Raw genomic sequence first — 113,831 nt, forward strand, 5'->3', positions numbered from 1 at the left:
CCTCTCCTGCCCCCTGGGGGGGGGGGGGCCCGGGGGGGGCGGCTCCGGCTCTCGCCCGGGGGGGGGGGGGGGGGGTGGGGGGGGCCCCCCCCCCCCCCCCCGGCATCACCGCCGCTCCCCGGAGCTCCCGTCCCGGGGAAGCCCGGGGAGCGGCGGGAACCGCCCCAGCAGGCCCGAGGCCCTGAGCAGCCGCGGAACGCGGGGCCCCGCGCACACCAGCCGCAGCCGGCCGCCCCGCTCCCCGGCCCGCGCCTCGGCCCGGCACAGCACCCGCAGTCCCGAGCAGTCGAGAAACTCCAGCCGCCGCAGATCGACGAGCACATCCGGCTCGGCACCGGCGGTGGCCGCGAGCAGATGCTCGGCGAGCAGCTCCGCGGTGGCGATGTCCACCTCGCCGAAGACCTCGACGACGAGGTACCTTCCGCACCGGCGGCTCCGCGCACAGGAGTTCGCGGCGGGCAGGCCTGGTTCGTCCGCTTCCGGCGTCATCTCTGCTCCCCCTGGTGCAGGGCGCGTACGGGACCGGTTGGTACCCGCCGGAGGCGGCTGCCACCCCTGATGCGGGCTACGCAAGATCAAGTTCACCCGACCCGGTGAATTTCCCTCAAGTCGCTTGACTGGCAGTGCTGGAGGAACGGCGAAGGGCCGCCGTCTCCCTGCTGACGGCGACCCCTCAGTCTTCGGCGGCTCGGCGACGCTCACCTCACATGTGAACGACCGGTGCCGCGTCCGCGTCCTGCTGCGGCGCACCCCTGCGGAACAGCAGGAAGGCGATCACCGCGCCCGCCGCGAACATGCCGGCCGACCACCAGAACGCGGTCGTGTAGCTCTCGATCGTGGCCTGGGCCTGCACCAGCTTGTCGGTGACGTCGCGCCCGGCCAGGTAGTCCGTCGCCGCGCTCGCCGCGAGCGTGTTGAGCAGTGCCGTCCCGATCGAACCGCCCACCTGCTGCATGGCGTTGACCGTCGCGGAGGCGACACCCGCCTCGTCGGCCGTCACCCCGCCCGTGGCCAGCTGCATGGACGCCGGCATGACCAGGCCGAGGCCGAGGCCGGTGATGATCAGCTGCGGGAGCACCGCGCTGACGTAGCTGGAGCCGACGCCGATGCCGGTCAGCCAGGCCATGCCGACCGCGGAGACCGCGAAGCCCAGCGGCACGACCGCCTTCGGGCCGATCCGCGGTACGAGGACCTGGGTGCCGACCTGTGCGGTCACCATCAGGGCGCCGATCATCGGCAGGAACGCCAGACCGGTCTTCGTCGGGCTGAAGCCGAGGTTCAGCTGCAGGTAGTAGGTGAGGAAGAGGAACACGCCGAACATGCCGCCCGCGGAGATCAGCACGGCCAGGAACGAGGCCCCCCGGTTGCGCTCCAGCAGGATGCCCAGCGGCAGCAGCGGGTACGTGGCCTTGGTCTGCCACCAGGCGAAGGCCGCCAGCAGCACGACGCCGGCGAGCAGGAAGCCCCAGGTCAGCGGCGAACCCCAGTCATGCGTCTCGGCGTTGGAGAAGCCGTAGACCAGCGAGAACAGACCGGCCGCGACCAGGACCGTGCCCGGCACGTCCAGCTTGGAGTTGCCGGCGTCGCGGTGGTTGTGCAGCAGCGCCATGCCGCCCGCGAAGGCGACGACGGCGATCACGACGTTCACGTAGAGGGTCGAGCGCCAGTCGAAGGTGTCGGTCAGGACACCGCCGAGCAGCAGGCCCACCGCACCGCCGGCACCCGCGATGGCGCCGTAGACGCTGAACGCGCGGGCCCGCTCACGGGCGTCCGTGAACGTGGTGTTGAGCAGCGAGAGGGCGGTCGGGGCGAGCAGCGCGCCGAAGGCACCCTGCAGGGCGCGCGCGGTGACCAGCATCCCGAAGCCGTTGGCGGCACCGCCCAGCGCCGACACCGCGGCGAAGCCGACGACGCCGATCAGGAAGGCGGTCTTGCGGCCGAACAGGTCGGCGATCCGTCCGCCGAGCAGCAGCAGGGAGGCGAAGCTCAGGGCGTACGCGGTGACGATCCACTGCCGGTTGCCGTCCGAGAACCCGAGGTCGGCCTGGGCGGACGGCAGGGCTATGTTCACGATGGTGGCGTCGAGCACCACCATCAGCTGGGCGACGGCGATGACCGCGAGGATCCACCACCGCTTGGAGGAGGCGTCGGCCGGCGGCGCCTCCGTGGCACCGACGCGGACGTCGTCGGTGAGGGTCTTCTCAGACATGGGGGAACCACTCCAGGGAAGTCGTTCGGGATTGCCGGGAAACCGGTCCGGTACGACGGCGCCGGCCGTCTGCGAACGAAACGGTTTCGTACACGTGGAGGGTAGACCACTTCCAGCGAAACGGCAACGTTTCGCTGGGACCGCAAGTCGATCATGACAATCGCAGGTACGGGGCGCCTCCGGCGCGACACGCGCGGGCCGGCTGCGACCCGCGCCCGGCTGCCGGTTCGATACTCGGTGCATGCGTGTGGAGTGCGCCCCTGAGGCGATGAGCAGTGCGGACTTCTACCGGTTCCTCACCTCGGTCGTCATTCCGCGGCCGATCGCCTGGATCTCCACGGTGACACCGGACGGCCGCACCGAGAACCTGGCCCCGCACTCCTTCTTCAGCATCGCCAGCACCGATCCCCCGATCGTCCAGTTCACCTCGATCGGCAGGAAGGACTCCCTGCGCAACGTCGAGGACACCGGGGAGTTCGTGGTCAACTTCTCGTCCGAACCGCTCCTGTCGCTGATCAACGCCACCGCCGTCGACTTTCCCCGCTCGGTCAGCGAGTTCGACACCGCGGGCATCCAACGCGAGACAAGCAGGTGTGTGCGCCCGCCCAGGGTGGCGGCCGCCCACGTGGTGCTGGAGTGCCGGTCGCACACCACCCTGCGCATGGGGAACTGCACCCTGGTCTTCGGCCGGGTGCTCCATGCCGCGGTGGACGAGGGCTACCTCGCCGACGGCCGTCCCAGCAGCGAGCTGCTGCGTCCGCTCACCAAACTCGGCGGCGACGAATGGGGCACGCTGGGCGAGGTCCTGCACCTGAACCGCATCCCCTACGAGGAGCCCGGCACCGACTGAGCACCACGGTTCACCGCGGTCGGACCCAGTCCAGGGAGCGTTCCACGGCCCGCAGCCAGTCCGCGTACTCCGCCTCCCGCCGTGCGGGATCCATGTCGGGCAGCCACTGCGCGGCCCGGTGCCAGTTGCGGCGCAGCACTTCCAGGTCCGGCCAGTAGCCCGCGGCGAGCCCGGCCGCGTAGGCCGCGCCGAGGGAGACCGTCTCGGCGACCATGGGCCTCACCACGGGCACGTCGAGCACGTCCGCCACGAACTGCATGAGCAGGTTGTCCGCGGTCATGCCCCCGTCGACCTTGAGCTGCTGCAGGGGGACCGGGAAATCGGCGTTCATGGCGTCGACGACCTCACGTGTCTGCCAGCCGGTGGCCTCCAGGACGGCGCGCGCCAGGTGGCCCTTGGTGATGTACGAGGTGAGTCCGACGATGACCCCGCGTGCGTCGCTGCGCCAGTGCGGTGCGAACAGACCGGAGAAGGCGGGGACGATGTAGCAGCCGCCGTTGTCCTCGACCGTCCGCGCCAGGGTCTCGATCTCCGGAGCGCTGCTGATCAGGCCGAGGCGGTCGCGGAACCACTGGACGAGTGCCCCGGTGACGGCGATCGACCCTTCCAGGGCATAGGCCGGGGGCTGGTCGTCGATCTTGTAGGCGACGGTGGTGAGAAGTCCGTGCCGGGACCGCACGATGTCGGCGCCCGTGTTGAGCAGCAGGAAGCTGCCCGTGCCGTACGTGCACTTCGCCTCGCCCGGGGAGAAGCAGGTCTGACCGAAGAGCGCGGCCTGCTGGTCGCCGAGCGTGGCGGTGACGGCGACACCCGGGAAGAGCGCGCGGGCCTCGCCGTAGGTCTCGGCGGAGGACCTGATCTCGGGCAGCATCGCGCGGGGCACCCCGAAGAAGGCGAGCAGTTCGTCGTCCCAGGTGAGCGTGCGGATGTTCATCAGCATCGTGCGGCTGGCGTTGGTGACGTCGGTGAGGTGCAGGCCACCGTCCGCCCCTCCGGTGAGGTTCCAGATCAGCCAGCTCTCCATCGTCCCGAACAGCACCTCGCCGTCCGCGGCGCGCTGCCGCAGACCCTTGACGTGGTCGAACAGCCAGCGGATACGCAGCGCGGAGAAGTAGGTCGACGGCGGCAGACCGCACCGTTCCAGGAAGAACTCCTCGCCGGGGCGCTGCGTCAGCTCCTCCACCAGTGGCGCCGTACGGGTGTCCTGCCAGACGATCGCCCGGCCGAGCGGGGCCCCGGTCCGCCGGTTCCAGAGCACGGTCGTCTCGCGCTGGTTGGCCACGCCGATGGCGGCGATCTGTCCCGTGTCGACACCCGCGCCGTTCAGCGCCTCGGGCCCCACACGGCGTAGGTTCTGCCAGATCTCGACCGCGTCGTGCTCGACCCAGCCTGGCCTGGGGAAGTGCTGCTGATGCTCCCTCTGTGCGACCGAGACCAGCCGTCCGCGGTGGTCGAACAGGATGCATCGGGTCGAGTTGGTGCCCTGATCGATGGACATTACGTACCGTTCAGCCATGATCGGGTCTGCCTTCCGACGGGTCGGTGGGGCGGCCGGCCGGGCCTACCAGCGAGCGGCTCCCAGATCTCTGGAGATCGCCCGTGCGGCCTCACGGGTCAGGGTGACCAGACTCTGCCGCGGCCGGCCCTGGCCGTCGCAGATCCGTTCGACCGGCCCGGACAGCCCGATGGCACCGACGACGAGGCCGCCGTGCCCGCGGATCGGCGCGGCGAGTCCGGCCTCACCCATGGTCATCTCCTGGATCTCGGCGGCCCAGCCGAGTTCCCGGACCTCGACGAGAGCGCGGGCCAGCCGCTCGCGGTCGGTCAGGGTGTGCCGGGTGTACGCCTCCAGCTCCGGCTGCCGGCCGGGCTCGGCACTCGCGGTCCCGTAGGCCAGCAGTACCTTGCCGAGCGAGGAGGCGTGCAGGGGCAGCAGCGAGCCCACGTCCAGGGTCTGGAAGGTGTCGTCCGGCCGGAACACGTGGTGGACGACGAGCACGCTGCCTTCCAGGGGTGTTCCCAGGCGCACGGATTCCCCGCTGCGGGCGGCGAGGGCGTCGGCCCAGTTGAGGGAGCGGGAGCGCAGCTCGTTGACGTCCAGATAACTGGTGCCGAGGTGCAGCAGCGCGGCACCGAGCTGGTATTTCCCGGTCGCCGCGTCCTGCTCGACGAAGTCGACGTGCTGGAGCGTACGCAGGATGCCGTGCGCCGTACCCTTGGCGAGCCCGAGCGAGGCCGCCACCTCGCCGAGCCCCAGTCGGCGGGGACCACCGGCGAGCAGGCGCAGAATCGCCGCCGCCCGTTCGATCGACTGGACTGGGCCGGCCATGAGGCGAGCCTATTACCGTCACGGACGCTTCGCTTCACGTGTGGGAGGCCGCCACCGGCGTGCCGGGAAGATCCGCGTTCGGTAATGGCGACCGCCGTTCATTGACCGCCCTGGATTGAGTCCCTAGCTTGCAATGAGACCGGAATGCGTAGACATGTCACGCCGTACCGGTAGACAGTCCACCGGGAGAGACCATGGCGGTACAACTCAAGGCGCCCCTTCGGCCGGTATACGAACACGTGTGTCCGGTACCGCCCGTCGCCGGGGCCGTCTCGACCGTGCGGCGACGGGCGGCTGCCGCACTCGCCGACTGGAACGTGTCCGCCGAGATCGTCGAGGACGCGTTGCTCGTGGTGTCCGAACTGGTGACCAACGCGATCATCCACGCATGCCCCCCGGCCGTGCTGCGGCTGTCCTGGGTACCCGGTGACGGCGTTCGCGCCCTGCGTATCGAGGTGTCCGACGCGGGGCCCGCGCTCCCTTCGGGGTGGTGCCCCGCCGGGATCGACCCGGACGAACACGGCCGCGGCGAGACGATCGTCCACGCCCTCGCGACACGTCACGGGATACATGTCCACCCCGGCGGGATCACCCGGTGGGCCGACATCGCCCCCGGGGGGTCACGGCTCTAGAGCGGGTCTGCGGCGGCCGCTACAGCGCGACCGCCGACGCGGACGCCGCGGCCGGCTGCCCCTGCGCGGGCTGCCTGCGGAGCAGGAGCAGCGCGGCGTCGTCGTGTAGCCGGCCGCCCACATGGGTCAGCAGCTCGTCGTGGAGCGCGGTGAGCGTGTGCGCCGGGTCGTCGGACACATGGCGGGCCACCCCCTCGGCGAGCGGATAGAACTCGCGGGCGTGATCGCGGGCTTCGGTGACCCCGTCGGTGTAGAGCAGCAACTGGTCTCCCACCGAGAAGGGCAGCCGCTGCAGGCCGGGCACCTGGCCCGAAAAGGCCCGCAGCCCGAGCGGCGGCGCGGGATGTGCGCCGTCCACCGGCGTGACCTCGCCCGAGGCGGATATCAGCAGCGGCGGAGCGTGTCCGCAGTTGACGACCTCCAGGTGGCCCGACCGGGGGCATCCGGCGACGACGGCGGTGACGAAGTCGTCCGGTCCGAGATTGCGGGCGAGGCTGCGTTCGATCCTGCTGACCACGGCCAGGAGGTCGGGCTCGTCGTAGGCGGCCTCGCGGAACAGCCCGAGGACGAGAGCGGCGGTCCCCACGGCGGGCAGTCCCTTGCCGCGTACGTCGCCGACGATCAGCCTGATGCCGTGCGGGGTGGGTACCAGCGCGTAGAGATCCCCGCCGATCCGGGCCTCCGCCGCCGCGGCGCTGTAGCGCACGGCCACCTGGAACGGACCGACGGTCTGCGGAATGGGCTGGAGCAGCGCGTGCTGGGCGGCTTCGGCGACCGAGCGGACGTCGGCGAGTACGCGCTCGCGTCGGCGGCGCAGCCCGCTGGCCAGGGTGCTGGCCGCGGTGACGGCAAGCAGGGCGGACAGGGCGGCGACCAGCTCATCCGCCGGAACGTCCTGGTCGCTGCCGAGCGTCACGCTCAGTGCCACGGCGAGAAGCCCGACGCAGATCACACCACGCGGTCGGTTGGTGGCGGCCGCCAGCGCGGGTCCCACCGCCAGCAGGGGCAGCCAGATCATCCCCGCTCCACCGGTGTTGTCGACGAGGACGATGACGGCGACGACCAGGACCGGCAGCAGGGAGAGTCCCGTACGGTTCCCGGACAGCCGTGCCGACGCGTGGTCGCCGTCGTGATGGGGGGCCTGGCTCATGTTTCGTCCGCAGTCCTCGCCTGTTCGGAGATGTATACCCGGAATGTCCGTTTCATCAAGGAAACGGGCTGGGCGTGGGCTGCCACAAGGAGCGGAATTTCAGATAGTGAGCGAGAGGCTTCTGCTCACCCGGTTCGCGACCGGGAGCAGGCTGGCCGGGATCTCGTGCAACTGGGCCTGCCGTTCCACCGGCAGGGAGACCCCGAGCGAGCCGACTGTCTCCCCGCAGTAGACGGGCACGGCGATGCACACCGTGCCGAGCGCGTACTCCTCGAGGTCCGTGACGGCCGGGGCCGAGGGGGACGACTCGATCCTGCGCAGCAGCTCCGGAACACTCGTGATCGTCCGCGGTGTCAGATCGGGGAGGTGGTGCCTGGACAGGTAGTCCCGGCGGGCGTCCGCGTCCAGCTCGCGCAGCACGGACTTGCCCAGCGCGGTGGCATGTCCGGCGTCCTCGAACCCCACCCACAGGTCGACCCGAGGCGTACGCGGGCCGTCCACGATCTCGGCGACCCGGATCTCACCGTCCTCGTAGAACGTGAGGTAGGTGGCGGCGGCCAGCTCGTCCCGCAGGGCGGCGAGCGCCGGACGGACACGGCTGAGCAGCGTCTGCGCGTGCCCCGTCGAATACAGGGACTCCACCTTGTCGCCCAGGACGAAGCCGCCGTCGTCCAGTTTCCGCACGTACCCGTCGTGCACCAGGGTGCGCAGCAGATGGTAGGCGGTGGCCAGGGGCAGCTCGGTCTGGCGTGCCAGCTGTTTCGCCGGCGCGCCGTTCTCGTGCGCGCTCACCGCCTCCAGCAGGCGCAGGGCCCGCTGGACGGACGCGATGAGGGTGGGGCCGTCCTGAGCTCCCATGGCACCAGAGTGCGCCGGGCACGCGGCACGGGCAAGACAGGGATCCGGGCCGAGGACGTTACCCGCAGGTCACAGCGGGAATACGGAATCGACCGCACACTCCTCGAAGGACTGATCCCGATGGCCGCCGAACTCACCGGCACCTGCCTCACCCTCGACGACGGCCGCTTCGCCGTCCGGTTCACCCGTACCTACGACCACCCCGCCGAACGCGTCTGGCTGTTCGTGAACGACCCGGACGAGTCCGCCCGCTGGTTCCCCTCGCGTCTCGACATCGAGCCCCGCGACGGCGGCACCGTCCGGTTCAGCGGCGACCCCCGACAGGCGAACGCCACCGGCACGGTGCTCGCCTTCGACGAACCGCGGCACCTCTCCTTCACCTGGGGCGGCGACGAAGTGCGCTTCGACCTGGCGGCGCTGGACGCGAAGCGCACCCGGTTCACGCTGACCCAGGTGCTGGCCGAGCAGAACGCGGCCGCCCGCAACGGCGCCGGCTGGGAGGTGTGCCTGCTCGCCCTCGACGCCCTGGCCCGCGGCGAGGGCCATGCCGGTCCGCACTCCGAGGACGCCGCCGACTGGCGGGAGTTCTACGACGCCTATCTGGACGCGGGGGTCCCCTCCGGCGCCCCCATCCCCGGCCCCGACGCCTGACCGGTCACAGCTGCCGCCGCACCAGCTCGTGCAGCCGCCCTCCGGTGTCGGCGAGCAGCCGGTCCGGCGGGCCCTGCTGGGCGACCTTGCCGTCCTCCATCACGATCACCCGGTCCGCGTCCATGACCGTCGACAGCCGGTGGGCGATCACGATCCGGGTGGCGTTCAGTTTGCGGGTCGACTCGATGACCGTGCGCTGGGTGTCGTTGTCCAGGGCGCTGGTGGCCTCGTCGAAGAAGAGGATGCGGGGCCGCCGGATCAGTGCCTGGGCGATCATCAGCCGCTGCCGCTGGCCGCCCGAGACCGCGCCGCTCCCGGCGACGATCGTGTGCAGCCCCATCGGCATCCGCTTGATGTCCTCGGCGAGGCCCGCCATCTCGGCCGCCGCCATCGCCTCCTCGGGGGTGTACGGCTCGGTCCCGCAGATGACGTCCAGGATCGAGCCGGTGAAGGGCTGCGCGTGCTGGAGCACCACCCCGCACTGCCGGCGCACCGCGGACCGGTCGAGCGCGCCCAGGTCCTGGCCGTCGTACAGCACGCTCCCGGAGACCGGTTTGTCGAAGCCGATCAGCAGCCGCAGCAGCGTCGACTTGCCGCAGCCGCTGGGCCCGACGATCGCCACGAACTCGCCCGGCCGCACCTCGAAGGAGACGTCGTCGAGGACGAGCGGACCGTCGTCGGAGTACCGGAAGGACAGCCGGCGGGCCTCGATGCCGCCGGACAGCGGGCCGGGACGGGTGCTGGCGGTCCGCACCTCCGGCGCGGCCTCCAGGACCGGCTTGATCTCCTCGAACAGCGGCAGCGCGGCCACCGCCGACACGAAGGAGCCGGTCAGCTGGGTGACCGAGGTGAGCAGCATCGTCACCGAGGTGTTGAAGGTGAGGAAGGCCGCCGCGTCCATGGCGCCCCTCGCCGGACCCGCGAGCAGCATGAACATCAGCAGGGTGCAGACCGGGAGGTACACCGAACCCAGCACGGTGGTGAGGTTCTTGATCCGGCCCACCTTCTGCTGGAGTTCACGGCTGCGCGCGAACTCGCCCGCCCAGGCCGCGTACGCGTAGTTCTCGGCCGCCGCGACCCGCAGCTTGGGCAGCCCCCGCAGGGTCTGGAAGGCCTGGTTGTTCAGCTTGTTGCCGAGCACCACCAGCCGCCGTTGCCAGCGCACCTGCCACAGCCCGAGCCCCAGGAACAGCGAGGCGATGACGACCAGCATGGCGAGGGCCGCCAGCGCCATCGGGACGCTGTACCAGAACAGCAGGCCCAGGTTCATCGCCCCGACCGTCACCGACTGGGCGACCACCGGGCCGACGCCCGCCAGCAGCCGGCGGATCGCGCTGATGCCCATGGCCGCACTGGCCAGCTCACCGGTCGAACGCTGGGTGAAGAACTTCGTCGGCAGCCGCAGCAGCCGGTCCCAGACGGCCGGCTGCAGGGTGGCCTCGATCCGGCCCTCCAGGCGGAGGATGGTCAGGTTCTCCAGGAGCGTGAAGGCGGCCGCCACCACCGCGCTGATCATCACCGCCAGACAGACCTGCACGATCAGGTTCGTCTGCGCCTTCGGCACGTACTCACCCAGCACCTTGCCGGTGGCGATCGGCACCAGGGAGCCGATCGCCACCGTCACCAGCCCGGCGAGGAGCAGACTGCCGAGGTCCCCGCGGGTGCCGCGCAGACTGAACCGGAGCAGGCCGAAGGGAGTGAGCGCCCTGTCGGGCAGCGGGCGGTAGAACATCACCGCGCGCGGCTCGAACTCCGCCGCGTTCGCCTTCTCGATCGGCGTCTCCCGGCCGGTAGCGGGATGGACGGCGACATATCCGCCGCGCCGCCACAGCAGCGCGACCGGAGCACCGGACAGGGCACGGTGACCGACGAGCGGTCCCACGTTCTCCCGCCACCAGCGGCCGTCCAGGCGGACCGCCCGGACACGCACCCGGGAGGCGAGGGCCACCCGTTCGACCGGGTCGATGCGGTCGCTCTCGGTCCCGCCCTGCGCGGGCTCGGCCAGGGTGATGCCGGCCGCCTCCGCGACGAGCCTGCAGGCCGCGTAGGACGCGTCGGCGTCGGCGGCGGTCGTCCGCTTGGCCCCCTTCCCCATGGAGGCCAGCAGCGTCCGGTCGGCCTGGGCGCGGACCGCCTCACCGGCCTTGATGCCGGCCGCGGTGCGGGTCTCGTGGGTGTGCTCCAGCTGCTCGATCCACCGGTCCAGGGTGGTGAGCAGGCGGTACTGCTGGTCGACCAAGCTCTGCCACAGGGCGGGGTCCATCAGCAGGTCGGCCGCGGCCTCCGCGCCGTACAGCGAGCCGTACTGCACACTGCCCGGCGGCACCTGCATCCAGAAGACGTCGTCGTCGGTGGGGGCCGCCGCCCGTTCACCGGTGGCCATCGGGGCCTGGAAGAGGATGGACAGGCCGCGGCCGACGCCGAGTGCCAGCGCGTACTCCAGGGGGCTGGTGGTCGGCGGCACGTACTGGGGGGTGCCGTACTCGTCGTAGGACCAGGTCTGGGTGGAGGCGGGCTGGTAGAGCTCGCGCAGGCCGATCCGGTGGACCGCGCAGTCGCGCAACGGGCGGGCCACCAGGGTGTGCTGCGGACCGGCGACCGGACCGAGCAGCAGGGCACCTGCCTCCAGCCGGCCCAGATGGTGCCACTGGCCCTGCTGTTCGGCGTCCACCGCGAACAGGTCCAGCGCGCCGGAGACCACCAGCCACAGCACCTGCGGCCCTTCGAGGTCCAGCCGGTTGAGACCGGTGCAGTCGATCCGGGTGCCCAGCGCGCCGAGCGCCCCGAGAACGAGGTCACCGTCGTCTGCGGTCGTCATCTCATCGCTCCCTGACCAGCGCGGCGTACGCCCCGCCGTGTGCCACCAACGCCTCGTGCCGTCCGCGTTCCACGATCGTGCCGTGCTGGAGGACCACGATCTCGTCGCTGTCGCGGACCGTGCTCAGCCGGTGCGCGATCACCACACAGGCGCAGCCGCGCCGGCGCAGGTTGTCCATGACGGTCAGCTCGGTCTCGGCGTCCAGCGCGCTGGTCACCTCGTCGAGCACGAGGATGCTCGGCCCGCGCACCAGCGCCCGCGCGATCTCCAGGCGCTGGCGCTGACCGCCGGAGAAGTTGCGGCCGTCCTGCTCGACCCTGCTGTGGATACCGCCGGGCCGGCGCGCCACGACGTCGTACAGGGCCGCGTCCCGCAGCGCCTCCACCACCGCCTCGTCCGGGATCGACGGGTCCCACAGCGCCACGTTGTCGCGCACCGAGCCCTCGAAGAGGAAGACGTCCTGGTCGACGAAGGAGACGGAGGCCGCGAGGGCGCCGCGCGGGATGTCCTCCAGGCGCTGCCCGTCGATGCGGATCACGCCCTCCCAGGGGGTGTACAGGCCCGATATCAGCCGGGAGACCGTCGACTTGCCGCTGCCCGAGCCGCCCACCAGGGCCACCTGCCGGCCGGGGCCGACGGTCAGGTCGAAGCCGGTGAGCAGGGGCTTGTCGAGCGGGCTGTAGCCGAAGCTGATGTTCTCCAGCTCGACATGGCCGTGCAGCCGCCGGGTGGAGTCGCCGGCGCCGCGGCGTGCGTAGACCGGATCGGCCTGGAAGTTCTCCACGTCCTTCAGGCGGGCCACGTCGGCCGCGAAGTCCTGGATCCGGCCCGCGACGCCGTTGAGGCGGGTGAGCGGGGCGGTGAAGCGGGTGACCAGGGACTGGAAGGCGACCAGGAGGCCGACCGAGATACCGCCCTCGACCGCCCGCATCCCGCCGATCCACAGGATCAGTGCGCTGTTGAGGGTCGCGAGCGTCGGCGCCACCATCCCGAGCCAGGCGCTCGGCACCCCGAGCCGCTGCTGTTCCTCCAGCGTGCTCGCGTGCTGCCCGGCCCACTTGCGGAAGTAGCCGTCCTCACCGCCGGTCGCCTTCATCGTCTCGATCAACTGGAGCCCGGTGTACGAGGTGTTGGTGAGCCGGGCGCTGTCCGCGCGCAGCTTGGCCGTCCGGGTCGCGCGCAGCCGTACGACGAACCGCATCGCCACGATGTTCAGCAGGGCCACGCCGATGCCGAGGAAGGTGAGCTGCGCGTCGTAGGTGTACAGGAGCACCGCGTAGAGGACCACGACCACCGCGTCCACACCAGCTGCGGCGAGGTCGCGGGCCAGGGTCTCGGCGACCTGGTCGTTGGACTGCAGGCGCTGGACCAGGTCGGCCGGGCTGCGCTGGGAGAAGAAGGTCACCGGCAGCCGCAGCAGATGGCGCAGGAAGCGGGCGCTGGACAGGGTTGAGGAGACGATCCGGCCGTGCAGCAGGTTCGCCTGCTGCAGCCAGGTCAGCGCCAGGGTGAGCAGCACACAGGTGCCCATCGCGGCGAACAGCACGCCCAGCAGCGAGGTCTGGCCGCCGATGAGGAACATGTCGATGTACTGGCGGCTGAGCGCGGGCACCGCCGCGCCCACGGCCACCAGCAGCAGGCTGGCCAGCACCGCCGCAGGCATGGTGCCCGCGGTGCCGCGCAGCCGGGCCGGCATCGCGCCGAGGACACCGGGCTTGCGGCCGCCCCGCTCGAAGCCGTCGCCCGGCTCCAGGATCAGTACGACCCCGGTGAAGCTGCCGTCGAACTCCTCCATGGGCACGAACCGGCGCCCCTTGGCGGGGTCGTTGATGTAGATGCCCCGGCGGCCGAACCGGCGGCCCATGCCGTCGTAGACGACGTAGTGGTTGAACTCCCAGAACAGGATGGCCGGCCCCTGCACGTCGGCGAGGGCGGCCAGGTCCATCTGCATGCCCTTGGCCGTGAGGCCGTAACCGCGCGCCGCCTTCAGCAGGTTGCTGGCGCGCGAGCCGTCGCGGGAGACACCGCAGGCGATCCGCAGCTCCTCCAGCGGGACATGGCGGCCGTAGTGGCCGAGGACCATGGCGAGGGAGGCGGCACCGCACTCGACGGCCTCCATCTGGAGCACGCTCGGGGTGCGGACCGTGCGGCCGCGGCCCTTGGGCACCGGCCGCTTGGGCGGGGCGGCACGTCTGCGGCCGCGGGTCTCCTGGGTCTCCTGGGCGGTGGTCACGGGAGCAGCCAATCGACGGGGTGCTGGTCGGCCAGCCGGATCGCGCCCGAGGCCGGGGTCATGGAGTCGAGTGCGAACGGCGGTCCGTCCGCCGAGGACCACTTGTAGCCGCTCTTCGTCCTCCGCGAGGGGTCCAGCCGGACCAGGACCGCCACCGGGCGGCCCTTCCTGGTGAACTGCTCGCCGAGCTGGGTGTCGCCGAGGAACGCGGAGATCGACTGGGCCGACTGGGCGGCGCGGTCCACCGACTTCACATGGCCGCGCAGCACGCCGTACTCCTGGGTCGACACCGACGACACCGTCAGGTCGACCGGGGCGTTCGCGGGGATGGCCGAGGCGTTCTCGGCGGGGACGTAGACCGTCGCGTAGAGCGGGTCCGAGGCGTGCGCGATCTTCTCCACGGCGGCGACGTTCGCCCCGGTCTGGATGATCTGCCCGATGGTGGCGGCGAGCGCGCTGATCCGGCCCGCGGCGACCGTGCGCACCACCGAGTCACCCTGGTCGGTGCGTACTTCGAGGACGGGCGCGCCGGCCGGCAGCCGTTCACCCTGCCGGGCGAGGACGGCCGTGACCTGCCCGGCGACCGGGCTCTGCAGGATGTAACTGCCCTGTCCGTGGGTGAGGATGGCTTCGGCGGTCACCGTGGAGGAGACCGACCCGGTCACCGCCCACACCGAGGCGGCGGCCATCACGACGACCGAGACGGACAGCGCGAGCCAGCCCTGCGGGCGGGCGAAACGCACCGGAAGATCGAGCTCCTCCGGTGACTGGAGCTTGGCGAGGGCCTGTTGGCGGAACTGCACGGAACTTTCCCTCACCTGTGGGAGAGATGCTGGTGAAAGGGGTGTCTCGGGGGCCCCGAAACGCCCGAGAGCCCCGGGGCCGCGGTACGGCTCCGGGACTCAGCGGCAACGTGGTGCGCTCAGATACCGGCGACCAGGTTGGTGACCGGCTGGGTGTTCAGGCCGGTGACACCCTCGACGGTGCCGACCGCGGTGTTGAGCAGGCCGGAAACCGGGGCAACGCCGTCCACCAGGCCGGTGACGGTGCCGAGGGCGTTCACGGACAGACCGCCGGAGACGTTGTCGAGCTCGGCGTCGGAGATCTCGACGGTCTCAACCTGGGGGGTGGAGTTCATGATGGAACTTCCCTTCATATGGATATTCACAAGGGGGAGAGCGGCCCCCCAACGGCCCTGAGGGGACGGTACGGATGGCCGCGACCGCAGGCGCCGGGCGCCCGTCTCCGGGAGACCCAGGCGACCTTGCGGTGCCATGGATCAAAGCACGGCCGCGGTCCGCGCTTCCAATCAATCACGCGCCTCACCTGGGCACTTGAGCCGCGCAGGCGCTCTATCCGTGCAGGCGTGGGCACGGCTTGTCGGCGACTCCTTCACAGACCGCACGACTTCGACCCAGCCCTACGGCTTGCCCTGCCGGCGGCGAATCCGGCACTCCGCTCCAAAGGCGCGGCAGGGGGCGCGCGGTTGTGCAGATCCGCCGCTCCCCGTGACCCGCTTGGGTATTGGATGTGCAGATTCCCTGAAGCAAGGGCTCCGGTACGTGATTACTACTGAACGTGAGTGATCGAGTGCCGATCGTGCCGGCCCGCGGCGTGGGTTCTCACCCCAGGAGCGCGTAGACCGTGCTCGCCCGGGCCGCGATCGAGCCCGACCGCTCGTCGCGCATCGTGATGTCGGCGAAGGCCATGCGGCGGCCGAGTTTGGTGAGCACCGCCTCGATCAGGACATCCGAACCGGTCACCGCGCGCTGGAACGACGTCGACTGCTGCACCGTCGTCATCGGCACGAAACCGCCCCGGGCCGCCGAGACCGCGATCACCGTGGCGGTGTCCGCCGCCGCCATCAGCGCCTGGCCCGACAGGCCCCCGCCCTCCCGGGACAACCGGTCCGACCAGGGCAGACGCAGGACGGCCCGGTCGTCGCCCACCTCCTCGACGGACAGCCCGAGATCGAGCACCCAGGGGGCGAAATCGGCGGAGAGGATCTTGTCGGCTTCGGCGGCGGTCATCGTCATATGGGGGATTGTTCCCGGGCCCGCGGCGCCGCACGCGCAACCGCACCGACTCCCGCGCGGCGTGGCCGATTCGCCGTCGGTCAAGGGAAGCCGGGAACCGGAGTTGAACGCACCGTGTGACCCGCCCGTACCTATGGCCATCCAGGCGCCGCTCATGAACGACTGCCCGAACCCGGCAGGCACTCCGTCCCTTGGAGGTCGAGAAGTTTGAGTCACAAGCGAATTCCGAAGCGCAAGGCCGCAATCGCGGTGGGCGGTGTCGCGGCGCTCGGAGCCGCGGCCTTCCTGCTGCCGATGGCCAACGCGTCCCAGGACAACGCCTCCGGCGCCACGGCCACCGCTCCCAGGACGCTCAAGTCGGCGAGCGACGCCTCGGATCTTGCCGCGCAGCTCCAGAACGTGCTCGGCCAGGCCTTCGCCGGTTCCTACTACGACAGCGGCAAGCAGCAACTCGTCGTCAACGTCATCAACGGCGACAGCAACGTGGTCGTCCAGGCCGAGAAGGCCGGCGCGGTCGTCCGCCAGGTGCAGAACAGCAACTCCGAACTGGCCGCTGTGGCCGGCACCCTGAAGGCCAAGGCGACCATCCCGGGCACCGCCTGGGCCGTCGACCCGAAGACCAACAAGGTCGTGGTCACCGCCGACTCCACCGTCACCGGCACCAAGTGGGACACGCTGGAGTCGACCGTGCAGGGCCTCGGCTCGGACATGGCGACCCTCAAGAAGTCGTCGGGCACCTTCAAGCCCCTCGTCTCCGGCGGCGACGCGATCTTCTCCCAGGTCGCCGAGGGCACCGTCCGCTGCTCCCTCGGCTTCAACGTGACCGCCTCGGACGGCAGCCCCGCCTTCCTGACGGCCGGTCACTGCGGGGTCGCGGCCAAGGACTGGTCCGACTCGGAGACCGGTGCGCCGATCGCCACCGTGGACCAGGCCACCTTCCCCGGCGAGGGCGACTTCTCGCTCGTCAAGTACAACGACCCGGCCACTGCCGCGCCGAGCGAGGTCAACACAGGCAACGGCCAGACCGTCGCCATCAATCAGGCCGTCGACACCACCGTCGGCGAGACCGTGTTCCGGATGGGCTCCACCACCGGTCTGCACGACGGTCAGGTCACCGGCCTCGACGCCACCGTGAACTTCCAGAGCGAGACCGACCCGGGCGGAGTCGACACCGTCACCGGTCTCATCCAGACCGACGTCTGCGCCGAGGCCGGCGACAGCGGCGGCTCGCTGTTCACCCAGGACGGCGGCGCGGTCGGCATGACCTCCGGCGGCAGCGGTGACTGCACCTCCGGCGGCGAGACCTTCTTCCAGCCGGTGACCACCGCCCTCCAGGCGACCGGCGCGACCCTCGGCGACGCGGGCGCGGGCGCCGGTGACGCCGGTGCCACGGCCGCCCCGTCCGCCACGGCCGGCGACGGGACCGGGGCCGGCGACCAGGCCGGCGGCGACCAGATCGGCGGCGCCGCCGACCCGTCCGCGACGGCCGGCGACGGGACCGGCACCGGCGACCAGACGGGCACGGGCGACGGGACCGGCACCGGGGACCAGTCCGGCACCGGTGTCGGCTCGCCGGCCGAGGACGGTTCGTCCTCCCACTGACCCGCCGCCTGCCCTGGCACCGTCCTCGGCCGGCGGCGGACGGTCCGGCCCTCCGGCGGGAGGGCCGGACCGCGGCGCACCCCGGACACGTCAGCCGTCGGGGGATGCTCTGAGCAAGAGCACCGCGACATCGTCGACACGCTCCTGCGCCGCCGCACTGTGTCGCACGAGCGTGTCGGCGAGCCTGTCCAGCGGCTGGTCGCCGTTCTCCGCGAGCAGCTCGCCCAGATCGACCAGCGCGTCCTCGATGTCCACCCCGGGCGACTCGACCAGCCCGTCGGTGTAGAGGGCGAGCACCGAGCCCGGCGCCAGCGACACCTCGGTGGTCGGGTACGTCGCCTCCGCGTCGATGCCGAGCAGCGGGCCGCCGGCCAGGTCGAGCACCCGTACCCGCCCGTCCGGGCGTCTCAGCAGCGGCGGCGGATGCCCGGCCCGGGCCATCACCGCCCGACCCCGTTCCGGGTCCAGCCGCAGATACAGACAGCTCGCGAACAGATCAGCCCCGAAGTCGATGAGCAGCCGGTTGGTGCTCCGCATCACGTCCTCCGGTGCCTGGCCGACGGTCGTGAAGGCCCGGACACCGGTACGGATCTGGCCCATCAGCCCGGCCGCCGTCACGTTGTGCCCCTGCACGTCCCCGATCACCGCCGCCGCCAGCGGCCGGGTCGGCACCAGGTCGTAGAAGTCGCCGCCGATCTCCATGCCGTGCATGGCCGGCAGATAGCGCGCGGCGGCCTCGATACCGGCCGGCGGAGCCAGCGAGTGCGGCAGCAGAGCCGCCTGCAGCCCGTGCGCCAGCTGGTTCTTCGCGTCGTAGAGCAGCGCCCGCTCCAGCGCCTGCGCGATGAGCCCGCCGAGACTGGTCAGCACGGCGCGCTCGTCCGCCGGGAAGACATGCTGCTCGGCGTAGGCGAGGACACAGGTGCCCACCGGCCGGCCCGACGCGATCAGCGGCAGATACGCCCAGGCGGCGAACCCGTCCAGGGTGTCGTACCGGCCCGGATACAACCGCTCCAACTGCTCCTTCGACTCGAAGAAGGCGGGCACACCGGTGTTCAGGACATGGGTGCCGGGCGTCCGTTCGGCCAGCGGCAGGCCGTCGAAGCGCTCCACGGTCCGCGGGTCGTCGTACCCGCGCTGCCCGAGGACGTGCAGCCGTCCGCCCCGGGACCCGAGGATCACCAGCGCCTGGCTGCCGACGGCCGGGGCCACCTCGTCGGCCACCAGCTGCACCACGTCCTGGACGCCCACGGCCTCCGTCAGCGCCCCGGCCAGGCTCAGCACCTGGGAGATGGTCACGAGCCGGGAACCGGGCGACGCGTCGGCGCGCGGCAGCGCGCCCACCATCTCGGCGACCGCCCGGGCCCGGCTGATCCGGGTGGTCAGCCCGGTGGTGCTCGGATACATCCGGAACGACAGCCAGTCGCCCGGCGGCTTCAACGCCACGAACGACGTCACGTGCTGGCTGATCAGCGCCGCCCGGTAACGGTCCTCGTACATCGGGTCGTTCAGCCAGGGCACCGACACCCACGGCTGGGTGCCGAGGAGATCCCCGACCTGGACGCCGAGCAGCTCGGCCGCCGCCGCGTTGGCGAAGGCGACCCGCCCGTGCAGATCGAGCGAGGCCAGTCCGTACGGCAGCCGCGCCACCATCCGGGTCGCCTCCACCGTGCCCAGCGTGCCGGCCACCCCGGACGGCGGTGCCGCCAGCAGATCCGGCTCGGCCCGCAGCGGACGCTGTCGGCGGGAGATCGTTGCCAGCCGCTTGGCCAGCCGGTCGGCCGCCGTGGTCAGTTCGGCCCGTTCCCGGTCGGAGAGCACCGTCGGATGCGAACCCGGCCAGGTCACGTACAACGCCCCGTACACGGTGTCGGCCGTCGCCACGGGCACCGCGGCCAGCGCGAACGGATAGGGCAGCACCACCGCGATCCGCGGATACCGGCGCGCCATGTCCTCCTCGCCGCCCACCCACACCAGGCGCCGCTCGCGCACCGCCTCCGCCACCGGGATCGGCGTGCTCAGCCCGACCCGCTCCCAGGGCGCCACGAAGGCCCGGGGCAGGCCCGCCGTCACCGCCATCTCCAGGACCGGTTCATCGGCGGCGAGGAGATAGATCGCACCGGAGTGCGCCCGGACCACCTCCAGCAACGAGGCCAGCGCGAACGACAGCAGCGGCGGCCGGCCGGACCGGGTCGCGTCGGCCGCTCTCTCCTCCGGGCCGGGCGTCGACGGCGCGGGAGGGGCCCCCATTCTGTCGGACACGCCCGACCACCTCCTCGTCCGGCCGCGCGTCGCGTCCTCGGGGTCAAGACTCCCTCGTGGCGGCGGCGGGCGCACGGCGAGAGCGGCACCGGCCCACCGTCGCGGGCCGCCTCGGCCTACCCCGTTCGCCCCGGCACATTCCCCCGCAGCCGAAGCGTGCGGCGGCACCCGGGCGCCGGGCGTGCGCCCCCGCGCGCCTGGATGGCCGGAACTTCGCGCCCACGAGCCGTCGTGGACGCCAAGAATGGGGCACGCGTTCAACACCATGAACCGAAGAGCCGAGGTTCGGCTGAGGGGGGCGGCGGTGATCCGGGTACTTCTGGTGCACGACGCGTGTCTGGTGAGGTCGGTCCTGGCGGAGTGGTTACGCCGGGAACCGGGACTCCGCGTGGACGACACGCCGTGGCACAGTGCGCGGGGGCGGGTCCGGGCGGTCCGCCCCGACGTGTGCGCGGCGGACCTCGAAAGCTCCGGCACCAACGGGGTGCCCCCGCTGGCCGACCTGCGTCCGGTGGGTACCGGCGCGACACTGCCGCGGCTGGTCGTGCTTGCCGGTGCGAACAGACCCGGATTGCTGAAACGGGCCGTCGAAGCGGGGGCGCTGGGTTATGTCGACAAGGAGGGCGCGCCCGAACGCCTGGTGCGCGCGATCCGCCGTGCCGCTGAGGGGGAACGTTTCATCGACGACTCGCTGGGCTTCGGTTTCCTCAGGGCCGCCGAGATCCCGCTCACCCGACGGGAGCTGAGCGTGCTGGAGCTGGCGGCGGGCGGGGCGTCCATCGCGGAGATAGCGGGGAGCCTGCACCTGTCCCACGGGACGGTCCGCAACTACATGGCGGCGATCACCCGCAAGACCGGCGCCCGCAACCGCGTCGACGCGATCCGGATCTCCCAGGGCGAGGGATGGCTCTGAGCCCTGCTCAGCGGGGTGCCGGCGGCCGTGCCGGCGCCACCAGGTCCTGGTAGAGGGCACAGGTGCGCAGCAGCTCCTGGTGGGTGCCGTACGCGGTGCGCGGGCCGTCCATCACGAGGACCCGCTCGGCTCGCGCGGCGGAGGAGATCCGGTGCGCGACCACCACCAGGGCGGAGCCGGGCCGGGCGGCGAAGGCCCGCTCCGCACGGGCCTCGGCCGCCGGGTCCAGATGACAGGTGGCCTCGTCGAGAAGGGCGAGCGGCGCGGGGGACAGGTAGGCACGGGTGAGCGCGATCAGCTGCCGCTCGCCCGCGGACAGGTCCGCCGGGCGCACCGGGGAGTCCGGGCCGCCGCACCGCTCCAGGAGCGGGGTGAGCCCGACCGCCTCGGCGGCGGCCAGCAGCTCCGGCTCGGGGACGGGATCAGGGCGCAGCAGCCCGAGGTTCTCGGCGAGCGTGCCCGTGTGGACGTAGGCCTCCTGCGGGATCAGCGACCGCAGTGCTGCGGCCCGGACCCCGGGCACGGGATGGCCGTACAGCCGGATCTCGCCGCGGGACGGGGTCAGCAGGCCGGCGGCCACCGAGGTCAGCGTCGACTTGCCGATCCCGCTCGGCCCCACCACGGCGAGGTGACCGCCACGCGCGACGCACAGGTCGAGCCCGTCGAGGACGGGGGTGCTCGCCGGACCGTAGGCGAAGGTGACCGCCTCGAAGCGCAGTGCCGGGGGACCGGCGGACGAGGACGTGCGGACGGGGCCGCGCACGTCCCGGCGGGGTCCGCCGGAAACAGCGGCTGCTGCACCGCTCACGGGTCCGCGCCGGACCCCGCCGGCCGCACCGGGCTCCGGGCCGTCGGGGATCCCGGCGGGTGCGCCGGTGTCGCGGGGGGCACCGGCGGATGGGGTGGGTGCATCGGCTTCCCGGGTGCCGGGGGTGCCGGGGGTGCCGGGGGTGCCGGGGGTGCCGGGGGTTTCGGCGGGTGTGCCGGTGTCCGAGGTGTCGCGGGGTGTGCCGGCGGGTGGGTTCGGTGCATCGGCCTTCCGGGTGTCGGGGACCTCGGAGGGCGTGCGGGAGTTCGTGGGACCGGCGGGTCGGCGGAGTGGGCCGGAGTTCTCGGGGCCGGTGGCTTCGCGGCCCGTGGGCGGGCGGAGTCTGCGCAGGACCACTGTGAGGCGGGCTCCGCCGGTGCCCAGGCCGTGCACGAGGTTCTGCAGGGCGGGCAGCAGCGACTGGGTGACATAGGCGAGCGCGCCGACCAGGGCACCCGCTGTCACACCGTGGGTGAGCAGCCAGGGGGCGGTGGCGAGCAGCAGCACCAGCGGCAGCCGGCCGCCGACCGCCAGGGCCGCCACCCGGACGACGCTCCACCGGGCCAGCGCCCGGGCGGCCCGGAACTCGCCGTCGACCAGCTCCGCGACGCGCCCGGCCACGTACTCCTCGGCGCCCGCCGCCGTGACGTCCCGCAGCCCCGGACACACCTCGCCGAGCTCACCCGCGAGGGCCTCGTCGGCGACCAGGAAGGCTTCCTGCCGCCGGGCCAGCGCGCGCAGCGTCGCCGCGAACAGGCCCAGGCCCGCGACGAGCGGGGGGATGACGACCAGCAGCAGCGGCGGCGCGAGGGCACACAGCCCGGCGAGGGCGCCGACGACCGTGAACACGAACGAACGGGACACCATCACCAGCCCCGCGAGGGTGTCCCGGGCGAGCTCCACCTGCTGGGTCAGCCCCGACAGCGCCCCGCGGTCCCCCTCCCGCACCCCGCGCGCCACCACTCCGGCCACCAGCCGGTCCCGCACCGGTTCCACCAGGTCGGCGACCACCCCGTACACCCGGCGCGTCCCGAGCGCCCCGACCCCCACACCGAGCGTGGCCGCCACCAGCCACCGCAGCCCGGTCCGGGCGTCCCCGGCCAGGAACCCGGCGTCCAGCGCGCGGGCCAGGGCGTACCCGAGGAGAAAGGTCTGCCCGGCTTCCAGGACCGACCAGAACACGAGGCGCGCCAGGACCGGCCGCCGCACCTGGAGCAGCCGGCCGGTCACCGCGCCACCCCCTCGGTCACGGGCGCCGCGAACACGGCCCGGTACTCGGGGTCCCGCCACAGTTCCGCGTGTCTCCCCACCGCCCGCACCCGCCCACCGTCCAGCCAGGCCACCGAGTCCGCGCGGGCCGCCGTCGCCGCCCGGTGGGCCACGATCAGCCGGGTCGGTCCGTGGCCCGGGGCCAGCAGGGACTCGGTGATGTGGTGTTCGGTGACCGTGTCCAGGCTGGAGAGGGCGTCGTCGAGGATCAGCAGCCGCCCGGGATGGGCGAAGGCCCGGGCCAGACCCAGGCGCTGGGCCTCGCCGCCGGAGAGGGGGGCGTCGGAGAGCCGGGTCGCACAGCCGTCGGGCAGCCGGCGGAGATAGACGTCGGCCCGGGCCCGGCGGACGGCGGAGGCGACCTCGGCGGGGGAGGGGGCGGTGAGGCCGAGGGCGATGGTGTCCCCCACGGTCGTGCCGAGGAGGGCCGGGCGGGCGAACGCGTAGGTGACGGCCCGGCGCAGCTCGGCGTGGGCGAGTGCGGGCAGCGGAACGCCGTCGAGGAGGACCTCTCCGGCGTCCGGGTCGGTGAGGCGGCCCGCGAGCCCGGCCAGCAGCGACTTGCCGGTGCCCGAGCGGCCGACGACGGCGAGGACGCTCCCCCCGGGAACGGTCAGGTCGACGCCGTCGAGGACGGTACGGCCGCCCCGGTGGGCCGCGACCCCGCGCAGATCGAGGCGGCCGGGGCCCGGTGGCAGCCGGCAGGTGCCGTGCGGGGGCGCGGGGCACGCGGTCACCTCGGCGAGGCGCCGGGCGGACGCGCGGGCCCGGCCGAGCGCGGCGAGCCGGCCGACCAGGACGCCGACACCGGTCGCCAGGACCGCGTAGCGGGACGCGGCGAGGACCTCGCCGACGGAGATCCGGTGCCGCAGGAGCAGCGAGGCCGCCGCCGCGACGACGGCGAGCTGGAGCAGCGGGCCCACGGTGACCGCCTGTGCGGCGGCCCGGCCCTGCACCCGCCACATCCGCTGCCCGGCCCGCCCGAGCCCGGGCAGCGGGCGCAGGACCCGGGCCGTCTCCCGGTCCTGGAGGCCGGCCGCCGCGATGGTCCGGCGGCCGTCGACCGCCTCCGCCAGCGCGCTCGCGATCCGGCCCTGCTCCCGCTGGTAGTCGGCCACGCACGCGGAGGTGTCCCGGGTGAACGCCCGCAGCAGCAGGGCGAGTACGGGTGCCCCGGCCAGGAAGACGGCCGCCAGCCAGGGGTCGACGACGCCGAGCGCGACCACGCCCCCGACCGGACCGGCGAACGCGGCCAGCAGCGCGGCGAGTGCGGCGGGACCGGTGCCGGCCTGTGCGGCGTTCCCGACCAGCCGGGCGACCAGGTCCCCGGTGCCGAACCGGGTCAGCGCGCGCGGCCCGAGGGCCAGTACATGCGCGGTCAGCTCGTGGCGCAGCCCGGCCGTGGCCCGTGCGTCGACGGTTCCGGCGAGCACGCTCGCGGCGGCGTCCAGCAGGGCGAGCAGCAGCACCAGGGCGGCGGACCGGCCGATCCAGGCGGCCGCGGCGTCACCCGCCAGCAGCAGGTCCAGGGTCCGGCCCAGTACGGCGGGCAGCAGCAGCTCCGCCGCCGTGCCGGCCGTACCCACCAGGCACAGGACGGCACCAGGCCCCCAGGTCCGGCGCAGGGCGGCGCGGGAAAGGTCTTGCGGAGACGGAACGTCCTGGACGTCTGCTGTCATAGGCCGGGTGCCTCGCCTCGGGTGACGGCTTCGGACGAAGGCCCCGGACGGGCCCCCTCCCGCGGGAGAGGGCCGCCCGGAGCCGGGTTCGTGGTGCTGGTCAGAGACAGAGCAGGACGCTCGCCGCCGACACGCACGACAGGAGGCTCACGGTGCTGGCGCCGCCGCCGTCGTGACGCTCTTCGGACTCCAGGGTCTGCAGGTCGAGAAGGGCCATCGGGTGTCCTTTCCGGGGACCGAGCGGTCCCTTGCGGTGTTGTCGGGGACGGGGTTGTGCCACGGCCGCGTCAGTGTGCGCAGCCGCGTGCGGGGGCCGCCGGTGGCGGCGGGAGGAACGGCAGGTGGGCGGCGCGGTCGCCGTCGAGGGCGGCGGTCAGCGCCAGCAGGCACCCGGCGGTTCCGGTACCGAGGTCCATGGAGAGCCGCATCATCTGGTGTCCGGGGAAGGCGAGTTGGCCCTGGTAGGCCATCGCGAACCAGCCGAGCCCGTCGACCTGGGCGGCGAGCCGCGCCGGGTCGGCACCGGTGCGGGCGAGGTACAGGATCATCCCGGCGCGGCCCTGGAAGAGGCCCGGCTGGGCGTAGAAGCGTGCGGTGGCGGCGGTCCGCACGGCGGCGCGGGCCCGCTCGAAGACCCCGGTCGGGTCGGTACCGTGGGCGAGCCAGTCGTCGAGGACCAGCCCGATCCCCGCGCTGCCGTCGCCGAGGTAGGGGAGCGTGCGCCAGCCCTCGTCGACCTCGAGACCGCCGCCCTTGTGCACCACGCAGCGGTCCAGGTCCCGGCGCAGCGCCTCGCCGGCCGCCGCCAACAGGCCAGGCTCGCCGGTCCGTTCGTACCGCCGCAGCAGGAACAGCGCGGGCCCGGTCGCGCCGCGCAGCAGCCCGGCGCGCCGCCCGGGCGACTCCGGGAGGGGTTCGGCGAGCCGTCGCAGGAGGATCTCGGCGGCCTCCGCGGCCCGCTCGCGCAGTTCCGGCTCGTCGGCCGAGTCGGCGAGCGCGTCGAGCACCAGGCCGAGACCGGCCAGGCCGCCGTGCAGGTCGGAGGAGAGGTTGCGCCAGTTCTCCCGGAGGATCCCGGCCACGAGGTCCAGGGCGCGCTGTTGGTGGCCGAGCCCGTCCAGGACGTGGGCGACGCCCGCGAGACCGTCGTACAGGCCGAGCGGGGTGCCGGGCGGCGGCGCTGCCGTGTGGTCGAGCAGCCAGCGCTCGCCCTCGTCGTAGCGTTCGGCGCCGGCCCGGTCCAGGGCGTACAGCACGCCGGCCGCGCCGTGCGCGAGGCCGAGTCCGCCGCCGTCGCCGAACTGGGCGATGTCACCGGGGAAGAGCCGGTCGTCGCGCTCGGGGGTGGCGGCCGCGAGGATCGCCTTGACCATCGAGTCCCTGCTGTGCGGCCAGTCCGCCGGTACGACGGGCCGCGCGGCCGGGGCGCCCCGGGTGATCTCGGCGACCGCCTCGTCCAGGAAGGCCCGCGGCACGTCCGGGAACTGTCCGGCGATCACGTCCGCGAGATGGGCCGCCTTGCCCCGGTCGACGACGAACAGGGTGGTGACCGGCAGGAACAGGGCGATCCGCAGACAGGCGAGTGCGTACCGGTCGACCTCGGCCCCCCTCCGGTCCGGCGGGGCGAAGAAGCCCGGGTGGGCCACGGTCTGACGGCCGTTCTCCGCGACGGGCGCGGCGGCCTCGAAGTCGATGAGGAACACCGATTCCTCGTCGGGCCCCACCATGATGTTGAAGACGTGCAGGTCGTTGAAGACGATCCCGCGCGCGTGCACCGCCTCGACGGCCGCCGTCACCTTCCGGTGGATGCGCAGCGCCCACCGCGTGTAGGCGCGCACCGCCTCCGGGTCGGGGTCCGGGGCGAGCAGCGGATGCCGTTCGGCGAAGAAGGCGTTGAGCGGGCGGCCCTCCAGGAACTCCATCACCAGGAACCGGTGGCCGCCCAGCGTGAACCAGTCCCGCACCTCGGGCACCACCCCGGTGCCGGCCGCCGCCTCCAGGGCGGCCTTCTCCCTGCCCAGCCGGGCCACCGCGTCGGCGCCGTCGGCCGCGAGCCCCGCGTGCGGCCGCCCCTCCTTGAGCACCACCCGCCGCCCGCTGCGGGTGTCGGTCCCGGTGTAGACCCCGCCGCCGTTGGAGAAGTGCAGCGCCTTCTCGATCCGGTAGGGCAGCTCCCCCACGGTGGTGGCGTCCCGGGCCGCCAGCTGCGGGCGCAGGAACTCCGGCAGCGTCACCCACCCAGGCACCTGGAAGGAGGGCGCCCGCCGGTCCGGCACCAGCCTGCCCCCGCCGTCCCGCACCGCCGTCACCAGCGCGCCGCGCTCGTCGACGACGTACGTGCGGGCGAACGCGCCGTAGCGGACGTACAGCGGCCCCTCGTGCCAGCGCAGGTCGGTCAGGATGTAAGGCCCTTCGAAACCCTCCAGGAGCGCGCCCAGTTCGCGCAGCACCTCCTCCAGCCGGTCCTCGTCGGCCGGGTAGACCGTCACGAACTTGCCGCTGGTGTCGCGGCCCGCGTACTTGGCGTTGCGCAGATGCAGCAGATGCGGTCCGGGAACGAACTTGAACGGGATGCGGCGCGGCACGCAGTAGTCCCACACGATCGCGGCGATCCGCTCCGCGTTCGTCCGGGTGGCCGAGGAGTGGATCTTCCAGCCCTGGGCCGGCGACGGCAGCGGCGCGCCGTCAGGGCCCACCGGCGTCATGGTCAGCCAGTCCCCGGAACGCGCCGCGTGCCAGCCTTCCGGCACCGTGCGGCGCGCCGTCGTGAACAGCGGTTCCGTCTGCGGCCCGCCGGTTGCGAGCCGGTCGGGTGTTTCGTAGAAATGCCCGTCGGCGAGCGCGTACACCTCGTACCGCCTGTCCATCCGCCGCCTCCTCCGTGGCCCGGCCCCGACACTCGCAGGCGGCGCACGGTCGCGGACAGTCATGTCTGTCACGAGGTCACCGTGCGGAACGCACGGGTCAAGTCATGTTCGGTGCCTTTCGAGCGCAACCGGCCCCAGGCCTCCACGGAACGGTCACAGGGGCTGCGCGGACGCCTCATAAGCGCTGTAATGGCGGCGTGGTCAGTGAGGGCGCTGCGGTTCGCGGAATCGGAACGGAGCGCGCCGAAATCGCCCTCGAAACGCTCACGGGCGATCCCGGCGCACCCGACCGGCTCCGGCGCGTCCTCGAACTGGCGCTGGTGCTCGCCGGCGCCGCGTTCGCCGGGGTGTACACACCGGGCGACGACGGCTCCGTGCTGCGGCTCGCCGAGTCTGCCGGACTGCCCCGCACCTTCTTCGGACTGCGCGACGCCTACCCGGCGGTGGGGCAGTCCCCGGCCGCCGAGGCCCACGGCACCGGACGCATCCGCTGGCTCGGGCCCGAGGAACTGGCCGACTGCCCGGACGCGCGGCGCACCCCGTCCCAGGAGTTCTCGCTGGGGGTCCTGCCGGTGCCCGGCCGCGCCGGACTCCTGGTCGTGGTCGGCGAACGCGACGGCGGGTTCGACCTCGAGGACCGCGCCTGCCTGGAACTGGTCGCCGCCGCGATCGCCCTGCCCGCCACGGTCTCCGTCGTCTCCGACACCGGCGAACTGCCCGCCGACGCGTTCAGCCTCGCCATGGACACCGGCCGGATCGAGGTCGGCGACGCCATCCTCGGCCTCTTCGGCATGAGCCGGGACGACTTCGACGGCAAGGTCGAGACACTGCTGGGCCGTACCGTGCCCGAGGACGTGCCCGCCCTGATGTCCGTCGTCGAGGCCGACCACATGTCCATCGGCGACCGCGAGCTGGAGTTCCGGATCCTCGAACCCTCCGGCTCGCCCAAGTGGCTGCGGTTGCGCGGGCGCATGGTGCCGTCGGTCGAGGGGCGTCCGGCCCGGCTGGCCGGCACCGTCGCCGACGCCTCCACGCTGCGCTCCGAGGTCACCGACGTGGCCCGGGTGCAGCGGCTCGCCGCCGCGCTGGCCACCGCCGGCACGGTCAAGGACGTCGGCCAGGCCGTCGTCACCGCCCTGCGCGGCCCCCTCAAGGCCGACCGCATAGCCCTGGCCGAACTGGAGAACGACCGCCTCGTCGTCACCGTCCTGGACCCGCCCGAAGCGGAGTCCTGGCCCGAGCTGTGGCGCAGCGAGTGGCGTACCGAGTGGCCCGACGCGCCGGTGCGCGCCATGCCCACCCTTGCCGCCGTCCTGCGGGAGGGCCGCCCCCGGATCTGGCCCGCCCCGACCACCCTGGAACCGGCTCTCGCCGAGGTCGGCCCCGGCGGACTCGCCGTCCTCCCGCTGCCCGCGGGCGGCCGGATGGCCGGTGCCTGCCTGATCGGCTGGGACAGCCCGCACGACTTCGGTCCCGACGAACGTGCCCTGCTCACCGCCTCCGCCGGCCTCGCCGGCGAGGCACTGATGCGCGCGCACGCCTTCGACGCCGAACACGAGCTCGTCGGCATGCTCCAGCGCGCCCTGCTGCCCCGCCGGCTGCCCCGGCTGCCCGGCGCGGTCGCCGTCGCCCGCTATCTGCCCACCACCCAGGGCCTGGAGGTGGGCGGCGACTGGTACGACGTGATTCCGCTGATCGACAACCATGTCGCCCTCGTCATCGGCGACGTCCAGGGCCACAGCGCCGCGGCCGCCACCCTGATGGGGCAGATGCGCACCGCGCTGCGCGCCTACGCGACCGAGGGGCACACCCCCGACGTGGTCGTCTCGCACGCCAACCGGCTCCTCATGGACATGGAGAGCGACCTCTTCGCCACCTGCTGCTACGTCGACGTCGACATGGAGGCGGGCACCGCCTGGTGCGTGCGTGCCGGACATCTGCCGCCGGTCCTGCGTCATCCGGACGGCACCACCGAGGTCTGCCGGACCGAGGGAGGTCCGCCGCTCGGCGTGCTCGACCGGGCCGACTTCCCCATGACCCAGCTCAGCCTGCGCCCCGGCACCCTGCTGGCGCTCACCACCGACGGCCTGGTCGAGTCCCCCGACGCGGACATCGACGACGGCATGCGGCGCTTCGCCCACGACCTCGGCGCCTCGGACCCCTCCCACCTCGGCGTGGTGGCGGACGCCCTGCTCGGCAACGCCAACCGCACCGATGACGTCGCCCTGCTGCTGATGCGTTACGACGGCATGGCCGTGCGCCCGCTGCGGGAGAGCTGGACGGTGTGGCGGGTCCCGGAGGCGGCCCGGCACGCCCGCCGCTTCAGCCGCCGCACCCTGCGCTCCTGGGGCGTCACCGACGACGCCATGGACACGTGCCTGCTGGTCGTCTCCGAACTCGTCACCAACGCCCTGATCCACACCGACGGCCCGGTCCGGCTCGATCTGACCCTGGTCGACCACCGGCTGCGGATCGCCGTCGCCGACGCCTCGCCGCGCAGCCCGGTCAAGCCCGCGAGCATCGGCTGGGAGGCCACCGGGGGACGCGGCATCCTGCTGGTGGAGGCCGTGTCGGAGGCCTGGGGAACCGTGCCGGTCAGCGGCGGCAAACTGGTGTGGGCGGATCTCGTCCCGCCGGACCGGCCGGGGGACTGAGGGGCACCTGGGCGGGTACCGGGCCGTCTCGGGAGGCGGGGCGCGACGACCATCCCTAATGTCCTTGATGTGGCACACACCTTCGACGAACTCGTGGCGAAGCACCGCGCGGCCGACGCGGCCCACGACAAGGTTCTGGAACTGCGGGACACCTACGGCCCGCCGGCCCTGCAGCATCCGGGCGGCGGCGCCCAGTCCGAGACCTACGAGACCGCCCTGCGCGCCTGGCGCGACCTGGCCCGTGACGAACTGACCGCGGTGAGCGAGTTCGCCCGCGACGAGGGCCGGCCGCGGTCCGAGGTCGAGGCGGAGGTGGAGCGGGCGGCGGCCTGGCCGGAGGACGCCTGAGCCGCTCCGGAACGTGCGCCGAAATCATGGTACAAAACGGACGAGATGCCACTTCGGAGCGTCTCGTGGCCACATGACGTCCGCACCGAGGCCATACTGTCGTAACCCCGCAGGAAAACAGAAGAACGTCTCAACCAGATGTTCACCTATAAGGTGTAGTGAATGAAGGCTTTGGTGCTCTCCGGCGGTGCCGGCACACGGCTTCGGCCGATCACCCACACATCGGCGAAACAGCTCGTGCCGGTGGCGAACAAACCCGTGCTGTTCTACGGGCTCGAATCCCTCGCCGCGGCGGGCGTCACCCAGGTCGGGATGATCGTCGGCGACACCGCCGCCGAGATCGAGGAGGCGGTCGGCGACGGGTCGAAGTTCGGCCTCGACGTCACCTACATCCCCCAGGAGCGTCCGCTGGGCCTCGCCCACGCGGTGCTGATCGCGCGGGACTTCCTCGGTGACGACGACTTCGTCATGTACCTCGGCGACAACTTCATCGTCGGCGGCATCAGCGGCCTGGTCGGCGAGTTCCGCGAGACCCGGCCCGACGCGCAGATCCTCCTCACCCACGTGCCCAACCCGCGGGCCTTCGGTGTCGCCGAACTCGACGCCGACGGCCAGGTGGTCGGTCTGGAGGAGAAACCGCAGGAGCCCAAGAGCGATCTCGCGCTGGTCGGCGTCTACCTGTTCACGCCGGCCATCCACGACGCCGTGCGCGCCATCAAGCCGTCCTGGCGCGGCGAGCTGGAGATCACCCACGCCATCCAGCACCTCATCGACCAGCGCGCCGACGTGCGCTCCACGGTGATCAAGGGCTACTGGAAGGACACCGGCAACGTCGTCGACATGCTGGAGGTCAACCGGACCGTCCTGGAGGCGCAGGAGCCGCGCATCGACGGCGAGGTCGACGAGGCCAGCCAGATCGTCGGCCGGGTGGTCGTCGAGGCGGGCGCCAGCGTCACCAACTCCCGGATCGTCGGTCCGGCCGTGATCGGCGCCGGGACCGTCGTCGGCGACTCCTACGTGGGCCCCTTCACGTCGATCGCCGAGAACTGCCGGATCACCCAGAGTGAGCTGGAGTTCTCCATAGTGCTGCGGGACTCCTCCATCGACGGGGTGGGCAGGATCGAGTCCTCGCTGATCGGCCGGCACGTCGAGGTGACCCCCGCCGCCGGCACCCCCAGCGCCCACCGCCTCGTCCTCGGAGACCACAGCAAGGTGCAGATCCGTTCATGAACCTCCTCGTCACCGGCGCCGCCGGCTTCATCGGCTCCACGTACGTCCGCGGCCTGCTCGCCGAAGGCGCCCCCGACGCGCCGCACATCACCGTGCTCGACAAGCTCACCTACGCGGGCACCCTCACCAACCTGCCCGAGGCGCACCCGCGCCTGACGTTCGTGCAGGGCGACATCTGCGACGCCGAACTGGTCGACAAGCTCATGGCCGAGGCCGACCAGGTGGTGCACTTCGCCGCCGAGTCGCACGTGGACCGCTCCATCGACGGGGCCGGCGCGTTCGTCCGCACCAACGTGGTCGGCACCCAGACCCTGCTGGACGCGGCCCTGCGCCACGGCGTCGGCCCGTTCGTGCACGTCTCCACCGACGAGGTCTACGGCTCCATCGAGACCGGCTCCTGGCCCGAGACCCACCCGCTCCAGCCGAACTCGCCGTACTCCGCCTCCAAGGCCTCCTCGGACCTGCTCGCGCTGGCCTTCCACCGCACCCACGGCCTGGACGTCCGCGTCACCCGCTGCTCCAACAACTACGGGCCGCACCAGTTCCCCGAGAAGGTCATCCCGCTCTTCGTGAGCAACCTCCTCGACGGCAGGAACGTGCCCCTGTACGGCGACGGCAGCAACGTCCGTGACTGGCTGCACGTCGAGGACCACTGCCAGGGCATCGACCTGGTCCGCACCGGCGGCCGGGCCGGCGAGGTCTACAACATCGGCGGCGGCACCGAGCTGAGCAACAAGGAACTCACCGGACTGCTCCTGGACGCCTGCGGGGCCGGCTGGGAGCGGGTCGACCGCGTCGCCGACCGCAAGGGCCACGACCAGCGTTACTCCGTCGACTGGAGCAAGATCCACGACGAGCTGGGCTACACCCCCGAGCACGACTTCACCTCCGGCCTCGCCGCCACCGTCGCCTGGTACCGCGACAACCGGGACTGGTGGGAGCCGCTGAAGGAACGCGCCGCCCTGGAATCCCGCAAGGAGCAGGAGAAGTACTGATGAAGTGGCTCGTCGCCGGCGCGGGCGGAATGCTCGGCCACGACATGGTCGAGGAACTCACCCGCCGGGACGCCGAGGTGGTGGCCCTCGGCCGCGCCGACCTCGACGTCACCAGTGCCGACTCGGTGGAGTCGGCACTCGCCGGGCACCGGCCCGACCTGGTGGTGAACTGCGCCGCGTACACGGCCGTCGACGACGCCGAGACCGACGAGGAGCGGGCCCTGCTGATCAACGGCGAGGGCCCGCGCCTGCTGGCCCGCGCCGCCGCCCGGCACGGCGCCCGCCTGGTGCACGTCTCCACGGACTACGTCTTCGACGGCGAGGCCCGCACGACTCCGTACCCGGAGGACCACCGCACCGGTCCGCGCACCGCCTACGGCCGCACCAAGCTCGTCGGCGAGCGGGCCGTCCTCGCGGAGCTCCCGGGTGCGAGCGCGGTGGTCCGTACGGCCTGGCTGTACGGCACGCACGGAAAGAACTTCGTGCGCACGATGATCGAACTCGAGTCCCGCCGGGACACCCTCGACGTCGTCGACGACCAGCGCGGCCAGCCCACCTGGAGCGCCGACCTGGCCGCCCTGATCGCCGACCTCGGCCCGCGCCTCGGGCGGGACGCCCGCGCGCACGGCGTCTTCCACGGCACCGGCTCCGGTGCGGCCACCTGGTGCGAGCTGGCCCGCGAGGTGTTCCGGCTGCTCGGCGCCGACCCGGAACGGGTGCGTCCCACCACGAGTGCGGCGTTCGTCCGGCCGGCCCCCCGCCCCGCGTACAGCGTCCTCGGTCACGACCGGTGGGCCGAGGTGGGCCTGGAACCGCCGCGTGACTGGCGGGCGGCGCTGCGCGAGGCGCTGCCGCTCCTGCGCAAGGAGCTCTCGCTGTAAAAGCTGTGGGGCACCCTCGGGTGCCCCACAGTCGTCAATGCCGGGCCTGCCGGACAGACTTTCCGTACTCTGTGGCGTTCACCACTTGTGGATCCGACTTCATCACTACGATGATGCTTTGAATGTCTTGTGGGTCGGATAGGGAAAGGATTTGTCCCGCGATGTCGATGCGAGCGACCGTGAAGTCCGTACTGGGTGAGAAGAATGTGCGGGTCCTGCGACGACTGAAGCGGCGCCTGTCCGCCCGGCCGGCCGGGCCGGCAAAGCCGACCGGGCTCGACGCGATCTCCGGGGATCTCAACAAACTCGCCCAGCACTTCAAGACGGACAAGTGGGGGATACACCGCTACACACAGCACTACCAGCGCCACCTCGGGCACCTGAGGAATGATTCGTTCAACCTGCTGGAAATCGGCATCGGCGGGTACAACAGGCCTGGTCAGGGTGGTGCTTCACTGCGCATGTGGAAGCAGTTCTTCCCGAAGGCGCAGATTTTCGGAATGGACATCCAGGACAAGTCATTTGTCGACGAGGACCGCATCACGACGTTCATCGGAGACCAGTCCGATCCGTCGTCCCTGAACGCCGTCGTCGACAAGATCGGTGAACTGGACGTCATCATCGATGACGGCAGTCACCGCAGTCCGCATGTGCTCACGACGTTTGCCACGCTCTTCCCCCGGCTCAAGGACGGTGGCATCTACATCGTCGAGGACACGCAGTCGTCGTACTGGCCCGAATGGCAGGGCAGCGAGGATCTCGAGGCGGCGCACACCAGTATGGGGATGCTGAAGCGGCTGACGGACGGGCTGAATTACGAAGAATTCGTGACCGAGAACTATCAGCCCACGTACACCGACCTCAATATCGTCGGCATGCACTTCTACCACAACCTGGTGATCATCGAAAAAGGCAGGAATGCCGAGGGCAGCAACAAGCGCAGCGCGCTGAAACAGCGGTACGCCAAGTCCTGACACCGTCCGCCCGAGGGGGGCCGAGCCGCGGCTCGGCCCCCCTCGGCGTGCTCAGGCCCGCAACCGCTCGTAGTACGCCAGGCAGTCCGCGTACGACGGCAGCAGCCCCGACGCCGCGGCCTCGGCGAGGGACGGCGCCTCGGCGTCCTTCTCCGACAGCACCGGCTCGACGTCCTCGGGCCACTCGATGCCCAGCTCCGGGTCGAGCGGGTCGATGCCGTGCTCGCGTCCCGGCGCGTATCCGGCCGAGCACAGGTACACCACGGTGGCGTCGTCGGTCAGCGCCATGAACGCGTGCCCGAGGCCCTCCGAGAGGAACACGGCGTGCCGGTTCTCCTCGTCCAGCCGGACCGCCTCCCAGCGGCCGAACGTGGGGGAGCCCACCCGGATGTCCACGACGACGTCCAGCACGGCCCCGCGCACGCACTTGACGTACTTGGACTGGCTCGGCGGCACGTCGGCGAAGTGGATGCCGCGCAGCACACCCCGCCGTGAGACCGAGCAGTTGGCCTGGGCCAGGTCGAGGTCGTAGCCGAGAGCCTCACGGAACTCCCCGGCCCTGAACCACTCGTGGAAGCTGCCCCGGTCGTCGGGAAAGACCTTCGGCTCCTGGACCCAGGCGCCTTCGATGTCCAGCGGTCGCACGGTTCCTACTTGCCTTCCTGTCGTGCGGGCTTGCCCTTGCCCAGGGCCCTGACCAGTGCGCGGCGCACCGGCAGCGGGAGCTTGCGGGCGAGGCGGCGCGCCGCGCTCGGCCTGGGCTTCGGTTTGGCGGCGGGCTTGGGCGCCGCCGCCGCGGGCTTCTTCGGAGCCGGCTTGGCCACCTTCAGGCCCTCGGGGGAGTTGCGCACGACGAGCGGCAGCGTGAAGAAGCGCGGCTCGGGCGCGTCCGCGACCAGGCACAGCGCGAGCCGCCAGCCGCCTTCCCGGAGAGAGCGCACCGGCAGCGGGGCGTCGAGCACCGCGCCGCCGCTCCCGGCGGGCGAGAGCGTGGCCGGCACCTCCAGCACCTCGGCGGCGGGCTTCGGTCCCGTCAGCCGTACCGACGCCTTGACGTCACCGGCGACGTGGAAGGGCAGTGCCGCGCGCAGCCGGTCGCCCGCCACGGTGAAGTCCTCGGGCGTGAACGCGTCGAAGCCCAGCCGCTTGCCCGCCATGTCGACGTCGAGCGCGAAGTTGTCCTTGACCGTCCAGTACGGCAGAACCCGCAGGCCGCCGACCACGCCCGGCGACGGCATCGCCGGGAACGGCTCCCGGGACGCCGGGAAGAGCCGGTACTCCCGGGTCCAGCCGCCTATGGTCAGCCGGACGAACGCGTCCCACAGGCCGGCCGGCAGCGGAGTGCCGCTGGCGGCGGTGGCCGGGTCCACGGTGGCCGTGGCCCTGACCACCAGCCGGACCCGGCCGGGTTCGCCCTCGACGGGCACCGTCTCACGGGTGATCTCGACCGGCTGGAAGAACTGCGCGTGGGTCTCGCGCTCCCGCATCATCAGGTCGACGTTGGCCTTCCCGAAACGGGCGGCGGTGCTGCCCTCCAGCCACGCGACGGCGTCGGCCACCGTCTCGGGCGGGCCGTCCAGCGGGACCACGGCGGTGTCCGCCGGATAGGTCTTGGGCGCGCCGTCCGCGCTGTACTCGGCCGTGAAGTCGACCTTCAGCGCGCCGCCGTCCCAGGTGATGCTCTCCAGGGCCGTCGAGGGGCCGATGGACGCCTCCCACTCGGCGAGCGCGAGCACGTCCTCGTAGCGGCCGGCGCCGGCCAGCTCGGTGACCACCCGGTGGGCCGGCTCCAGCAGCGCGAACACGGAGGGGCCCATGCGCTCGGCGATCACCTTGTGGATCTCGTCGAAGAGCTCCCGGCGGTAGTCGTCCGGCAGCTTGAGGAAGCGGTTGCCGCGCAGCCGCTCGCCCATCTCGCTGCGCAGCCAGCGGCGGAACATCTTGTCCCGCTTGGGGCCGGGCTCGGTGTAGCGCTCGACGACGTCGAGCGCCTCCCGCAGGTTGGCGAAGTAGCCGACCGGGTCGAAGCGCTGGAAGCCGGCGTTGGAGGCGTCGTCGCGCTTGAGGTGGTAGTAGCAGACGTAGTCGCTGAGCACGGAGATGTTCGACGCGCGCAGGTACGCCTCGGCGACGAAGACATGGTCCTCCAGGCGCCGGCGGCCCTCGGGGAAGCGCAGCCCGATGCGGTCCAGGAAGGACCTGCGCAGCATCTTGTGCGGGGTCAGGCTGTCCATCAGCGGGGCGTTCTCGACGGTGGCCCGCGGGTGGTTGCGGCGGAACAGCTCCACCGGAACGGGACGGCCCTTGCCGGCCATCTTGCCGATGATCAGGTCGGCCTCGTTCGCGACGCCGTAGTCGTACATCCGCTCCAGGGCCTCGTCGCCGAGGAAGTCGTCGTTGTCGACGAACATCACGAACTCGCCCTTGGACGCCTCGATGCCGACGTTGCGCGGCTTGCCGGACCAGCCGGAGGCCTCCTGGTGGATGACGTGGATGTGCGGGTGCTCGGCGGCCACCTCGTCGAGCCGGGCCGGTGTGCCGTCGCTGGAACCGTCGTCCACGAAGATCACTTCGTACTCGTCACGCGGCAGCGACTGCCGCAGCACCGAGGCGATGCAGTCCTCGACATAGGGCCCCGGATTGTAAACAGGGACGACAACACTGACCTTGACCGGCATCCGGCTTCCTAGCCCCCTGGATAGGCCGTCCGTTCTTCTGGACGGCACGTACGTGTGGCCGAATGCTAACCCGGTCTTGGCCACGGGGTTTCTCACTCCTGGGTCAAGACCGGGTCGTGAAGGGTCAGCAGGGTGTCAAAGGACCCGCTCAGCCGTGGGTCTTGGCCAGCAGCTCCAGGACCTCGGCCGTGCTGCCGGATTCACCCAGCCGCGGGAAGATCCGCTCCACGCTGCCGCGGTGCGCCTCGGGGTCGGCGTCTGCCATGGCGTCGGTGGCCAGGGTCACGTGGTAGCCGTGCGCGTAGGCGTCACGGGCGGTGGACTCCACGCCGATGCTGGTGGCGACGCCGGTCAGGACGATCTGGGTGACGCCCCGGCGGCGCAGCTGGTCGTCCAGGGCGGTGCCGTGGAAGGCGCTCCAGTTGTGCTTGGTGACCCGGATGTCGCCGTCGTGGCCCGAGAGCTCGTCGACGACGACGTCCCAGCCCTCCGGGAAGGCGAGACCGCGCGGCTGGCGCTCGGTGCGGCCGGGGACTGCGTCGGCGCCGTCGGCGGCGAAGGACACCCGGACCAGGACCACGGGCAGGTTCCGGGCGCGGAAGGCGTCGGCGAGCTCGACGCTGCGGGCCACCACCTCGGCACCGGAGTACGGCTGGGTGGGCATGGCCACGATGCCCTGCTGCAGGTCGATGACGACAAGGGCGGTACGTGGGTCGAGCGTGGTCAAAGACATGGGGTGGATCAGGCCTTTCGGGGGGCTTGGGGGAGTCGGGGGGTGAGCCGGGCCAGCGAACGGTCCGGCAGGGTGATCGCCAGCAGCAGTACGGAGCCGGCGAGCATGAACAGGGCCAGGCCGTGCAGCCCGCCCGTGTCGGCGCGGTGCGGGTAGAACGCCGCGGTGGCCGCGGAGGCACCCAGCGCGCCGAGGTACATGAAGGTGCGCAGCAGCCCGGCGGCCGAGCCGATCCGCTCCGGGTCGGCCTGCCGGTACAGCGCGGTCTGCGCGGCGAGTCCGAGCAGGCCCTGCGGTACACCGAGCAGCGCGCCGACCGCGAGCAGCAGCCAGACCGGACTGCCTGCCGAGACCAGCAGCAGGGCCGCGCAGCCGGCGATCTGGAGCACGGAGCCGGTCACCAGCTTGGAGCGGACCGCCTCCCGGCGGCCGGTGAGCGTGGCGGTGACGAGTGCGGCCGCCGACAGCGGGAGCAGCGCGAGCCCGGCCGTGGAGGCGCCGAGGCCGCGGCCCTGCTCCAGCCACTGCGTGTAGCCGTACAGGAAGGCGTACGAGGTCGTGTACGCGAGCAACTGGCGCACGTAGGTGACGACGAGCGGGACGTTGCCGCCGAGGACCCGCAGGTCGACGAACGGAGCGGGGACCCGCAGCTCCCGGGCCGCGAAGGCCGCGGCGGCGGCCACGGTCAGCGCCGGCAGGTACCACAGGCCGGGCCGCGGGCTCATCAGGAACAGCATCAGTGAGACCAGCAGGACGGCGAACAGCGCCATGCCGGGCAGGTCCATGCCCTGGCGCCGCCCCGGGGTGCCGGTCCTCGGCAGCCACTTCACGCCGAGGACCAGACAGGCCGCGGAGAGCGGCACGTTGACGGTGAACACCAGGTGCCAGCCGCCGGCGCCGATCAGCACCCCGCCCAGCGTCGGACCGATCACGGCCACGGTCTGGGCGGACACGGCGAGCGCGGTCAGCACCCCGGCCGGGCTGTCCTGGCCGGTGCGCTCGGCCTCGCTCCGGGTCAGCCGCATGGCCGCCGGGTACGCCGCCGACGTACCGAAGCCGAGCAGTACGCGCGCCGCGATCAGCACCCCCAGCGAGGGGGCCAGCGCCCCCATCAGACCGGCGACGCCCACCAGGCCGGTACCGGCGAGGTAGAGCCGGCGCGGCCCGTACATGTCCACGAGCCGGCCGATCACCGGCTGGCCCACGGCGGTGGCCAGGTACAGCGCGGTGACCAGCCACACCGTCTCAGCGGGCGGGGCCCCGAAGGCGATGCCGATCGGCACCAGGGCCACGGCGATCATCGAGGAGTTGATCGGGTTCAGTACGGAACCCAGGACCATCGGCGCGATCAGCCGCCGGTCGAAGCCGTCGGGGGCGGGGCGGGTGTCCTGCGGGGTGCGTCCGGTGAGCTTGGATATCACGGGCGCGAGAGCCGTTCCAGCAGTTCGAACGCGGTGAGCATGGTCTGGCGTTCCTGCTCGGTGTAGCGCTCCTCGAAGGCGCGGGCCAGCCACTCGTCGCGCACCTGCCGGTTGCCCTCGACACGGGCCTGTCCGGCCTCGGTGAGGGTGACCAGCTGGCGGCGGCCGTCGGTGGGGTCGGGGCTGCGCCGGATCAGCCCCTGCTGGTCCAGGGCGGCCAGCGTGGTCGCCATCGACTGCGGCCGCACCCCCTCGGCGGAGGCCAGCGCGCTGGCCGTGGCGGCGCCGTGCTTGGCGACCAGGGTGAGCGCCGACTCCTGGGACGGGGTGAGGTCCGCGTCCTGCGCGACCTCCCGGATACGGCGGCGCAGTCTGCTGAACGCCACGCGCAGGTCGCGCGCCGTACGGGTCGCGGAGTCGGAGATCTGAACCATGCGGCCACCCTAGGACCGTCAGCAGAAACTGTCCAGCTGCAACTGTTAAGTCCCGGCTGAAGATCCGGGGCGGTCGTTACGCTGGTCCTGTGCGCCTGCTCCTCACCACTGACACGCATCTCCCCGTGCGCGCCAGGCGGCTCCCGGACCGGCTCCTCGCCGAACTCCCGCGCGCGGACGTCGTGTTCCATGCCGGCGACTGGGTCGACGAGGCCACCCTCGACCTGTTCGAGAGCCGCAGCCGCCGTCTCGTCGCTGTGTACGGCAACAACGACGGTCCCGGACTGCGCGCCAGGCTCCCCGAGGTGGCCTACGCCGACCTGGGCGGCCTGCGTTTCGGTGTGATCCATGAGACCGGTGCCGCCCGGGGCCGCGAGGCCCGCTGCGCCGCCCGCTTCCCGGACCTGGACGTCCTGGTCTTCGGCCACAGCCACATCCCCTGGGACACCACGGCCCCGGCCGGCCCGCGCCTCCTCAACCCCGGCTCGCCCACCGACCGCCGCCGTCAGCCGCACTGCACCTACCTCACCGCGACCGTCGCCGACGGCGCGCTCACGGAGGTGACACTGCACCGGCTGCCGCCGCGCCGGCCGGCGCCGTGACAGGAGCGCGGACCGTCTCCCGGGATGCGTCAGGGGGCGATTCCGACCCCGTCGATCCTGCTCCACCGGGTCTCCTGGGCCGCCGTCATGGCCGGCCAGCGCAGTCCGCCCGGCCGTGGGCGGACCCGCGAGGCGTAGGAGCCGGGGTGGAAGTCCGGGTCGTAGAAGCAGCCGGTGGCGTAGGTCCGGTCGAACGCGGCGCACGAGCCGGCGATCGCCCGGGGCGTCGGCTTCCTGCCGGTGCGTACCCAACCGTCCAGCGCCGCGACCGAGTTGGCGTACTCCGCGTCGCTCAGCGCGCTGTGCTCGGACTCGTGGGTGAACGTCTGCACGAGGTACCGGTCGCGGTGCGCGCCGCGCAGGGCGGCCCGGTAGGCCGCCTCGTGCTCCACGAACGCCGTCGGATCGTCGATCGCGTGCATCGTGAGCACCGGGATCGACACCCTGCCGGTGAGATCGCTGTCGTACGACAGGTCGCGCACCGCCGTCGGATCGGCGGCGAACCGCTCCACCCCGGCGTTGAGGGCCGTGTCGTCGTGCGACCCCGAGTACCGGACACCCAGGTTCGAGAACGGGTTCCGGCCGCCCAGCCGGTCGTGCACGATGTCCCGGAAGGTGAAGACCGCGAACCGCAGATGCGACTCCAGGGTCCGCTCGGGAACGCCGGTCACGGCGAGGATGTCGTCCAGGTTGCGCTGCTGGAGGGCGGTGCGTTCCTGCGGGGCCGAGGCATAGCCGGTGCACTCCTGGAGCCGGGCGCGCAGTCCGGCCGTGGTCAGCGTCGAGTCCGCGCGCAGCCCCTGCCACAGCGGGTAGGGGGGTTCGGCCGGCCGGGGCATGTTGCGGCAGTAGTACTGGTAGACGACACGGAGGTCGACGCGGTAGTCGTACCCCCGGGACCCGCCGCCGAGGACCCCGCTGGTGAGCAGCGCCCCGTCGTACGGTCCGCCCCGCCTCCCGTACACCTCGACGACCTTGGCGGCGACGTCCCCGCCCCAGGACTGGCCGTGCACATAGGTCCGCCGTGGCCCGCCGAAGTTCTCGACGAACAGCCGGCGCACGTTCTCGGTGTCCTCGGCGGCCATGCGGGTGCCGTAGCCGCCCCTGCGGTAGGACGAACCCGCCCAGGCATAGCCCTCCTTCACCATCACCGACCAGCGGGCCAGATCGTCGACGCTGCGTGCCGGGTCCGAGCCGGTACCGAGGTCGGGGCCGCCGTGGGCGTGCACGACCAGGGAGCCGTTCCAGTGTGCGGGGACGGCGATGGCGTAGTAGGCGCCGTGGATGTCCTGGCCGGTGTAACAGGTGGCCCTGCCGTCGAGTTCCGCCGGGCACGCGACGGCGGCCGGCGGCGCCGCCTGCGCCTGTGCGGGCGGGGCGCCGGCGACGGCGGCGGTGAGGGCGGCCGCCAGTGAGGCGAGCAGTCCGGTGCGGCGGCGGCTCGTCCGGCGGTTCCGTGCGGGGGTTCTCGACTTGTCCAAGGCGCGGCTCCCTGTCCTCGTCGGCGCTGTTTCGCGCCGTCCGCGGCGATGCTAGGGAGCGGGCCGGGACCGGAACCATGGCGCGGGCGTTGTGTTCATAGTGTTCGGCGGAGGGAACACGTCGTCGCGCGCCCCGGCCGGGGTCCGGCGCGGCGGCCCGTTCGGGGAGTGCGTGCCGGGCGGCCCCGACCGGGACGGGGACGGTGAACTCGTGGTGCGGTTCGGCTCACCCCTCCTGACTGTCAGTGCGCGGCGGCCGCGTGGATGGCCCCGCTGGTCGTCGTCAGCGGCGCACCGCTGCCGCCCCAGCGCAGGGCGACGACCTCGGCGGCGACGGACACCGCGACCTCCTCGGGCGTACGGGCACCGAGGTCGAGGCCGAGCGGGGAGCGCAGCCGGGACAGTTCGGCCAGGGCGAGCCCGGCCTCGGACAGCCGGGCGCGCCGCTCCTCGTGGGTCCTGCGGCTGCCCATCGCCCCGATGTAGGCGGCCGGCCGGCGCAACGCCTCCTCCAGCAGCGGCACGTCGAACTTCGGGTCGTGGGTGAGGACACAGATCACCGTGCGGTCGTCGGTCGCGGTGGAGCGCAGATAGCGGTGTGGCCAGTCCACGACCACCTCGACGGCGGCGGGGAACCGCTTGGGCGTGGCGAAGACCGGGCGCGCGTCGCACACGGTCACCCGGTAGCCGAGGAAGTCACCGATGCGGGCCACCGCCGCCGCGTAGTCGATCGCGCCGAAGACCAGCATGCGCGGGGGCGGCGCGAACGACTGGAGGAACACGGTCACCGCGTCCTCCCGGCGTTCCCCGTGCGGGCCGTAGTGCCTCAGGAGCGAGGCGCCGAGGGCGAGTTCGCCGCGTGCGTCGGCGGTGACGGCGACGTCCAGGCCGCTCGTGCCGAGCGTGCCGGCCGCCCGGTCCGGCCAGACGGCGAGGGTGGCACCGCGTGGTGCGGGGCCGTTCACCACGGTCGCCGCGGTCACCGGCTCGCCCGTGGCGACCGACGCGGCGACCGCGCCGAACGCCGGGTCGGAGCCTGCGGTCACCGGCCGGACCAGCAGGGTGATCTCGCCGCCGCAGGTCAGGCCCACCGCGAACGCGTCCTCGTCGCTGTAACCGAAGGTCTGCAGCCGCGGCTCGCCGCTCGCCGCCACCTCCTGCGCCAGTTCGTAGACGGCGCCCTCCACACAGCCCCCGGAGACGCTGCCCACGGCCTCGCCGTCCGGGCCCACGGCCATCGCCGCCCCGGGCCCGCGCGGCGCGCTGCGGCTGACCGCGACCACCGTGGCCAGCCCGAACGTGACCCCGGCCGCGTGCCAGTCGGCCAGCACCGGCAGGATCTCACGCACCTTGCGCCCCCTTTCCCGAGGCCGCGTCCGCCCGCGCCGCCCGCCGCTTCAGGAGAGGCCAAAGGTGAGGTGCGCATGCGTCGAACGGACGTGGTGCTGATCACTCTATGGCCGGGTCCGGGGCGCGGCGAGCGCTGCGGGCGGCTTGCGGCGACCGTTAATCCGTTGCCGTGGGGTGCGGTGCCCTGCTGCACTTCTTCCTGACCTTGATGACCCGACGGCCCACCGAGAGGACCACCGATGCGCGCTGCGTGCATGTCCACCCAGGAAGGAATCCCACCCATGCCGAAGGACATCACGCTCCGTGCATCTGCTCAACCTCGGAATTCTCGCGCACGTCGACGCAGGTAAGACCAGTCTGACCGAACGGCTGCTGCACGCGGCCGGGGTCATCGACGAGATCGGCAGCGTCGACGCCGGCAGCACCCGGACCGACACCCTCGCCCTGGAGCGGCAGCGCGGGATCACCATCAAGTCCGCGGTCGTGTCGTTCCCCCTCGACGGGGTGACCGTCAACCTCATCGACACCCCGGGCCACCCGGACTTCATCGCCGAGGTGGAACGCGTGCTCGGGGTGCTGGACGGCGCGGTCCTGGTCGTCTCGGCCGTGGAAGGCGTCCAGGCGCAGACCCGTGTGCTCATGCGGACCCTGCGGCGGCTGAGCATCCCCACGCTGGTCTTCGTCAACAAGATCGACCGGCGCGGTGCCCGGCACGAGGCGGTACTCGCCCAGCTCGCCCGCAGGCTCGCCGTACCGCTCGTCCCGATGGGGCGGCCGGCCGCGCTCGGCACCCGCGCCGCGTGCTTCGAGCCGGGCCTGGACCCGGGCGCGGTGGACGTGCTCGCCGACCACGACGACGCGCTGCTGGCCGCCTGCCTGGACGGCGAGGTCCCCGACGCCCGACTGCGCGCCGCACTCGCCGACCAGACCCGGCGGACCCTGGTCCACCCGGTCTACTTCGGCTCCGCCGTCACGGGCGCCGGGATCCCCGACCTGATCACCGGCGTCGAACGGCTGCTCCCCGCCGCCGACGGCGACCCGGCAGGACCGCTGTCGGCCACGGTCTTCAAGGTCGAACGGGGTCCGGCGGGGGAGAAGATCGCCTGTGCGCGCATCTTCGCCGGCTCCCTCAGGGTCCGCGACCGGATCCCCTTCGGTGGTGGTGCAGCCACCTCGGGCGGGCGGGCGGAGGGGCGGGTCACCGCGCTGAGCGTCGCCGAGGCAGGTGCGGAGCTGCGGCAGGACCGTGCCGAGGCCGGGCGGATCGTCAAGGTGTGGGGGCTCGGCGGCGTCCGCGTCGGCGATGCGCTCGGCGTTCCCGGCCGGGGACACGGGCACCACTTCGCGCCCCCGGCCCTGGAGACCGTCGTCGTCCCCGGACCGGCCACCGACCGGCGCACCCTGCACGTCGCGCTCACCCAGCTGGCCGAGCAGGACCCGCTGATCGACGTCCGGCACGACGAGGCACGGCAGGAGACCTCCGTCTCCCTCTACGGCGAGGTGCAGAAGGAGGTCGTCCAGGCGACCCTCGCCGACGAGTACGGCCTCCACGTCACCTTCCGGGAGACCACCCCCATCTGCGTCGAACGTCTCACCGGCAGCGGAGCCGCCGTCGAGTTCAACAAGAAGGACGGCAACCCCTTCCTGGCGACGGTGGGTCTGCGGGTGGAGCCGGCCCCGCCGGGCGCCGGCACCGGCTTCCGGCTGGAGGTGGAGCTGGGCTCGATGCCGTACGCCTTCTTCAAGGCCGTCGAGGACACCGTGCGCGAGACCCTCGGCCAGGGGCTGCACGGCTGGCGGATCCCCGACTGCACGGTGACCATGACCCACTGCGGCTACTCGCCCCGGCAGAGCCATGCCCACCAGGGGTTCGACAAGAGCATGTCGAGCACGGGACACGACTTCCGCGGACTCACCCCGCTCGTGCTGACCGAGGCGCTGCGCCGGGCCGGAACCCAGGTGCACGAGCCGATGCACCGGTTCCTGCTCGAGGCTCCGGCGGACACGCTGGGAGCGCTGCTTCCGGTGCTCACCCGCCTCGGCGGGCTGCCCCGGCGGACCAGGACGCAGGGAGCGCTCTGCCTGCTGGAGGGTGCGGTGCCCGCCGGCCGGGTGCACCGGCTGGAGCAGCTGCTGCCGGGACTGACCCGGGGCGAGGGCGAAATGGAGAGCGTGTTCGACCACTACGCGCCCGTCGCGCACGGCACCGTCCCCGAACGCCCACGGACCGATCACAATCCGCTCAGTCGGAAGCAGTACCTGTTGAACGTGACGGGCCGAGCGAGCGGTTGAGCCCCAAGCGTCTGACAGGTATTCAACTTACCCGTGAGTCAGAAGTATTGACGGTGTCCGGGGATCACCGGACTGTAGTGGACATGACTACTATCCGGGCACGTTTGATCGTTGTCCTGGTTGTCCTCTGCGGATTCCTCGCGGTGGCGGGCGCTCCGTCCGCCACCGCGGCCACCCCGTCCGACTCCCTCTGGTTCGACGGCACCTCGCTCACCGTGCAGAACGGCCGTTTCGTCGACGGCCAGGGCCGCGAGGTGGTGCTGCGCGGCTACAACGTCTCGGGGGAGACCAAGCTGGCGGAGAACGACGGGCTGCCGTTCGCCTCCGCCGCCGACGCCAAGAAGTCCGCCACCGCGCTGCGCGCCCTGGGCGGCGGCAACGCCGTGCGCTTCCTGCTCTCCTGGGCTTACGCGGAACCCGTCAAGGGCCAGGTGGACACCGCGTACCTGGCCGCCGCGACCGCGCAGATGCAGGCGTTCCTCGACTCCGGCGTCCGCGTCTACCCCGACTTCCACCAGGACCTGTACTCCCGCCACCTGTTCAACCCCGGCAGCTGGTACACGGGCGACGGCGCCCCCGCCTGGGCGGTCGCGCTGGGGAACTACCCGGCCGAGTTCTGCGGCATCTGCCTGTTCTGGGGCCAGAACATCACCCAGAACGCGGCCGTACAGAAGGGCCAGTACGACTTCTGGCACAACAACTACGGCCTCCAGGATGCCTTCCTGGCCACCGCCCAGACCACCATGGCCTACCTGGCACAGCATCTGACGTCCGACGAGTTCGCCGGTGTCGTCGGCTTCGACCCCTACAACGAGCCGTACGCCGGCTCCTACGACTCCGGCCAGACCTCCCGCACCTGGGAGCAGAACCTGCTGTGGCCCTTCTACCAGAGGTTCCGGGCCCGGATGGACGCGGCCGGCTGGAGCGCCAGGCCCGCCCTGGTCGAGCCGAACCTCTTCTGGAACGCCAACATCAGCACCCAGAAGCAGGAGGGCGGCCTGCTGGACGCCGGCACCCTCGGCCCGCGGTATGTCCTCAACACCCACTTCTACGACCAGAAGGCCATCTCCGGCATCCTGATGTGGGGCAACGCCTCCGACGGCCAGTACAGCACCGACCTGGGCACCGTCCGCGACCGCGCCTCCGCCGCCGGAACCACGGCGGTCGTCAGCGAGTTCGGGCATCCGCTGTCCGGTACCACCGCGGGCAAGGCGCCGACCGTCGACAAGGCCATGTACCAGGCCCTCGACTCCCGCCTGCCCGGGTCCACCTGGTGGTCCACCCCGGCGTCCTCCGGGCCGGTGCTCTCCGGCAGCCAGTGGCAGTGGGACATCTACAGCGGCCGTCACCACGAGCTGATGAACGACAATCCGGGGAAGGTGCTCGTGACCGGCGACGCCTGGAACGACGAGGACCTCTCGGCCGCCGCCATGAACGACTCCGGCGCGGTGACCCTCCGTCAGGACGCCAGGCTGCTGGACCGGATCTACCCGGGCGCCACCTCCGGCTCCACCCTCGCCTTCACCTACGAGGACCGCTCACGTGACGGTTCGACGACCCTGACCTGGAACCCGGTGCCCAGTTCGCTGCCGAACGTGGCCGCGCTGGTGGGATCCGGCCAGTACGCCGTCCAGGTCTGGCGTTCCGGCAGCGCCACCGCACCCACCGAACTCCACCTCCCGGCATCCTTCCCGAGCGCGTCCACCACGGTCGTCTCGGACCTGGGCACCGTCTACGCACCCCCGTCGTACACGTCCTCGACCCCGGTCGGCGTGGCCGTCGAACCTGGTGGCACGGGCAGCCGCCGACTGCTGCTCAGCGACTCGGACTCCGGCGTGGCTCACTTCGCGCTGGTGACCAACGGGGCGGCCTCGCCCGGCTCCGCCCTGCTGAACGCCGCCAGGTCGGAACTGGCCGCCTGGGTGGCGGCGAAGTTCTGAGGCGTGTCCTCGTCCGCCGGGCGCCGTACGGGCCCGGCGGACGAGGACACAACGGCGTTGAGACCCAAGCCGACTTACCGGAAAGTAAGGTGGGGTGACGTGCTGATCAAGAGGCGGCGGCGACAGAATTGGTCATCAGGCGGATGACGGAGGGGGCAATCGTGCCGGGCAGGCTCAAGGCGCCGACGGGACGCTACGGCGGCCGGTCCGCCGAGGAACGCAAGGCCGAACGCCGCCGGCGCTTCCTCGACGCGGCGCTCCAGCTCTTCGGCGACGCGCCGGGATACCGCGCCACGACCGTCGCCGCGCTCAGCCAGGCGGCCGGCCTGTCCACCCGGCAGTTCTACGAGGAGTTCCACACCCTGGAGGACGTGCTCGCCGCGCTGCACCTGGAGGTCAACGGGTGGGCCGAGGAAGCGGTGCGGGACGCGTTCGCCGAGGCGAAGCCGCTGTCGCTGGTGGAGCGGGTGACGGTGCTCTTCCGCGCGTACGCCCGTGACGTCACCTCGGACCCGCGCCGTATCCGGGTCGCCTTCGTGGAGATCATCGGCGTCAGTCCGCGCCTCGAGGACCAGCGTCTCGCGCGGCGGGCGCGCTGGGTGGAGCTGATATGCGGTGAGGCGGACGCGGCGGTGGCGCGCGGTGACGCGGCGCCGCGGGACTACCGGCTGGCGGCGACGGCCTTCATCGGCAGCGTGAACGGGTTGCTGCACGACTGGAGCGCCGGCTGGGTGGACGCGACGCTCGATGACGTCGTGGAGGAACTGGTGCGGCTGCTGGTGGGGATGCTGCGACCGGAGGACTGGACGTCCGGGGGCGCCCGGTAGGGAGTGAACTGCCCCTGAGATATGGCGAGTTCACGCCTGTCCACCCGTTGACCCCACCCTCCGCCCGCTCTGCGGCGCCTCCGCGCTCAGACCGACAGTGAGATCACGGTCGCCGCCGTCCAGAGGGCGCAGGCGAGCAGGGAGCAGGCCAGGAGCCGGCGGCGCAGGATCCGGTACCTCTGCTCGTACTCACGCCTCAACTCGACGCTGCGTTCGGCCGTGCGGCGCCATGACGCACGGCTCAGCGCCAGGTACTCGACTGCGACCTGAGACTCCAGGTCCTCCCGTTGCGTGTCCGTGAGCCAACCCAGCCGATCCGTCAGGCGGGCAGCCGCCGCGCGGCCCTCCTCGCGCGTCGCCGCCAGCAGCAGGTGTCCCTCGATCTGGGCGACCAGCGCCCGCTCCTCCTTCCGAGCCGTCATCGCGCGCTCAACTCCCGCTCCCTGAGGGGCACGTCGGGATGGTGCAGATCGAACGCCGGGGATTCGCTCCGTATCTGGGGGAGGGACACGAAGTTGTGTCGCGGGGGCGGGCAGGACGTAGCCCACTCCAGGGAACGCCCGTACCCCCACGGATCGTCCACCTCGACCTTCTCGCCGTACTTCGCCGTCTTCCACACGTTGTAGAAGAACGGCAGCAGTGATGATCCCAGCAGGAACGAGAAGATCGTCGAGACCGTGTTGAGCGTGGTGAGGCCCTCCACCGCCAGGTAGTCGGGGATCCGGCGCTGCATGCCCTCCGCGCCCAGCCAGTGCTGGACCAGGAAGGTGCCGTGGAAGCCGGTGAACAGCGTCCAGAAGGTGATCTTGCCGAGCCGCTCGTCGAGCATCTTGCCCGTCATCTTCGGCCACCAGAAGTGGAAGCCCGCGAACATCGCGAAGACGACCGTGCCGAAGACCACGTAGTGGAAGTGGGCCACCACGAAGTACGTGTCGGAGACGTGGAAGTCGATCGGGGGCGAGGCGAGCATCACGCCGGTCAGCCCGCCGAAGGTGAAGGTGATCAGGAAGCCGGTGGCCCAGAGCATCGGTGTCTCGAAGGACAACGAGCCCCTCCACATCGTGCCGATCCAGTTGAAGAACTTCACCCCGGTCGGGACCGCGATGAGGAAGGTCATGAAGGAGAAGAACGGCAGCAGCACACCGCCGGTGACGTACATGTGGTGCGCCCACACCGTCACGGACAGACCGGCGATCGCGATGGTCGCCGCGATCAGACCCATGTAGCCGAACATCGGCTTGCGGGAGAAGACCGGGATGACCTCGGAGATGATGCCGAAGAACGGCAGGGCGATGATGTACACCTCCGGATGGCCGAAGAACCAGAAGAGGTGCTGCCAGAGCAAGGCTCCGCCGTTCGCCGCGTCGAAGACGTGTGCCCCGAACTTCCGGTCCGCCTCCAGCGCGAACAGCGCGGCGGCGAGGACGGGGAAGGCGAGCAGGACCAGGACCGCGGTCAGCAGCACGTTCCACACGAAGATCGGCATGCGGAACATGGTCATGCCGGGGGCGCGCATGCAGATGATCGTGGTGATGAAGTTGACCGCGCCGAGGATGGTGCCGAAGCCGGAGAAGGCCAGACCCATGATCCACATGTCGGCGCCGATGCCCGGGGTGCGGACCGCGTCCGACAGCGGGGCGTAGGCGAACCAGCCGAAGTCGGCGGCGCCCTGCGGGGTGAGGAAGCCGCCCACCGCGATGGTGGAGCCGAACAGGTACAGCCAGTAGGCGAACATGTTCAGCCGCGGGAAGGCGACGTCCGGAGCACCGATCTGCAGCGGCATGATCCAGTTCGCGAAGCCCGCGAACAACGGGGTCGCGAACATCAGCAGCATGATCGTTCCGTGCATCGTGAACGCCTGGTTGAACTGCTCGTTCGACATGATCTGCAGGCCCGGCCGGGCCAGCTCCGCGCGCATGAACAGGGCCATCACGCCACCGACGCAGAAGAACGAGAACGCTGTGACCAGGTACAGCGTGCCGATCGTCTTGTGATCCGTGGTCGTGAGCCACTTGAGGTTCCTCATACCCCGCCTGTGTCCGGGCGGAGCGCACCGGTCACACTCGAGGGATGCGACGAGCGTCACGGAAAGAGGTGTGACGATCGGAAAGGTGCCGGACAAGAACCGAACATGAGCAACGACGAGATCTTCGCCGCTGCCTATCGCGAGCACTACTGGGCGGTCAGCCGCTATGTCGCACGGCGACTGGACGGGCGGACCGGCGAGGTGGAGGAAGTGGTGGCGGAGGTGTTCACGGTGGCCTGGCGGCGCCGCGCAGACCTCCCGGCGACCCCGCTGCCCTGGCTGTACGGCGTGGCACGCAACTGCCTCGCCAACGCGGTACGCGGCTACGGGCGCAGGCGCCGGCTGCTGGACCGGCTGGGCAACGACGAGACCGCCCACGGACGCCACACCGTGGCCGGCCCGGACAGCGAACGGCCCGGCTCCTGGGTGCACGAGGCGCTGGGCCGGCTCTCCCCGGCCGACCAGGAGGTGCTGCGGCTGACCGCGTGGGAGGAACTCGGCGTGGACGAGGTCGCGGTCGCCCTGGGCTGCGGCAGCAGGGCGGCCGCGATGCGGCTGCACCGGGCCCGTCGCCGGCTCAGAGCCGAGATCGACCGACTGCGACCCCCTGCCGTCGAGGCTCTTACCGAGGAACACCGCCATGGCTGACGAACTCGACCTGCTGCGCGCCGCCGACCCGGTACCCGCCGCGGGTCCCCACTTCGGCGACGGTCCCCTGGACCACACCGCCGAACGGCACCTCGCCCGGTTGCTGCACGAGACCCCGCGTCCCCGGCGCCGGACCAGGCCCCGACTGGCGTGGTCGCTCGCCGCGGCCCTCGTCGCCGTCGTCACCGTGGTGACCGTGCTGGTGGGCGGTCCGGCCGGCGCGCCCGCGGTCGCCGCGCCCCGGCCGCTGGCCGTCCGCGTCCACTCGGTGCCGGTACCGCTCGCCGAGGTCGCGAAACTGGCCGCCGTGGCGGCCCAGGACGGTTCCCCGGCCCTGCGCCAGGGCACTCACGTGCAGTCCTGGAGCCTCGGCATGAGCGACGGCAGGCCGCCGGTCACCCTGCCCGAGGAGCGGGTGGAGCGATGGGCGGCGGACGGCAGTCACACCGAAGTGGTCGTGGCGACCGACCCGTCCCACCCCGGCCGCCCGGTCCTCACCGACGACGGCGAGCGGTCACGGCTGGTCGAGGACGGCCACGTGCTCAGCCGGCGCACCTTCCCCCCGATGTGGGGCGACGGGCCGCCGCTCGGCACACCCCCGCACGACCCGGCGGAGCTGCGCGCCTACCTCATCGAGCTGGTCTACGGCCACACCCGCACCCTCACGACCTCCGAGCTCCTGGACGCCACCCGCGAGCTGCTCGACAACTGGACGCTCGGCGCCCGGGAGTCGGCCGCCCTCGCCGAACTCCTCGCCGACGCCCAGGGCCTGCGCCCGGCCGGCCAGGTCACCGACCGGCTCGGCCGCACCGGGCAGGCGTACGTCCACGACGAGGCCTCGGGCGCCCGGCGGATGCTGATCCTGGATCCGGCCACCGGTGCCGTACTCGGCCTGGAGACCACGTTCACCCGGGACGATCCCGAGTACGGCGTACGGGCCGGTGACGTCATGGAATACAGCGCCTGGATGCGCTGATCACCCGCCGAGCTGCCGGGCGGCGGCGGTGACGGTCTGCTCCAGCAGTACGGCGATGGTCATCGGGCCGACGCCGCCCGGTACCGGCGTGATCAGCGAGGCCCGCTCGACGGCGGTGTCGAAGTCGACGTCACCCACGTTGCCCGCGTTGTAGCCGGCGTCGAGCACCACCGCGCCCGGCTTGATGTCCTGGCCCCGGATCAGCCCGGGGCGGCCGACGGCGGCGACCACGATGTCCGCCTCCCGCACCGCCGCCGACAGGTCCCGGGTGCGGGAGTGACAGTAGGTGACGGTGGCGTCGCGGGCGAGCAGCAGCATGCCGGCCGGCTTGCCCAGGATCGCGCTGCGGCCGACGACCACCGCCCGCTTCCCGGCCGGGTCGACGTCGTACGCGTCGAGCAGGCGCAGGATGCCGCCGGGCGTGCAGGAGACGAAGCCCGGCAGGCCGAAGCTCATCGTCGCGAACGACGCGAAGGTCACGCCGTCCACGTCCTTCTCCGGCGCGATCGCCTCGAACGCGGCCCGCTCGTCGATGTGTTCGCCGACCGGGTGCTGGAGCAGGATGCCGTGCACCGCCGGATCGGCCGACAACTCCCGCAGGGTGGCGACGAGTTCCGCGGTGGTCGTGGTGGCGGGCAGCGCCACGTGCCGGGAGGCGATACCGGCCTTGCGGCTGCGGTTCTGCTTCATCCGGACGTAGGTGACGGAGGCCGGGTCCTCGCCGACCAGCACGGTCGCCAGGCACGGCGTGGTGCCGGTGCGCGCGGTGAACTCGGCGGCCCGCTGCGCGGTCTGCCCGACGATCCGGCGGGCGACGGCGGTTCCGTCCATGAGAGAGGCATGGGTCATGCGGCACACTCCTGAGCTGGTCAGACCTTGATCGCCCAGGCGCACGGCTCGACAGTGCGGGCCGCTCCACGGTGGTGCTCCACCTCAGCGCCAGTCACGGCCCGCGCCCAGAGTAGCCGAGGCGCTCAGCGTTTCCCACGGCGGTGCGCCGCCCGCAGGAGCGTGCGCAGCAGGACGACGGACCCGCCCGGCCGGGCTCGGCGGCTGTGCCCCAGTCCGGCCCGCGCCGAGAAGGTCCAGGTCAGCCGGGCGCTGACCTGGACCCTCGCGGCCCTGGCGGCTACTCGTCCCATGCCTGGATCGTGATCTGTTCGGCGATCTTGCCATCACGCAGCGTGACCATCGATTCGGCGAGCACCCGGACGCCGTCCGCGTACTCGCAGGACTCGCTGTAGGCGGCCCGGTCACCCTGCACGATGCACTGGTCCAGGCTGTGGGTCATGTCCCGGCCGTAGACGTCGTCCAGCAGGGCGGCTATGTCCCGGCGGCCGTGCAGGACCCTGGGGTGGCTGGGCTGGTCGGTGCGGTCGACGATGCGGATCTCCGCGTCGTCCGTGTAGAGCGCCAGCAGGGTGTTCCCCGTGTTTCCCTCTATCGCCCGGCGCAGCGTGTCGGTGTCGAACGTGGGGCCTGTCGCGGTGCCCATGGTGACCTCCTGCGGGAGCCCGCGGCCCGATGCGGAGCAGGCCGCGACGGCCCCTGCTTCGAGCCTCCTCCGCCCTGCCGGGCTCGGCAAGCGCAGGCCGGGCACTGCGCCTGACGGGTGAGGGGGACCGGCTGCCCGTGACCGGCCGGGCGCCCAGCCCGTTGCTGGAGACATGATCTCCACACGACGTATCGTCGCCGCCGTCGGCCTCGCCGTCGGGGTCACCGGCCTCGCCGCCCCGCTGGCGAACGCGGCCGACGCGAGCGCGCCGCACTCCGGGAACCCCACCGTGCTCGGCGTGCTCGACTCGGTCTCCCGCATCGGCATCCCGGCCGAGCACCAGGACGAGATCCCCAGGATCTCGGAGCAGGTGCAGGGACTGAACGGGCTCCAGAAGCTGGGCGAACTGCACCAGCTCACCGACATGGCCGCGCCGGCCACGGGACTGGTGCCGGCCATCGAGTCCTGACCCCGCACCGCACCCCGAGGGCCGTTCCGCACCGGGGGCGGCCCTTCGTCGTACGCGGTGACCGGTGGCCGGCCACCGTGGCCTCAGTCCGCGGCGGACAGGAACTGCGTCGCCGCCAGTTCCGCGTACAGCGGGTCCGCCGCCACCAGCTCCCGGTGCGTGCCCACCGCGCGGACCCGGCCCGCGTCCATCACGACGATCCGGTCGGCCGTCGTCACCGTCGACAGGCGGTGCGCGACCACCAGCACGGTGGTCGACCGTGCCACGTCGGCGACGGTGTCCCGCAGGGCCGCCTCGTTCACCGCGTCCAGCTGCGAGGTCGCCTCGTCCAGCAGCAGCAGCCGGGGCCGGCGCAGCAACGCCCGGGCGATCGCGATCCGTTGCCGCTCGCCGCCGGACAGCTTGGTCCCGCGGTGCCCGACCAGTGTCCCGAGGCCCTGCGGCAGCCGCGCCACCAGGTGGTCCAGCCGGGTCGTCTTCAGGACCCGTGCCACCGTGTCCTCGTCGGCCAGCGGATTGCCGAGGAGCAGATTGTCCCGCAACGACCCGGACAGGACGGGCGCGTCCTGCTCGACGTATCCGATGGCCGAGCGCAGCAGGGGGAGTTCCCAGTCGGCGAGCGGGCGGCCGTCGAGGGTGATCGTGCCGGACTCCGGGTCGTAGAAGCGCTCGATCAGCGAGAAGACGGTGGTCTTCCCCGCTCCGGACGGACCGACGAACGCCGTCATGCCCCGGGCGGGTACCTCGAAGCTCACGCCGTGGTGCACGTAGGGCAGGTCGTCGGCGTAGCGGAACCGTACGGCGGTGAAGGTGACGGCCGCCGGCTCGGCGCCGGGGGCCGGCAACTCGGCGGGCGCGGACGGCGGTTCGGCGGGCAGTCGCAGCGCCTCCTGGATCCGGGCGAGCGCGCCGGCGCCGGTCTGGTACTGCGTGACGGCGCCGACGACCTGCTGGATCGGTGACATCAGGTAGAAGACGTAGAGCAGGAACGCCACCAGCGTGCCGATGCCGATGGCACCGGTCGCCACCCGTGCCCCGCCCACCGCCAGCACCGTGATGAACGCCAGTTGCATCGCGAGCCCCGCGGTGTTGCCCGCCACGGCCGCCCACTTGGCGGCCCGCACGCTCTGCCGCCAGGACTCCTCGGCGGCCTCGTGCAGCACCCGTTCCTCGCGGTGCTCGGCGCCCGACGCCTTCACGGTGCGCAGCGCGCCCAGCACCCGCTCCAGTGAGGCTCCCATCACCCCGACCGCGTCCTGCGCCCGCCGGCCGGCCCGGTTGATACGCGGCACGATCATGCCGAGGACCGTGCCCGCCCCGGCGATCACCGCGAGCGTGACACCCAGCAGTACCGGGTCGACCACCCCCATCATCACCACCGTGGCGACCAGGGTGAGCCCGCCGGTGCCGAGCGCGACGAGTGAGTCCGTGGTGACCTCGCGCAGCAGGGTGGTGTCCGAGGTGATCCGCGCCATCAGATCCCCGGGTTCGGTGCGGTCCACGGCGGTGATCCGCAGCCGCAGCAGGTACGACGACAAGGTGCGCCGTGCCCCCAGCACGACCGACTCGGCGGTACGCCGCAGCACGTACGAACCCAGGGCGCCCACCACGGTGTTGGTGACGACCAGGCCCGCCATCGCGAGCAACCTCCCGGAGACGGAGCGGTCGTGGGACAGGTCCTCGATCAGTCCCCGCGCCACCAGCGGCAGCAGCAGCCCGGTCGCCCCCGTCAGCAGCGAGAGCACCGCACCGGCCGACAGGGCCCAGCGGTGCGGCCGTGCATAGGAGAGGAGCAGCCGGAACGGGGACGGACCCGTCCGGTCTCCGGTCCGTCCCGGCGAAACAGCGTCTGCGGTGGTCACGGTGCTCCTCGTCCGGGCGGTGGGCGGCGCCCCCAGGCTACGTCGGGCACATCGGCCACCGTGGGGCACAGGGCCCCACCGGTCGGCTGACCGGCGGGAAAGATCCGTGATGATCGACGTGCTCCGTGCCGTTACCGAGCGGTCACGCGTAGGGTCGGAATACAGGCACGTCAGCAGAGCGACGAAAGGGTCAGGTCCATGGCGCAGGAAGTACGCGGCGTGATCGCACCGGGCAAGGACGAGCCGGTGCGGGTCGAGACGATCGTGGTGCCGGACCCCGGGCCGGGCGAAGCCGTCGTACAGGTACAGGCCTGCGGGGTCTGTCACACCGACCTGCACTACAAACAGGGCGGGATCAACGACGAGTTCCCGTTCCTGCTCGGCCACGAGGCCGCCGGTGTCGTGGAGTCGGTCGGCGAGGGTGTCACGGACGTGGCGCCCGGAGACTTCGTGATCCTCAACTGGCGTGCGGTGTGCGGCCAGTGCCGGGCCTGTCTGCGCGGCCGTCCCTGGTACTGCTTCAACACCCACAACGCGAAGCAGAAGATGACCCTCGCCTCGACCGGGCAGGAGCTGTCCCCGGCGCTCGGCATCGGAGCCTTCGCCGAGAAGACGCTGGTCGCCGCCGGACAGTGCACCAAGGTCGACCCGGCCGTCTCCCCTGCGGTGGCCGGCCTGCTCGGCTGCGGGGTGATGGCCGGCATCGGTGCCGCGATCAACACGGGCAGCGTCGGCCGCGGCGACTCGGTCGCCGTGATCGGCTGCGGCGGGGTCGGTGACGCCGCGATCGCCGGGTCGAAGCTGGCGGGCGCCGCGAAGATCATCGCCGTCGACATCGACGACCGGAAGCTCGAGACCGCGCGCACCCTGGGCGCCACGCACACGGTCAACTCGCGGACCAACGATCCCGTCGAGGCGATCCGCGAGCTGACCGGCGGCTTCGGCGCCGACGTCGTCATCGAGGCGGTCGGCCGCCCCGAGACCTACCGGCAGGCCTTCTACGCCCGCGACCTCGCCGGGACGGTCGTCCTGGTCGGCGTACCGACCCCCGAGATGAAGCTCGAACTGCCGCTCCTGGACGTCTTCGGCCGCGGCGGCGCACTCAAGTCCAGCTGGTACGGCGACTGCCTGCCCAGCCGGGACTTCCCCATGCTGATCGACCTGCACCTGCAGGGCCGGCTGCCGCTGGACGCCTTCGTCACGGAGACCATCCGGCTCGACGAGGTGGAGAAGGCGTTCGACCGGATGCACCAGGGCGACGTGCTGCGTTCGGTGGTGGTGCTCTGATGACCACCCGGATCGAACGCGTCGTCACCGCCGGGCAGTTCACCCTCGACGGCGGCTCCTGGGACGTCGAGAACAACGTCTGGATCATCGGCGACGAACGCGAGGTGATCGTCATCGACGCGGCCCACGACGCCGAGGCCATCGCCGAAGCCGTCGAGGACCGGGTCCTGAAGGCGATCGTGTGCACCCACGCGCACAACGACCACATCTCTGCCGCGCCCGCCCTCGCGGACCTGACCGGCGCCAAGATCTGGCTGCACCCCGACGACCTGCCGCTGTGGAAGCTCACCCACCCCGACCGCGACCCCGACAACCACCTCTCCGACGGGCTGGTCATCGAGGCGGCCGGCGCCGATCTGACCGTGCTGCACACGCCCGGCCACGCCCCCGGGGCCGTCTGCCTGTACGAGCCGGGCCTCGCCACCGTCTTCACCGGTGACACCCTCTTCCACGGCGGCCCGGGCGCGACCGGGCGGTCCTACTCCCACTTCCCGACGATCATTGACTCCATCCGGGACAAACTGCTCACCCTCCCGCCGGAGACGAAGGTCCTGCCCGGACACGGCGATTCGACCACCATCGGCGCCGAGGCTCCCCACCTGGCCGAGTGGATCGCCCGCGGCCACTGACGCGAGGAAAGCGGCGGAGGCCGTCAGGCCTCCGCCAGCGGCAGGCGTCCCGGGTGACCGGGCGGCAGCGCCAGGTCCTCGCGGACGGCCGCGTAGACGTCGTCCCGGCCGTCGCGCTGCCGCTCCAGCAGGATCCGCCACGCCTCGGGATCCCGCCGCTCCTCCCGCAGGAACCGTTCCATCGCCATCACCGCGAGCACCCACTCCTGTCCCTTGGCGACCACCGCCGGGCTGCCCAGCATGATGAGCTTCTCGCCGTGCGGATCACGGGCCAACTGGGCTTCGGCAAGCAGGGGTTCGGCCTCCTGCGGGGAGAGCGGGCGGGGATGGGGGTCGTTGCCCAGATGGGCGGCCACCCGGTAGTCGACGGAGACGGTCCTCTTCAACGCCTGCGCCCACTCCGACTACACGGTCAGCCGGCGCTCGTCCCAGCGCGCCTCCTGCTCGCGCCGGAACCGCACCCGATCACCCCGCACCACCGCGAGATACGAACCGAGGGCGCCGATATCACGACGCCCAGCAGAGCCGGGAGTTGCTGCAAGAACGCGGACATGCCCGCACGCTGTCTGTCCTGTTGATCCTTCGGCCCGTACGGTCGTGCCATGACCGGACTCAATCGCTTTGCGGGACACGGGGTTCTCGTCACGGGCGCGGCCCGCGGCATCGGCGCGGCCGTGGCCCGGCGGCTGGCCGAGGAGGGCGCACGGGTGCTGGCGGCCGACCGGGACCTGGCCGAGGCGGAGCTGACGGCCGCCGCGTTGCGCGAACAGGGTCTGGCGGTCGAGGCGTTCGGCTGCGACGTGGCCGACCGGGACTCCGTGAGGGACGCCGTCGAGCGCGCGGCCGCCGCCTTCGGCGGACTCGACGTGCTGGTGAACTGCGCCGCGCACTGCACCCCGGACGTGCCGCTCTTCGAGGACCAGCCGGAAGACGGCTGGGATCTCGACCTCGACATCACCCTCACCGGCGTGTACCGCTGCTGCCGGGCCGCCCTGCCGCACCTGGCCGCCTCGGGTCGCGGCGCCGTCGTCAGCATCGGCTCCGTCAACGCCGGGGCCGACTTCGGCAATCACGCCTACAGCGCCGCCAAGGCCGGCCTCGGCTCGCTGACCCGCACCCTCGCCGGGCACGCGGCCGCGCGCGGGGTCCGGGTGAACCTGGTGGAGCCGGGTACGGTCCGCACCTCGGCGTGGGCGGACCGGGAGGACGAACTCGACGCCCTCACGCCGCTCTACCCTCTCGGCCGGGTCGGCGAGCCGGCGGACGTCGCCGCCGCCGTCGCCTTCCTCGCCTCCCGTGACGCCGCCTGGATCACCGGCACCACGCTCCGCGTCGACGGCGGTCTCACCGCCGTCCACGGCGGTTTCCACGCGGCGCTGCGGCCGCACCGGGAGATCCGGCACGCCTCACAGAGCGGCTGACGCCGCCGTGACCGCCGCCAGTACCCGCCGGGTGTCGTCCTCGGTGGTCCGCCAGTTGCTGAACGCCGCCCGCAGTGCCGGCACCCCGCCGTACACCGTGGAAGTGAGGAACGTCTCCCCGGACGAGGCCAGCGCCCGGGCCAGGGCGTCCACCCGCTCCTGCGTGGGGTCCTCGGCGAGGGTGAAACAGACCACGTTGAGCCGGACCGGGGCGAGCAGGCGCAGGGCCGGGAGTGCGTCGACGCCCTCCCCGAGGCGGCGGGCCTCGGTGACGTTGCGCTCGACGATCTCGCGGTATCCGGCACGGCCGTACGCCGTCAGGGAGAACCAGGCAGGCAGCGCCCGCAGCCGGCGGGAGGTCTCCGGGGTCAGGTGCAGGAAGTCCGGATCGCCGGTGGGCGGCCCCAGATAGGGGGACTCGTTCTGGAAGACGGCCACCTGGAGGTCGCGGCGGCGGGTGAACTGCACGGCCGCGTCGTAGGGGACGTTGAGCCACTTGTGCAGGTCCACGCAGACCGAGTCGGCCGCGTCCAGACCGGCGACGAGCGGGGCGTGGGCGGGGGAGAGGGCGGCGAAGGCGCCGAACGCGGCGTCGACGTGCAGCCAGAAGTCGTACCGCTCCCTGAGCGCGGCGATCGCCCGCAGGTCGTCGAAGTCGACGGTGTTCACCGTGCCGGCGTTGGCGACGACGATCGCCGGCCGTCCGTCCAGCGCGTCCAGCGCCGCGTCCAGCGCGCTCACGTCCACCGCCTCCCGGTTGCCGGGCAGCAGGGGGACCGGCCGCAGCCGGTCCCGCCCGATGCCGAGCACCGACAGCGCCTTGCCGACACTGGAGTGCGGGCTGCCGGAGAGCACGTCGACCGGGCCGAGAGCGGCCGAACCCGTCCGGGAGACGTCCACCCCGAGCCGCTCGCCGAGCCACTGCCGGGCGACCGCCAGACCGACCGTGTTGGACATCGTGGCGCCGGTCACGAACGCCCCGCCGTGCGCCTCGCCGAGCCCGAAGAGTTCGGCCAGCCAGGCCACCGTCTCGCGCTCCAGGGCGGTACCCCAGGAGCCGAGGGCCCCGGCCGCGTTCTGGTCGTACGCCGAGGTCAGCCAGTCGCCGGTCAGGGAGGCAGGCGTCACACCGCCGGTGACGAAACCGAGGTAGCGTGGGCCGGCCGAGGCGGAGAGACCCGGCGCCCACCGCTCGGTGAACCGGGCCAGCGCGCCCTCTCCGCCCTCCCCCTGTTCGGGCAGTGCCGCCCGCGCGGGTACCGGGGCGGGCGCGGCCACCGGCCGCTCGTCCAGCCCGGCCAGCGCGCGGACGGCGACGTCACGGGCCGACCGCAGAAGTCCGGGGAACCGGGCGAGATCGTCGGCAAGCATGCGGTGCATGGACGGCAGCCTAGGCCGCCCGCGCGGACGACGCCGAAGTTAACCGTTTCGTCACAGCCTGGCCGGTGCTACAACCAATGCCCTCGATCGGCCGGTCTAGGACCACGAGATCGCAGGACACAGGAAGGAGACAGACTTCACATGGGGGACATACGCAGACGAGGTGCCGTCGTACTCGGCGTCACCGGACTGGTGGCGCCGCTCACGCTGGCGCTCACCTCCGCTCCGGCGCAGGCCGCGAGCTGCACCACCCAGGCGGGGCCGTACCAGAAGCAGGTGGAGAAGTTCCTCGGCCGGCCGGTGGACGGCAAGCAGTCCGCCGCCGACTGCAAGGCGATCAAGGCCTTCCAGGACAAGCACGGCATCACGCCCGACATCGGCTACGCCGGCCCCGTCACCTGGGGCGTGATGGACCTGATGAACAAGCAGAAGGCCGTCGGCAACAAGCCGAACAAGGACGGCAAGTGCCCCACCAACAAGGGGCGCATCGCCTGCGTGAACCTCACGCTCCAGCTCAGCTGGATCCAGGACGGCAACAAGCTGGTCTACGGCCCGGTCCCGGTCCGTACCGGCCGCAAGGGATACGTCACCCGCACCGGCCTGAAGAAGATCTACTGGCGTGACATCGACCACGTCTCCTCGCTCTACAACGTGCCGATGCCCTACAGCCAGTTCTTCGACGGCGGCCAGGCCTTCCACTCGGTGGGTCTCAGCATGTGGAACCCGCCGGGTTCGCACGGCTGCGTCAACATGACCACCGCGACCGCCAAGAAGTACTGGTCGCTCCTGAAGAACGGCGACGACGTCTACGTGTACGGCCGCAAGCCGGGCACCTGACGGCACCCGGCCCCGGCCGCCGCCCCGGTCAGCTCTCCGGGGCGTCCCCGAAGTCCGGGATCTCCAGCCTGGCCCCGCCCTGCCGCGCGGACTCGTGCGCGATGATGCCCGGCAGGGTGTAGCGGGCGGCGACCCACGCGTTGACCGTCGGCAGGGAGCGCGTGTTGACGGCCGTCACGAAGTCGTCGACCAGGAAGTGGTGGCTGCCCTCGTGCCCGTTGTGCAGCGTGTCGAACTCCCGCGGCAGCCGGGCCCGGTCGTGCACCGGTGCCGAACCGGAGGTGAAGGCCGCCCGCAGCTCCGGCGCGATGTGCTGGAGCGAGGGGTCGTCGGGCGACATGGTGGGCTTGGGCTCCAGGAGTTCGCTGATGTCCTGCACGCCCTTCTTGTCCTGCCACAGCGCCACCGTCGCCAGCTGCTCCATGCTGGCCTCGGTCCCGAAGAACCGGAAGCGCGATTCCCGGATGTGTGACGGGTAGCCGACCCGGCGGAACTCGTTCGTACGGAACGAACCGCCGCCCGCGACCTCGAACAGCGCGGTGGCGTTGGACACGTCGTTGCCGAACTGGCTGACGTCCTTGTCGAAGACACCGTCCCCGCGGTCGTCCACCACCCCGATCGCCGACACGCTCACCGCGTGCGTCTGCCAGGCGCCGAGCACCCCGCCCACCGCGTGCGTCGGGTAGAGCAGCGGGGGATAGCTGGCGGTCGCCTTCCAGTTCTCGCCGCCGCTGTAGCGGTACGCGTCGTAGAAGCCCAGGTCCATGTCGTGGACGTAGTCGCCCTCGGCGTAGAACAGCCGCCCGAAGGCGCCCTCGGCGATCTGGTTGCGGGCGTGCACGGTGGCCGGGTTGTACTGGCTGGTCTCGCCCATCATGTACGTCAGGCCGGTCGTCCTGACCGCGTCGATGATCGCCGCGATCTCCTCGGCGGTGATCGCCATGGGGACCGCCGAGTACACGTGCTTGCCCGCGTTCAGGCCCGCCAGGACCAGCGGGCCGTGCGTCCAGCGCTGGGTGAAGACCGCGACCGCGTCGACGTCCGCCGACTCCAGCATCGCCTCGTACGACGGGAAGGTCCCCGCCAGGCTCTGGGCGGCGGCGAGCTGCTCCGCCCGCTCGGGCAGCAGGTCGGTGACGTACACGTCGCCGACGCCGGGATGGGCCTGGAACAGGGTGGCGAACTGGCCGGAGAACTGGCCGGCGCCGACGATGCCGAGTGAGAAAGTCATAGTGGTTACTTTTGCTTCGGAAGAATCTCGCCGTCAAGGGGTGGGAGGAAGCGGGAGGGACCTCAGGAGAGCGCTTCTGCGGCGCACCCGGCGCACAGTAGGGTGGCCTGGTTACTTCAGTTACGGAAGAAAAGGGATGCCGTGTCCGACTGGCTGCCGCTGAGCCCCGCGGAGCGCTCCGTGGCGATCGAGGTGCTTGTGAACGGCCCGCTGTCGCGCACCGAGCTGGCCCGCCGGCTGAACCTCTCGCAGGGCAGTCTCACTCGCCTGACCAAGCCGCTCATCGAGTCCGGGCTGCTCGTCGAGACCCCGTGGTCGGGCGCCCCTGCGGAGGCGCGCCAGGGCCGCCCCTCGCAGCCGCTGGACGTGGTCGCCGAGTCCCGCTGCTTCCTCGGTTTCAAGGTCACCGACGAGACGGTGTACGGCGTCGTCACCACCCTCCGCAGCGACATCGTCGCCCGCCTCGACCGCCCTCTCGTCAGCCACGACCCCGAGCGGGTCGCCGACCTGCTGGCCGAGATGGCAGCGGAGCTGGCCGTCCGGCACCCGGCCGTCGCGGGCATCGGCATCGGCGTCGGCGGCTTCGTGCGCGAGCACGCGGTGGTCGGCGAGTCGCCCTACCTGCGCTGGCGTGACGTCCCGCTGGCCGAGCTGGTGGGCGGACGCACCGGGCTCCCGGTCGTGGTGGAGAACGACGTGGCCGCCCTGGTCGAGGCCGAGACCTGGTTCGGCGCGGGGCGGGGACTGGACCGCTTCGTCGTCCTGACCATCGGCGCCGGCATCGGCTACGGGCTGGTGCTCGGCGGCCGGCGGGTCCCGTACGCCGAGGAGGACCGGGGCTTCGGCCGGCACTGGATCATCGACCCGCTGGGCCCGCTGACCCCGGACGGCGAGCGCGGCAGCGCCGTGTCGCTGCTCACCATCCCCAGCATCCGCTACCAGATCCGGGCCGCCACCGGCCTGGACGCGTCCTACGAGGAGATCCTGGCGCGCGCCGCGGCGGGCGAGCCGATGGCCGCGCGGGTGATCGGCGAGGCCGGCCGGGCGCTGGGCACCCTGCTCGCGCACATCGCCAACTTCGTCGTGCCGCAGAAGATCCTGCTCGCCGGGGAAGGGGTCGGCCTGATGGAGGTGGCCGGGGACGCCGTGCGGGACACCCTCGGCGGCCACCGGCATCCGCTCGCCACGCCGGTCCACCTGGAGACCAAGGTCTCCGACTTCCACGACTGGGCCCGTGGCGCGGCCGTGCTGGCGATCCAGGTGCTGGTGCTCGGCGGGAACGGCGGCTGAACCGGCGTTCCCGTCCGGACGTCCGGCGGCGCCCGGAAGGCAACTCCGTTCTCCCCTCAGCTCATTGACGTGATGATGAACACGGTCCGTTATGTCCGTATCGGTCGTACTTACTCACGGCGCCTTCACGTCGACCGGCATATGCTTCACACCATGTCCACCACTGTTGAAGCCGTCACCGAGCGATCGGCCGACGAGGTCAACGAGGAGATCCGGGCCCTGTGGCTCCGGTCGGGCGGGACACTGAGCACCGAGCAGCGCGAGGAGTACCGGCGGCTCGTCCTCGAATGGGCGGCCGCGTCCCCGCACCAGCCGGACCAGGCGGCCTGACCGACCGTCCCGGGCGCCCGTCCGGACGGGCGCCCTTCTCGTAGCCCCGTGGGACCCGCCGCGGCCCCCGGCCCCGCCGTCAGCCCCAAGTCGCCGAGTAGTAGCGCTGGTACGCCTTGCGGTCCTGCTCCGCCCGGAAGTAACGGGTCGCGACCAGAGCGACCAGACTGCCCCCGATCACCAGCAGACCCGGACCGACGTTACGGGTGTCGGTGAGCTTGGCGACCAGGCTGGTGTCGTTTGAGCCGCCGACCGGCGCCGCCGAACCCGGTGAGGCCGCGCTCGGCGCGATCGCACTGTGGGTGGCCGCCCCCGACGGCGCGGGCGAGGCGCCCTGCCCCGCGGCCGCGTTCTGCGTCGACCCCGCCAACTGCACGTTCAGCGCCGCCAGCGCCCGCGTCACCGGCTGGAAGAACGTCACCCCGCCCGCGGTGCAGTCGCCGCTGCCGCCCGAGGTCACGCCCAGGGCGATGCCCTCGGAGAACAACGGGCCGCCGCTGTCACCCGGTTCGGCGCACACGTTCGTCTGGATGAGTCCGGTGACCGTGCCCTCGGGGTAGTTGACGGTCGCGTTGAGCGCGGTCACCGTGCCGTCGTGCAGCCCACTCGTGGAGCCGCTGCGGAACACCTTCTGCCCGACCGTCGGATCGGCCGCCCCCGTGATCCGCACGCCCTGGCCGTTGCCGATGGCGACCACGTCCGCGTTGTCACCGGCCTTCCCGGACGCGTACTGGATCAGTGAGAAGTCGTTGCCCGGGAACTGCGTGTTGATCGTGGTGCCCAGCTGCTGGTCGTTGCCCTGGCCCTCGTCGAACCAGACGGTGTTGGCGGGACCGCAGTGACCGGCGGTGAGGATGAAGTCGGTCTGTCCGTTGGTGACGTTGAACCCCGCCGAACAGCGGCCGCCCGTCGACAGGATCGGCTGTGCGCCGTTGAGCCGGGGCGAGAACGTGCCCTGGGAGCGCTGCATCTGCACGAAACCGCCGATGCCCGCGGCGACCCGGCTCAGGTCCGACCAGTCGGACGCGGACACCGTGGTGTCGGCCTCCACCATCACCCGGTTGGTCCGGTAGTCCACCGCCCACGCGGTGCCGGCCACCCGAGGTGCCGCGCGCAGCGCGGCGGTGGCCGCCTTCAGCTCGTTCATGCTGTGCGAGACCATCCTGGGCTCGGCACCCGCCCGTTTCACCGCCGCCGCGGCCTGCGCGTCGGTCACCGCGACCACCGGCTTGCCGTCGGCGCCGATCCAACTGCCCGCCGTGCGGGCCGTACCGAGCTGGGCCACCAGCGCGGCGCCGGTGTCACCGGCCCGTGCCGCGGAGCTGAACGGGACGGCGGCCGTACCGGGAGTCTCGCTCGCCATGGCCGTGGTGACCATCGCGCCTCCCAGAAGGAGTCCGCCGACCGCCGCCAGCTGCGTCCCCCGCCTGACGACCCGTCGTCGTGCGTGCCTCATCCATGGCTCCCGAAACCCCGAACGCGCGGTGTCGACACCGCGGGGCCCTCCGGTCGTCGAGCGCCCTGCTCTCCATACGGGGCCGGGCGCGACGGTGTTCACCACGACGGTGATCTTTGCGATCCCATGGGGGTACGACATGGCCTTCCGGGCGTGTTCCCGGGCACCTCCGGGCCGCCTATCTTGACCCCATGACCAGCATCGAGCAGGAGAACCCGGACGAACCGAACCCGTTGCGCGCGCTCACCCTCGACCGGCTGCGACGCCGTACCAGCATGAAATGGCGCACCTATCCGCAGGACGTGCTCCCGGTGTGGGTGGCGGAGATGGACGTGCCGCTCCCCGGACCGGTCGTCCGCGCGGTCACGGACGCGATGGCGCTCGGGGACACCGGCTACCCGGCGGGCACCGGCTACGCCGAGGCCCTCGCCGCGTTCGCCGCGAAACGCTGGGACTGGCACGGGCTGGACGTGGCCCGCACCGCGCTCGTGCCCGACGTGATGCTCGGCGTGGTCGAGATGCTGAAACTGGTCACCGGACCCGGCGATCCGGTGGTCGTCAACTCACCGGTGTATCCGCCGTTCTACCAGTTCATCGAGCACATGGACCGGCGAGTGGTGGAGGCTCCGCTCGGCCCCGGCGGGCGGATCGACCTCCACGTCCTCGCCGACGTGTTCCGCGGGCTCGGCGGCAGACCGGCCGCCCACCTGCTGTGCAGCCCGCACAACCCGACGGGCACCGTCCACACGGCCGGGGAACTCACCGCCCTGACGGAACTGGCGGACCGGTACGGCGTCCGGGTCGTCGCCGACGAGATCCACGCCCCGCTCACCGCGCCCGGCGTGGACTTCGTGCCGTATCTGAGCCTGCCGGGCGCCGAGCGCGGGCTGTCCCTCATGTCGGCCTCCAAGGCCTGGAACCTGGCGGGCCTGAAGGCCGCGGTCGCGGTCGCCGGACCCGGGGCCGCCGCCGACCTCGCCCGGTTGCCGGAGGAGGTGAGCCACGGCCCCAGCCATGTCGGCGTCATCGCGCACACGGCCGCCCTCACCGACGGCACCGCCTGGCTGGACGCCCTGCTCGACGGGCTGGACGAGAACCGGCGTCTGCTCGCCGGCCTCCTCGACCGGCATCTGCCCGCGGTCCGCTACCGGCCCGCGGAGGCCACGTACCTCGCCTGGCTCGACTGCCGAGCCCTCGGACTCGGCGACGACCCGGCCGGGGTCTTCCTGGCCCGCGGCCGGGTGGCCGTCAACTCCGGACTCCCCTTCGGCACCGGCGGCGCCGGGCACGTACGGCTCAACCTCGCCACCTCGCCCGAGGTGATCACGGAGGCGGTACGGCGGATGGCGGCCGCCCTGGTCTGAGGCACAGCGCCACGGAGCGCCCCCTACACTTCCGGCATGGACGACACCTCCGGGACCGACCTCGACCGGCTCGGCGCCGGCAAGTACCTGCTCGTCACGAGCTTCCGCAAGGACGGCACCCCCGTCCCCACCCCGGTCTGGGTGGTCCGGGACGGCGAGACGCTCGGCGTCTGGACCACCGCCGACTCCTTCAAGGTCAAGCGGATCCGCCGCCGCGCCGATGTCCGGGTCGGCCCCTGCGACCTGCGCGGACGGCCGACCGGCGACCCGGTCCCGGCCTCCGCCGAGATCACCGACGAGGCCACCACCGCCCGCTACCGCGGCCTCATCGCCCGCAAGTACGGCATCACGGGCCGCCTCACCCTGCTCGGCAGCAGGCTGCGGCGGGGCCGCGAGGGCACCGTCGGCATCCGGGTGACCCTGACGCCCTGAGGGTCCAACCCCCCCAGGGGGCCGGAGGCGTGGGACGCGTCCGGCGCGGCGAGGAGCGCTAGCAGGCGTCCAGCACCGTGCTCTCCGGCAGCGGACCGTCAGGCGGCGGCGTACCGTCGCCGCCGCGCTGCCCGACGCCGGGAGGTACGACGGTGGCCTGGTGGTGGTACATCCGCCAGCCGGCGGCCTCGTCGCGCTTGCGCCACAGGGAGCTGTGCCGGGAGCGGCGTTCGCCGAGGCGGGCCTCGAAGGTCAGCTGTACCAGCCCGGGGGCGAGCACGACCCCGGTGATGTCACCGGGCTCGTAGCGCGGGCCGTCCGACGACGCGCCGGCCCTGTCCGGGAGTCCGCCGAGTGCCTGCTCGTACGTGTACCGGCGGCCGGACGCGCCGACCTCCACGAATTCCGCATCGAGCAGTTCACCCGCGAGCTCCCGCGAGGCCCGCACCTCGGGGTCCATGAGCCGCAGCTCGCCCGCGATCGCCGCCTCCACCTGGGCCGATTCCTCGCTCATGGACGCATTCTGGCCCAGGCCGCCCGCTGCCGCGCAACCGGATTCCGCGGCGTCAGCTCCAGGCCCGGTACGGCTCGTCGAGCAGTTGGAAGACGGGCTCGCCCCGCACCGGGTCCTTGGCCGTGGAGAGCTTGACCCGGTCACCGCTGTGGATGCCGATCGGCGGCCCCATCACACGGCCCCGCACGACGAACCCCTCGGCCATCTCGATCAGGGAGACGTTGCGCGCGGCGGGCGTGTTGCGGTGCACCACCGTGGAGTGGCGGACCGTACCGGCGCCCTCGCTGCGCTCCGTGCGCAGTTCGCTGCCCTGGCAGACCGGACACAGCAGGCGGTGGTACATGGCGGTGCCGCACCAGGTGCAGCGCTGGAAGACGATGGCGTCCTTGTGGTGCTCCGCGGTGCGGTGTTCCGCGGGCGCGGGGGCGAGAACGCTCGTCGCGAATCCGACCGCCGACTGCGCGGCGCTCGCTGAGTGGTGGTACACGCTGGTCAACTCCCTGCGCTCGCCCGGAATCACGAATCGCGCATGCCCGGACCCGGCCGCGCACGCATGTGCCCGGTTCGTCGTGCCACCGTGCACGCCGTCAGCGTATGGCACTCAGTGCCAACCGTAAAGGCACTGCGTACCCCAAAATTGCGAGGATTCCGGGGACGGCCGCCGGAAGCCGGGGCCGTCAGCCGCGGCCGAACGCGGCTTCGATCTCCTGCACCACCCGCCACAGCGGGGCGTCCCGCCGGGAGACCAGGACGACCACGTCGTCCGGATGTCCGGTGGGCCCGCCGAACAGCGCGGCCGGCGTTCCGCCGGCGGCCCCGGGGGCGGCCTCGGCGCCGAACGCGGTCTGGACGTACCCGAGGGCGTGGTCGACTGTCGCCGCCGCGTCGCCCTCGCCGTCCGAACGCAGCCAGGAGCGCAGCGCGTTGTTGTGCGCGGCGACCACGGCCGCCGCGACCACGTCCGCGCGCAGCGTCCCGTCCGGGCGGCCGGCGTACCGGCCCCGCAGGTATTCGGCCAGCGCGCGCTCGTAGCGCCACACCACCGACAGTTCGTACGCGCGCAGCCCCGGGACCCGCCTGGTCAGCCGGTAACGCTGGACCGAGAAGGTCGGGTTCTCCGCGTACATCCGCAGCACCAGCCGCGCCGCGTCGCACACCCGCCGCACCGGTTCGCACTCCGGGGCGCTCGCCGCCAGGAAGCCGGTCATGTCGGCCAGGCAGCCCTCGTGGTCGGGGAAGACCACGTCCTCCTTGGAGGGGAAGTACCGGAAGAACGAGCGCCGTCCGACCCCGGCCAGGGTGACGATGTCGTCGACGGTCGTCTGCTCGTAGCCGCGCTCCAGGAAGAGCCGGAAGGCCGCTGCCACCAGGGCGTCCCGCATGGGCGGCTTCACGGACGGCGCCGTGTTGCTGGAGCTCATGGACGCGAACGTAGCACTTCACCGCAGCTCATGGCACTCAGTGCACACACAGCGGGGAACTGAGTGCCCTCCGCCTTCGCGGGTTAGCAGCGGATGAACCGGTGGGGCGGTCCCGCCGTATGTGTTCCCGGGGATCGCGGACGTCCCGCGCGCACGGGACGTGGAAGGAGAGCAGTGTGTCGACACCGCCCGACCCTGAGCAACCGCACCGCGGGCCGGTCCTGGAACCGGTCCGAGTCCTGCGCCCTCGCCGCCTCGACGCTCTCGCGGAGCTGATGCGCGAGATCCGGGAGGAGGCGGAGGCCGACGAGAAGGCGAGGGAGGCCGGCCGGCGGACCGGGAAACAGCCCGGGAAGGAGTCCGGTCCGACGGGCTTCGAGGCCTTCCCCGGGGAGTGCCGGCCCGACGCCGGCACGGAGGACGACACCCAGGAGCTGCCGCCGGTCCCGGACGGCCCGCGCTCCGCGCGCGGCGGCCACGGCGCCGGCTCCTCGCACGCCTTCGGCTTCGGCCCGGGACTGCGCCGGGCCGCCGCCCTGGTGGCCGTCGGGGCCGCCGCCCTGGTCGGCTTCGGCTGCGCTCTCCTGTTGCCCGGCCGCGAGGGCACCGCCGAGGCCGCCCCGTCCGCCACCCCGTCACCGGCGGTCACCGCGCCCGCCTCGGACACCTCCACCGACCCCGACGGCGCCGGCACCCTCCGCGAGGGCGCCAGCGGCCCGGAGGTCGTCGACCTGGAGCAGCGCCTGCTGCGCATCCCCGACGTCTACCGTGACGGCTCCACCGGCGGAACCTACGATGCCGCGCTCACCGCGGCCGTGGAACGCTTCCAGATCTGGTACGGCATCAGCGGCGACGAGCGCGGTGTCTACGGCGACGACACCCGCCGCGCCCTGGAGTCGCGCACCGGCCCGGTGGACGGCTGACCGCCCCGGCCCGGGCTACGGCTCGTCCGTCGCAGGCACCCGGATGTCCAGCACGCAGACGTCGTCGCGCAGTTCGCCCTCCAGCATCGTGGCGAGCAGCTCGTCCAGGGACCCGGGCTCGGGGGTGCCGACGGCCTCGGCCAGGCGGCCCAGGCCCAGGTCGACGTCCTCACCGAGCCGCTCCACCAGCCCGTCGGTGTACAGCAGCAGCCGGTCGCCGGGCTCCAGCTGGAACTCGGCGGACTCGTAGACCGGGTCCGTCGAGGCCCCGAGCAGCATGCCGTCGGGGCGGTCGAGCCGCCGGACCTCGCCCCCGCGCACCAGCAAGGGCGGCAGGTGACCCGCCTGGGCCCAGACGAGCCGCCGCCCGGCGGGCTCGTACCGGGCCAGGACGAGGGTCGCGGTGGACTGGCTGTCACGCGAGTGCAGGAGCAGGAAGTTCAGCCGGGCGAGCGCACCGGTCAGCGAGGAGCCGGTGGTCACCATGCCCTTGGCGGTGAACCGGAGCTGGGCCATCGTCGCGATGGCGTCGACACCGTGGCCCGCCACGTCGCCGACGACGAACAGCGCGGAGTCGTCGGGAAGTTCGATGGCGCTGAACCAGTCGCCGCCCACGTGCACCCCCGCCTGCGCGGGCAGATAGGCGACCTCGACCCGCAGTCCGCACAGCTCCACCGGCCCGCCGGGCAGCGGGAGCAGGGCGTGCTGGAGCCGGATGCCCAGGGCGCGCTCGGCGTCCAGGACGCCGCGCTGCACCAGGATCGCCCGTTCGCTGTCCACCAGGGCGAGTTCGGCGCTGCGCTGCGCGGTGAGGTCCTGAACGAAGCCGTGCACCTCGACGACCATGCCGTCCACGGCGGTCACGCCCTCCGCCACGGCCCGCAGATGCCGTACCGCGTTCCCGGTCCTGATCCGGAAGGGGACATCGAACGGCCGTCCGGTGCGGGCGAGTTCGGCGACCGCACGGGCCAGCGCGTGGGCGTCCTCGGGCAGCACCAGGTCCGGCAGCAGGTCCAGCGCGACCGGTCCGCGTCCCGGGTCGCGGTCCAGGATCGTGTACACCTGGGGCGACCAGTGGACCTGACGGGTGAGCAGGTTCCAGTTCACCCAGCCGAGGTTGCCCAGCCGCTGCATGTCCGCCAGACGCTGTTCCTGGCGCCCCTCCAGGTCGTGCCGCTGCCAGGTCACCAGCAGTCCGTCGCCGAGCCGGGAGGCCCGCACCGAGTAGGCGGCACGCACGGTCGTCCCCGCGACGGCCTCCTCGTGGACGTAGGGCTCGCCCTCGTACGGTTCTCCGTCGAGGGCCTTGAGGTACCCCTGCCAGAGCGACTCCCCGGCGACGGAGGGATAGCTCTCCAGGATGTGCGCGCCGACCAGCTCGCGGCCGCTGCGGCCGAGGATGTCGACGGCGTTCGGGGTGGCCGCCTCGATGCGGTAGTCCTCCACGTCGCCGGCGAGGGTGCGCAGCGGGGTCAGCAGCACCGTCGCTCCGGGCAGTGCGTCCAGCACCGACTGCACGGTCCGGGAGAAGCCCGGGGCGGGCGGCTCGGACGGGGTGCCGAGGGCGGCGAGCCGGCCCGCGCACAGTCGCGCGACGGCCCGCAGCAGCCCGCGTTCCTCGGGATCGAAGACCGCGGCGGTCCGGCGCAGCACCCCGAGGGTCACGCCGGCCGCGTCCCCGGTCGTGACCGGCAGCCAGGCCCGGGACGGCCAGCGCCCCGGCGGCTCGTCGATGAGCCGGTACCGCTGCCGGTCCTCGGCGAAGTGCTCCAGCCACAGGGGCTCACCGGCCCTTAGGCTCTCCAGCGGGGCGAACCCGTTCAGCGGCGGCACCCGGCGCCACTGGGCGGCGAGCGTCGCGTCGATGCCGGCGTACCCGATGAGGTCCAGGCCCTGGCCGGGCGGCCGCCGGTAGAGCAGCACCGCGTCCGCGCCGGCCTCGGCCGCCAGGTGAGCGAGGAGGGAGCCGGCCAGCTCCTGCGCGGAACCGACGTGTACCAGGGCCGTGCCGAGGCGGCCGAGTGTTCCGGCGGTGCCGGGCGGGGCGGGTGCCTTGCGGGGCGATGCGAGTGCGGGGGGTTCGGTGACGGGATCGCCGGCCGGGGGCGCGGCGGGTATCAGGGCGCCGAGGGTGAGCCAGCACTCCTCGAGCAGCGTGCGCCGGCCGGCCCGGGCCCGTTGCGCAAGCGTTTCGTGCGCGGCGTCGGGGGAGCAGCCCGAGGCAGCCATCAGGGCGCCCGTGGCCCGTTCCACCACGGCGTCGGCGGCCGCCTGGTCCCGCAGCCGGTTCATCTCGGCGCGCTGCCGGGCCACGATTTCGGCCAGGGCCGCCGGGTCGGCGCCGGATCCGGTGCCGACAGGCGGTGCCTGCTCGCTCGTCACGGATCGAGCATGGCACAGGAAGGGCCGTCCGATCACACCCCTGCCGGATCGGTGACGGAGCCGAGCCTTCTCGAACCGGGCCCGAAGCGGGCCCGAAGCGGACCCGAAGCGGACCCGAAGCGGACCCGAAGTGGACCCGACGTGGAACCGAAGCGGACTGCGAGCGGGAAGGGTCAGCGGCCGGTGCTGTGCCCGACGAGCGCCTCGGTGACCACCCGGACGCTGCGCGCGATGTGCTGGAGCTGCAGCACCTCCGCCGCGTACAGCTTGATGGTGTGCTCGATGACCGACTCCGGCAGTCCCAGCAGGGGGAGTTCGGCCCGTGCGGTCTGCAGCGCCGTGCGGGCCACCCGGATCTCGTGCTGGACCTGGATCTGCGCGTGCCGCGCGAGCAGCACGGGGTGCCGGATCAGCGCCGGGTAGCTGGCGTAGCGGGCCGGCACCAGCTCTCGCAGCCATTTGGTGGCGGAGCGTTCCCAGCCGTAACTGCCCGGCGTCTTGACCTGGCAGGGCCAGTCGGCAGTGATGCGGGTGGTCGTCGTCAGGGTCATGATCATCGCTTCCGGGGTGCGGCGTCGGGAAGGGTGGTCGACGGATGTCTGGGCGGCTCCGGCCTAGGGGATGGCCGGAGCCGCCGCGGGCGAATCGCGCAGGCGATGCCCGTTCGAACACCCCGGGCGCCGACGCGGGTAGGAGACGGCGGCAAGGGGCGTCCGTGCAGGGACCCCGGGCGTCGGCCGCCGGCACTGCGGGTTCAGCTGCGCGCGCATGGGCGGTCCGTCGGCTTTCTCGGGGCGGTGGGGAGCGGTGCGTCCTCGGAGCGGAACGTGCCCGGAGGGTGCCGGGGTGATCCGTGAGCAGTATTTATATATGCCGACCGGTTTTCAAGACGTATGAAAACATTCATGCGTGAATTGCGGTGAATGATCCCCCTACGGGATTCCCCCGGGCGGAAAGCGGGAGCGGAAATCGGGGAGGCGGGAAGAGGGCGGCGGACGGCGGGTGCGCCGGGCGCCGGGTTCAGTCCTTCAGGAAGAACTGGTGCTGCTCGGCGACGTGCTCGTACTCCTCCAGGCGCGCCTGGGTGCGCTCGGGGTCGGCATCGGTCATGGCCTGGAGCAGGGCCGCGGCCATCAGACCCGGCGCCGCGTAGGTGTCGAAGACCAGGCGGGACCCGATGCCGGTGCTGAAGGTGACGTCGGCCTCGTCGGCCAGCGCGCCGAGCGCCAGATCGGTGACCAGGGCGACCCGCAGACCCGCGGTGCGCGCCACCTGGATCGCGGTCAGCGTCTCCTGCGCGTGCCGAGGCATCCCGAACGCCAGCACCCAGGTGCCGCCCGCCTCCCGCGACTGCAGCAGCGCGTCGTAGGCCACGCTGCCGCCCCTGGTCACCAGCCGCACATCGGGATGGATACGGCGGGCCGCGTAGGCGAAGTACTCCGCCAGCGAGACGGAGATGCGCAGGCCGAGCACGGTCAGCGGGGACGACTGGGACAGCTCCCGGCCGATCCAGATCACCCGGTCCGGGTCGGCGAAGTCCCGGCGCAGGTTCTCCAGGTTCTCGATCTCGGCGTCCACGGCCGCCTGGAGTTCGTTGCTGCGGTGCTCGGTGGCGGCTCCGGTGCCGCCCGCCAGGGTGCGCAGCGCGATCGACTGGAGCCGCTCGCGCAGCGCCGGGTACCCGCTGAAGCCGACCGCGCCCGCGAACCGGGTCACCGACGGCTGGCTGACCCCGACCCGCTCGGCGAGGTCGGTGATCGACAGGAAGGCGGCCTCGGTGATGTGGTCGATCAGGTACTGGGCGATGCGCCGCTGGCCGGGGGAGAGCCGGGGGCCGTCGAAGAGTTCGCGGAGCTGGGAGGTGGGCGCGGCCTCCGCCTCCGGCACCGTTTTGCCCGAGGTGATCGCGGATGCCTGAGCGCGAGCCTGCTGCGGCGATGGCACCGAAGCGCCTCCTTTGTCTCCCACGAGGACTCAACATAGCTCACGGACCGTGGTGACCAGGGGTTGTGCCGACCGTCCGACCGCCTCGGCGGCCGAACGCACAACGTGCGGGGCGGGTACCGGGGTTCCTGCGGTCACCGCCGGTAGACGGTGATCGAATGCCCGACGTCGTCGACGGCGCGGCTGGTGTCGATCAGCGACGCCAGCCGGCCCCGTGCCTTGGCGGCCGACGAGTCCGAGACGACCAGCAGCCCGTGCACCTCACGGGCGGGCACCGTGCGGGGATCGGTGGCGTCGATGCCGTAGTACGCGGGCAGGCCGCTGCCCTTGTAGACCAGCCAGACCCGCTCGCCCGGGTAGCGCTCGCGCAGCCGGTCGGCGAGCCGGCCCAGGTCCTGGCCCCAGTCCACGTTGGAGTCGTGCAGCCGCAGATGCGTCTTCGCCGGACCGCCGAACGCCTCGTTGGAGTACGGCAGATAGAACGGGAACGCGCGCAGCGAACTCACCGCCACGAACAGCAGCAGCGCCCCGCACGCCGGCCGCGACCACCGCCACCGCACCGCCAGTACCGCGGCCCCGCCCACCGCCAGGAACATCGGCATGAACAGCGCGTAGCGCGTCCCGAAGTCCCGCGACCCGCTCATCGCCGAGGCCAGCAGCACGGCCGGCGGCAGCAGCAGGTACGGCGCGGCCGGCCGCAGCCGTCGTACCGCCGCCACCGCGACCGCACCGGCCGCCCACAGCGCCAGCATGCCCAGCGGGGTCTTCACCAGCAGGGCGGCCGGCAGGTAGTACCAGCGGGAGCCGGTGTAGAGGTGCCCGAACAGATAGCCCTGCCAGGGGTAGTCCTCCATGCCGAACTGCAGGCGCATGCCGTCCCGGTAGGCGTGCGGGAAGGGCATCAGATCCACCAGCAGACCGCGCGGCCCGTGGATCGCCGGGACCGGCACCGCGGACACGGAACGCAGCCGTGGATCGACGGCCAGACAGGAGAGCCACACGACGGCGACCGCCGTCACCGCGACCACCGCCGCTGCCGTGAGCGCGCGCCGCACCCGGCCCGGGCGCGCGCCCCACACCGACAGCACCGCCAGTGCGGGCAGCACCGGGAGCGCGGGCAGCGCGCTCATCTTCGTCGCGACCGCCGCCCCCAACGCGGCCCCGGCCAGGGGCAGGTACAGCCGGGCGCGGCACCGCGCCCGCCACAGCAGCCAGACGGACGTCAGCACGAATCCGGCCGACGGCACGTCCAGCGTGGCCAGCGAGCCGTGCGCGATCAGGTCGGGGGAGAAGCAGTACAGGGCGAGCGCCGCCGACCCGGCGGCCGTGCCGAGGACCTCCCGGGCGAAGGCGAACACCACCAGCGCGAACAGCAGCGTCAGCGCGATCACCGGCAGCCGGGCCCAGAGCATCAGCCGCCAGGGGTCGTTGCCCGAGGCGTACAGCAGATGCCGGCCCACCTGCCCCTGGTCGCCCTGGTACGACGGATCGTAGTGCGGGTCGGCGACCGCGATCCCGGCCATGACGATCAGTTTGCCGAGCGGCGGGTGCTCCGGGTTGTAGCGCAGCCGGTGCTCGTGGAGGTAGTCGGTGGCCGTGGCCACGTACACCGGCTCGTCGATGGTGGGCGTCTGCTGGACGGCGGTGGTCACCATCGCGGCCGTCATCTGGGTGAGCAGCAGCACCACGAGGACGGGCACCAGCCACCGGCGCCGGGCCCGCAGCGCGGCGGTCAGCCGGGCCGCGGGAGCCGGCCTCGGGCCGGGTGCGGGACCGCGTGTTCCGCCGAGGCCGCCGGGATCGAGGACCGACTGCTGTTCGCTCGCCATCATCCGCCCCGCGGGGACACCGGGCCCGCGGTGACGGGAGCGCTCAGGAGCAGGATCACGGGCCCCACTCTCGCATCGCTCCCGCCACCGGGTGCGTCACCGCTTCACGAGTCGTACCGACAGACCGTCTGCCGTGTACACGGGTACGGCCCGCAGCCGGTCGGAGTTCACCTCGACGCGGTCGAACTGTCCGCGCAGTCGCGGCGCGTCGAGCACCGGGAGGGTACGGCCGGCGGCCGGCGGGTGGTCGCCGCCGAGGCTCAGGGACAGCGTGCTGCCCTTGCCGAGCACGGCCAGGTGCTTCACCCGCAGCGGCGCCCCGCGGCCCCGGCCGAGGCTCATCTCCAGGGTGCCCGCGTCCTGGGTGTAGGTGCCCCGCACGAACAGTTCCGCCGTCACCCGCAGGGTGCCGCCGGTGATCCGGACGTCGCCGCGGCCCAGCGCCTCGGCCGAGGCGGCGACCAGGGTGCCCCCGGCCACCGCGGTGCCGCCGCGGTAGTCGTTGTCGCCGGTCAGCGTCAGCGTGCCGGTGCCCTTCTTGGTCAGGCCGCCGCGGCCGTCGATGTCGTTGCGCCAGCTGTCGGCCGCCGAGAAGCCTCCGGCCGTCGCGTCCAGGGTGACCGTGACGTCCGAGTCGAAGGCGCCGTAGCCGTCCGCCGCGGCGAACAGGTTGAGGCGGCCCCACTGCTCGTCGCCGTCCAGCAGCGCGTAGCCGGCGGGCAGGCCGGTGGTGCGCAGCACTTCGCGGCGCTGGCCGGCGGTGAGGTAGGGCTGGCGGGTCTCCAGGAGTACCTCGGCGCCCTTCGGCACGGTGAGCGGCAGGTCGCCGCCCTGCCGCCGCAGGACGTACGTCAGCCTCGGGGTGGCCGCGCGCTCGTTGGCCGCGCGGTCGGCGTACGGGTCCGTGGCGGTGCCGGCCGAGTGGGCGTAGGCGTACAGGGTGCCGGTGCCGCCGCCGGTCCGCTCCTCGAAGTAGGCCAGGGCCTGGGCGCGGGCGGCCGCCTTGAGGGCCGCGTTGGCCGGGTCGGCGAGGGTGGCGGCGGCCAGGGCGGTGGCCATGATGCGGCCGCCGATCACGTCGACCGTGCTGTGCATGCCGGCGACGATGCGGGTGTCGCTCAGTTCCAGGGCGCGGGCGGCCAGCTCCTGGAAGCGCTCCGGCACCGCGTAGGCGTAGGCGAGGGCCGCCAGGTGGAAGGCGTTGGTGTGACCGGAGGGGAAGCCGCCGTCGTCGGCCGGGGAGGTGCTGCGCTGGCGCAGCAGCTGCGGGGCCACGGTCACCTCGGAGTCGTAGACCGGGAAGCCGTAGGCGTCGGTCCTGCCGGTGTCGACGACCTCGCTGTCCTCGTTCATGCGCCACGGCCGCGGGTACTGGTAGGCGTACTTGGAGGGATTGCCGGAGGCGTAGGGGCCACGCACGGTGTCCACCAGCTCGGCGACCTTGCCGAGCGCCGAGTCGTGCGAGCCGGCCCCGAGCGCCGAGCCCGCCGGGGCGCCGGCCGGGACGGCGTCGTTGACCGTGGTCGCGGGTGTCCCGTCGGGGGCGCCGGTGATCGAGGTGACCGCGAGCGAGCCGGCCTTGTACAGGTCCGCCAGCGGGCCCAGCCCGGCGATCATCGCGTAGCTCTGGTGCTGGCGGTCGTAGACGAACGCCTTCTTCGCCTCGGCGTCGGAACGCCGGGCGGTGACCCTGGCGCAGTAACGCATGTTGTCGCGCAGGACGTCGGCGCGCAGCACGGTACCGGTGTTCCAGGCGGAACCGGTCTTCCAGATCCGCGCGAAGCCGCCGAGGACGCGGACCACCGCGTTGGTGCCGGCCGTCGGATTGGTGCTGATGTTCGTCCTGTAGTCGTCGACGAACGCGAGGGCGGTTTCGGCCTTGGCGTCCGCGGCGGCGAGCCACCCGGCGAACGTCGGGGCCGCCAGCACACCGGCCGACGCGCCGAGCGAGGTCCTGAGGAAACCCCGGCGGCCGACGGGGAGTCCGCGGGCCGGAGAAGCGGAGTGGTGCCCGGCAGATGACGGCATGGGTGGGCCTCTCTCGAGTTCTGCGGGGAGTTCACGCGGCAGGCCGGTGCTCCGGACGCGCGTGAGGGTGTTGGATCGCGTGCGGAAGATGTCGAACGAGGGCATTTCTAGGCCGAGTTGATGCTCCGGGAGTCGTCCTCCGGCGACCGCCGCGTGACCCGGAGTTGAACGGCGGCCCGGTGGTTCACCGGCACAACCCCACCGGACCTGCGTGTTCGCGGCGTCCAGCGCCCCGTGGTCCACAGCTGCGGGACCGAACGGGCCATGGACAGGTTCCTCACAGAATCGAACGCGCCAGCGCCACCGCTCCGTGGACCGGAGGGAGACGCAACGGGCGCGGCCGGGCACCCGGCAGGGCCTGCGCCAGCGCGGTGGTGAAGGCGTCGTACAGGCGTGGCTGGGAGAGGATCGTGCCGCCGGCGACCACCACGTCGTCCACGGCCAGGCCGCGGGCGGCGAGCCTCAGTACCAGGCCGGCCAGGGCCCGGCCGCCGCCGGCGATCACCTCGGCGGCGAGCGCGGAGCCCGCGTCGGCGGCCGCGAAGAGCACCGGGGCGTGCCGGCCCCACTCCGCCGAGATGTCGCGGGCGCCCTCCAGCGCGGCGCCGAGCCCGGGTACCTCGGCCACGCCGAAGGCGGCCGTCAGTGCGGCCGCGAGGGCGTCGGGTGTCTCGCCGCGGTCGTGTGCGGCCCAGACGGCACGAGCGGCCTCGCGGACCAGCCCGGCGGCGCCGCCCTCGTCGCCGAGGACCGCGCCCCAGCCGCCGACCTGCACGGGACTGCCGTCGGCGTGCCGTCCGACGGCCACCGAACCGGTGCCCGCGACCAGCCCCACGCCCCTGTCCAGGCCCGCGGCCGGGACGAGGAGTTCGGCGTCGCCCACGACGCGGACGGGAATCCGGTGGCAGTCGCGCAGCGCGGCGGCGATCCCGGCGCACTGGCGGGGAGTCTCACAGGCGTGCCCGCCGACGGCCAGGGCGGCGGAGCGGGCGCCGGCCGGCAGGGCCTCGTGGACCAGCGCGGTCAGCCAGCGGGCGGCGGCGGCCGGGTCGTGCGGCCGCCAGCCGCTGCTCGGACGGACATGATCGGCGACCGTCTCCGCGCCGGTGAGAGCGAGGAGATGAGTCTTGGTGCCCCCGACGTCGATGCCGATCACGAGGGGGGAAGAGGGAGCGTCCTGCACGGATCCTCTTTCGTCGTCCGGGCGAGGAGCACCGAAGGAGCAGGTGCTCGGGGCCTGACCGCGGCGGTGGGCGAACCGTGCCTGGCCGAACAGGAGTCGGGTGATTCGGGAAGCCCCGGGACGGGCTTCTTGCGGAGCACGGCAGGCGAGTACCGTGTACTTCGTTAGGAAGTTAACTAACGAAGTACAGTGCGTCAAGAGTCGTCACGCAGTCGATCGACGGGACTCCGCCGCAGGGCGGAACCGCGTGGCGCGAGGGCATCGCATCGCCGCGTCCCGCCATCCGGGGAGCGCGGCCCCGACCCATGGGGGAACTGTGGAACACGTCGTGACTGAAGCCCCCCGCCTCACCGAGAGCGCCGGTGCGGTGTTCGCCGTGCTGGCCCAGGCCGGCAGCGCCACCCGGCCGCAGCTCGCGAGCCTCGCGGGCCTGTCCAAACCGACGGTCTCCGCCGCCGTGGCGGAGCTGGAGATGGCCGGCCTGGCCACCCACTCCGGCACCGCTTCCAGCGGCACCGGCCGCTCCGCCGCCGTGTACGGGCTCGGGCCCGCCGCCGGAACCGTCCTCGCCGTCGACCTCGGCCCGGCCCGCACCCGGGTGCGCTGCTGCGCCCTGGACGGCACCCTGCTCGCGGAGGCGGCCACCCCGCGGGCCCGGGCCGTCGACGCGGTCCGCGAGGCGCTGGCGGCGCTGGCCGACGGCGCCCCGCTCAGGGCCATCGTGGTCGCCGTCGGTGACGTCACCGCACCCGACCGCACGGGCACCGGCATGCGTCCGGCCACCGCCAAGGCCGGGCCGGTCTTCGACGCCGTCTCCGTCGCGCTGCCGCCGGGGGTCCCCGTCCATCTGGAGAACAACGTCAACTGCGCCGCGCTCGCCGAACTCCACGAGGGTGCCGCCCGGGGCCGCGGCACCTTCGGCTATCTGCGGATCGGCGTCGGTGTCGGTCTCGGCATCGTCATCGCCGGCCAGGTGCTGCGCGGGGCGAACGGGGCGGCCGGTGAGCTGGCCCGGCTGCCGTACCCCTGGGACGACGACCGGGAGCCCCGCCACGAGGCCCTGGAGGCCTATGTCGGTTCGCAGGCCCTGCTGGGCCGGGCCGCACAGGCCTGGCGGGCCGGTGACGGCCCGCGGCCGCGGACCGTCGAGCGGCTCTTCGCGCTGGCCGCCGAGGGCCGGGAACCCGCCCGCGGCCTGGTCGCCCGGCACGCCGCCGACGTGGGCCGGCTGGCCGCCGCCGTGACCGCCGTGCTGGACCCGGGACTGATCGTGCTGGGCGGCAGCACCGGCGCCGATCCGCAGCTCCTGCCCGGGGTCAGGGCCGAGCTGGGCCGCCTGAGCTGGCCCACCGAGGTGGTCAGCAGCCAGATCGGCGATCTCGGTACCGTCGTGGGCGCGGCCCGGCTCGCGGTGGCCAAGGGAGTCCAAAACGTGACCGAAGGCGCGCAGGCGAAGGATTGACGGCTTCCAAGTCGGTCTGCCAATGTCCGGACAAGCGCTTTCTAAGTCGGCCGGGACGCCGGCTTGGGGTGAGCCTCCCAGCCCGTACACGACGTACGGCAATCGCACGAGGGCGTGCCCGTGCGGTGACGGCCAGGACGGCCGGGGACCTCGCCCCGCGCGGACGATGCGGCCGGGCGAGGCCGCGCCCCCGGAAAGCGGCCTTTCCTTCACGATGCACCCGTGCCGCCTCGTCGGCGCCGTGCTGCGTCCCTACGACGAAATGGGATCGAAGATGACCACTGTGGGTGTGCGGCGCTCCCGCCGACTCGGCCGCGGCGGTGTGCGCCGCCTGGTTCCCCTCGCTGCCGTGGCCACGGCAGGTGCCCTGCTGCTCTCCGCCTGCGGGTCGGGATCCGGCTCGGGCGGGACCTCCAAGTCGCTGACGTTCTGGATCTCCACGGTTCCGGGGCAGGACGCGGGCTGGAAGAAGCTGGTGGCGCAGTACAAGAAGGAAGCCGGCGTCGACGTCAAGCTCGTCAACATCCCCTACGACGGGTACCCGACGAAGCTGCACAACGCCGCTCAGGCGAACTCCCTGCCCGATGTGGCGGACGTGCCCGCGCTGGACCCGGTCTGGTCGGACAAGCTGATCGACCTCAGCTCCATCGCCGACGACAAGAGCTACCACATCAACGCCAACTTCCTCGCCAAGGACTCGTCCGGGAAGGTGCTGTCCATCCCCTCGGACGTCACCGCGTCCGGCCTGTTCATCAACGAGACGCTGTTCAAGAAGGCGGGCGTCGCCGTCCCGGACTCGCCCTCGAAGACCTGGACCTGGACCGAGTTCATCGCGGCGGCGAACAAGGTCCGGGAGAAGACCGGCGTCAAGTACTCCCTGACGTTCGACCAGTCGCCGTCCCGGCTTCGCGCCATGGTGTACGAGATGGGCGGGAAGTACGTCCACGCGGACTCCTCCGGCACGTTCTCGGTGGACGACGCGACCAAGAAGGCCGTGAAGTACTTCGTCGGACTCAACGACGACAAGACCATGCCGAAGTCGGTGTGGACCAGCGGTGCCGACCCGTCGGCCATGTTCCAGAGCGGTGACGTGGTCGCCTACTGGTCCGGCGTCTGGCAGGTCGCCTCCTTCGCGGACAGCATCAAGAAGTTCGACTGGGCGAGCGTCCCGACTCCCGCCCAGCCGGTGCAGGCCAGTGACGTCAACAGCGGCGGCATGATGGTGGGCTTCAACAACAACGGCGCCGCGGCCACCGCCGCGAAGAAGTTCATGTCCTGGGTGTACGAGCCGAAGCACTACACCGAGCTGGTCGAGACCTCCGGGTTCCTCCCGGTCGAGAGCGGTCTGAGCCCGAAGTACCCCTTCACCTCCGACGCGGCGCAGGCGGCGTTCAAGCTCTACAACGAGGAGATCCCGCTCTACGACCCCGTCTCGGGCTACTTCAACGGCGCGCAGACGAACTGGGTGCTGAAGGGCAAGAGCCTCGCCGAGGATCCGACCAAGACGGAACTCGGCAAGGCGATCAACGGCCAGCAGTCGGTCGACAAGGCCCTGGAGAACATCGTGGCCGGCTACAACCAGCAGGTCGGCGGCGGATCGTAGGCCACCGGGCCGGGCGGCGGGCTCCCCACGCCGCCGCCCGGCCCCGGGCGCCCACGTGATGCCGGGCTCAGGGCGTGAGCCCACAGCAACCCATTCCACCAGCACGGAGTCAGCAAGATGACAGAACGCGCCTCGGACGTGTCCGTGAGCCCACCCAGGCGACGCAGCACCTGCACCGTCGCGCCGCTCGTCCTCATCGCGGCCAACGTCGTGCTCTTCGCACTGTTCTTCGTGTGGCCGGCCGTGATCGGGCTCGTCTACTCCTTCACGAACTACACAGGCGTGGGGGCGTTCCGGTTCATCGGACTGGACAACTACCAGAACCTGTTCGGGGACTCCACCTTCTACGACGCGCTGTTGCGGACGCTGCTGTACACCGTGCTCGTCGTTCCGCTGAACTTCGTGCTCTCGCTGCTCATCGCCAACCTGGTGGTGAGCAAGCAGGCCAAGGGCGCGTCGGCCGCCCGTGTCGTCTTCTTCGTCCCGTGGCTCATCTCGCCCATCGTCGTCGGTGTCCTGTGGCGGTGGCTGTTCGGTGAGAACTTCGGACTGATCAACTACGTCGTCGAGAAGCTCGGCGGGCACGCGATCGCCTGGCAGTCGAACGCCGACCTGTCGCTGGGCGTGGTCGTGATGGCGGGCGCCTGGTGGGGGACCGCCTTCTCGATGCTGCTGTTCATCGCGGCGATCAAGAACGTGCCCGTCTCGTACTACGAGGCGGCCTCGCTGGACGGCGCGGGCCCCTGGCGCCAGTTCACCAGCATCACACTGCCGAGCATCGCACCGACGTCGTTCATCGTCGTCCTGCTCAACACGATCAACGCGATGAAGGAATACCCGCTGTTCGTCTCGCTCAACAACGGCGGCCCGGGCACGTCGAACAACCTGCTCGTCCAGTACATCTACCAGACCGGCTTCAACCGGGGCCAGATCGGCTACGCGAGCGCCGCGTCGTTCGTGCTCATGCTCATCCTGATGGCCGTCGCGATCATCCAGCTGATCGCCAACCGGCGGATGGAGAACCGATGACCACCACAGACACCCCGCGTCCGGTCGACGCCTCCTCCGTGCCGACCCGTTCCGGAAGGCGGCCCCGCGGCGGGCGCGACGGCGGGCTCCGGCGCGCGGTCCCCGCGACGACACTGCTGTGGATCCTGGCCGCCCTCTACGGGCTGCCGGTGCTGTGGTTCGTCCTCAGCTCCTTCAAGCCGGCCGGAGACCTGTTCTCGCTGCCGCTGACGGTACTTCCGCACCACCCCACCCTGTCCGGTTACAAGGCCGCGTGGGACAGCGCCAACTTCTCCCGGTACTTCGTCAACACGGCCATCGTGTGCGTGATCACGACGATCCTCACGGTGGGGGTCAGCTGCTGCACCGGGTACGCGCTGGCCAAGTACGACAACCGATGGCTCAAGTTCTTCTTCGTCTGCATCCTGGCCACCACGATGCTGCCGTCCGAGGTCATGCTCGCCCCGGAGTTCCTGGTCGTACGCGACCTCGGCCTCTACAACTCGTTCGGCGGGATCATCCTCCCGGCCGTGCTCACCGCCACCGGATGCTTCATGTTCCGCCAGTTCTTCCTGACGGTCCCCGACGAACTCGTCGAGGCCGCGCGCATCGACGGCGCGCGTGAGCTGTCGATCTTCCTGAGGATCATGGTGCCGATCTCCCGGCCCATCATGCTGACCCTGGCCATCCTGTCCTTCCAGTGGCGGTGGAACGACTACATCTGGCCGCTGCTGATGCTCAACGACCCCGACAAGTTCACCGTGCAGATCGGCATCCAGAGCCTCGTCGGCGCGCAGAACATCAACTGGTCGGTGCTGCTCGGCGGATCGGTCATCTCCATGATCCCGCTGATCCTCGTCTTCCTGGTCTTCCAGCGTTACGTCATGAGCGCCGACATCAACGCCGGACTGAAGGACTGACCGTGCCCGTCCCGCTCGACCACGAGTTCGTCCGCGCGGTGGCCGCCGCCGCCGACCTGGCGGCCGTCCCGCTGGCAGCCGGTGCCGAGGAGAAGCCCGTCGGTGTGACCCACCGCGCGCTGGCCCGCCGGGTGAAGACCCTGGTCGCGGCGTACCGGTCCCCGCAGTCGGCACTGCACGGCAGCGGGCAGGCCCTCACCGCGGCGATGAATCACCTCGGCGCCCTCCGGACCGCGCAGACCGCCACCGGCCTCTTCGCCGGCGGCGACAACGTGCAGTCACCGCCGGACTCCGCCTTCACCGTCAACGACGTGTGCGACGCGCACGTCCTCGCCGCGGGCGCGGGGCCGGCCCTGCGCGGGGTCGCCGCAGCCCTCGCCGAGATCGCCGGAGCGGCCTCCGAAGGCCTCCGGACAGGCGGAGTGCACACGCCGAACCACCGCTGGGAACTGTGCGCGGCGCTGGCCCGGCTGCACCGGTCGTTCCCGGACGGCCGGCTGCTCGACCGTGTCGAAGCATGGCTCGCCGAGGGCGTCGACATCGACGCGGAGGGCCTGTACTCGGAGCGGAGCGCCACCTACGCGGCCCACGTGTCCAACCCGTCGCTGCTGCTGCTGGCCGACGTCCTCGGCCGGACCGACCTGTGGGACGCCGTCGAGCGCAACCTCACCACGACCCTCGACCTCATCAGGCCGGACGGCACGGTGGAGACCGTGCACTCGCGGCGGCAGGACCAGAACGGGCCGTTCCCGCTGGCGCCCTACCTGCCGCACTACCGGCTGCTCGCGATCCGCACCGGCCGCGGCGACTTCGGCCGGGCGGCACGCCGGGCGGCGGCCGGCGGCATCGGCGACCCCGGGCTGCTCGCCGAGACCGTCCTCACCCCCGACCTGTGCCGCGTGCTGCCGGCGCCGGCGCCGGAACCCGTTGCCCGTGACCGGTACATCGGCACGGCGCGCCTCGCCTCACGTACCTCCGCCACCGCGCACACCGTCCTGTACGGCGGCTCGGACGTGCCCGGGCAGCGGCGCATCCGCTCCGGCCTCGCCTGCAATCCGACCTTCCTGCGGCTGTTCGCCGGCGCCGCCGTCCTCGACGCGGTCCGTCTCTCACGGGGATTCTTCGACCTCGGCCCGTTCCGCGCCGCCCACATGCGACAGCTCGCCGACAACCGGTACCGGCTCACCGAAACCCTCACGGCCGCGTACTACCAGCCGCTCCCGCCGGACAGCCGACGGCACGACGGCGCCTACGGCATGGCGGACGAGGGACGCTTCTCGGCCGCGATGGACTTCCAGGACCGGCCTCGAAACGAGATCTCCCAGACGACCCGCATCGAGGCGGATCTGCGGGAGGACGGTGCCGACCTGCGGATCGGCATCAGCGGACCACGGGTGCCCTGGGCCCTCGAACTGACCTTCCGGCCGGGGGGCGTGCCGGAGGGCGCCGCACCGACCGGTGACGGACGCTGGTGCCTGACCACCGGCCCGATGACCTACCGGGCCGGCGACGACGAGATCCGGGTCGAGGTCGACGTCGAGGCGGGCGAACCACTCGCCGGGCCGGACCGGAGCGACGTACTGCGGTACCACCCCGGGCAGGACTACACCGTGGCGGGCGGCACCGACGCGACCACCGGGAACCGCGTCCACATCGGTGGACACGGTCCCCACACCCTGACCGTGGCACTGCGCGCCCGCCGTCCCTCGCCCGTCGTCCGCCCCTGACACACCACACCTTGGCCACCTCCGGCATGAAGGGCTGATCCACCCATGCACCTGCCGCGCCAGCTCGGCCCGCTGCACGACCTGCCGTCCACCCCCGAGGCGTACGACGCGGTCCTCGCCGACGTCGTGGAGCAGGCCCTGGCCCGCCTCACCCCCGAGGGCAGTCTCGAACACCCCGACGCCGACGACGACATCGGTGACACCTCGCTCGGTGTCACCTCGCTGCTGGCCCTCGCCTGGCAGCGATCCAAGGACCCGCGGCTGCCGCGGGCCGTGCGCCGCAGCCTCGCCTTCCATCTGCGCGAGCGCGTCTACACCGAGGACAACCCCGGGTACCCGAACCTCACGGTCCGCGACTCCGGCCTCCCGTACGCACGTTACGTCCTGGCGGCGGGCGCGCATCCGATCGGCGACTGGCCCAGCACGGTGTGGGCGCTGCTCCAGGCCGTCAACGTCCTCGATCTCGCGGACGGCCTGGTCGACGACGAACAGCGCCTGGAACTGGTCGAACTGAGCCACGGCTACTGGCGCTGGCTCACCGAGGCCACCTTCTTCAACCCGCAGGAGGCGGGCAACCAGGCGATCGGCTGCGTGGTCGGCGGACTGATGCTCGCCCGCCGTCTTCCCGCCGGCGACGGTGAGCGGGTCCACCGGCGGGCACTGGCCCTGTACACCGACCGGATCCGCGCCCACCGCGTCCTGGACCGGGGCGCCCTGCTGCCCCCCGAGCACGGCGGCGCCTACGACAACAACTACGGCCCGATCTCCCTGTCCTTCCTCGCCCAGGCGCACCGGATCAGCGGCGAGGAGATGTTCGCCGAGGACGGCGAGGCGCTCGCCCGCTACCTCGACGCCCGCCTGCCGGGCGGCGGCTTCGACAACGGCGGGCCCCGCTACAGCGAACAGCACTCCGGCTTCGAGTCCGTCCTCGGACTGCGCTACTTCGGCGCCCGCATCGGTGCCGACCTGGGCCGCTACCGGGGCGACACGCGCTGGGGCCGGCACGCGGTGAAGGCGGACGGCGGCGTCGACGGGCACTTCGCCTGGATGCTGGTCTGGCAGATCCAGGACACCACCCCCTGGCACCGCACCCCCTCGACCGTCCCGGCCCGTCACCAACTGCGCGCGGGCACGGTCTCGGTGGCCTTCGACCACCGGATGACCCCGGCGCTGATCGAGGCGGCCGGCACCTACCACCTCCCGGCCGCGGTGAACCGGCAGCACGGCTTCGGCCCGGTCCTGGACGGCTTCCTGTACTGCCGGCCGATGGGCGAGGTCCGGGTCCGCGACCTGCACGCCGACGGCCTGACCGCCAAGCTGGTCGGCAAGCCGGTCGTGGGCCGCGACCACGTCCTGCGCCACGTCCGCTCGCTCCACGTCACGGACGGCACCCGCCTGTGGGTGACGGTGGCCGTGGAGCGGCTCGCCGGGTCGCCGTACCTGCTGGCCGGGCTGCCGTACGCGGCGGACGACGGCGACCGGGTGCGCCGCGTCGCCGGGAGCGAGATCGCCGCCGCGGGCACGCTGCGCCTCACCCACCCCGCGCGGCAGGACGCCGACCACTTCGACGCGCGGGCCGAACTCACCCAGGAACAGGCCGCGTTCGCACTCGCCGCCGACCCGCGCGGCTACGGCAACCCGGACGAGGGCTGGCGCCACCTGGTCGCCTCCACCGCCTACGAGGCCGGACCGGCGCCGGACGCACCACCGCACCTGCACGTGTTCGCCGTACGGTACGGGCCCGGCGGGGCGTTCACGCCGTCCTTCGAAGGCGACCTGACCGTGCACACCGAGGCGTTCACGGCCGTCATCGGGACCGACGACGCGCACGGTGATCCCGGGCTGGCCCTCACCGGTCGCTGAGGACCGCGTCGCGAGTCCCTGCCGTGCCGTCGTGGCTGGTCGCGCGGTTCCTTCCCCAGCGCTCCTACCGGGCGCTGCCCAGTGCCGTGTCCGGGACCACCAGGTCGGCCAGGTCCCGGGTGGCCGCCACCAGGTCGGCGTTGCGCTGGTCGGTGCCGGCCACCCAGGCCACCGCCTGCTCGTGCCCCTTGCCGAACTCCTCGTGCCGGGCGACCAGCCGCCGTATCCGCTCGGCCTCGTCGGTCTCGCAGAACCACACCTCGTCCAGGGCCGGCCGCACCCGCGCCCAGGGACCCTCCGTCAGCAGCAGGTAGTTGCCCTCCGTCACCACCAGCCGGGCCGTCGGCTCCACCGGGATCGCGCCCGCCAGCGGCTGCTCGAGGACCCGCTCGAAGCCCGGCGCGTACACCACCTCGCCGGTGTCCTCGCGCAGCCGCCGCAGCAGCGCCGCGTAGCCGGCCGCGTCGAAGGTCGAGGGCGCGCCCTTGCGGTCCCGCAGGCCCAGCCGGTCCAGTTCGGCGTCGGCCAGATGGAAGCCGTCCATCGGCACCTGCGCCGCCCACGGCTCGCCGGCGCCGTTCAGCTCACGTACCAGACACCCGGCGAGCGTGGACTTGCCGGCGCCCGGGCTGCCCGCGATGCCGAGGATCGCGCGCGGACCGCGTCCGGCGAGTGAACGGGCCCGGTCGAGGAGGTCGTCGAATGTCAGCGGCACGCAAAAAGTGTGACACCGGGCCCGGGATGTGGTGTCTACCACCCCCTGGAAGCCGTCCGGTGGGGAAGATGCCGGGCATGACACCACTCGGTCTGCCCGACACCATCCAGGCCTGCCTCTTCGATCTCGACGGGGTCGTCACCAAGACGGCCGTCGTGCACGCGGCGGCCTGGAAGGAGACCTTCGACGACTTCCTGCGCGGCCGCGACGGCCAGCGGCCCTTCGACAAGGACGCCGACTACGACGAGTACGTCGACGGCCGCCCCCGCGCCGACGGGGTCCGCGCCTTCCTCGAATCCCGCGGGATCCACCTGCCCGAGGGCACCCCGGACGACCCGCCGGACGCCGCCACCGTGCACGGCCTCGGCAACCGCAAGAACGAACTGCTCCTGGAGAAGATCCGCACCGACGGCGTCGAGGCCTACGACGGCACCCTGCGCTATCTGGAGGCGGTCCGCGCCCAGGGACTGCGCACCGCGATCGTCTCCTCCAGCGCCAACTGCCGTGACGTGCTCCGCTCGATCGGTGCCGAGCACTTCTTCGACGTCCGCATCGACGGGGTGGTGGCCGCCGAACGCCATCTGCCCGGCAAGCCACACCCGGACACCTTCCTGGCCGCCGCCCACGACCTCGGTGTCGAGGCCGCCCACGCCGCCGTCTTCGAGGACGCCCTCGCCGGCATGGACGCGGGTCGCGCCGGCCATTTCGGGTACGTCGTCGGGGTGGACCGCGTCGGTCAGACGGACGCCCTGTACGCACACGGCGCGGACACCGTCGTGCAGGACCTCGCCGAACTGGGAGGCAAGGAGTGATCACCCAACGGGCGTACGCCGTGGAGCCCTGGTCGGTCCGCGAGACCGCCCTCGACCTCGACGTGCTCGCGCAGAGCGAGTCGGTGTTCGCGCTGTCCAACGGGCATGTCGGCTGGCGCGGCAACCTCGACGAGGGCGAGCCGCACGGTCTGCCCGGCAGCTACCTCAACGGCGTGCACGAGGTGCACCCGCTGCCGTACGCCGAGGCCGGCTACGGCTATCCGGAGTCCGGTCAGACCGTCATCAACGTCACCAACGGCAAGATCCTGCGGCTGCTCGTCGACGACGAGCCCTTCGACCTGCGCTACGGCCGGCTGGTCACCCACGAGCGGGTCCTCGACCTGCGCCGCGGCGTCCTGGAACGGACCTGCGAGTGGACCTCCCCGGCCGGTTCCACCGTGCGGGTGCGCTCGACCCGGCTGGTGTCGCTGTCCCAGCGGGCGGTGGCCGCCGTCGCCTATGAGGTCGAGGCCGTCGACCGGCGCTGCCGGATCGTGATCCAGTCCGAGCTGGTCGCCAACGAGCAGCTGCCCGGCGCGAACGGCGACCCGCGCGCCGCGGTGGCGCTCCAGTCGCCGCTGGAGCAGGAGGACGACTTCGCCTCCGGCCGCCGGCTGCGCCTGGTGCACCGCACCCGGCGCAGCGGCCTGCGGGTCGCGGTCGCCGCCGACCACACGGTCGCCGGTCCCGGACGGACCACCACGGACGCCGAGAGCGACATCGACGTGGCCCGGCTCACCGTCACCTCCGTGCTGGAGCCGGGGGAGCGGCTGCGGGTGGAGAAGTTCGTCGCCCACGGCTGGTCCGGGGTGCGTTCGCTGCCCGCCATGGCCGACCAGGTCGACGCCGCGCTGGCCGCCGCCGCCCACGAGGGCTGGCAGGGGCTCGCCGACGAACAGCGTGACTACCTGGACGAGTACTGGTCCCGCGCCGACGTGGAGGTGGACGGCGACGAGGAGGTCCAGCAGGCCGTCCGGTTCGCCCTCTTCCACGTACTGCAGGCGGGGGCCCGCGCCGAACAGCGCGCGATACCCGCCAAGGGCCTCACCGGCTCGGGATACGACGGGCACGCCTTCTGGGACACCGAGATGTTCGTGCTGCCCGTCCTTACCCACACCGCCCCCGGCGCCGTCGCCGAGGCACTGCGCTGGCGGCACAACACCCTGCCCGCCGCCCGCGAACGCGCCACCCAACTGGGCCTGGACGGGGCCGCGTTCCCCTGGCGGACCATCGCCGGGTCGGAGGGCTCGGCGTACTGGCCGGCCGGCACCGCGGCCTTCCACGTCAACGCCGACGTCGCCGACGCGGTGGTCCGTTACGTCGCGGCCACCGGCGACACCGACTTCGAACGGGACACCGGCGTCGAACTCCTCGTGGAGACCGCCCGCCTGTGGCGCTCGCTCGGCCACCACGACAGCCGCGGCGCCTTCCACATCGACGGCGTCACCGGACCCGACGAGTACAGCGCGGTGGCCGACGACAACACCTACACCAACCTGATGGCCCGGGCGAACCTGCTGGCCGCCGCCGACGCGGTCGAACGCCACCCCCGGCAGGCGGCACGGCTCGGCGTGGACGCGGAGGAGAGCGCCGCCTGGCGGGACGCCGCCGACTCCGTGCACGTCCCCTACAACCACGAACTCGGCGTCCACGAGCAGCACGCCGGGTTCACCCGCTACCAGCGGTGGGACTTCGCCAACACCAGCCCCGAGCAGTACCCGCTGCTGCTGAACTTCCCCTACTTCGACCTCTACCGCAAACAGGTCGTCAAACAGGCCGACCTGGTGCTGGCGATGTACACCTGCGGGGCGTACTTCGACGAGGAGCACGTCGCCCGCAACTTCGCCTACTACGAGCCGCTGACCGTACGGGACTCCTCCCTGTCCGCCTGCTGCCAGGCCGTCGTCGCCGCCCAGGCCGGGCATCTGACGCTGGCCCACGCCTACACCGCCGAGGCCGCGCTGATGGACCTCGACGACCTGGAGCACAACACCCGCGACGGACTGCACATCGCCTCGCTCGCCGGCACCTGGATGGCGCTGGTGGCGGGCTTCGGCGGCATGCGCCACTACGACGACGGGGCCCGGTTCGCGCCCCGGCTGCCGGAGCGGCTGCGCCGGCTCGCCTTCAACCTGCAACTGCGGGGCAGCAGACTGCGCGTGGAGATAGGCGCCGACAAGGCGACCTACACCCTCCTGGACGGCCCGCCGCTCACGGTCCACCACCACGGGGAGCCGGTGACGGTCAGCGCGGACAGCCCGGCGGTGCGGGCGGTGCCCCCGGTGCGGCCGGGCCCGGCCCCGCAGCAACCACCGCACCGGGCCCCCACCCGACCGGCCTGAGTTTCCTCAGGGGCGCGGGGAACTGCGCGACAGGCCCACCGGCCGGCTCACGACAGCGTTCGTCCGCGCCACCGTCGTGGCCTGTCGCGCGGTTCCTCCGCCAGCGTCCGGCCGGGGGTACCCCAGCGCCCTCAAGGGGGCGTTCAGCTGAGCGCGCCGGAAAGGAGCCCGACCAGGTCGCTCGTCGCGCCCGCCGCGAACAGTGCCGCCACCGCGCCCAGCGCGAGCACGCCCGCCGCCGGCCACAGCGAAGACGGCGGGCCGGTCTGGAGCGCCGCGATCCGTCGGGTGACCGCGCGGTCCGTGAAGCCGAGGGCGTGCGACCGCCGGGACCGGCCCGCGCTGAGGGCGGCGCGGGCCAGCGCGCGGGCGGTGGTCACCCGGTCCCCGACCTCCGTCGCCGCCTGCTCGTCCGCCCACCGCTCCACCAGGAAGGTGACGGCCGCCCGGACCGGGCCGAGCAGCGGGTTGGCGGCCGCGGCGAGGGTCGCCGCGGTGACCACGCGGCCGTGCCGGTGCGTCAGATGGGCCCGCTCGTGGGCCAGCAGCACCCGTCGTTCCTCCGGTTCCAGCGCGCTCAGCATCGCCGAGGTGACCAGGATCCGGCCCGGCCGGCCCGGGATCGCGAACGCCTGTGGCACCTCGCAGGCCGCCACCACCAGTTCGGTGTCCCCCGGATGGCCCTCGCACAGCCGGCGCAGCGCCCGCCGGGTCCGGCGCTCGGCCCGCACCGCCCGCTGCACCCGCCACACCACCACGGCCAGCGCGAGGCAGGCGGCGAGGCCGATCGCCTCGGGCACCGGGTCGGCCAGCGGATGGCCGTCCTGCCGGGCCTCCCGGATCACCGGCGGGGCGTCGCCCAGCAGAGTGGCGGTCAGCAGCACCAGGGACCAGGTGGTCGCGGCGGCGGTCAGCACCGCGGCGGCGGTCAGCACGCGCGCGGCCAGGGCCGGGGCCACCCGGCGGCCGATCACCGCGCTGACCGACGGCAGCAGCAGGGCGGCCAGCAGCGGGGTGTAGACGTCGAACCTCATGCGCCGCCCCCGGCGAACAGGTTGCGCAGCGCCCGCTCCTCCTCCGCGCTCAGCCCGGACACGAACTGCTGGAGGGCGGCGATCGGGTCCGGGCCCCGGTCCAGGGCCTCGTGCATGGCCTGGGCGGTCAGTTCGGCCGCGTTCTTCGCCGGCCGGTAGGCACCGCGCCGCCCGTCCGCGTCCCGCAGGACCAGGCCTTTGTCGTACAGCCGTTTGAGAATGGTGTGCACCGTGTTGTAGGCGAGTCCGCCGCCGATCTCGGACTGGATCTCGGCCGGGGTCAACGGGCGGTCGGTCGCCCACAGGGCCGCCAGCACTTCGCTCTCCAGCTCTCCGGCGCTGCGCCGCTCAGTCCTGCCACGGGACCCTGTGCCAGCCATGGCACAACCTTACAGCGCGTAGTGCCGACGTTCGGATGGCTGTACCTGCGCTGCCTCCACCGGTAATTCTCGATAGTTTGTCAGTGTTTGTCCCTGAAGCCCAAGAACGGTCCTGCGAGCTGTAGGGGAACAGGGGTGGGTGCCTCGATGGTCCCGAACGTGAACGCCACGCCCGTCGCGGGCCGCCGCGGCGTCTACTGGCAGGCAGCCCTCTGTGTCGCCCTGCTGGCCGGCGCGGGCTGGCTGCTGCGCCGGCACTGGCCGACCGTGGAGCACGGGGCGCTCCGGCTGGCCGTCGCCGACCAGGGCTGGCTGCTCGTGGCGGCCCTGGCCGCGGTCGGGACCTGGGTCTCCTCGGCCCTGGCCCAGCAGGGTGCGGTCACCCGCCGGCTGCCCGGCGGGCGGCTGGTCGCCGCGCAGTTCGCCGCCTCGGCCGCCAACCACCTGCTGCCCGCCGGGGTCGGCGCGGGCGCGGTGAACCTGCGCTTCCTGATGCGCTGCGGACTCCCGGCCGGCCGCGGTGCGTCGGCCCTGGCGGTCAAGGGCGCCGCCGGTGCCGTGGTCCGTCTGGTCCTGATCGCCGTCCTGGCCCCCGCCTGCCCGGGACTGCTGCGGATCCCGCACGTCTCCACGGCCGCGGTCCTCGCCGTAGCCGCCTCCGCCGTGCTGCTCGCCGTCCTGGTCCGGGCCCGGGCCTGGGGCCGCTGCCGGGGCGCGGTGGCCGCCGTGGCCGCCGACATCCGGGTGCTGCACACCCGCCCCGTTCGCGCGGCCGCGCTGTGGGGCGGGTCCCTCGCCTTCGCCGGGCTGCACGCCCTGGTCCTGATCGCCGTGACCCGGGCGGTCGAACTCTCGCTGTCCCCGGCCCGCGTGGCGCTGCTCTACCTCGCCGCCAGCGGCGCCGCCGCGCTGCTGCCCACCCCGGGCGGCCTCGGCTCGCTCGACGCGGCCCTTGCCCTGGCCCTGACCGCCTCCGGAATCCCGGCCGCCGCGGCAGCCTCGGCCGTGCTCGGCTACCGGCTGCTGACCGTGTGGCTGCCGCTGCTGCCGGGCCTGCTGGTGCTGGGAGTGCTGGTCCGGCGCCGAGCGCTGTGACCGGACGGCGCCGGCCTCAACTCCTGTTCCCCCGGCCGGCCCGCCGCACCGGGCGCTGCGCCCCGTCGTCCCGGTTCCCCGGATCCGGCAGCCGGAGGGCGGCCGCGCACCCGCAGACCCCGAGCCAGCCGAGCGCGAACAGCCAGCCTCCGAGCACGTCCGTGCACCAGTGCACGCCGAGGAACACCCGGGTGGCCCCGACGGCGAGTGCCCAGCAGACGGCGGCCACCGCCCACGGCGTACCGCTCCGCGGGGCCCGGATCTGCAGGGCCACCACCACCAGGCCGGCGGCCAGTGCCGACGTCGAGGTGTGGCCGGAGGGGAAGGACCAGCCGGAGGCCCGGGTCAGCCAGCAGGCCTCCGGCGGCCGGGCCCGGGCGACCAGTTCCAGCAGGCCGTAGCGGGCCGCCTGGCCCAGGGCCAGGCAGGTCACGCAGAGGAGCGCGGCCGCCGCCCGCCGGCGCGCGGTACGGCCCGCGATCAGCCCGGCCGCCACGGCCAGGGCGTACGGCACGGCCCCGGTGCCGGTCGAGGTGAGCCCCCGGGCCACGGCCACCGCGACGTCGGGGCGATGGCCGACGGACCAGGCCAGCGCGGCGCGGTCCGGTGCGAGCGGGACGCCGTGCCGGCCGGTCACGACCAGGGCCAGTACGGTCAGCCCCGCCCAGGCCCCGAGGGCCACACTTCCCGCGAGCTCCGCGGTCCTCCTGCCGTTCATGGTCGGGGTGGCGGCCCTCCTGCGCGATGACTGTCTACTCAAATGTAGACGATCGGCGCTCCGTGGGCTCTTTGCCTTCTCATGGGAAAGGTCTGCCACCGGCTTTAATGCGAACAAGTTGCAGGTGCGGGAGGATGGCATCAGCTGCCGACGGCAGCCGCTCATGCTCGACCGAAGGATGACACCTCCCGATGACGGCCGCCCCTGGTCCCGCTCCGTCCCTCCCCGCCCAGGCCGAGACCAGGCGCTCGGCCTGGCACCGTGTCCGGGGCTCCATGACACGGCAGGAGTGGATCAGGGTCGGCGGGATGGCCGCCTTCGTGCTCGCACTGCACGTCGTCGGCTGGGGCACCCTGGTCGGGATCATCGCGCCGCAGCACCTCAGCGTCGGCACCGGATCCGCCGGAGAACCGGCGGCCTTCGGGATCGGGATCGGCGTGACCGCGTACACCCTGGGCATGCGGCACGCCTTCGACGCCGATCACATCGCCGCGATCGACAACACCACCCGGAAGCTCATGGGCGAGGGGCAGCGGCCGCTGTCCGTCGGCTTCTGGTTCTCCCTGGGGCACTCCAGCATCGTCTTCGGCCTCGCCCTGCTGCTCTCGCTCGGCATGAAGACCCTGGCCGGCCCGGTCCAGGACGACGGCTCGCACCTCCACGAGGTCACCGGCCTCATCGGTACGACGGTCTCCGGGACCTTCCTCTACCTCATCGCCGGCATCAACCTCGTCATCCTGGCCGGTATCTGGAAGGTCTTCCGGCAGATGCGCTCCGGCGCCTACGACGAGGCCGCGCTGGAGACGCAGCTCAACAACCGCGGCTTCATGAACCGCTTCCTCGGCCGGGTCACCGGTTCGATCAGCAGGCCCTGGCAGATGTACCCGCTGGGCCTGCTGTTCGGCCTCGGCTTCGACACCGCCACGGAGATCGCCCTGCTGGTCCTGGCCGGCTCCGGCGCCGCCTCCGGTCTGCCCTGGTACGCCATCCTGACCCTGCCGGTGCTCTTCGCGGCCGGGATGTCGCTGCTCGACACGATCGACGGCTCGTTCATGAACTTCGCCTACGAGTGGGCGTTCTCCAAGCCGGTCCGCAAGGTCTACTACAACCTCACCGTCACCGGCCTGTCCGTGGCCGTCGCCCTCGTCATCGGCACGGTGGAACTCCTCGGACTCCTCGCCGACAAGCTGGAGCTGCACGGCGCCTTCTGGGACTGGGTCGCGGGCCTCGACCTGAACACCGTCGGCTTCGTCATCGTCGGCCTGTTCTTCGCCACCTGGGTGATCGCCCTGCTGATCTGGAAGGCCTGCCGCATCGAGGAGAAGTGGACGACGGGCCTCGCCCGCCCCGCCGAGCAGCCCGAGTCGTAGGACCCTCCCCGCCCCGCCCGTCAGCCGCGCAGCTTCAGGTCCGCACGCCACTTGACGATCTGCTTCTCCGCGTCGCCGGTGTACGACCACGGGGTGCGGGTCACCCGCTGCCCCTGGAGCCGCAGCAATGCCGCGGCGATGTCCGTGATCCCGGCCTGGCAGGCGGCGTGCGTCAGGTAGTTGAGGTCCCGCAGTTCGCCGGGGGCGACGGGCTCCTCGCCGCGCTGGGCGATCCAGCGCTCCCAGGTCCGCCGGACGTCACTGACCGCGCCGTCGTGCTTCCAGTGCTGTCCGTGCCCCACCGAGGCCTGCTGCCCGTGGCTCTCGTCCAGGGCGAAGCGGAACTCCTCGACCCGGGCGTACTGCACCAGGACCGGCAGTGCGCAGCCGGGCGGCGCGACCCCGGCCGCGTCCCGGGCGAAGTCGTACATCAGGCCGTGCGTGCCGTGCCAGCGCGCGGAGTAGTAGTGGAGCACCTGGAGGTGGCCCTCCACGTTGTACGGGTCGCGCCGGTGCAACTCGTCCCACCAGCGGGCGAGTTCCTGGCGGCGCACGCCGGTCGGATACAGCCGTGCCACCGAGATCAGGGAGACCCAGGGGGTCGGGTCCTGCGGATACGCCTCCGCGGCGGCCAGGCAGGCCAGCACGGCGGCGTCGATCCTGGACCGGTCGATGGGCGCACCCCGGCCGGCCGAGATGGCCAGGGTGAACGCCCGGGCGGTCTCGGTCGCCGCCCGCAGCGCCAGCGCGTCGGCACCGTGCGGTTCCGCGGCCAGCCAGGACTCCGCCGTCGAACTGCCCGCGCAGGCCTGCGCGAGCAGACGCACCCGGTGTCCCCGGACCAGCCAGTCCGCACCGGTGGCCCGCAGCAGGTCCCGCAGGCCCTGCCAGCGGCCGATGACGATGTCCTGACGGGCCGAGGTGAGGGCGGTGTCCCCGCAGTCCGGATCGAAGTCGGGGACGAAACGGTCTCTCGCCATCGGGCTCGTACCTCAGAAATCCGTGGGGAGGCCTTCGTAAGCCTGGGCCTGTGCGGTGACGTGGTCGTCGGGTACGAAGTCGGCCTCGACGGTGTGGGCGGCGTCCAGCTTGGCAGGCCGGTAGTAGTCGCTGCCCTGTTTCCAGTACCAGAGCATCGGGATCAGGCCGATCGCCAGACCGCCGACGCCGATCGCGATCGCCGCGCCGCTCAGCTCGCTCAGCGACTCGACGAAGATCCAGAACATGAACACCGCGCCGAGCAGCGGCCACACCCCGCCGAGCAGGAAGTTGCCCGCGGATCTGAAGAGCATCCTGCGGTAGGCGACGACCACCGCGAGGCCCGCGAGGCCGTAGTAGACGGCGATCTGGAGGCCGATCGCCGCGATCGCGTCGGAGAGGATCTCGCCCACCGAGCCCAGCGCGTTGGAGGCGACGAACATCACCAGCGCCACCGCGCCGACCACGGTGATCGCCACGTACGGGGTGTTCCAGGTGCGGTGCACCTTGCCGAGCGCGGCCGGCATCGTGCGGTCGCGGCCCATCGCGAACAGCGAGCGGGTGACCTGGATGAGGGTCGTCTCCAGGGTGGCGATGGTGGAGAGCATCACGGCGACGATCAGCAGTCTGCCGCCCCAGCCCGGCGCGATCTCGGCGCCCAGCACGGCCAGGACGTTGGCGTCGTTCGCGGCGATCTGGTCCGAGGACAGGATGACGTTCACGGCGATCGTGAACACCTCGAAGAGGGCGAAGACGATGCCCACCCCGATGAGGCCCGCGAGGCCGGTGGTCCGGCGCGAGTTGCGGGTCTCCTCGCTGAGGTTGCTGGTGACGTCCCAGCCCCAGTAGTAGAACGCCGCGATCAGCGCGCCCGAGGCGAAGCCGGAGACGCCGTCGAAGTGGCTGAAACCGAGCCACGACCAGTCGAAGGCGCGGGCGTTGCCGGTGTGGAAGAGGGCGAGCACCGCGAACAGCAGCAGGATGGCCAGCTCGATGCCGGACATCAGCAACTGCGCGCGGACGGTGAGCCGGGCGCCGCCGAGCACCACCGCCAGCATGACCAGGAACCATGCGGCGCCGACCACTGTGGACAGCGCCACGTCGTCGCCGAGGTCCGCGTCGAACAGGGACAGCGTCATCGAGCCGGCGGGCAGTGAGCCGGCCACCATGAAGATGGTCGCCGACACCACCAGCGCCCAGCCGCTGACGAAGCCGAGGAAGGGGTGCAGGGTGCGGCCCACCCAGGAGTAACTCGCGCCCGCGTTCACGTCGATCCGGCCCAGGTAGCTGAAGGCCAGCGCGATCCCCAGCATCGGTATCGCGCACCACAGCAGCGCGGCCGGACTGGCCAGGCCCACCGCCCCCACCAGGACGGCGGTGGTGGCGGCCAGCGAGTACGCCGGTGCGCTGCCCGCCACGGCCATCACCACCGTGTCGAACGTGCCGAGGGCATTCGCCTGCAGCCCTCTGCCCCTGCTGTTGCTCATGGTTGTGCTGCTTTCCGGTCGTGCAGGGCGCACGGGAGTGCAGGCCCGCGGTGGTACGGGTGGGGGTGTGCCTCCCGCCTCGCACCCACAGAGGGATCGCCTCGGGCAGGGGACGGTCAGAAAGGAGAAAGGTGTGGTGAGGGCCGCATGCCGAGAGTCCGTATACGGTCACACCGCGTGTGTGGGTGTGATGATAGCGGCCCCCTTTGACCTTTCAAGCTGACCGACCGGTAATCACATATGCCACTCGAAGAGGCCAACTCGCACACCGGAGGCAGCCGTTCCTGGAACCGCTCAGTCCTCCAGCCGGTCGAGCTGCCGCAGCTTGTTGGTGGCGTCCAGGGCCGCCACCTTGTACGACTCGGCGAGCGTCGGGTAGTTGAAGACGGCGTCCACCAGGTAGTCGACCGTGCCGCCGCAGCCCATCACCGCCTGACCGATATGGATCAGTTCCGTCGCTCCGGTACCGAAGCAGTGCACACCGAGCAGCCGCCGGTCGTCGGGGGAGACCAGGAGCTTGAGCATTCCGTGCGAGTCGCCGATGATCTGCCCCCGGGCCAGCTCCCGGTAGCGGGCCACCCCGACCTCGAACGGCACGCACTCCTCGGTGAGCTGGTCCTCGGTACGGCCGACGAAACTGATCTCCGGGATGGTGTAGATCCCGATGGGCTGGAGGTTGTCCATCTGCCCGACCGGTTCCCCGCAGGCGTGGTAGGCGGCGACCCGGCCCTGTTCCATCGAGGTGGCGGCGAGCGCCGGGAAGCCGATGACGTCGCCCACGGCGTAGATGTGCGGCACCTCGGTGCGGAAGTGCTCGTCCACCGTGATGCGGCCACGCCGGTCCGCGGACAGGCCCGCCCTGTCCAGGTCGAGCCCGTCGGTCAGGCCCTGCCGGCCCGCCGAGTACATCACCGTGTCCGCCGGTATCTTCTTGCCGCTCTCCAGCACGGTCAGAGTGCCCCGGGAGTGGTGCTCGACGGCGGCGACGGTCTCGCCGAACCGGAAGGTGACGGCCAGGTCCCTGAGGTGGTACTTGAGCGACTCGACGACCTCGACGTCGCACATGTCGAGCATGGCCGCGCGCTTCTCGACCACGGTGACCTTGCTGCCGAGCGCGGCGAACATCGAGGCGTACTCCATGCCGATCACGCCGGCGCCCACGATGACCATGGAGCGCGGCACCCGCTCCAGCGACAGCACGTTGTCCGAGTCCATGATGGTGCGGCCATCGAACTCGACGCTGTCCGGGCGGGCCGGCCGGGTTCCGGTGGCGATGACGATGTGCCCGGCGGTCAACAGCCGTTCGTCGCCGTTCGGTTCGCGCAGGGCGACGGTGTGCGGGTCGACGAAGCGGCCGGTGCCCGAGCAGAGGGTGACGTGGTTGCGGGAGAGCTGGTTGCGGATGACGTCCACCTCGCGGCCGACCACGTGCTGGGTGCGCGCGGTCAGGTCGGTGACGGTGATGTCCTCCTTGAGCCGGTAGCTCTGGCCGTAGAGATCGCGCTGGGTGAGTCCGGTCAGATAGAGGACCGCCTCGCGCAGGGTCTTGGAGGGGATGGTGCCGGTGTGGATGGACACACCGCCCACCATGTCGGGGCTGTCGACCACGGCGACCCGGCGGCCCAGCTTGGCCGCGGCGATGGCGGCCTTCTGGCCGCCGGGTCCGGATCCGATGACGAGAATGTCGAAGTCTGGCACCTGGCGGAGTCTGTCAGCAGGCACCCCCGCTTCGAAAGAGAGAACGGCCGACCAACGCGTGAAATCCGCTACGGACCTGGGCCGTTGCCCGCCCCGCGGCGCGCTTGGCGCGCCCCGTTCGGCCCGCCTGAACGCAGGACCTCGGCCTGCCGGAACAGTGCGTCCGTCGTCGCGGCGAGGACGCCGCCCAGCAGCCGGGGGCTGTAGAAGGACGCGGCGGCGTCGACCACCGCCCGTGCCGGCAGGGTGATCTGGTCCAGTCCGGTGCGGCCGAGCCCTTCGATCGAGGTGCCCCAGACGATCTGGCCCACACCCGCCCAGGCGCAGGCGCTCATGCACATGGCGCACGGTTCGCCGGTCGAGTACAGGGTGGCCGCGCCCCAGCCGTGGTTGCCGACCCGGCGCACGTAGTCGGCCATGGCGACCATCTCCCCGTGGTACGTCGGGTTCTCGGCCGAGGTGTTCACCCCGCGTCCCAGGACCCGGCCCGAGCCGACGAGCACCGCGCCGAAGGGGTAGTGCGGGTTGCCGCGCGCCTCCCGGACCGCGGCCCTCATGAACAACGCGTGATCCTCGGCACCGCCGTGGCGGTCGCCGTCCGTGGAGGCGGCGACGGCGGCGGAGGCGGGCCGAGCTGTGTGTACGGCGAGCGCGGACGGCACCACGCCCGCCGCTGAGAGCAGTCCGAGGAGGCGGCGCCTGTCCAGCGTCAGGGCAGCAGCCTCTCGACGCAGTTCGGGCCCTCGCGCTCCATCTTCTTCCTGGCCCATTCGAGCGTGGCCGGGGTGACGTCCCGGCCCGACGCCATCACCAGGTCTTCGGGCGCCACCCCGGTGCCGGGGGCGCTGTGCAGCAGGGAGTCCGGGGTGGCGCGGTCGTCGGGCGACCGGGACGCTTCGGGTTCTGAGGTCGACATGGTGCCTCCTTCGCGGAGCGGGTGCACCCTCTCACCATTGCCCGCCCGGCCGTACCGCGCATCCGGAGCGGGTCGGAGCCCCGCGCGCGCCGGGTGCTCGATGCGCGAGGGTAATTATCACTTTTACGATGTATTGTGCCCATACATCCGTTCAGGGGAGGCCGACGCGATGACCGAACAGCGGTTCTCCGAGACTGCGCCCGGCAGCCCCCGCTACCTTCCGATCGCCGAGCACGGGCTGATCGGTGATCTGCGGACGGTGGCCCTGGTCGGCAGCGACGGCACCATCGACTGGTACTGCTGTCCGTCCTTCGACGCCCCCAGCGTCTTCGCGGCCCTGCTGGACGCCGAGCGCGGCGGCCACTTCTCGCTGGCCCCGGCCGTGTCTTCCCGGACCAAGCAGTTCTACTTCCCCGACACCAACGTGCTGATCACCCGCTTCTTCACCGACGACGGCGTCGGCGAGGTCCAGGACTTCATGCCCGTCATCGGCACGTCCGGGGACTGCGAGCGGCACCGGCTCATCCGCCGGGTGATCTGTGTGCGCGGCACCGTCCCCTTCCGGGTCCGGGTGGCCCCCCGCTTCAACTACGGCGCGGACCCGCACACCCTGCGAATGCTCGACGGCACCGCCCTGTTCGAGTCCGAGGTGATGTCGCTCGCGCTCACCTCCACCGTGGCCATGGAGAGCGACGGCCCGGACGCCCACGCCGACTTCAAACTCGCCGAGGGCGAGTCCGCGGTCTTCGCGCTCGACCAGGCCGGTGAGCGCATCGCGCCACGGGGCTGTGCCCATATCGAGGCCGAACAGCAATTCGAGGCCACCGTCTGCTACTGGCGGCGCTGGCTGTCCCGGTCCCGCTACCGCGGCCGCTGGCGCGAGATGGTGCACCGCTCCGCACTCACCCTGAAGCTGCTCACGTACGCGCCCACCGGCGCCATCGTGGCCGCGCCCACCACCAGCCTCCCCGAGCAGTTCGGCGGCGAACGCAACTGGGACTACCGCTACGTCTGGATCCGGGACGCCGCCTTCGCCGTCTACGCCCTGCTGCGGCTCGGCTTCACCGGCGAGGCCGAGGCCTTCATGAAGTTCCTGACCACCTGCGTCAGCCCCGGTGACGGCGCCGCCTCGGGACCGCTGCAGATCATGTACGGCATCGACGGCCGCAGCGACCTGCCCGAACGGGTCCTCCCGCATCTGGAGGGCCACTGCGGCTCCGCACCGGTGCGGGTCGGCAACGCCGCGGCCGGCCAGCTCCAGCTGGACATCTACGGCGCGCTCATCGACTCGATCTACCTCTACGACAAGTGGGCCCAGCCCATCTCCAGCGCCCAGTGGGACGACGTCACCCGGCTCGTCGCCTGGGTCTGCGACCACTGGGACCAGCCCGACGAGGGCGTCTGGGAGACCCGGGGCGGCCGCAAGAACTTCCTCTACTCACGTCTGATGTGCTGGGTCGCCATCGAGCGGGCGATCCGGCTGGCCCGCCGGCGCGGCCTGCCCGCCGACCTGACCCACTGGCTGGGCGCCAGGGACGCCATCTACCGGCGGATCATGGACCGCGGCTGGTCCGAGCGGCGCCGTGCCTTCGTCCAGTACGAGGGCGGGGACGTGCTGGACGCCTCACTCCTGATGATGCCCCTGGCCAAGTTCATCGCCCCGACCGACCCCAAATGGCTCTCCACCCTGGACGCCCTCGGCGAGGACCTGGTCTCCGACTCGCTGGTCTACCGCTACGACCCGCAGGCCAGCCCCGACGGTCTGCGCGGCGACGAGGGCACCTTCTCCATCTGCTCGTTCTGGTACGTCGAGGCCCTGGTGCACGCCGGACGCGTGGACGAGGCCCGGCTCGCCTTCGAGAAGATGCTCACCTACGCCAACCATCTGGGCCTGTACGCTGAGGAGATCGGCCGCACCGGCGAGCAACAGGGCAACTTTCCGCAGGCGTTCACGCATCTCTCGCTGATCAGCGCGGCCTTCAACCTGGACCGGGCGCTCGGCTGAGGATCACGTGAAGCGCGAACTGCGCACCGGTCCGGACGAGTTGACGCGGGCCCGGTCGCCGGTGAGCCAGCCCTCCCGGACCGACTCCGCGAACGCGGTGAACGCCTCGTCCGGGTCGGCCGGTCCTTCGCCGTCGCCCTCGTCGAACGTGGCGTCGGCCCGCACGATCTCGGCGGCCAGTTCCTCCGCGGGCCGCTCGTCGGCCGCCTCCCGTCCCGTCCTGCCGTCCTCGTCGACCCGCAGCCGCTCGCCCCACGGCGCCACCACCGACTGGTGCAGCAGGCCGACGCTGTCGGCGGTGACGGCCGGCGTGTCGGTCCAGCAGCCGGCATGCTCGTGCAGGACCTGTCCCGGGGCCCGCTCGAAGAGCGCGCCGATGATCTCCGGCCCCGACGGGTGCCCGGCCAGTTCGTTGAGGTCGTACGCCACGACGACGGTGTCCGCGCGGTCCGACTCGAACGGCACGGCCGGCAGGTCCAGCACCTCGGCGGCGGCCAGGCCGAGGATCCGCGAGCCGCGGTCGGGCAGCAGTGACACCGTGCGCGGGCTCGTCCGCGTGGCGGACAGCAGGAGCGCCAGCCGCCGCAGGGCGCCCAGGCACTGCCCGGGGGTGTCCTGGAGATACGCGTAGCGGCCCGCCATGCCCGCTGCGAAGCCGAACGGGGAGAGGGTGCCCAGCACCTGGCCCCCGATCACGTACTGCCAGTCACGCAGCCCCGCCGGCTCGCCGAGGGCAGCGGCCCGCTCCAGCATCCGGGTCTGGCGGGCCCACGTGGGCCGCCACTGTGCGTCCTGCGGCTCGGACAGCAGTGCGTGCTGACGGCGGGCCGTGGCCAGGTCGCCCGCCATGAGCGCGTTGTACACCAGCAGATACCGGTCCGGCCAGTCGGCGAAGTCGCCTTCGTGCCGGGCCAGTTCGTCCATCGCCTCGCCGTGGCGCTCCTCCCGCTCGTACGCCGACACCAGCTCCCGCACCACCATCAGCGCACCCGGGTTGTGCGTCAGTACCGTGCGCAGCGGCGGGATCGCCAGGAAGGACAGGCCGCGTTCGACGCACGCGTACCCGAAGTCGAACAGGTGCTGGGCGTGATCGGGTCGGGCGGCGAGCGCGGCGGCGGCCTGTTCGAGGTCCTCGAAACCCGCCGCTTGGGCGGCCCGCTCGACCACGAGGGCCACCTCGGCGGCCGGCGCCTCCTCCCCGGCGGTCCGCAACTGCCGTACCGCTCCGGGCAGATCCCCGGAGTCCAGGCACTCCCAGGCCTTGACGAGTTCGGTGGACCTGGGGCGACGGCTGCGGCGCGAGAACATACCGGAGATCATCACCCACGCGGTGACGTGTTCTCAACACCGTGGGGGAGGAGTCAGGGCAGCGGCTGTTCCGACCAGATGACCTTTCCGGCGGGTGTGTACCGGGTGCCCCACCGTTCGGACATCTGTGCGACCAGGAACAGGCCCCGGCCGCCCTCGTCGGTGCTCGCCGCATACCGCAGGTGCGGCGAGGTGGTGCTGGCGTCGGACACCTCGCAGATCAGCGTCCGGTCGCGGAGCAGCCGTACCCCGATGGGCGCCCGGCCGTGCCGGATGGCGTTGGTGACCAGCTCGCTGAGGATCAGTTCGGTGGTGAAGGACAGCTCGTCCAGGTCCCAGTCCGCGAGCCGGCGGATCACCTTGGCCCGCACCTCGGAGACGGCCGCCGGATCGGCCGGTACCTGCCACTCGGCGACCTGGTCCGTGCCGAGCGCCCGGGTGCGGGCGACGATCAGCGCCACGTCGTCGCTGGGGCGGGCCGCCAACCGCTCCAGGACGGCCGCGCAGATCTCCTCAGGGGTGTCGCCTGCCGCCGACTCCAGGGCACCGGCGAGCAGCTCGAGGCCCTCGTCGATGTCCCGCTGCCGGTCCTCGACCAGCCCGTCGGTGTACAGGACCAGGCTGCTGCCCTCGGGCAGCTCCAGTTCGGCCGTCTCGAAGGGCAGTCCGCCCACCCCGAGCGGCGGACCGGCCGGCACGTCCGGGAACCGCACACTGCCGTCGGGCCCGGCCAGCGCCGGCGGCGGATGACCGGCCCGGGCCACCGTGCAGCACCGGGTGACCGGGTCGTAGATCGCGTAGATGCAGGTCGCGCCGGTGACCGGGGCCGTGCTGTCGGTGGGGGTCTCGTCCTGGTCGATACGGCCCACCAGCTCGTCCAGCAGGCTCAGCAGTTCGTCGGGGGTCAGATCCAGCGCGGCGAAGTTGTGCACGGCCGTACGCAGCCGTCCCATGGTCGCAGCCGCGTGCAGCCCGTGCCCCACGACGTCCCCGACCACCAGAGCCACCCGGGCCCCGGACAACGGCAGCACGTCGAACCAGTCGCCGCCGACCCCGGCCTGCGCCGGCAGGTACCGGTAGGCGATGTCCAGGGCGGTCTGCTCGGGCAGGCTGCGCGGCAGCAGACTGCGCTGGAGGGCCACCGCCATGCCGTGCTCGCGCGTGTAGCGGCGCGCGTTGTCGATGGAGACGGCGGCCCGGGCCACGAGCTCCTCCGCGAGCGCCAGCTCCTCCGTGTCGAACGGCGCGAGCTTCTCCGAACGGCAGAAGTTGGCCACCCCCAGCACCAGGTTCCCGGCCCGCAGCGGCACCGTGATCAGCGAGTGGATGCCGAACTCCAGGATCCGGCCGGTGAGCTCCACGTCCTGGGCCCGCCAGCCCGGCGCGTCCCGCAGCCGGGGCTCGACGACCGCCTCGCCGGTCTCCAGACAGCGAGCCTGCGGCGAGGACGGCACGAACCGGATCCGCTCGCCGGTCTGGTACAGCGGGGCGTCCTCGCGCAGGCCCGCGAAGGCCACCCGGCGCAGCGCGTCCCCGGGCTTGGGTTCCTCGCCCTTGAGGACCGCGTCGTACAGATCGATGGCCGCGTAGTCCGCGAACCGGGGCACGGCCAGCTCCGCCAGTTCCTCGGCCGTCCGGGTGACGTCCAGGCTGGTACCGATGCCCACCCCGGCGTCGTACAGCATGTTCAGGCGCTCGCGGGCCACCTCGGCGCGCCCGGACAGGGCGCGCAGCTCGGTCGAGTCGCGCAGGGTGATGACGCTGCCGGGCGGACCGCCGCGCACCTCGATCGGGCGCTGGTTGACGGCCAGCAGCCGGTCCTTGACCAGGTGCACCTCGTCGGTGGCCATCCGCCCCGAGGCGATCAGTTCCGCGGTGTCGCTGTCCAGGCCGAGATCCCCGACCTTGCGGCGCTCGGCGTCCGGGGGCAGGTCCAGCAGTCGCTGTGCCTCGTCGTTGGCGAGCATCAGCCGGCCGTCGCCGCCGACGATCAGCACCCCCTCCCGCACGGAGTGCAGCACCGCGTCGTGGTGCTCGTACATGCGGGTCATCTCACGCGGGCCGAGGCCGTGCGTCTGACGCCTCAGGCGCCTGCTGACCAGCGCCGTGCCCGCCGTCGCCAGGGCCAGCGCGGCGGCGGCCGAGGCCAGCAGCAGCGGCAGCTGCTGGTCGGCGGTACCGCCCACGTGTGCGGTGGTGATACCCGCCGACACCAGCCCGACCACCTTGCCGTCGGCGTCCTTGACCGGGACCACCGCCTGCACCAGCTCCCCGATGGTGCCCGCGACCTCCTCGGTGACGGTGCCGCCCGCCAGCGCGGGCCCGATGGTCCCGACGAACTTCTTCCCGATGCGGTCCGGCTTCGGGTGCGTGTAGCGGATCCCCTCCGTGTTCATGACGACGATGAAGTCCACGCCGGTCGCCTTGCGGGCCGCCTCGGCCTTCGGCTGGAGCACGCCGGTGGGATCCGGCAGCCGCAGCGCGGCGGCGGTGCCGGGCGCGTTGGCGAAGGACTGGGCGACGGCCACGGACCGGTTGCGGGCCTCCATGGTGCTGTCGTGCCGCACCTGGAGGACCTGTTCCACCACCGCCGTGACGACCAGCAGCAGCACGATCACCACCTGCAGCATGAACACCTGTGCGGCCACGCTGCGTGTGTTGCGCGCCGACCGCCATCGCCCGGAAGGCATATGCCCCGGCCGGATCGCCGTCCCCTCCCCCTCCGCGAGCGGCGCGCGCGGAGCCTCGGAAGGGGGCGGCCGGGTCTCGGACCGGCCGGGCAGACGGACCATGAGCCCATGTCTACACTGCCCGGCCCGGCGAGGCGAGAGGGTCTCCCGGGACAAGCGGCGTGGCGCCCCGTTGTGCCCTGTCATGGCTTGTCCCCGGAAACCCGGCGCCGGGTGGCGAGGCCGGCGCCACGTCGTCGGGCCGGTCGCTCGCGTGCCGGGCCGTGGCGGTGAGCCGGTCGGCCACCCCCGCCGGCGAGCGGTCGCCGCGCCGGCGGCGGCACCGCCCCTGGACAGCGCCAGCCGCAGCGCCGCGATGCCGTCGTCGATGTCCTCGCCCGGCCGCTCCACCAGCCCGTCCGTGGACAGGGCGAGGATCGCGTCCGGGGCCGGCTCGGTCACCGGGTACCGGGCGCGGAGGGCCACCCCGAGCACCACCCCGCCGGCGCTCTCCAGGACGCGGGTGGGGCCGCCCGGGGCCCGCAGGAGTGGCTGCGGATGGCCCGCCCGGGCGACCCGGGCCCGTCCGGTGGCGGGGTCCAGGTGCAGGTAGCAGCAGCTGGCGAACTGGCCCGGGTCGGGGTCGATCAGCAGATGGTCGGTGCCGCTCAGCCCCTCGTCGGCGGCCGGTCGCCGAGTGCGAAGGCCCGGACCGCGGGCGGGCTGGGCAGACGGACGGCCGGGTCGATCCGGTTGGTGGGGACGACCGCGCCGGTGACGACGCCGGGGCCGGGGTGCAGGGACAGCGCGAGCCGGTCGCCCTCGCCGGTGTCACCGTGGCGCAGAAGTGCACCGGGCGCCGGTCGAGGCGTCGACCAGCAGCGCGGTCAGCCGTTCACCCGCCCGGCCCAGGTGCTCGCCGCTCCCGGTCATCCGGTCCTGCCTCGTGCGTGCACCGCCGGGCGGGGACACGGCAAGAATGCGCCACGACGCCCGGCGAACGCACCCGGGCAGCACCGCCCGGCCCCGTCCGGAGGCCGCCGGACGGGGGTTTGCTCCGCACCCGGGCCCCGCGCGGCTCAGAGTCCGGGGTCCTCCGACGGCAGTGTCCGGGCCGCGCGCATCGAGCGCAGGGCCAGCAGGAGGACGCCGATGTCGTCCAGGTAGATCGGGTCGGGGAGCAGGTCGGTCGGGAGCACCAGGTAAAGGACGGCCCCCCAGAAGACCCAGCGCGGTCCGGTGGGCAGACCGGCCCGGTGCAGGGTGCGCCGGGTGCGGACCAGTCGTACGAGCACGGTGACCGCCCCGGCGAGCAGGGCCGCCGCGACGATCGCGCAGATCACGAACACGGTCGTGGTGGTGTCCATCGCTGTCCTGTCGTCCCGCCCCGGTCCGGCCCGGGGTCCGTCACTGGTCCGTCTTCCCGGTTTCCTCCCCGGGCACCGCCGCCGGCCCGGCATTCTCCCTCGGCGGCCGCAGGCCCTTGAAGGCCCGGGTCAACTGCTGGAAGGGGGAGGCGGGTTGTGACGCCGGTACGGAGGGGGCCGGGGCGTCGCGGAGTGCGGCGAGCGCCTCGTCGGCCCGCTGCGCGGCCTCCTTGTACAGGTCGCGGGACCTGGTCATGGCCTCCAGGGCCTCGGCGTACTGCGCGACCCGCTGGCGTTCGCGGGCGAGTTCCTCCTCCAGCGTCATCAGGGTCCAGTTGTCGCGCAGATCGGCCAGCGCCTCCTCGGCGCCCGGCGGCGCGGGCTTGGGCAGCGCGGCGAACCGGCGCAGGACGGCGATCAGTTCGGTGGACTCCGAGCCGTCCAGGAAGACGCTGCGCACGGCGTACTCCCGCGCGTCGTAGCCGGCCGGTGCCGGGTCCGGGGGCAGCAGGACGGCACCGCCGCGCGGCACCTCGACGCCGAGGTCGCGCACCGCCCAGTTGACGGCACGGAACTGCTGGGGCGTGGCCCGGTGCTCCACGACACGGTGGGCGAGGCCGGGCGGCAGCTGCCGGACCAGCGGACGACTGCCGAGCGCGTCGGGCGTCATCGCCTCGTGCACCACGAGGTTGACGCACCAGGCGCCCTTCGCGGCCTCGCGCAGCACCCGCCGCATGTCCTTGTCGTCGGCGGGCAGCGGATTGACCGTGCGCATCCTGAGGCCCGCTACGGCCGGGTGGTAGTCCCAGGCGGCCTCGCCGCCGTCGCCGGCCTCGTCGCCGTCGGGCCAGAACACCGTCGCCGGAGAGGGCCACGTCTCGTCCCAGGGCCGCTCGGCCTCGGCGACCAGTTGCCACTCCCGCCCGGCCTGCTGGGCCACGAGGGTCAGCCGGGCGCGCACCGTCACCGTGCCGCCGTCGACGCGCCAGCGGGCCTCGAAGACCCGCGGGACCGGTACCCCCGGCACGGCGGATTCGGCGGGCTCGGTCGGGCCGGCGGGTTCGGCGAAGTCGTCGAGGGCGCCGGTCTCCTTGCGGCGGCGCAGGACCCGGCGGATCACCTCCTCGGAGTCCGGGCCCGAGTGGCGGCCGCGGGCGGCCCAGACGGTCGGCGGAAGGACGGCACGGTCGGTGGCGGAGTTCGACATGGGCCAATCTGCGGATGAGGGCGGGATGTGCGTTCCAGTATCACTGCTCGGCAGGGCGGCCCACAGGGCGGGGCGCCCTGCCACGGGGAACGCGCCCCGCGCCCGGGGTGTGCGACCGGTGCGTCGTGCGACGCCGGTTCACCCGTGTCCCCGACCGGGTGGATTCCGGACAATGGTGTGTCGGACGGGGCCCGCCCGTCCATCCGCACCGGGGCGGGCTCCGTTCGCCTGCTGAACGGGGGAGGGGGCCGACGGCGATCCGGCGGCCCCCTCCGAGCTGTCCGAGCAGCTCAGCCTCGTGTCACGCGCCGCTCTCGCGCAGCATGTCCTCGCGCTCGACGAGCTTGACGCGCTCGCGGCCCTGGGGCTCGCCCAGCGCACGCTCGGCGGCGTCCAGCCTGTACCAGCCCTCCCAGGTGGTGAAGCGGACGTTCCGCTCGGCGAAGAAGGCGTCCACGGCCTCCGGCGCGGGCGACTCGGGCGTGTGCAGCCGGTCGTTCGCGTAGTCGTCCAGGAGGTTGGAGACGGTCTCGTTGGCGTCGCCCTTGGTGTGGCCGATCAGACCGACCGGGCCGCGGCGGATCCAGCCGGTGACGTACGTCGACCGGAGGTGGTCGCCGCCCTCCTCGATGACCCGGCCGCCCTCGTCCGGGACGGTCCCCGAGTCGATGTCCCAGGGCAGCTTGGGCAGCTTGTCGGAGAGGTAGCCGACCGCGCGGTAGACCGCGCCGAGCTCCCAGTCCTTGAACTCGCCGGTGCCCTTGACGTTGCCGGTGCCGTCCAGGGCGGTGCGCTCGGTGCGCAGCCCCGTGACCTTGCCGTCGGCGCCGAGGATCTCCGTCGGAGACTCGAAGAAGTGCAGGTAGAGCTTGTGCGGGCGGTCACCGACATCGCGGATCGCCCAGTTCTCCAGGGTCTTGGCGACCATGTCGGCCTGCTTGTTGCCGCGCCGGGTCTCGATCGAGCCCGCGTCGTAGTCGATGTCCTCGGGGTCGACGATGACCTCGATGTTGGGGGAGTGGTCCAGCTCCCGCAGCTCCATCGGCGAGAACTTCGCCTGCGCCGGGCCACGGCGGCCGAAGACGTGCACCTCGAGGGCCTTGTTGGCCTTCAGTCCCGCGTGGACGTTCGGCGGGATCTCGGTGGGGAGCAGCTCGTCGGCGGTCTTGGCGAGGATGCGGGCCACGTCCAGGGCCACGTTGCCGACCCCGAGGACGGCCACCTTCTCCGCGTCGAGCGGCCAGGTGCGCGGCACGTCCGGGTGGCCGTCGTACCAGGAGACGAAGTCGGCCGCGCCGTAGGAGCCGTCCAGCTCGATGCCGGGTATGCGCAGTTGGCGGTCGGCCGTCGCGCCCGTCGAGAAGATCACCGCGTCGTAGAAGGAGCGCAGGTCGTCGAGGCTTATGTCGGTGGGGTAGTCCACGTTGCCGAAGAGCCGGATCTGCGGCTTGTCGAGCACCTGGTGCAGGGCCGTGATGATGCCCTTGATGCGCGGGTGGTCGGGGGCGACGCCGTAACGGATCAGGCCGAACGGGGCGGGCATCCGCTCGAAGAGGTCGACGGACACGCCGGGCTCGGCGGCCACCTCGGACTTGAGCAGGGCGTCGGCGGCGTAGATCCCGGCCGGGCCGGCTCCGACGATGGCTACCCGCAGGGGGCGCGGCATGATCAGGTTCCCTTCGAGTGATGACAATCGACCGAGTGAAGACAATCGATCTCGAACGGGAAGCCTAAGCTAAGGCAGTCCTAAGTTAGTACACGGGTCCACTCTATGACCTCATAAGGCGACCTTATGAGGTGTGTCGGACACCGCTTGTGCCCCGGAGACGGTACCGCTCTCCGCCCGGTGCCTGGCGCCCGCCCCGGACATGCGCCAGCCTGGCCTGTGCGCCGCACGGGGCGCGGTGTCCCGAGGGCGAGGGGTGAGAGCGTGGACGCACGCGGGGAGAAGACCGTCGCGGTGACCGGCGGCAGCGGATTCGTCGGCAGTCATCTGGTGCGCGGGCTGCTGGAGCGGGGCTACCGGGTCCACGCGACCGTCCGCAGCGCCTCCGCGGCGGACAAGGTGCGGCCCCTGTGGGAGCTCCAGGAGGCCTTCCCCGGCCAACTGGCCCTGTTCGAGGCCGACCTGATCAGGGACGGCTCCTTCGACGAGGCCTTCCGAGGCTGTGCCACGGTCTTCCACGTCGCCTCGCCGTTCCTGATGCCGGAGCGGATCCGGGACGGCCGGCGGGACGTGGTCGACCCGGCGTTGCTCGGCACCCGCAACGTGCTGGCGAGCGTGGACCGCACCCCGGACGTGACGACCCTGGTCTTCACCTCCACCGTGGGCGCCGTCTTCGGCGACTACTGCGACGTCCGCGAGATGGCCGGCGGGATCCTGACGGAGAAGTACTTCAACACCACCAGCACGGTGGCCGGCAACCCCTACCACTACGCCAAGACGGTCGCCGAACGCGCCGTCCTGGACGCCGGGACCGCTCAGGACCGCTGGCGCATGGTCTGCGTCAACCCCGGCCTGATACTGGGCCCTTCGCTCACACCCGCCTCCGAGTCCGGCAGCCTTTTCCTGCTCGACGAGCTGTTCAAGGGCTACTTCTGCTACGGCGCCCCGGACTTCAGCTTCACCACCGCGGACGTCCGCGACGTGGCCGACGCGCACATCGCGGCGGCGGAGAACCCGGCGGCGCACGGCCGTTACATCGTGGCCAACGAGACGATGACGTCCTTCCACGAGATGTCCAGGATCATCCGCACCCGGCGTCCCTGGGATCCGCGCCTGCCGCGCACCGCGCTCCCGCACTGGCCGGTACGGGTCCTCGGTCCGTCCTTCGGGCTCACCCAGGACTACATCCGCAAGCACCTCGGCATCCGCTTCCGCGTCGACAACAGCCGGGGCGTCCGCGAACTGGGCCTCACCTACCGGCCCGTCGAGCAGACCCTCCTGGACCACCACGCGAGCTGGCGCACGCGGCGGCGGAGGGTCTGACCCCGACGGCCGGGCTCAGGCCGGGCGGACCACCCGGTGGATCGCCGACTCCCCGGCGTTGTAGATCGACTCCTCGCGGATGGAGGCCCCCGGGCTGGGCGCGTGGATCATCATGCCGTCGCCCGTGTAGACCCCGACGTGGCTGTCGTTGTCGAAGAAGAAGACCAGGTCACCGGGCTCGATCGCGGCCAGGGTCAGAGGGGTGCCGGCGAAGGCCTGCTCGGCCGTGGCGCGCGGCAGCGACACCCCGGCGGCACGCCAGGCGGCCTGGGTGAGGCTGGAGCAGTCGTACGAGTCCGGACCGGTCGCCCCCCAGACGCAGGGCCGTCCGATCTGCGCCCGGGCGAACGCCAGCGCCCTCATGGCCTTGCCGGGCTCGGCCACGGCACCGGGCACGAGGAAGGAGCCGGTGTCGGCGACGGCTGCGGGCGCGAAGGCGGCCGGGGGAGAGGTGGGGAGCGGAGCAGTGACCACGGGGGGCGCGGTCGGGACGGGGGCGGTGACCACCGGGGGCACCGCCGGGACGGTCGCGGTGGGGAACGGGGCCTGGGCGACCTGCGCGGCGGCGGCCATCGCCAAGGGGGGCTCGGCCATCGCGGCGGGAGCCGCCAGCATCGCCCACGGCGGGTCCGTCACGGCCGCGGGTATCACCGGCGCGGGCAGCGGAGCCTGAGGCGTGAGCATCGGCGCGGCTGATCCCCAGCCGGCGGCCGTCGGCTGCGTCCCGGCCGGGTAGCCGCCCAGGTCCACGGCGGGCGCCGCGGGGAAGGCGCCGGTGCCGAAGCCGGCCGTCGG

95 protein-coding genes, 2 pseudogenes and 1 riboswitch (1 of these 98 running past the window's edge) are annotated in these 113,831 nt (G+C 72.4%); of the genes and pseudogenes, 39 read left to right on the forward strand and 58 right to left on the reverse strand.

Translation table 11 applies throughout. The features are described 5' to 3' along the window. Positions 1-105 precede the first annotated feature (105 nt). Both ACFXI4_RS08955 and ACFXI4_RS08960 read right to left on the reverse strand, forming a co-directional pair. Positions 106-489, reverse strand: coding sequence for an STAS domain-containing protein (locus ACFXI4_RS08955; RefSeq protein ID WP_384989031.1), 384 nt, complete (start codon positions 487-489; stop codon positions 106-108). Between the two features lie 214 nt (positions 490-703). Continuing rightward, entirely contained in the window at positions 704-2,209 is a 1,506-nt protein-coding gene (locus ACFXI4_RS08960; RefSeq protein WP_384989032.1) for an MFS transporter, read from the reverse strand. Between the two features lie 241 nt (positions 2,210-2,450). Here ACFXI4_RS08960 and ACFXI4_RS08965 point away from each other — a divergent pair, with 241 nt between their 5' ends. Further along, positions 2,451-3,059 carry a flavin reductase family protein gene (locus ACFXI4_RS08965; RefSeq protein WP_384989033.1) on the forward strand — a complete coding sequence of 203 codons (609 nt, stop codon included), beginning with the start codon at positions 2,451-2,453 and terminating at the stop codon, positions 3,057-3,059. A gap of 10 nt (positions 3,060-3,069) precedes the next feature. Here ACFXI4_RS08965 and glpK read toward each other — a convergent pair whose 3' ends face one another. Both glpK and ACFXI4_RS08975 read right to left on the reverse strand, forming a co-directional pair. After that, complete coding sequence (gene glpK / locus ACFXI4_RS08970) at positions 3,070-4,575, reverse strand: glycerol kinase GlpK (protein ID WP_384989034.1); 1,506 nt, start codon at positions 4,573-4,575, stop codon at positions 3,070-3,072. A 45-nt stretch (positions 4,576-4,620) separates the two neighbouring features. Next, a complete protein-coding gene (locus ACFXI4_RS08975; RefSeq protein ID WP_384989035.1) occupies positions 4,621-5,388 on the reverse strand; it encodes an IclR family transcriptional regulator in 768 nt (255 codons plus the stop codon). 194 nt (positions 5,389-5,582) lie between these two features. On the opposite strand from ACFXI4_RS08975, the gene ACFXI4_RS08980 reads away from it, so the two are divergent. Next, complete coding sequence (locus tag ACFXI4_RS08980) at positions 5,583-6,020, forward strand: ATP-binding protein (RefSeq protein WP_384989036.1); 438 nt, start codon at positions 5,583-5,585, stop codon at positions 6,018-6,020. A gap of 19 nt (positions 6,021-6,039) precedes the next feature. Here ACFXI4_RS08980 and ACFXI4_RS08985 read toward each other — a convergent pair whose 3' ends face one another. After that, a complete protein-coding gene (locus ACFXI4_RS08985) occupies positions 6,040-7,170 on the reverse strand; it encodes a PP2C family protein-serine/threonine phosphatase (RefSeq protein WP_384989037.1) in 1,131 nt (376 codons plus the stop codon). A gap of 99 nt (positions 7,171-7,269) precedes the next feature. Continuing rightward, on the reverse strand, positions 7,270-8,028 hold the full coding sequence (locus tag ACFXI4_RS08990) for an IclR family transcriptional regulator C-terminal domain-containing protein (RefSeq protein WP_362715876.1): 759 nt from the start codon (positions 8,026-8,028) through the stop codon (positions 7,270-7,272). Between the two features lie 120 nt (positions 8,029-8,148). Here ACFXI4_RS08990 and ACFXI4_RS08995 point away from each other — a divergent pair, with 120 nt between their 5' ends. Next, the gene (locus ACFXI4_RS08995; RefSeq protein WP_384989038.1) at positions 8,149-8,679 is read left to right on the forward strand and encodes an SRPBCC family protein; all 531 of its coding nucleotides are present in this window, start codon (positions 8,149-8,151) and stop codon (positions 8,677-8,679) included. 4 nt (positions 8,680-8,683) lie between these two features. Here the strand turns inward: ACFXI4_RS08995 and ACFXI4_RS09000 are convergent, their stop codons facing one another. From ACFXI4_RS09000 to ACFXI4_RS09020, 5 genes are all read right to left on the reverse strand, one after another. Then, positions 8,684-11,497 (reverse strand): NHLP bacteriocin export ABC transporter permease/ATPase subunit, encoded by a 2,814-nt coding sequence (locus ACFXI4_RS09000; RefSeq protein ID WP_384989039.1) that lies wholly within the window; start codon positions 11,495-11,497, stop codon positions 8,684-8,686. A 1-nt stretch (position 11,498) separates the two neighbouring features. Further along, on the reverse strand, positions 11,499-13,664 hold the full coding sequence (locus tag ACFXI4_RS09005; RefSeq protein ID WP_384989232.1) for an NHLP family bacteriocin export ABC transporter peptidase/permease/ATPase subunit: 2,166 nt from the start codon (positions 13,662-13,664) through the stop codon (positions 11,499-11,501). A gap of 62 nt (positions 13,665-13,726) precedes the next feature. After that, a complete protein-coding gene (locus ACFXI4_RS09010; protein ID WP_384989040.1) occupies positions 13,727-14,533 on the reverse strand; it encodes an HlyD family efflux transporter periplasmic adaptor subunit in 807 nt (268 codons plus the stop codon). A gap of 119 nt (positions 14,534-14,652) precedes the next feature. Beyond that, positions 14,653-14,868, reverse strand: a complete 216-nt coding sequence (locus ACFXI4_RS09015) for a type A2 lantipeptide (protein ID WP_362715887.1) — start codon at positions 14,866-14,868, stop codon at positions 14,653-14,655. Between the two features lie 484 nt (positions 14,869-15,352). Then, positions 15,353-15,766 (reverse strand): PaaI family thioesterase, encoded by a 414-nt coding sequence (locus ACFXI4_RS09020; RefSeq protein WP_362715889.1) that lies wholly within the window; start codon positions 15,764-15,766, stop codon positions 15,353-15,355. 207 nt (positions 15,767-15,973) lie between these two features. Between ACFXI4_RS09020 and ACFXI4_RS09025 the strand changes: the two genes are divergently transcribed. Beyond that, positions 15,974-17,368, forward strand: coding sequence for a S1 family peptidase (locus tag ACFXI4_RS09025; protein ID WP_384989041.1), 1,395 nt, complete (start codon positions 15,974-15,976; stop codon positions 17,366-17,368). A gap of 90 nt (positions 17,369-17,458) precedes the next feature. Here the strand turns inward: ACFXI4_RS09025 and ACFXI4_RS09030 are convergent, their stop codons facing one another. After that, positions 17,459-19,618 carry a SpoIIE family protein phosphatase gene (locus ACFXI4_RS09030; protein WP_384989234.1) on the reverse strand — a complete coding sequence of 720 codons (2,160 nt, stop codon included), beginning with the start codon at positions 19,616-19,618 and terminating at the stop codon, positions 17,459-17,461. A gap of 316 nt (positions 19,619-19,934) precedes the next feature. Here ACFXI4_RS09030 and ACFXI4_RS09035 point away from each other — a divergent pair, with 316 nt between their 5' ends. After that, positions 19,935-20,543: a LuxR C-terminal-related transcriptional regulator gene (locus ACFXI4_RS09035; protein WP_384989042.1), complete on the forward strand. Its 609-nt coding sequence runs from the start codon at positions 19,935-19,937 to the stop codon at positions 20,541-20,543. Between the two features lie 7 nt (positions 20,544-20,550). On the opposite strand, the gene ACFXI4_RS09040 is transcribed toward ACFXI4_RS09035, so the two are convergent. The 4 genes from ACFXI4_RS09040 to lanKC all read right to left on the reverse strand — a co-directional run bounded on the left by ACFXI4_RS09040 (position 20,551) and on the right by lanKC (position 27,166). After that, a complete protein-coding gene (locus ACFXI4_RS09040) occupies positions 20,551-22,581 on the reverse strand; it encodes an ATP-binding cassette domain-containing protein (RefSeq protein ID WP_384989043.1) in 2,031 nt (676 codons plus the stop codon). Further along, positions 22,578-24,299: an ATP-binding cassette domain-containing protein gene (locus ACFXI4_RS09045; protein WP_384989044.1), complete on the reverse strand. Its 1,722-nt coding sequence runs from the start codon at positions 24,297-24,299 to the stop codon at positions 22,578-22,580. Before ACFXI4_RS09045 ends, ACFXI4_RS09040 begins: the two co-directional genes overlap by 4 nt. A 100-nt stretch (positions 24,300-24,399) precedes the next feature. Continuing rightward, a complete protein-coding gene (locus ACFXI4_RS09050; protein WP_351696969.1) occupies positions 24,400-24,516 on the reverse strand; it encodes a SapB/AmfS family lanthipeptide in 117 nt (38 codons plus the stop codon). 70 nt (positions 24,517-24,586) lie between these two features. After that, entirely contained in the window at positions 24,587-27,166 is a 2,580-nt protein-coding gene (gene lanKC / locus ACFXI4_RS09055; RefSeq protein WP_384989045.1) for a class III lanthionine synthetase LanKC, read from the reverse strand. Between the two features lie 197 nt (positions 27,167-27,363). Here lanKC and ACFXI4_RS09060 point away from each other — a divergent pair, with 197 nt between their 5' ends. The 6 genes from ACFXI4_RS09060 to ACFXI4_RS09085 all read left to right on the forward strand — a co-directional run bounded on the left by ACFXI4_RS09060 (position 27,364) and on the right by ACFXI4_RS09085 (position 34,248). Continuing rightward, a complete protein-coding gene (locus tag ACFXI4_RS09060) occupies positions 27,364-29,820 on the forward strand; it encodes a SpoIIE family protein phosphatase (RefSeq protein WP_384989046.1) in 2,457 nt (818 codons plus the stop codon). Positions 29,821-29,889: 69 nt separating this feature from the next. Continuing rightward, positions 29,890-30,168 (forward strand): hypothetical protein, encoded by a 279-nt coding sequence (locus ACFXI4_RS09065; RefSeq protein WP_384989047.1) that lies wholly within the window; start codon positions 29,890-29,892, stop codon positions 30,166-30,168. Between the two features lie 162 nt (positions 30,169-30,330). Further along, positions 30,331-31,398 (forward strand): glucose-1-phosphate thymidylyltransferase, encoded by a 1,068-nt coding sequence (locus ACFXI4_RS09070; RefSeq protein ID WP_362728303.1) that lies wholly within the window; start codon positions 30,331-30,333, stop codon positions 31,396-31,398. Then, positions 31,395-32,393 (forward strand): dTDP-glucose 4,6-dehydratase, encoded by a 999-nt coding sequence (gene rfbB, locus ACFXI4_RS09075; RefSeq protein WP_384989048.1) that lies wholly within the window; start codon positions 31,395-31,397, stop codon positions 32,391-32,393. The genes ACFXI4_RS09070 and rfbB overlap by 4 nt, the downstream gene beginning before the upstream one ends. After that, on the forward strand, positions 32,393-33,274 hold the full coding sequence (gene rfbD / locus ACFXI4_RS09080; RefSeq protein WP_384989049.1) for a dTDP-4-dehydrorhamnose reductase: 882 nt from the start codon (positions 32,393-32,395) through the stop codon (positions 33,272-33,274). Before rfbB ends, rfbD begins: the two co-directional genes overlap by 1 nt. A gap of 161 nt (positions 33,275-33,435) precedes the next feature. Continuing rightward, a complete protein-coding gene (locus tag ACFXI4_RS09085; RefSeq protein WP_384989050.1) occupies positions 33,436-34,248 on the forward strand; it encodes a hypothetical protein in 813 nt (270 codons plus the stop codon). A 51-nt stretch (positions 34,249-34,299) separates the two neighbouring features. Here ACFXI4_RS09085 and rfbC read toward each other — a convergent pair whose 3' ends face one another. From rfbC to ACFXI4_RS09110, 5 genes are all read right to left on the reverse strand, one after another. After that, complete coding sequence (rfbC, locus tag ACFXI4_RS09090; protein ID WP_384989051.1) at positions 34,300-34,893, reverse strand: dTDP-4-dehydrorhamnose 3,5-epimerase; 594 nt, start codon at positions 34,891-34,893, stop codon at positions 34,300-34,302. A gap of 5 nt (positions 34,894-34,898) precedes the next feature. Beyond that, the gene (locus tag ACFXI4_RS09095) at positions 34,899-36,926 is read right to left on the reverse strand and encodes a glycosyltransferase family 2 protein (protein WP_384989052.1); all 2,028 of its coding nucleotides are present in this window, start codon (positions 36,924-36,926) and stop codon (positions 34,899-34,901) included. Between the two features lie 148 nt (positions 36,927-37,074). Next, positions 37,075-37,659, reverse strand: a complete 585-nt coding sequence (locus tag ACFXI4_RS09100; RefSeq protein ID WP_384989053.1) for an isochorismatase family protein — start codon at positions 37,657-37,659, stop codon at positions 37,075-37,077. An 8-nt stretch (positions 37,660-37,667) separates the two neighbouring features. Continuing rightward, positions 37,668-39,080 (reverse strand): MFS transporter, encoded by a 1,413-nt coding sequence (locus tag ACFXI4_RS09105; RefSeq protein ID WP_384989054.1) that lies wholly within the window; start codon positions 39,078-39,080, stop codon positions 37,668-37,670. Continuing rightward, complete coding sequence (locus ACFXI4_RS09110) at positions 39,077-39,514, reverse strand: MarR family transcriptional regulator (RefSeq protein WP_362731847.1); 438 nt, start codon at positions 39,512-39,514, stop codon at positions 39,077-39,079. Before ACFXI4_RS09110 ends, ACFXI4_RS09105 begins: the two co-directional genes overlap by 4 nt. 89 nt (positions 39,515-39,603) lie before the next feature. On the opposite strand from ACFXI4_RS09110, the gene ACFXI4_RS09115 reads away from it, so the two are divergent. Beyond that, positions 39,604-40,116 (forward strand): metallophosphoesterase family protein, encoded by a 513-nt coding sequence (locus ACFXI4_RS09115; RefSeq protein ID WP_384989055.1) that lies wholly within the window; start codon positions 39,604-39,606, stop codon positions 40,114-40,116. 29 nt (positions 40,117-40,145) lie between these two features. On the opposite strand, the gene ACFXI4_RS09120 is transcribed toward ACFXI4_RS09115, so the two are convergent. After that, positions 40,146-41,597, reverse strand: coding sequence for a hypothetical protein (locus tag ACFXI4_RS09120; RefSeq protein WP_384989056.1), 1,452 nt, complete (start codon positions 41,595-41,597; stop codon positions 40,146-40,148). A gap of 242 nt (positions 41,598-41,839) precedes the next feature. Further along, on the reverse strand, positions 41,840-42,946 hold the full coding sequence (locus ACFXI4_RS09125) for an XdhC family protein (RefSeq protein WP_384989057.1): 1,107 nt from the start codon (positions 42,944-42,946) through the stop codon (positions 41,840-41,842). A gap of 304 nt (positions 42,947-43,250) precedes the next feature. Here ACFXI4_RS09125 and ACFXI4_RS09130 point away from each other — a divergent pair, with 304 nt between their 5' ends. The 3 genes from ACFXI4_RS09130 (at position 43,251) to ACFXI4_RS09140 (ending at position 48,006) form a co-directional block, all read left to right on the forward strand. Then, positions 43,251-45,239: a GTP-binding protein gene (locus ACFXI4_RS09130; protein ID WP_384989058.1), complete on the forward strand. Its 1,989-nt coding sequence runs from the start codon at positions 43,251-43,253 to the stop codon at positions 45,237-45,239. An 83-nt stretch (positions 45,240-45,322) separates the two neighbouring features. Then, entirely contained in the window at positions 45,323-47,179 is a 1,857-nt protein-coding gene (locus ACFXI4_RS09135) for an endoglycosylceramidase (RefSeq protein ID WP_384989059.1), read from the forward strand. Positions 47,180-47,340: 161 nt separating this feature from the next. After that, on the forward strand, positions 47,341-48,006 hold the full coding sequence (locus ACFXI4_RS09140; protein ID WP_384989236.1) for a TetR/AcrR family transcriptional regulator: 666 nt from the start codon (positions 47,341-47,343) through the stop codon (positions 48,004-48,006). An 86-nt stretch (positions 48,007-48,092) separates the two neighbouring features. On the opposite strand, the gene ACFXI4_RS09145 is transcribed toward ACFXI4_RS09140, so the two are convergent. Next, complete coding sequence (locus tag ACFXI4_RS09145; RefSeq protein ID WP_384989060.1) at positions 48,093-48,428, reverse strand: hypothetical protein; 336 nt, start codon at positions 48,426-48,428, stop codon at positions 48,093-48,095. Further along, positions 48,425-50,032 carry a cytochrome c oxidase subunit I gene (gene ctaD, locus ACFXI4_RS09150; protein ID WP_384989061.1) on the reverse strand — a complete coding sequence of 536 codons (1,608 nt, stop codon included), beginning with the start codon at positions 50,030-50,032 and terminating at the stop codon, positions 48,425-48,427. The genes ACFXI4_RS09145 and ctaD overlap by 4 nt, the downstream gene beginning before the upstream one ends. Positions 50,033-50,137: 105 nt before the next feature. On the opposite strand from ctaD, the gene ACFXI4_RS09155 reads away from it, so the two are divergent. Further along, positions 50,138-50,680: an RNA polymerase sigma factor gene (locus ACFXI4_RS09155; RefSeq protein WP_384989062.1), complete on the forward strand. Its 543-nt coding sequence runs from the start codon at positions 50,138-50,140 to the stop codon at positions 50,678-50,680. Beyond that, positions 50,673-51,656, forward strand: coding sequence for a CU044_5270 family protein (locus tag ACFXI4_RS09160; RefSeq protein WP_384989063.1), 984 nt, complete (start codon positions 50,673-50,675; stop codon positions 51,654-51,656). The genes ACFXI4_RS09155 and ACFXI4_RS09160 overlap by 8 nt, the downstream gene beginning before the upstream one ends. On the opposite strand, the gene ACFXI4_RS09165 is transcribed toward ACFXI4_RS09160, so the two are convergent. The 3 genes from ACFXI4_RS09165 to ACFXI4_RS09175 all read right to left on the reverse strand — a co-directional run bounded on the left by ACFXI4_RS09165 (position 51,657) and on the right by ACFXI4_RS09175 (position 53,151). Further along, a complete protein-coding gene (locus ACFXI4_RS09165) occupies positions 51,657-52,505 on the reverse strand; it encodes a bifunctional 5,10-methylenetetrahydrofolate dehydrogenase/5,10-methenyltetrahydrofolate cyclohydrolase (RefSeq protein ID WP_384989064.1) in 849 nt (282 codons plus the stop codon). A 26-nt stretch (positions 52,506-52,531) separates the two neighbouring features. Next, positions 52,532-52,613, reverse strand: a riboswitch (ZMP/ZTP riboswitch). 17 nt (positions 52,614-52,630) lie between these two features. After that, a complete protein-coding gene (locus tag ACFXI4_RS09170) occupies positions 52,631-52,798 on the reverse strand; it encodes a hypothetical protein (protein WP_384989065.1) in 168 nt (55 codons plus the stop codon). Then, positions 52,786-53,151, reverse strand: a complete 366-nt coding sequence (locus tag ACFXI4_RS09175; RefSeq protein WP_384989066.1) for a nuclear transport factor 2 family protein — start codon at positions 53,149-53,151, stop codon at positions 52,786-52,788. Before ACFXI4_RS09175 ends, ACFXI4_RS09170 begins: the two co-directional genes overlap by 13 nt. Positions 53,152-53,323: 172 nt before the next feature. On the opposite strand from ACFXI4_RS09175, the gene ACFXI4_RS09180 reads away from it, so the two are divergent. Beyond that, positions 53,324-53,620, forward strand: coding sequence for a hypothetical protein (locus ACFXI4_RS09180; protein WP_362726701.1), 297 nt, complete (start codon positions 53,324-53,326; stop codon positions 53,618-53,620). A gap of 83 nt (positions 53,621-53,703) precedes the next feature. On the opposite strand, the gene ACFXI4_RS09185 is transcribed toward ACFXI4_RS09180, so the two are convergent. Further along, complete coding sequence (locus ACFXI4_RS09185; RefSeq protein WP_384989067.1) at positions 53,704-55,482, reverse strand: ABC transporter ATP-binding protein; 1,779 nt, start codon at positions 55,480-55,482, stop codon at positions 53,704-53,706. Positions 55,483-55,680: 198 nt separating this feature from the next. Between ACFXI4_RS09185 and ACFXI4_RS09190 the strand changes: the two genes are divergently transcribed. Both ACFXI4_RS09190 and ACFXI4_RS09195 read left to right on the forward strand, forming a co-directional pair. Further along, positions 55,681-56,769: an S-(hydroxymethyl)mycothiol dehydrogenase gene (locus ACFXI4_RS09190; RefSeq protein WP_362726695.1), complete on the forward strand. Its 1,089-nt coding sequence runs from the start codon at positions 55,681-55,683 to the stop codon at positions 56,767-56,769. Then, entirely contained in the window at positions 56,769-57,398 is a 630-nt protein-coding gene (locus tag ACFXI4_RS09195) for an MBL fold metallo-hydrolase (RefSeq protein WP_362726693.1), read from the forward strand. Before ACFXI4_RS09190 ends, ACFXI4_RS09195 begins: the two co-directional genes overlap by 1 nt. A 23-nt stretch (positions 57,399-57,421) precedes the next feature. Here the strand turns inward: ACFXI4_RS09195 and ACFXI4_RS09200 are convergent. Continuing rightward, positions 57,422-57,951 (reverse strand): annotated as a pseudogene (locus ACFXI4_RS09200) (hypothetical protein). A 49-nt stretch (positions 57,952-58,000) separates the two neighbouring features. On the opposite strand from ACFXI4_RS09200, the gene ACFXI4_RS09205 reads away from it, so the two are divergent. Then, positions 58,001-58,819, forward strand: a complete 819-nt coding sequence (locus tag ACFXI4_RS09205) for an SDR family NAD(P)-dependent oxidoreductase (RefSeq protein WP_384989068.1) — start codon at positions 58,001-58,003, stop codon at positions 58,817-58,819. On the opposite strand, the gene ACFXI4_RS09210 is transcribed toward ACFXI4_RS09205, so the two are convergent. Continuing rightward, entirely contained in the window at positions 58,805-60,199 is a 1,395-nt protein-coding gene (locus ACFXI4_RS09210; protein ID WP_384989069.1) for a pyridoxal phosphate-dependent decarboxylase family protein, read from the reverse strand. The genes ACFXI4_RS09205 and ACFXI4_RS09210 overlap by 15 nt on opposite strands. Before the next feature lie 141 nt (positions 60,200-60,340). On the opposite strand from ACFXI4_RS09210, the gene ACFXI4_RS09215 reads away from it, so the two are divergent. Next, entirely contained in the window at positions 60,341-61,036 is a 696-nt protein-coding gene (locus ACFXI4_RS09215; protein ID WP_362727340.1) for a L,D-transpeptidase family protein, read from the forward strand. A 28-nt stretch (positions 61,037-61,064) separates the two neighbouring features. Here ACFXI4_RS09215 and ACFXI4_RS09220 read toward each other — a convergent pair whose 3' ends face one another. Further along, a complete protein-coding gene (locus ACFXI4_RS09220; protein ID WP_384989070.1) occupies positions 61,065-62,267 on the reverse strand; it encodes a Gfo/Idh/MocA family protein in 1,203 nt (400 codons plus the stop codon). 141 nt (positions 62,268-62,408) lie between these two features. Between ACFXI4_RS09220 and ACFXI4_RS09225 the strand changes: the two genes are divergently transcribed. Both ACFXI4_RS09225 and ACFXI4_RS09230 read left to right on the forward strand, forming a co-directional pair. After that, on the forward strand, positions 62,409-63,557 hold the full coding sequence (locus ACFXI4_RS09225) for an ROK family protein (RefSeq protein WP_384989071.1): 1,149 nt from the start codon (positions 62,409-62,411) through the stop codon (positions 63,555-63,557). A gap of 141 nt (positions 63,558-63,698) precedes the next feature. Beyond that, complete coding sequence (locus tag ACFXI4_RS09230; RefSeq protein WP_352219089.1) at positions 63,699-63,887, forward strand: hypothetical protein; 189 nt, start codon at positions 63,699-63,701, stop codon at positions 63,885-63,887. A 79-nt stretch (positions 63,888-63,966) separates the two neighbouring features. Here the strand turns inward: ACFXI4_RS09230 and ACFXI4_RS09235 are convergent, their stop codons facing one another. Continuing rightward, the gene (locus ACFXI4_RS09235; RefSeq protein WP_384989072.1) at positions 63,967-65,343 is read right to left on the reverse strand and encodes a S1 family peptidase; all 1,377 of its coding nucleotides are present in this window, start codon (positions 65,341-65,343) and stop codon (positions 63,967-63,969) included. 191 nt (positions 65,344-65,534) lie between these two features. Here ACFXI4_RS09235 and ACFXI4_RS09240 point away from each other — a divergent pair, with 191 nt between their 5' ends. Further along, positions 65,535-66,707 (forward strand): aminotransferase class I/II-fold pyridoxal phosphate-dependent enzyme, encoded by a 1,173-nt coding sequence (locus ACFXI4_RS09240; RefSeq protein WP_362732545.1) that lies wholly within the window; start codon positions 65,535-65,537, stop codon positions 66,705-66,707. A 36-nt stretch (positions 66,708-66,743) separates the two neighbouring features. Beyond that, positions 66,744-67,139 (forward strand): PPOX class F420-dependent oxidoreductase, encoded by a 396-nt coding sequence (locus ACFXI4_RS09245; RefSeq protein ID WP_384989073.1) that lies wholly within the window; start codon positions 66,744-66,746, stop codon positions 67,137-67,139. Between the two features lie 58 nt (positions 67,140-67,197). Here ACFXI4_RS09245 and ACFXI4_RS09250 read toward each other — a convergent pair whose 3' ends face one another. The 3 genes from ACFXI4_RS09250 to ACFXI4_RS09260 form a co-directional block, all read right to left on the reverse strand. Further along, on the reverse strand, positions 67,198-67,653 hold the full coding sequence (locus ACFXI4_RS09250; RefSeq protein WP_384989074.1) for a DUF4440 domain-containing protein: 456 nt from the start codon (positions 67,651-67,653) through the stop codon (positions 67,198-67,200). Positions 67,654-67,705: 52 nt separating this feature from the next. After that, positions 67,706-68,140: a zinc ribbon domain-containing protein gene (locus ACFXI4_RS09255; RefSeq protein WP_362732632.1), complete on the reverse strand. Its 435-nt coding sequence runs from the start codon at positions 68,138-68,140 to the stop codon at positions 67,706-67,708. 190 nt (positions 68,141-68,330) lie between these two features. Beyond that, positions 68,331-69,074 (reverse strand): TetR family transcriptional regulator, encoded by a 744-nt coding sequence (locus ACFXI4_RS09260; protein ID WP_384989075.1) that lies wholly within the window; start codon positions 69,072-69,074, stop codon positions 68,331-68,333. Between the two features lie 176 nt (positions 69,075-69,250). On the opposite strand from ACFXI4_RS09260, the gene ACFXI4_RS09265 reads away from it, so the two are divergent. Next, positions 69,251-69,997: a peptidoglycan-binding protein gene (locus tag ACFXI4_RS09265; RefSeq protein ID WP_384989076.1), complete on the forward strand. Its 747-nt coding sequence runs from the start codon at positions 69,251-69,253 to the stop codon at positions 69,995-69,997. A 15-nt stretch (positions 69,998-70,012) separates the two neighbouring features. On the opposite strand, the gene ACFXI4_RS09270 is transcribed toward ACFXI4_RS09265, so the two are convergent. From ACFXI4_RS09270 to ACFXI4_RS09295, 6 genes are all read right to left on the reverse strand, one after another. Further along, a complete protein-coding gene (locus ACFXI4_RS09270) occupies positions 70,013-72,379 on the reverse strand; it encodes a SpoIIE family protein phosphatase (protein WP_384989077.1) in 2,367 nt (788 codons plus the stop codon). 173 nt (positions 72,380-72,552) lie between these two features. Then, the gene (locus tag ACFXI4_RS09275; protein WP_384989078.1) at positions 72,553-72,936 is read right to left on the reverse strand and encodes a hypothetical protein; all 384 of its coding nucleotides are present in this window, start codon (positions 72,934-72,936) and stop codon (positions 72,553-72,555) included. 463 nt (positions 72,937-73,399) lie between these two features. Beyond that, positions 73,400-74,323: a MurR/RpiR family transcriptional regulator gene (locus ACFXI4_RS09280; protein WP_360478692.1), complete on the reverse strand. Its 924-nt coding sequence runs from the start codon at positions 74,321-74,323 to the stop codon at positions 73,400-73,402. Positions 74,324-74,457: 134 nt separating this feature from the next. After that, positions 74,458-76,155: a phospholipid carrier-dependent glycosyltransferase gene (locus ACFXI4_RS09285; RefSeq protein WP_384989079.1), complete on the reverse strand. Its 1,698-nt coding sequence runs from the start codon at positions 76,153-76,155 to the stop codon at positions 74,458-74,460. A 93-nt stretch (positions 76,156-76,248) separates the two neighbouring features. Further along, positions 76,249-78,180, reverse strand: a complete 1,932-nt coding sequence (locus ACFXI4_RS09290) for a phosphatase PAP2 family protein (RefSeq protein ID WP_384989080.1) — start codon at positions 78,178-78,180, stop codon at positions 76,249-76,251. A 277-nt stretch (positions 78,181-78,457) separates the two neighbouring features. Continuing rightward, positions 78,458-79,363, reverse strand: a complete 906-nt coding sequence (locus ACFXI4_RS09295) for an N-acetylglucosamine kinase (RefSeq protein ID WP_384989081.1) — start codon at positions 79,361-79,363, stop codon at positions 78,458-78,460. Positions 79,364-79,691: 328 nt separating this feature from the next. On the opposite strand from ACFXI4_RS09295, the gene ACFXI4_RS09300 reads away from it, so the two are divergent. The 6 genes from ACFXI4_RS09300 to ACFXI4_RS09325 all read left to right on the forward strand — a co-directional run bounded on the left by ACFXI4_RS09300 (position 79,692) and on the right by ACFXI4_RS09325 (position 87,946). Further along, positions 79,692-80,825, forward strand: a complete 1,134-nt coding sequence (locus ACFXI4_RS09300; protein WP_384989082.1) for an ROK family protein — start codon at positions 79,692-79,694, stop codon at positions 80,823-80,825. 274 nt (positions 80,826-81,099) lie between these two features. Further along, positions 81,100-82,428 carry an ABC transporter substrate-binding protein gene (locus ACFXI4_RS09305; protein WP_384989083.1) on the forward strand — a complete coding sequence of 443 codons (1,329 nt, stop codon included), beginning with the start codon at positions 81,100-81,102 and terminating at the stop codon, positions 82,426-82,428. Between the two features lie 117 nt (positions 82,429-82,545). Next, positions 82,546-83,457 carry a carbohydrate ABC transporter permease gene (locus tag ACFXI4_RS09310; protein ID WP_384989084.1) on the forward strand — a complete coding sequence of 304 codons (912 nt, stop codon included), beginning with the start codon at positions 82,546-82,548 and terminating at the stop codon, positions 83,455-83,457. Further along, positions 83,454-84,356, forward strand: a complete 903-nt coding sequence (locus tag ACFXI4_RS09315) for a carbohydrate ABC transporter permease (RefSeq protein WP_384989085.1) — start codon at positions 83,454-83,456, stop codon at positions 84,354-84,356. Before ACFXI4_RS09310 ends, ACFXI4_RS09315 begins: the two co-directional genes overlap by 4 nt. A 2-nt stretch (positions 84,357-84,358) precedes the next feature. Continuing rightward, positions 84,359-86,083, forward strand: coding sequence for a hypothetical protein (locus ACFXI4_RS09320; RefSeq protein ID WP_384989086.1), 1,725 nt, complete (start codon positions 84,359-84,361; stop codon positions 86,081-86,083). Positions 86,084-86,128: 45 nt separating this feature from the next. Then, positions 86,129-87,946: a hypothetical protein gene (locus ACFXI4_RS09325; RefSeq protein ID WP_384989087.1), complete on the forward strand. Its 1,818-nt coding sequence runs from the start codon at positions 86,129-86,131 to the stop codon at positions 87,944-87,946. Positions 87,947-88,010: 64 nt separating this feature from the next. Here the strand turns inward: ACFXI4_RS09325 and ACFXI4_RS09330 are convergent, their stop codons facing one another. Then, a complete protein-coding gene (locus ACFXI4_RS09330) occupies positions 88,011-88,661 on the reverse strand; it encodes a nucleoside/nucleotide kinase family protein (protein WP_384989088.1) in 651 nt (216 codons plus the stop codon). Between the two features lie 77 nt (positions 88,662-88,738). On the opposite strand from ACFXI4_RS09330, the gene ACFXI4_RS09335 reads away from it, so the two are divergent. Beyond that, positions 88,739-89,473: a beta-phosphoglucomutase family hydrolase gene (locus tag ACFXI4_RS09335; protein WP_384989089.1), complete on the forward strand. Its 735-nt coding sequence runs from the start codon at positions 88,739-88,741 to the stop codon at positions 89,471-89,473. After that, the gene (locus tag ACFXI4_RS09340; protein WP_384989090.1) at positions 89,470-91,815 is read left to right on the forward strand and encodes a glycoside hydrolase family 65 protein; all 2,346 of its coding nucleotides are present in this window, start codon (positions 89,470-89,472) and stop codon (positions 91,813-91,815) included. Before ACFXI4_RS09335 ends, ACFXI4_RS09340 begins: the two co-directional genes overlap by 4 nt. Positions 91,816-91,958: 143 nt before the next feature. Here ACFXI4_RS09340 and ACFXI4_RS09345 read toward each other — a convergent pair whose 3' ends face one another. Together ACFXI4_RS09345 and ACFXI4_RS09350 are read right to left on the reverse strand one after the other, a co-directional pair. After that, entirely contained in the window at positions 91,959-92,849 is an 891-nt protein-coding gene (locus ACFXI4_RS09345) for a M56 family metallopeptidase (RefSeq protein ID WP_384989091.1), read from the reverse strand. Further along, positions 92,846-93,229 carry a BlaI/MecI/CopY family transcriptional regulator gene (locus ACFXI4_RS09350; protein WP_384989092.1) on the reverse strand — a complete coding sequence of 128 codons (384 nt, stop codon included), beginning with the start codon at positions 93,227-93,229 and terminating at the stop codon, positions 92,846-92,848. Before ACFXI4_RS09350 ends, ACFXI4_RS09345 begins: the two co-directional genes overlap by 4 nt. A gap of 147 nt (positions 93,230-93,376) precedes the next feature. On the opposite strand from ACFXI4_RS09350, the gene ACFXI4_RS09355 reads away from it, so the two are divergent. Then, the gene (locus tag ACFXI4_RS09355; protein WP_384989093.1) at positions 93,377-94,324 is read left to right on the forward strand and encodes a lysylphosphatidylglycerol synthase domain-containing protein; all 948 of its coding nucleotides are present in this window, start codon (positions 93,377-93,379) and stop codon (positions 94,322-94,324) included. A 16-nt stretch (positions 94,325-94,340) separates the two neighbouring features. On the opposite strand, the gene ACFXI4_RS09360 is transcribed toward ACFXI4_RS09355, so the two are convergent. Further along, positions 94,341-95,042 carry a phosphatase PAP2 family protein gene (locus ACFXI4_RS09360; RefSeq protein WP_384989094.1) on the reverse strand — a complete coding sequence of 234 codons (702 nt, stop codon included), beginning with the start codon at positions 95,040-95,042 and terminating at the stop codon, positions 94,341-94,343. A 191-nt stretch (positions 95,043-95,233) separates the two neighbouring features. Here ACFXI4_RS09360 and ACFXI4_RS09365 point away from each other — a divergent pair, with 191 nt between their 5' ends. Then, positions 95,234-96,412 carry a HoxN/HupN/NixA family nickel/cobalt transporter gene (locus ACFXI4_RS09365; protein ID WP_384989095.1) on the forward strand — a complete coding sequence of 393 codons (1,179 nt, stop codon included), beginning with the start codon at positions 95,234-95,236 and terminating at the stop codon, positions 96,410-96,412. 20 nt (positions 96,413-96,432) lie between these two features. Here the strand turns inward: ACFXI4_RS09365 and ACFXI4_RS09370 are convergent, their stop codons facing one another. The 5 genes from ACFXI4_RS09370 to ACFXI4_RS09390 all read right to left on the reverse strand — a co-directional run bounded on the left by ACFXI4_RS09370 (position 96,433) and on the right by ACFXI4_RS09390 (position 101,491). Beyond that, positions 96,433-97,392 carry a hypothetical protein gene (locus ACFXI4_RS09370; protein WP_384989096.1) on the reverse strand — a complete coding sequence of 320 codons (960 nt, stop codon included), beginning with the start codon at positions 97,390-97,392 and terminating at the stop codon, positions 96,433-96,435. Between the two features lie 12 nt (positions 97,393-97,404). Next, positions 97,405-98,877 carry an APC family permease gene (locus ACFXI4_RS09375; protein WP_384989097.1) on the reverse strand — a complete coding sequence of 491 codons (1,473 nt, stop codon included), beginning with the start codon at positions 98,875-98,877 and terminating at the stop codon, positions 97,405-97,407. A 294-nt stretch (positions 98,878-99,171) separates the two neighbouring features. Then, positions 99,172-100,575, reverse strand: a complete 1,404-nt coding sequence (sthA, locus tag ACFXI4_RS09380) for a Si-specific NAD(P)(+) transhydrogenase (RefSeq protein WP_384989098.1) — start codon at positions 100,573-100,575, stop codon at positions 99,172-99,174. 68 nt (positions 100,576-100,643) lie between these two features. After that, positions 100,644-101,240: a nucleoside deaminase gene (locus ACFXI4_RS09385; RefSeq protein ID WP_384989099.1), complete on the reverse strand. Its 597-nt coding sequence runs from the start codon at positions 101,238-101,240 to the stop codon at positions 100,644-100,646. Positions 101,241-101,284: 44 nt separating this feature from the next. Further along, positions 101,285-101,491, reverse strand: a complete 207-nt coding sequence (locus tag ACFXI4_RS09390; RefSeq protein WP_362717266.1) for a hypothetical protein — start codon at positions 101,489-101,491, stop codon at positions 101,285-101,287. A gap of 169 nt (positions 101,492-101,660) precedes the next feature. Between ACFXI4_RS09390 and ACFXI4_RS09395 the strand changes: the two genes are divergently transcribed. Further along, the gene (locus ACFXI4_RS09395; protein WP_384989100.1) at positions 101,661-103,496 is read left to right on the forward strand and encodes a glycoside hydrolase family 15 protein; all 1,836 of its coding nucleotides are present in this window, start codon (positions 101,661-101,663) and stop codon (positions 103,494-103,496) included. 3 nt (positions 103,497-103,499) lie between these two features. On the opposite strand, the gene ACFXI4_RS09400 is transcribed toward ACFXI4_RS09395, so the two are convergent. The 6 genes and pseudogenes from ACFXI4_RS09400 to ACFXI4_RS09425 form a co-directional block, all read right to left on the reverse strand. Next, positions 103,500-104,804, reverse strand: coding sequence for a hypothetical protein (locus ACFXI4_RS09400; RefSeq protein ID WP_384989101.1), 1,305 nt, complete (start codon positions 104,802-104,804; stop codon positions 103,500-103,502). 53 nt (positions 104,805-104,857) lie between these two features. Then, positions 104,858-107,494 (reverse strand): SpoIIE family protein phosphatase, encoded by a 2,637-nt coding sequence (locus tag ACFXI4_RS09405; protein WP_384989238.1) that lies wholly within the window; start codon positions 107,492-107,494, stop codon positions 104,858-104,860. Between the two features lie 387 nt (positions 107,495-107,881). Further along, positions 107,882-108,145: pseudogene (locus ACFXI4_RS09410) on the reverse strand (SpoIIE family protein phosphatase); the annotation flags it as partial. A 407-nt stretch (positions 108,146-108,552) separates the two neighbouring features. Next, complete coding sequence (locus ACFXI4_RS09415; RefSeq protein ID WP_384989102.1) at positions 108,553-108,840, reverse strand: YkvA family protein; 288 nt, start codon at positions 108,838-108,840, stop codon at positions 108,553-108,555. Between the two features lie 40 nt (positions 108,841-108,880). Continuing rightward, positions 108,881-110,047 (reverse strand): hypothetical protein, encoded by a 1,167-nt coding sequence (locus tag ACFXI4_RS09420; RefSeq protein ID WP_384989103.1) that lies wholly within the window; start codon positions 110,045-110,047, stop codon positions 108,881-108,883. A 301-nt stretch (positions 110,048-110,348) separates the two neighbouring features. Then, positions 110,349-111,713, reverse strand: a complete 1,365-nt coding sequence (locus tag ACFXI4_RS09425; protein ID WP_384989104.1) for an FAD-dependent oxidoreductase — start codon at positions 111,711-111,713, stop codon at positions 110,349-110,351. 264 nt (positions 111,714-111,977) lie between these two features. Here ACFXI4_RS09425 and ACFXI4_RS09430 point away from each other — a divergent pair, with 264 nt between their 5' ends. Further along, positions 111,978-113,036, forward strand: a complete 1,059-nt coding sequence (locus ACFXI4_RS09430; RefSeq protein WP_384989105.1) for an NAD-dependent epimerase/dehydratase family protein — start codon at positions 111,978-111,980, stop codon at positions 113,034-113,036. Between the two features lie 15 nt (positions 113,037-113,051). On the opposite strand, the gene ACFXI4_RS09435 is transcribed toward ACFXI4_RS09430, so the two are convergent. Beyond that, positions 113,052-113,831: the end of a C40 family peptidase gene (locus ACFXI4_RS09435; protein WP_384989106.1), read on the reverse strand. It continues 1,278 nt past the right edge of the window; only the last 780 of its 2,058 coding nucleotides appear in the window; the start codon falls outside the window, past its right edge; it ends in the stop codon at positions 113,052-113,054.

The organism is Streptomyces sp. NPDC059224, assembly GCF_042754285.1.
In the GTDB taxonomy this organism is placed as follows: domain Bacteria; phylum Actinomycetota; class Actinomycetes; order Streptomycetales; family Streptomycetaceae; genus Streptomyces.

What these genes read in the sequence shown, in the direction of transcription:
- ACFXI4_RS08955 (WP_384989031.1), bottom strand. Translation starts at nt 489, where the DNA reads ATGACGCCGGAAGCGGACGAACCAGGCCTGCCCGCCGCGAACTCCTGT.
- ACFXI4_RS08960 (WP_384989032.1), bottom strand. Translation starts at nt 2,209, where the DNA reads ATGTCTGAGAAGACCCTCACCGACGACGTCCGCGTCGGTGCCACGGAG.
- ACFXI4_RS08965 (WP_384989033.1), top strand. Translation starts at nt 2,451, where the DNA reads ATGCGTGTGGAGTGCGCCCCTGAGGCGATGAGCAGTGCGGACTTCTAC.
- glpK (WP_384989034.1), bottom strand. Translation starts at nt 4,575, where the DNA reads ATGGCTGAACGGTACGTAATGTCCATCGATCAGGGCACCAACTCGACC.
- ACFXI4_RS08975 (WP_384989035.1), bottom strand. Translation starts at nt 5,388, where the DNA reads ATGGCCGGCCCAGTCCAGTCGATCGAACGGGCGGCGGCGATTCTGCGC.
- ACFXI4_RS08980 (WP_384989036.1), top strand. Translation starts at nt 5,583, where the DNA reads ATGGCGGTACAACTCAAGGCGCCCCTTCGGCCGGTATACGAACACGTG.
- ACFXI4_RS08985 (WP_384989037.1), bottom strand. Translation starts at nt 7,170, where the DNA reads ATGAGCCAGGCCCCCCATCACGACGGCGACCACGCGTCGGCACGGCTG.
- ACFXI4_RS08990 (WP_362715876.1), bottom strand. Translation starts at nt 8,028, where the DNA reads ATGGGAGCTCAGGACGGCCCCACCCTCATCGCGTCCGTCCAGCGGGCC.
- ACFXI4_RS08995 (WP_384989038.1), top strand. Translation starts at nt 8,149, where the DNA reads ATGGCCGCCGAACTCACCGGCACCTGCCTCACCCTCGACGACGGCCGC.
- ACFXI4_RS09000 (WP_384989039.1), bottom strand. Translation starts at nt 11,497, where the DNA reads ATGACGACCGCAGACGACGGTGACCTCGTTCTCGGGGCGCTCGGCGCG.
- ACFXI4_RS09015 (WP_362715887.1), bottom strand. Translation starts at nt 14,868, where the DNA reads ATGAACTCCACCCCCCAGGTTGAGACCGTCGAGATCTCCGACGCCGAG.
- ACFXI4_RS09020 (WP_362715889.1), bottom strand. Translation starts at nt 15,766, where the DNA reads ATGACGATGACCGCCGCCGAAGCCGACAAGATCCTCTCCGCCGATTTC.
- ACFXI4_RS09030 (WP_384989234.1), bottom strand. Translation starts at nt 19,618, where the DNA reads ATGGGGGCCCCTCCCGCGCCGTCGACGCCCGGCCCGGAGGAGAGAGCG.
- ACFXI4_RS09045 (WP_384989044.1), bottom strand. Translation starts at nt 24,299, where the DNA reads ATGACAGCAGACGTCCAGGACGTTCCGTCTCCGCAAGACCTTTCCCGC.
- ACFXI4_RS09050 (WP_351696969.1), bottom strand. Translation starts at nt 24,516, where the DNA reads ATGGCCCTTCTCGACCTGCAGACCCTGGAGTCCGAAGAGCGTCACGAC.
- lanKC (WP_384989045.1), bottom strand. Translation starts at nt 27,166, where the DNA reads ATGGACAGGCGGTACGAGGTGTACGCGCTCGCCGACGGGCATTTCTAC.
- ACFXI4_RS09070 (WP_362728303.1), top strand. Translation starts at nt 30,331, where the DNA reads ATGAAGGCTTTGGTGCTCTCCGGCGGTGCCGGCACACGGCTTCGGCCG.
- rfbB (WP_384989048.1), top strand. Translation starts at nt 31,395, where the DNA reads ATGAACCTCCTCGTCACCGGCGCCGCCGGCTTCATCGGCTCCACGTAC.
- rfbD (WP_384989049.1), top strand. Translation starts at nt 32,393, where the DNA reads ATGAAGTGGCTCGTCGCCGGCGCGGGCGGAATGCTCGGCCACGACATG.
- ACFXI4_RS09085 (WP_384989050.1), top strand. Translation starts at nt 33,436, where the DNA reads ATGTCGATGCGAGCGACCGTGAAGTCCGTACTGGGTGAGAAGAATGTG.
- ACFXI4_RS09095 (WP_384989052.1), bottom strand. Translation starts at nt 36,926, where the DNA reads ATGCCGGTCAAGGTCAGTGTTGTCGTCCCTGTTTACAATCCGGGGCCC.
- ACFXI4_RS09100 (WP_384989053.1), bottom strand. Translation starts at nt 37,659, where the DNA reads ATGTCTTTGACCACGCTCGACCCACGTACCGCCCTTGTCGTCATCGAC.
- ACFXI4_RS09110 (WP_362731847.1), bottom strand. Translation starts at nt 39,514, where the DNA reads ATGGTTCAGATCTCCGACTCCGCGACCCGTACGGCGCGCGACCTGCGC.
- ACFXI4_RS09135 (WP_384989059.1), top strand. Translation starts at nt 45,323, where the DNA reads ATGACTACTATCCGGGCACGTTTGATCGTTGTCCTGGTTGTCCTCTGC.
- ACFXI4_RS09145 (WP_384989060.1), bottom strand. Translation starts at nt 48,428, where the DNA reads ATGACGGCTCGGAAGGAGGAGCGGGCGCTGGTCGCCCAGATCGAGGGA.
- ctaD (WP_384989061.1), bottom strand. Translation starts at nt 50,032, where the DNA reads ATGAGGAACCTCAAGTGGCTCACGACCACGGATCACAAGACGATCGGC.
- ACFXI4_RS09155 (WP_384989062.1), top strand. Translation starts at nt 50,138, where the DNA reads ATGAGCAACGACGAGATCTTCGCCGCTGCCTATCGCGAGCACTACTGG.
- ACFXI4_RS09160 (WP_384989063.1), top strand. Translation starts at nt 50,673, where the DNA reads ATGGCTGACGAACTCGACCTGCTGCGCGCCGCCGACCCGGTACCCGCC.
- ACFXI4_RS09165 (WP_384989064.1), bottom strand. Translation starts at nt 52,505, where the DNA reads ATGACCCATGCCTCTCTCATGGACGGAACCGCCGTCGCCCGCCGGATC.
- ACFXI4_RS09170 (WP_384989065.1), bottom strand. Translation starts at nt 52,798, where the DNA reads ATGGGACGAGTAGCCGCCAGGGCCGCGAGGGTCCAGGTCAGCGCCCGG.
- ACFXI4_RS09175 (WP_384989066.1), bottom strand. Translation starts at nt 53,151, where the DNA reads ATGGGCACCGCGACAGGCCCCACGTTCGACACCGACACGCTGCGCCGG.
- ACFXI4_RS09180 (WP_362726701.1), top strand. Translation starts at nt 53,324, where the DNA reads ATGATCTCCACACGACGTATCGTCGCCGCCGTCGGCCTCGCCGTCGGG.
- ACFXI4_RS09190 (WP_362726695.1), top strand. Translation starts at nt 55,681, where the DNA reads ATGGCGCAGGAAGTACGCGGCGTGATCGCACCGGGCAAGGACGAGCCG.
- ACFXI4_RS09195 (WP_362726693.1), top strand. Translation starts at nt 56,769, where the DNA reads ATGACCACCCGGATCGAACGCGTCGTCACCGCCGGGCAGTTCACCCTC.
- ACFXI4_RS09205 (WP_384989068.1), top strand. Translation starts at nt 58,001, where the DNA reads ATGACCGGACTCAATCGCTTTGCGGGACACGGGGTTCTCGTCACGGGC.
- ACFXI4_RS09210 (WP_384989069.1), bottom strand. Translation starts at nt 60,199, where the DNA reads ATGCACCGCATGCTTGCCGACGATCTCGCCCGGTTCCCCGGACTTCTG.
- ACFXI4_RS09215 (WP_362727340.1), top strand. Translation starts at nt 60,341, where the DNA reads ATGGGGGACATACGCAGACGAGGTGCCGTCGTACTCGGCGTCACCGGA.
- ACFXI4_RS09220 (WP_384989070.1), bottom strand. Translation starts at nt 62,267, where the DNA reads ATGACTTTCTCACTCGGCATCGTCGGCGCCGGCCAGTTCTCCGGCCAG.
- ACFXI4_RS09230 (WP_352219089.1), top strand. Translation starts at nt 63,699, where the DNA reads ATGCTTCACACCATGTCCACCACTGTTGAAGCCGTCACCGAGCGATCG.
- ACFXI4_RS09235 (WP_384989072.1), bottom strand. Translation starts at nt 65,343, where the DNA reads ATGAGGCACGCACGACGACGGGTCGTCAGGCGGGGGACGCAGCTGGCG.
- ACFXI4_RS09240 (WP_362732545.1), top strand. Translation starts at nt 65,535, where the DNA reads ATGACCAGCATCGAGCAGGAGAACCCGGACGAACCGAACCCGTTGCGC.
- ACFXI4_RS09245 (WP_384989073.1), top strand. Translation starts at nt 66,744, where the DNA reads ATGGACGACACCTCCGGGACCGACCTCGACCGGCTCGGCGCCGGCAAG.
- ACFXI4_RS09250 (WP_384989074.1), bottom strand. Translation starts at nt 67,653, where the DNA reads ATGAGCGAGGAATCGGCCCAGGTGGAGGCGGCGATCGCGGGCGAGCTG.
- ACFXI4_RS09260 (WP_384989075.1), bottom strand. Translation starts at nt 69,074, where the DNA reads ATGAGCTCCAGCAACACGGCGCCGTCCGTGAAGCCGCCCATGCGGGAC.
- ACFXI4_RS09275 (WP_384989078.1), bottom strand. Translation starts at nt 72,936, where the DNA reads ATGATCATGACCCTGACGACGACCACCCGCATCACTGCCGACTGGCCC.
- ACFXI4_RS09285 (WP_384989079.1), bottom strand. Translation starts at nt 76,155, where the DNA reads ATGATGGCGAGCGAACAGCAGTCGGTCCTCGATCCCGGCGGCCTCGGC.
- ACFXI4_RS09290 (WP_384989080.1), bottom strand. Translation starts at nt 78,180, where the DNA reads ATGCCGTCATCTGCCGGGCACCACTCCGCTTCTCCGGCCCGCGGACTC.
- ACFXI4_RS09305 (WP_384989083.1), top strand. Translation starts at nt 81,100, where the DNA reads ATGACCACTGTGGGTGTGCGGCGCTCCCGCCGACTCGGCCGCGGCGGT.
- ACFXI4_RS09310 (WP_384989084.1), top strand. Translation starts at nt 82,546, where the DNA reads ATGACAGAACGCGCCTCGGACGTGTCCGTGAGCCCACCCAGGCGACGC.
- ACFXI4_RS09315 (WP_384989085.1), top strand. Translation starts at nt 83,454, where the DNA reads ATGACCACCACAGACACCCCGCGTCCGGTCGACGCCTCCTCCGTGCCG.
- ACFXI4_RS09325 (WP_384989087.1), top strand. Translation starts at nt 86,129, where the DNA reads ATGCACCTGCCGCGCCAGCTCGGCCCGCTGCACGACCTGCCGTCCACC.
- ACFXI4_RS09335 (WP_384989089.1), top strand. Translation starts at nt 88,739, where the DNA reads ATGACACCACTCGGTCTGCCCGACACCATCCAGGCCTGCCTCTTCGAT.
- ACFXI4_RS09345 (WP_384989091.1), bottom strand. Translation starts at nt 92,849, where the DNA reads ATGAGGTTCGACGTCTACACCCCGCTGCTGGCCGCCCTGCTGCTGCCG.
- ACFXI4_RS09350 (WP_384989092.1), bottom strand. Translation starts at nt 93,229, where the DNA reads ATGGCTGGCACAGGGTCCCGTGGCAGGACTGAGCGGCGCAGCGCCGGA.
- ACFXI4_RS09355 (WP_384989093.1), top strand. Translation starts at nt 93,377, where the DNA reads ATGGTCCCGAACGTGAACGCCACGCCCGTCGCGGGCCGCCGCGGCGTC.
- ACFXI4_RS09360 (WP_384989094.1), bottom strand. Translation starts at nt 95,042, where the DNA reads ATGAACGGCAGGAGGACCGCGGAGCTCGCGGGAAGTGTGGCCCTCGGG.
- ACFXI4_RS09365 (WP_384989095.1), top strand. Translation starts at nt 95,234, where the DNA reads ATGACGGCCGCCCCTGGTCCCGCTCCGTCCCTCCCCGCCCAGGCCGAG.
- ACFXI4_RS09370 (WP_384989096.1), bottom strand. Translation starts at nt 97,392, where the DNA reads ATGGCGAGAGACCGTTTCGTCCCCGACTTCGATCCGGACTGCGGGGAC.
- ACFXI4_RS09375 (WP_384989097.1), bottom strand. Translation starts at nt 98,877, where the DNA reads ATGAGCAACAGCAGGGGCAGAGGGCTGCAGGCGAATGCCCTCGGCACG.
- ACFXI4_RS09390 (WP_362717266.1), bottom strand. Translation starts at nt 101,491, where the DNA reads ATGTCGACCTCAGAACCCGAAGCGTCCCGGTCGCCCGACGACCGCGCC.
- ACFXI4_RS09395 (WP_384989100.1), top strand. Translation starts at nt 101,661, where the DNA reads ATGACCGAACAGCGGTTCTCCGAGACTGCGCCCGGCAGCCCCCGCTAC.
- ACFXI4_RS09400 (WP_384989101.1), bottom strand. Translation starts at nt 104,804, where the DNA reads ATGTTCTCGCGCCGCAGCCGTCGCCCCAGGTCCACCGAACTCGTCAAG.
- ACFXI4_RS09405 (WP_384989238.1), bottom strand. Translation starts at nt 107,494, where the DNA reads ATGCCTTCCGGGCGATGGCGGTCGGCGCGCAACACACGCAGCGTGGCC.
- ACFXI4_RS09415 (WP_384989102.1), bottom strand. Translation starts at nt 108,840, where the DNA reads ATGGACACCACCACGACCGTGTTCGTGATCTGCGCGATCGTCGCGGCG.
- ACFXI4_RS09420 (WP_384989103.1), bottom strand. Translation starts at nt 110,047, where the DNA reads ATGTCGAACTCCGCCACCGACCGTGCCGTCCTTCCGCCGACCGTCTGG.
- ACFXI4_RS09425 (WP_384989104.1), bottom strand. Translation starts at nt 111,713, where the DNA reads ATGCCGCGCCCCCTGCGGGTAGCCATCGTCGGAGCCGGCCCGGCCGGG.